This window comes from Streptomyces sp. NPDC088910 (genome assembly GCF_044749865.1).
In the GTDB taxonomy this organism is placed as follows: Bacteria; Actinomycetota; Actinomycetes; order Streptomycetales; family Streptomycetaceae; genus Actinacidiphila.
Genome location: NZ_JBIVIV010000006.1, coordinates 1 through 115,343, shown reverse-complemented (window position 1 = coordinate 115,343; position 115,343 = coordinate 1). Strand labels below are relative to the sequence as shown.

The following is a 115,343-nucleotide window of genomic DNA, read 5'->3' as shown; positions in this document are numbered from 1 at the left end:
GTCGTCTACCTCGTCGAAGGGCGCGCGGTCGCGGTCGGCCCGCACCACGAACTCCTGCACACCGAGCCCGGCTACCGCGCGCTGGTCTCGCGCGGCGCACAGGAAGAGGCGATCCGATGACCGCGCCGAGCGACCCGCCCGCGGCGGACACCGAGCCGTCCCGGCGGGACGGCGTCCCCGTCCCGCGCCCTGCCGCCGGTACCGAAGTCCTGACCGCGCCGGGGGAGCCGCCCGCCGGGCAGGCGCCCGCCGCCCTGTCCGCCGCGCTCCCCGTCGCCGACCAGGAGCGGGTGCGGCGCGCCGCCGTCGGCGAGCTCGCCGCCGACAAGCGCGCGTTCTCCGCGGTCCTCGGCCTCAACGCGTTGGCCGCCGCGGCCGGCCTCGTCAGCCCGTGGCTGCTGGGCCGGATCGTGGACACGGTCAGGGGCTCGACCGGCCACGCCGCGGTGTCCACCGTGGACCGGCTGGCGGTGGCCATCGTGGTCGCCACGGTCGTCCAGACCGTGCTGTCGCGGTACGCGCTCAACCTCGCGGCCCAGTTCGGCGAGCGCGCCGCCGCGCGGATCCGCGAGCGCTTCGTGGACCGTACGCTCGCGCTGCCCGCCGCCGTCGTGGAACACGCGCCGACCGGCGACCTCGCGGCGCGCGGCACCACGGACATCGACGTCGTGGCGACGACGCTGCGCAGCGACGTGCCGACCGTGCTGATCGCCACCATGCAGGCGCTGTTCATCATCGTCGCCGTGCTCGTGCTCGACCCGCTGCTCGGCCTGTGCGGGCTGTCCTGCCTGCTGGTGATCGCGGTCGCCACCCGCTGGTACCTGCGCCGCGCGCGGACCGCGTACCTCGCCGAGGGCGCGGCCAACTCCGTACTCGCCGAAGTCCTCGCCGCGACCGCGGGCGGCGCCCGTACCGTCGAGGCCCTCGGCCTCCAGGAGCGGCGGATCGCCACGGCGGAGGCGGCCATCGCCGGCGCCGGACGCGCCCGCCTCGGCACCCTGTGGCTGCGCTCGGTGTACTTCCCGAGCGTCGACATCTCGTACGCGCTGCCCGTCCTCGGCGTGCTGCTCGTCGGCGGCGCGCTGTACGACCACGGCGGTGTCTCGCTCGGCACGGTCGTCGCCTCCGCGGTCTACCTGCGGCAGCTCGTCGGGCCGCTGGACACGATCTTGATGCGGGTCGAGCTGTTGCAGAGCAGCGGCGCCTCGTACGCGCGGGTCGAGGGCCTGGACATGCTGCCGCGCACGCGCACCGACGCCGACGCGGTGCCGGCCGGCGACCGGATCGAGGTCAGCGGCGTCCGCTACTCCTACGACCACGTCGGCGACATCCTGCACGGCGTGGACCTCGACGTGCGGCCGGGGGAGCGGCTGGCCGTCGTCGGTCCCTCGGGCGCGGGGAAGTCGACGCTCGGCAGGCTGCTGGCCGGGATCGACCGGCCGCGGGCGGGCTCGGTCACCGTGGGCGGGGTGCCGGTCGCCGACCTGCCGCCGGACCGCCTGCGCCGCCAGATCGTGCTGGTCACCCAGGACCACCACGTCTTCCGCGACACGCTGCGCGACAATCTGCTGATCGCCCGGCCCGCCGCCACCGACCAGGAGCTGCGCGCCGCGCTGGACGCGGTCGACACCGGCTGGGCCGACGACCTGCCCGACGGCCTCGACACCCGCCTGGGCGGCGACGGCCGCCACCTGGACGGCGCCAGGGCGCAGCAGCTCTCGCTGGCCCGGGTGATCCTCGCCGACCCGCACACGGTGATCCTGGACGAGGCCACCGCCCTGCTGGACCCGGCCACCGCCCGCAGCACGGAACGCGCGCTGGCGACCGTGCTGGAGGGCCGCACCGTCATCGCCATCGCCCACCGGCTCCAGACCGCCCACGACGCGGACCGCGTCGCCGTCATGGAGGCCGGGGTCGTCACCGAGCTGGGCACCCACGACGAGCTGGTCACGGCCGGCGGCGGCTACGCGGCGCTGTGGCACTCCTGGCACGGCGAGTAGCCCGCCGTCACCGGCGGGCCACTCGGGGGCGGTGTCACCAGCGCACCGGCAGCCGCTCGGGACCCCGGATGAGCAGGCCGCCGCGCCATTCGAGCCCGGCCGGGTCCGCGTCGAGCGCCAGGCCGGGGAAGCGGTCCAGCAGGCCGCGCAGCGCGATCCTGGCCTCCAGGCGGGCCAGCGGCGCGCCCAGGCAGTAGTGGATGCCGTGCCCGAAGGCGATGTGGCCCCGGGCGTCGCGGCGGATGTCGAAGCGGTCGGGGTCGGGGAAGCGCGCGGGGTCGCGGTCGGCGTCGGCGAGCGCGACCAGCACCAAGCGCCCGTCACCGGGGATCACCGTGTCGCCCACCTCGACCGGAGCGGTCGAGAAGCGGTAGGTGGGCGTCTCCACCGGGCCGTCGTAGCGCAGGATCTCCTCGACCGCGCCCTCCATCAGACCCTCCGGGTCGGCGCGCAGCGCGGCGAGCTGCTCGGGGTGGGTGAGCAGGGCCAGGACCCCGTTGGAGATCAGGTTGACCGTGGTCTCGTGGCCCGCGACCAGCAGCACCCAGGCCATGCCCAGCAGCTCCTCGGCGTTGAGCCGGTCGCCGTCCTCGTCCGCGGTGTGGATCAGGGCGCTCATCAGATCGTCGCCCGGCCGCTCGCGCTTGTCGGCGACCAGGCGGACGAGGAAGTCGTTCATCGCGTCCGCCGCGTCCGCCCTGGCCCGCGCCGACGAGGTGGACAGCGCGATGTTCGACCAGGTCCTGAACTGCTCGCGGTCCATGAAGGGCACGCCGAGCAGATCGCAGATGACCGAGATCGGCAGCGGGAAGGCCAGCGACTCCACCAGGTCGCCGCGGCGCGAGGGCTCCTTCGCCATCGCGTCCAGCATGCCGTCCGCGAGCGCCTGGACCCGCGGCGCCATCGCGTCCACCCGGCGGGGGGTGAACTCCCGCGCCACCAGCTTGCGCAGCCTGCTGTGCACCGGCGGATCGGTACTGAGCATGGACAGGCCGGACGCCACCGTCCGCACGCCCAGTTCGGGCGCCGCGTTGGACCACACCTTCGACAGCCGGGCGTCGTTGAGGAGCGCGCGGCCCGCCTCGTACCCGACGACCAGCCACGCCTCGTGGCCCTCGGGGATCACCACCCGGTGGACCGGCCCCCGCGCGCGCAGCTCCGCGTAGACCGGATACGGGTCGCGTCTGAACTCCTCGCCGAGCGCGCCGAGATCGACGACGGCGTCCGTGGTCATACGTGTCCTCCCCGGGGACAGCGGCCGGGAGTCCGGCCGGAGGCTGGGCAGCGTGCCGAGGGGACGTTACGGCGTCACGGGCCGTCGCACCGCGTGTTCGGGGCTTCCCGCCGGGAGATCGGCGCGATCCCGCCCCTGGCCCCGGCGCGCGCCTCATCCGTATCCCGCGTGTTCTCCCGCCCCACCGCTGTCCAGGATCACCGGATACGTCCGTGACGTAGGCTTTTGTCATGGGCTCGGGCTGCGGGACAGCGCCGTGCCGAACCGAAAGTGGGCCGGAATGGACGTCGTGTACGCAGGGGGGCCGAACGTATCCGGCCGCCTGCTCGCTCGCGTCGCGCGTGTCGTGCCCTCCGCCGTGCTGGTCGGAGCGGGCTCCGCCATCGTCGGCACCGCCCCCGACGGTCACTTCGGGCTGGCCCTGGCGGTCGTGCCCTTCCTGGCCGCCGCGGTGCACTCGGTCACCGTCACCGCCGTCCTCGGCGCCCTCACCGTCGCGATGTACGCCTCGCTGCGGCACTGGCTGACCGAGGGCACCGACCTGTGGCTGGTCAAGCTGGCGTTCCTCGCCGCCTCCGCCGTGGTCGCCGTCCTGATCAGCCAGGCCAGGGTCAGGGCGCAGCAGCTCACCCGCAGCCGCGACATCGCCCTGGGGCTCCAGCAGGGCCTGCTGCCGCACAAGGTGCCGCGCAACAGCGCCGTGGACGCCAGCTACCGCTACGTGCCCGCCGACACCGCGGCGGGCGTCGGCGGCGACTGGTTCGACGTGATCCCGCTGTCCGGCACACGGGTCGCGCTCGTCATGGGGGACGTGGTGGGCCACGGCATCCACGCCGCGGCGATGATGGGGCGGCTGCGTACCGCCGTGCACACCCTCGCCGACCTCGACCTCGCGCCCGACGAACTGCTCTCCCGCATGGACGACCTGGCGGTACGCCTCGCCGACGACGACGCGGACCGCGAGCTGGGCGCCACCTGCCTGTACATGGTCTACGACCCCATCTCGCGGCAGTGCACGGTGGCCAGCGCGGGCCACACCCCGCCCGCGTTCGTCCACCCGGACGGCCGGGTGGAATTCCAGCGGCTCGCGGAGAATCCGCCGCTCGGCGTCGGCGGCACGCCCTTCGAGAGCAGCACCCTCACCCTCGACGAGGGCACGGTCGTGGCGCTCTACACCGACGGCCTGCTCGACCTGCGCCACCAGGGCACCGACGCGGCCGTCGCCGCCCTCGCGCGGGCCCTGCTGCCCGCCACCGACAGCCTCGACGCGCTGTGCGACCGCGTCTGGTCGGGGCTGCCCGCGGAACACGACGACGACGTGGCGCTGCTGCTGGCCCGCACCAGGACCCTGGACGGCGCGAACGTCGCGAGCTGGGAGTACCCCGCGCTCCCGGAGAGCGTCCCGGCCGCCCGCGCCGCCGTCATGGCCCGGCTGGAGGAGTGGGGCCTGTCCGACCACGCCTTCGCCACCGAACTGGTGGTCAGCGAACTGCTCACCAACGCCGTCACCCACGCCCGCGGCCCGGTCTCGCTCCGGCTGATCAGGGACGCGGGGCTCATCTGCGAGGTCTCCGACGGCAGCGACACCTCGCCGCACATGCGGCACGCCCAACTCCTGGACGAGGGCGGGCGCGGCCTCTACCTCATCGGGCAGCTCGCCGACCGCTGGGGGACGCGCTACAGCGAGGACGGCAAGACGATCTGGGTCGAGCAGCACGTCCCGGCCCGGGCCTGAACGGGGAGCGCCCCCCGTCGGCCGGAGCCGACGAGGGGCGCTGCGATCTCACGAACCGGTGCGGTCTACCAGCTCGTCAGACCGGCACCGTAGGGGTAGAGCGGATTCCCGTACGTCGTCGGCACCGTCTGACCGGCGTCGATCTTCGCCCGGATGTCGGCCCGCTCGGCCGCGGTGGCGCCGAGGTCGTAGGGCAGGTCCCACGCCTCGTTGGCGTCCGCCTGATTGTCGCCGCCACCGGGCTTGAGCACCTGGTCGAGGCTTCTGGGCAGCTGCCAGGGCAGCTTGCCGCGCGGGGTGTAGTCGCCGAAGAGCAGGCTGGCCGTCGCCGGTCCGACCTCCTCACCGCCGCGGTAGGTCACCACGATGGCGTCGGCCAGGTTGTTCCAGTCGCTCATGACGATGGGTCGGGGCAGGGTCAGCACGACCACCACCGGAATTCCCTGGTTCTTGAAATTCTGGATGAGGGCGAGCTGGTCCGCCGGGAGATACGGCTGGGTGTCGGGCCACGAGGTGGCGTGGGTGTACGACGGTTCGCCGACCGCCACGACCGCGAGCTTCGGGGCCGGTCCGGTGTCCTGGTAGACGTTGACCCCGGCCGTCGCCGCTCTCGCCTTGATCGCGTCGAGCACGGTCAGCGAGCCGTAGTCCGGGTGGAAGTAGCTGGACCAGATGCAGCACGCGGCGCCGTCGGTCGCCCGCGGACCCGCGACCACGATGTTGTCACCGGAGTTGAGCCTGATCGGCAGCACACCGTTGTTCTTCAGCAGCGTGTTGGACTCCCGCGACGCCTGGTTGGCCAGCGCCGTGTAGCTCGGCTGGTGGAAGCGGTACGGGCCGTTGACCGGGTCGCCGTACGGGTGGTCGAAGATGCCCAGCTCGAACTTGAGCTTCAGGATGCGCGTGACCGCGTCGTTGATCCGGGCCAGCGGCACGCTGTTCTCGAAGCTCGCCATGGTGAAGTCGGCAGCGCCCGGGTCGGCGCCGCCCATCACGTCGGAGCCCGCGTTGGCCGCGTTGATCCAGGCCGTCGACGGCAGCCAGTCCGTGGTGATCAGACCGGTGTAGCCGAGATTCTGCCGCAGGTAGGTGAGGATCTTCGCGCTGTCGCCCGCGCCGGGACCGCCCGGGTCGAGATACGAACTGCCCGCGTAGCCGGGCATGATGTTGACCGCGCCCGCCTCCATCGCGGCCTTGAACGGGATCATGTGGTATTTGATCGTGACCCCGTCGTAGACGATGCCGGCCTCGCCGCCCGCGCCCTCACCGGGCCAGTGCTTGACGGTGGCGAGCACCGAGCCGGGGTTCAGCTCCGGGCCGCCCTGCAAACCGGCCACCAGCGCCCGCAGTTGGGCCGCCGCCACATCGGCGTTCTCGCCGCCGCCCTCCTGGATCCGCGGGTACAGCACCTTCGTGCCGACCTCGGCCAGCGGGGACAGCGTGCCGCGCGCGCCGACCTCCAGCTCCTCCTTGCGCTGCATGTCGCCGAGCTTGTAGTCGAGCGGATAGTCCTTGCCCGCCGCCAGGGTGCTCTGCAACGGATACGTGGTCTGGTAACCGGCGGTGGTGTCACCGGCCGAGACCGGCGGGATGCCCAGCCGGGTGGCCGCCGTGGACTTCAGGACGTTGTCCAGGTCGGCGGGTTGCGCCGGTCCGAAGTGCCAGCCGGACATCGGGTACGACTGGACGTTGTAGAACATCTGGAACGCCTTCTCCTCCAGCGTCATCCGCCCGAGGAGATCACCGACCCGCGTGTCGACCGGCAGCCGCCAGTCCTCGTACGGCTCGATGGAGCCGTCCTTGTTGAGGTCCCGCGCGCCGTTGATGATGCTGATGCCGTCGGCCGCCTGCTTGACGTCGGGCAGATAGACGCTGAACGTGCGGATGTTGGATGTCGTCTTCGCGCCCGAACCGCTGACCGAGACGACGAACCACTTGTACGTCCAGCGGTCGGTGATGTCCCAACTCGGCGTGTAGGTGGTGCCGGTGGGCTCGGCGACCTTGGTGTAGAGGTCGAGCAGATTGCCCGACGCGGTGAAGTCGTAGTCGGCGCGGCTGATGTTGAGCCACACCTCGTAGTGCGCGGCGCCGCCGACGGCCGCCCAGCTCAGCGCGGGACGCCGGGTGTTGGTGACCATGGCCTTGTCGGCCGGTGCGGACAGCGCGAACTGGTTGAGCGTGGCCGGGGCCTTGGTGGGCGCCGAGAGCAGCGGCGGGGTCGCGGTGGAGTTGTCCACCGTGCCGTAGACCTGGAACTCCCAGAGCGAGTAGCCGTATCCGGTGGCGCGGGCCGTGCCGGTCAGCCGGACGTAGCGGCCCTGGCCGGTGACGGGCAGCCGCTCGATGCCGCCGGGGCCGTTGGTCGTGGTGTAGATCGGCGTCCACGCCGTGCCGTTGTCCGAGACGTCGATGTGGTAGCCCTTGCCGTACGCCGACTCCCAGTTGAGCACGATGCCGCTGATCTTGCCGATGTTGCCGAGGTCGACCTGGATCCACTCGTTGTCCGTGGAGAGGCTGGACCAGCGGGTGGTGGTACGGCCGTCGAGAGCGGCGGCCGGGGCGTTGCCGCCCTCGTACGACGAGGCCGACACCTGCTTGTAGGCGGAGATCACCGTGCCGGAGAAGTCCCCGCCGCCGCCGTTGGTGGGCGGGGTGGTGGTGCCCCCGGTGCCCCCGGTGCCGCCGCCGGTCCCGCCGCTCCCGGTGGTGTACACCTGGAACTCCCAGAGGGAGTAGCCGTATCCGGTGGCGCGCGCGGTGCCGTTCATCCGGACGTAGCGCCCGGTGCCGCTGACCGTGAGGTTCTGGGTGCCGCCGGTGCCGGTGGTGGTGGAGTAGACGTCGGTCCAGGTGGTGCCGTTGTCCGAGACCTGGATCTTGAAGGCGGTCGCGTAGGCCGCCTCCCAGGTGAGACCGACCTTGCAGACCGCCTGCGAGGAGCCGAGGTCGACCTGGAGCCACTGCGGGTCACCGGCCGCGCTGGACCAGCGGGTGCCCGCGTTGCCGTCGACGGCCGCGGAGGCGGGGGTGCCCGCGTTCTCCGTGGAGGACGCCGTGGCCGGGTGGTTGAGCGCGGCGTTGGTGGTGCCGCAGGTGCCGCCCGCGGCTCCGGTCGAGCCGTAGACCTGGAACTCCCACAGGGAGTAGCCGTATCCGGTGGCGCGCGCGGTGCCGTACATCCGGACATAGCGCCCGGAAGCGTTTACGGAAAGGGTCTGCTTTCCGCCGGGTCCCGTCGTGGTCGAGTAGGCGTCGGTCCAGGTCGTGCCGGTGTCGGAGACCTGGATCTTGAAGGCCGTGGCGTACGCGGTCTCCCAGTTGAGGCTGACCGAGCTGATGGTCGCCGACGCGCCGAGGTCGACCTGGAGCCACTGCGGGTCACCGGCCGCACTGGACCAGCGGGTGCCGACGTCGCCGTCGACGGCGGCCGAGGCGGGGGTGCCCGCGTTCTCGGTCGAGGAGGCGGTGGCGGTCTTGCCCTGGGACAGCAGGGTGTCGGCCGCGTGCGCGGTACCGGTCGTGGTGCCGATGGCACCGCCGGTCGCCAGGGCCGCCGCGAGGGCGACGGCCACCAGCGGTCTGCGCCGTCTGACGGACCTCAGAAATGTGGACAGGAGGCTCATGTGCATCTCCACGTGGGGGTGTGATGACTCTGATCACCGTGGAGGCCGTCGCCGGACGGGCGACGGGCGGCAGGCGGCGGCATCCACGGTGGCGGCTGCGAATTGCTCCGGACTCGTCGCACAATGGCCGGAGATGACGGCGGAGAGCGCTCTCCGTGGGAGTCTCTTGCAACGCCTGAACAGTGTCAATCCCCGTGACAGCGTCGGAGCCAACGCCCGTATGGATAACGGTTTTTGGGGTCGGAGTCGGCCTGTTTTCCGGATCGCGGCGGGTCCGGTTCAGCGGGCGGCGGGGTGGTTCGCGAGCTGTCCGAGGATCAACTCGGCCAGCAGGTCGGGACGTTGCTCCGGCAGCCAGTGCGTGCCGCCGACGAGCGGGTGGAAGGCGTAAGGTCCCGCCGCCCAGCGTTCGGTCAGCCACGCCGACCGCGCGCTGATCACGGCGTCCGCCGTACCCCACACGAACAGCGTGGGAACCGACACCGGCGCGGCCCGCAGCCCGCGGGCCGCCTCGCGGGGGAGCGCCCGGTACCAGCCGAGCGCGCCGGTCAGCGCGGCCCGGTCGGTCACGAACCGCCGCGCGTACCCGAGGGCCGTCGCCTCCTCCAGGCCGAGCCGGCGCAGCCAGCGCGCCCCGGTGTGCCCGCGATCGTGGGTGATCACCGCCTCGGGCAGCCAGGGGAGTTGGAAGAAGAGCAGATACCAGGAGAGCAGGGCCTGACGGCTGGTCAGCAGCGACCGGCCCAGGGCGGCCGGGTGCGGCATCGACACGGCGGTCAGTGACGCGACCCGGTCCGGCGCCCGCTCGGCGAGCGCCCAGGCCACACTGCCTCCCCAGTCGTGCCCGACGACATGCGCGCGCTCCAGGCCCGCCGCGTCCAGCAGGCCGAGGACGTCCTCGACCAGCAGCGGCAGCCGGTAGTCGCGCGCCCGGCGCGGGCGGGCGCCGGGGGCGTACCCGCGCTGGAGCGGGGCGAGCGTCCGTACACCCGCCGCGCCCAGCGCCCGCGCGACCCGCGTCCAGCACGCCGGGCCCGCGGGGAAGCCGTGCAGCAGCACCACCGGCTCGCCGTCGCGCGGCCCCGCGTCGCCGACCGGGAACTCCCAGCCGCCGGAGCGGAACGACCTCATCGGCGCCGCCCGCCGACGGACCGGTCGGCGGCCCCGACGAGGGGCAGGCGGACCGCGGTGCTCCCGGCGGGCGCAGGGGCGGTGTCCGCCGCCGCGTGCAGCCGGGGTCCGGCCTTGGCGAGGAAGGAGGTCATCGGCGTCACCGAGTGGTCCTCGATCAGGTCGCCGAGCACGGCGTCGGCCCGCGCGAGCCGGTCGGCGTACACCGGGTCGCGCAGCAGCGGGCCGAACACGTCGAGCCACTGGCCGAGGCCGAGCAGGTCGATGCCCGGCGGACGCCACAGCGTGGGCATCGTCAGCCGCGCGGTCCTGCGCGCGCCCGGCTCCTCCAGCAGGATCAGCGCGCACTTGCGGTAGAACTTCATGTGGTGCGACTCCTGGCGCGCGATCGCCTTCAGCAGATCGTCGAGCGCCGGATCTCCCACCAATTCGCCGATCCGCCGGTAGGTCGTCAGCGCGATGTACTCCTGCATCGCGCCCAGAACGCAGTACATCGCCTGGATGTGCGGCATGAGCAGACCGGCCGCGTACAGCGTCGGCCAGGTCACCAGTGCGCGGATGTGACGGGTGTTGCGACGCACCGCCGACGGTTTCCTCGGAGTGCCGAGCGCCGAAGCGGCGGCGCGCAGCGCGTAACCGTGCTCGGCCTCCTCCGCCAGCCACAGGATGTTGAACTGCGCGAGCGCGTTCGCCCGGTCGCCCCGGATCGCGTGCACCTTTCTGCGCATCAGCGCGGAATCGGTCTCGACGGCCGCGAGCGCGTACAGCATCGAGGCGAAGGTGTCGTTCCCGGTACGGCGGACGGCCGCGACTCGCGAGCGCCATTGCACCGGTCCCCAGGTGAGCGCGTAGGCGTCGAAGACTTCCTGGAGCTGGTTTTCCTGGTCTTTGCGCATGAATCCCCCAGACGGATGTGGAGCGGGCTGTTCGGTGCGACCGAGTCCGTGCGAAGTGACGTCGGGCCGGCGCCAAGTGATGGCGGGCCGACGAGAAGTGACGCCTGGTCAGTACCAGACGAGGAAAAGGGAGTAGACGCCACCGGCGGTGGCGAGGAGATTCGCGGCGGCCAGCACGATGTCGCGCGGCCGGTTGAAGGGAAAGGACCGGATGTCGCGGACGCGGGCCAGGCGCCCGCTCAGCGCCTCGCACTCGGTGAAGTAGCGGCCCGCCGCCAGCAGAGCGGCGCGGTCGGCCTCCAGCCGCCGCAGCGCGATCCGCAGCCGGGCCTCCTCGCGCCGCTTGAATCCCCGGACCCAGCGCCGGGTGAGCAGCAGCGGCAGCCCGGTGTAGACGGGCAGCGCGAGCAGCCACTGGCCGACCACCGGGATCAGCACCACGACGCTGCACGGGAATGGCAGTGAGATGCCCACCGCGATCAGGGCGAAGCCGTGCAGGGCCATCGAGGTGTAGGTCGGCACCAGGACGGCGCGGGCGCGGCCCCAGCCGAAACTGCCGTCGGCGTTGGCCGGGTCGACGCCGTAGTGCAGGTCTCCGCGGAGCCGCCACAGGCACAGCAGTACGCGGCTGCCCGCGCAGTTCATGACCGCGATCCAGTAGACGCCCGCGGTGCCCACCGTGAGGTAGACGATGGCGCCGACCGGCGAGGTCTGCCAGCTCGCCCACCAGTTGGCGTACGCGGCCCTGCCCCAGGCGTGCGCCTGTCCGGCGGGCGCCAGCGCGTAGTAGATGCCCAGGCGTTTCTCGCTGAGCGAGATGACGAAGACGCAGACGAACGAACCGACGATCATGATCGGCGCCAGATTCCTTATTCGGCGAAATCGCAGATTGGTCCGGTCGATCTCGGCGTGGATCCGCGCCCGCGCGGCGGCGTTCGCCGGGACGGTGAGCGATCCGTCGCGTTCCATTCCCGGCAGCAGGTTCTCAAAGGCGGACCACTGCCGCTGGACGAGGGCCGGGGTGATCAGCAGGATGACGATCGCGCTCAGCGAGAGCAGGTCGCGCAGGAGCGGAAACCGATTTCCCGCCGACGCGTGCCGTCGGCAGTCCGGCCGGTCGAACCTGAGGAATTGGGCCAGGTCGGAACAGAGCTGCCCGCCCAGGTGCGGCATGGTCACCGCGCCGTACAGACCGGAGAACTCGAAGAGCAGGACGATGGTCACGACGGGAATTCCGCAGAGCCAGAGCCACCGGCGAGGGCTCGCGTTGATCCGTGACAGCAGAATGGGTTCCGCGGTGAAGATGTCGAATGTCTTTCCGGCAAGAGCCAGGCTGGTAGCCATGGGCGTCCCTGTCTCGGGTGGTGCGTGGCGCTTGTTGCGTGTTCCTGTGCGAAATTCCGTGCCGAATTGTCGGGTGAGGCGCTGTGCGCACAGCGTGTTCCGGGCGCGCGCCCCCTTTGTGCGCCCCGGCGATCCGGCTCGCCCTCCCGCGACTGGCCGGATTATGGCGACAGTACGGTCGGCCGGGTCTAATGTGACTGCGCGTTGCGCGGGCCGGGGGGCACTGCAATAAATACGCGACGCGTAGGGATCACCGGGGTGGCGATGGCGAACAGCACGCGTGGGCGGCCGTACGGATCGGTCGGACGGCGGCGGTCGGCCGTCCCCGCGCGTGCCCCGCTGCCGACGACCCAGGACCGCGCCGCGTGGCTGCTGCGGGTCAACCGGCTCTACGGCCGCGAACCGCGCTGGGCGAAGGGCGACTCCTTCGCCCGCTCCTTCCACGGCGGCTCCTGGCCCGCGCAGGTGAGCGTCAGCTCCATCTCCCGCTGGGAGACCGGCGTGACGAGGGTCGGCCATTCCGCGGTCCGCCGCTACGAGCAGTTACTCGGCCTGCCGCCGGGCCAGTTGACCGCCACCATCGACATCCTCCACCGGTACGCGGCCCCGTCCGCCGGAGCCGTACCGCTGCTGGCCCGCGCGCCGGGCGATCTCGGCGCGGCGGAACGGCGGGTCGACACCCTCCTGGACCGCGCCCTGGACGACGCGCCGGTCACCGGGGCCGATTGGGACGAGTTGACCGTGCTGCTCGTCCTCCACCCCCAACTGCGGCTGCGCTCACGGGACTGGACGGCCCTGGCCGAACGCCTGCTCACCGAGTCGCTGGTCTCCGACGGCCTGGCCTGGCAGCAGCGGCACGAGGCGCTGAACCGGGTGCTCGGCCACCCCTCGGGTCAGGTGGCGGCGGTCTCGGCGTGCATCGCCTGGGCGGCGGACGCCCACAACCAGGTCTTCCTCGAACCGGTCTGCCTCCTGGACTCCAGCGCGCACCCGGACGCGGCCTCGGGCGTGCTCGCCCAACTGGCCAGGCCCACCAACGACAGCGCCTTCCTCGGCGCGCTGCTGGCCTGCGTCCGCAAGGTCCGGCTCCAGCACTTCGACCGGCCGCAGTCGGCCGTGCTCGCCCGGCTGGTCAAGCAGGTGGCGTACGACGCCGACGGGCGCCAGGCGGAGGAACGCGCGCTCGCCGCGGTCGTGTCGCGCATGCTGGACGGCGCGCCGCCGTCGCTCCCGGCCCGCACCCGTACCGGTGCCGGGGAGCGGTACGGCTCCGACATCGCCGCCCGCGTCACCGCCTCCGCCCTGTCGGCCGTCTCCCGCGAGATCCCGCGCTTCACGGACCCGCTGCTGCCCCTGCTGATCCGCGAGATGCTGCTGCACCCGGTCTTCGACATGCGCCTGTACGCGGCCATGATGGTCGCGGCCACCCCCTACCGGGCGCCGGTGGCCGCCGCGATGTCGTACGAGCTGTCCCGGCTGGCCGTCGCCCGCGATGTCACGCTCGCCGGGCGGCTGCTCGAAGCCCTGCGGATCGTCGGGGGCACGGCGGAACGGCCGCTGGTCCAGCGGCTGGCGCTCGCTCCCACCCTGCCGGAGGCGGTGGTCAGGGCCGCCACGTCGGCGCTCGCGCACATGGGCGGGGTCAGCCCGCGGTCCTTCTGGGAGAACGCGCTGGCGCTGGCCCCCGCCGCCGGCGGCGCCTCCCGCCCGGCCGGTGGGCGCGCGGCCTCCGCCGCCGTCTACGGGCTCGGCATCAGCGGCGAGACCGATCTCCTGCGGCGCGTCTCCGGCGACCTGCGCATCCCCTCCAAGACCCGCGCCGCGGCGTCCTGGTGGCTGCGGCTGCCGTCGCGGGTCAGGGCCGGCGGCGCCGCGAAGCGGGCGTGACCGCCTCCGCGACGGACGGCCGCCGCCGGGAACGGGGTTCCCGGCGGCGGCCGTTGGGGGACGGGAGCGGAAGCGTGGCCCCTGCCCGTGTGCTCAGCCCTTGCTGGAGCCCAGCGACAGACCGGCGATGAACTGCTTCTGGAGCAGGATGTAGACCACCAGCGTCGGCACCGCCGCGATCATCGCGGCGGCGGCGATGAGATTCTGGTTGGAGACGAACTGCCCCTGGAGATTGGCCAGTGCCGAGGTGACCGGGCGTTTGTCGCCCGACGACATCAAGGTGATGGCCCAGAAGAAGTCGTTGTAGATCCAGGTCGTCAGCAGCGTCGCCAGCGCCGCGAGCGCCGGACGGCACAGCGGCAGGGTGAGCTTCCAGTACCGGGTCCACAGCCCCGCGCCGTCGACCAGCGCGGCCTCGTACATCTCGTCGGGGATCGACTTCATGTAGTTGCTCAGCACGAAGACACAGAAGCCCAGTTGGAAGGCCACGTTGATGACGATGAGGCCGAAGACCGAGTTGTACATCAGGCCGCTGCCGCTGAGGAAGCCGGGCAGCGAGATCTTCAGGTAGATCCGGTACAGCGGGGTGATGATGACCTGCTGGGGGAGCAGGTTGCCCGCCGTGAAGAGGATCAGCAGCGCGATGTTGAGCTTGACGTTGACCCGGGTCAGCACGAAGGCCACACCGGACGCCAGCGCCAGCACGACGATCACCGCCGGAACGGTGATGAGCACCGAGTTCCAGAAGAAGTGCTTCATGTCCGACTGGGTCCACGCGTCGGTGAAGTTCTTGAACGTCAGGTGGTGCGGCAGCGAGACATAGCCGTACTTGCGGGTGTCGGAGTACGGGCGGACGGCCACGTACAGCGCGAAGGCGATCGGCAGCAGCCAGAGGACCGAGGCGCAGATCAGGAAGACCTGCGAGGCGATCTGGCCCCAGGGGCGCGGCTTCCCGGGGCCCGGGGGCCGCGCGGCGGGTTCGGTGTGCAGCCGCGGCAGGGTATCGGTGGTCATCGCGATTCCTCACGGCTGAACGTCTGGTATAGGAAGACGCTGATCGGCACCAGCGAGATCACCAGCAGCACCACGCCCAGCGCGGAGCCGAAGCCGACCCGTTGGGTCTCCCCGACGATGTTGGAGGTGACCAGGACCGAGAGCAGCTCCAGGCCGTTGATGCCCTTGTTGGTGATGTACACCAGGTCGAAGGCGCGCAACGACTCGATGACGGTGACCACCATGATGACGATGTTGATCGGACGCATCACGGGGAAGATCACCCGCCAGAAGGTCTGCCAGGCGTTGGCGCCGTCGACCAGGGCCGCTTCGCGCAGCGTCGGGTCCACGGCCTTGAGCCCGGCCAGGTACAGCACCATGACGTATCCGGCCTGCCGCCAGGTGGCCTCGACCAGGACCGACCACAGGTTCAGGTGTGGATTGCCGAGCCAGTCGATGGCGTTGTCGTTGCCGTTGCGCCCGATGACGGTGTTGATCAGCCCGAAGTTCTGCGAGTACATGAACTCCCAGATGATGCCGACCAGCGCCAGGGAGAGCATCACGGGCAGGAAGAGGATGCTCTGGTACATCCGGCTGCCCCGGATGCCGCGGTCGATGAGGACGGCGAAGAGCATGCCCAGCGGTGTGGCGATCAGGACGAAGACGGCCAGCCAGATCAGATTGTGCCGGACCGCGGGCCAGAACTCCGGGTAGATCGTGGCGGCCTGGTGGTAGTTCTGGACGCCGTACACACAGCCGTTGTTGAGGATCGACGGCAGATTCGGCTGGCAGGTCTTGGTGTGCAGACTGCCGACGCCGTTCCACTTGGTGAACGACAGCAGCACCGTGCCGAGCGCCGGGAACCAGACGAAGACCAGGTCGAGCAGGAGCGGTATGCCCAGCAGGAGCGCGACGACCACGCGGTCGCGCGCGCTCAGCCTGCGTATGCCCCGGCGGCGGCGGACCTTCGGCGTGGCCGTGGTTTCCGCCGCCGCCGGGGCGGGCGTCTGGGGGGAACTCATCAGGAGTAGATCGCCTTCGCCTGGGCCTCGGCGCTCTTCTGGAGGCCGGCGATGTTGCCCGTGCTCGGGTCGTCGATGAACTTCTGGATGATCGAGATCATCGCGGTGGCCATCGCCGGGTCGGCGTCGCGGTCCATGAACTGCGCCACCGCCTTGCACTTGGCGATCTCGGCGACCGACTTCTTCTGGATCGCGTTGTACGTCGGCACCTGGAGGCCGGTGGCCAGGCCGACGTCCCACTGGTCGGTCTTGAGGAAGTCCGACTCGGCCTGCCCGGTGCCGATGTACTCCAGGATCGCCTTGGCCGCGTCGGGGTTCTTGGCCTTCTTGCTGAGCATGAAGCCGTCGGTCGGCGCGTCCATGTAGTCCTGGCCGTACGACGGGTTGATCGCGGGGAAGGTGAAGAAGTCCAGGTCGGCGAGGTCAGCCTTGTCCGAGACGTACTGCGCGGCCACCTGGTTGGTGCCCTGGAACATCATCCCGGCCTTCTTGGTCTCCAGGGTCTTGGCCGCGTCCTGCCAGATCCGTCCGTTGGCGCCGGTCTGCGTGTAGGGCAGGATCTCGGCCCAGTGCTGGAAGACCGTGTGCACGCCCTGGTCGGTCCACGGGATCTCGTGCTTCATCAACTTGGTGTGGTAGTCGTACCCGTTGATCCGCATGTTCAGGATGTCGAAGGTGCCGAGGGCGGGCCAGCCGTCCTTGTCGCCGAAGGCGATCGGGATGATGCCGTCGCCCTTCATCTTCTTGGCCAGCGCCACGTAGGCGTCCCAGGTGGTGGGCACGGAGTAGCCCTTGGCCGCGAACTGGCTCTTGTTGTAGAAGACCACCCACGGGTAGTTGTACAGCGGCACCAGGTACTGGTGGCCGTCGAGGCCGGTGGAGAGCTTCTTGGCCGCGTCGCCGAAGTTGCCGCCGATCTTGTCCCACACGTCGTCCAGCGGCTGGGCCAGGCCCTGCGCGGCGAAGTACTGCATGCGGTAGCCCGCGAACCAGGTGAACAGGTCGTCCGGGGTGCCCTGGAGATAGCTGGTGATGTTCTCCTGGAACGTGTTGTGGTCGACCGTGTTGATCTTGACCTGCGCCTTGGTGCTCGCGGCGGCCGCGGTGGTGAGGGCCGCGAAGGCGGCCTTCGGCGCGGAGTCGGAGTAGTTGGACCCGAAGGTCACCGTGCCGCCGACCTTGCCGCCGGAGGCGCTGGGGCTGCTCTTGTCCTTGGAGTCCTTGGAGTCGCTGCCGCAGGCCGTCAGCAGGCCGCCGGAGACGACGGCGAGACCGGCCGCGCCCGCGACGCCTCTGAGCACGTTTCTGCGCGACGGCGACGTACCGCTGTCCAGGCCGCTTCCCGCTGTGCTGCTTCCCGTTGATTCGACGTCCGACATGGTGCCTCCATGTGTGTGTGGCCGTTCCGGGTGCGGTAGGCGAGCGATGGCGGAGTGGACGTTTCTGGAGGGCCTGTAGCCTATCGATTTCCAACAGAAGTCACCAAGATGAAACGCCATCTCAACCGCAGGGGTAGTTCTACGCCAGATACCCAGGAGCGTCAACGCCCCATTACGGATGCGTTGCCGGACCGTGATGTGCAGGTAGCGTGCTGATTGGCCGCCCAATTCCGTTGCCGCCCCGCATGAGAGGGACGGTTCAGGGTAGCGGTCGGATCGTGGCAGCTCGGAGGCGGTCCGAGCACGATCGAACCGGATGGAACAACATGCACCAAAGGGGCAACGGGCCCTGAAGATCCATCTCTTCTAATGTTTGATATTGCGTGCTTCCGACGCCATGGCCGAGTCGCGGGGGCGCGCCCCCGGTGAACTCGACATCCACGCGCCCGAATTGCCGGAGATAGCGGTAAAGTTCGGGCATCACGCGATGATCGGCAATGATCGCCAACACCGGACGAGATCGTTCCGGAAGTCCACCGGCCCGTTTTGCTCCGGTCGTGTGGCTGCCCTGTGTGGCCGGACGATGCCAGGCTGTCCCCATGATGGGCTACATCCCCGAGGAAACGACCAGCTTCGAGGGGCGACAGGAGGAGTTGGCGCGGTTGGACACCGCGCTCGCGACCCACCGGCTGGTCACACTCACCGGTGCGGGCGGCGTCGGCAAGACCCGTATCGCGCAGCGCTCCGCCGCCCGCACCGCGCAGCGGGCCGCGCCGCGGTTCCCCGACGGGGTGTGGTGGGCCGACCTGTCGGCCCTGGAGAACGCCGAGTTGCTGCTGGCCACCGTCTCGGACGCGGTCGACCTCTCCGATCACTCACCGCGCATGCCGGTGGAAGCGCTGTGCGAATGGCTCGCGGACAAGCGCCTGTTACTGGTCCTGGACTCCTGCGAGCACCTGGTCGACGAGTGCGCGCACCTGGTCGGCGAACTGCTCACCTCCGCGCCGGGGCTGACCGTACTGACCACCAGCAGGCGCCCGTTGAACCTGGTGGGCGAGGAACTGACCGAAGTGGGGCCGCTGGACGGCGACGGCGCCGACGCGCTCGCGCTGTTCACCCGGCGCGTGACCGACTCCGACCCCGACGCCCTCGCGGGCCCCGGCGCCGCCCGCGCCGCCGCAGAGATCTGCCGCCGCCTCGAAGGCATCCCGCTGGCACTGGAGTTGGCCGCGGCCCAGGTCGGCCCCTCCACCGTCGAGGACGTCTCCTCCCGGCTCGGCTTCCGCTTCGACGTGCTGGCCCGCGCCGACTTCGTCTGGCCGCCGCGGCACCGCACCCTGCGCACCACCATCGGCTGGAGCCACGAACTGTGCGCGCCGGTCGAGCGCTTGCTGTGGGCCCGGCTCACCGTCTTCCGCGGCTCCTTCGACCTCACCGCCGCGCGCGCGGTGACCTCCGGCGGCCCGCTGGCCGAACACGCGGTCGCCGCCACCCTGGAGCGCCTCGTGGCCCAGTCCGTGGTCCGCAGGGACGGCCACCGCTACCGGATGCTCGACACCATCCGTGAGTACGGCCAGGAGTGGCTGCGCGAGCTGGGCGAGGAACACGCCCTGGCCGACCGGCACGCCGGGCACTTCCTGGAACTGGCCCGGCGCGCCGACGCCCTGTGGTCGAGCAGCGAACAGGCCCGCTGCTACCGGCAGATAGACGACGTCCACACCGACCTGCGCACCGCGCTCGACCACCTGCTGGCCACCGAGCCCGCCCGCGCCGCCGAACTCGCCGGACTGCTCTGCTTCTTCTGGACCTGCTGCGGCCATCTCAAGGAAGCTCGCGGCTACTTGGAGCGCGCGCTGATGGCGCACGACACCCAGGGCCCCGAACGCACCCGCGCGCTGTGCGCGCTGGGAGTGACCATCACCCTCCAGGGCGACTACCCCTCGGCGCTCCAGGTCAGCGAACTGGCCACGCGGGCCGCCGCGTACGACGGGGACAAGGAGGCGCAGTTCGCCGCCGCGTACCTGTCCGGGCTGCTGGCCCTGCTCACCGGCCGCGCCGAGGACGCCCGCGACACCGTGGACGCGGCGCTGGCCGCCGTACCGGGCTGGGCCTTCGACTCGCCCTCCCGGCTGCGCTGCCACCTCGTCGCGGTCTTCGCGCTCACCGGCCTCGGCCGGCTCCCCGAGGCGCGGGCGCGGGCCCGCGAACTGCGTCAGCACTGCGCCCAGCTCGGCGAGGTCTGGACGCTGTCCTACCTGGAGTACCAACTCGCGCTGATCGCGCTGTTCCAGTCGGCGCCGCACGAGGCCGCGGGACACGCCCGCACCATGCTGGAGAGCAAGCGGCTGCTCGGCGACGCCTTCGGGATCGCGCTCGGCCTCGACCTGCTGGCCGCCGCGCTGGCCGCCGAGGGCAGGGGCGAGCAGGCGGCCACCGTCTACGGCGTCGGCGAGTCGTACTGGCGCAGCGTCGGGCACCCGCAGCGCGGCACGCCGGAGTTGCGCGGGGTGCGCGAGCAGTGCGAGGCGACCGCCCGCGCTCTGGTCGGCGACGCCGCGTACGACAGGGCGTACCGGCGCGGCGCCACGGAGTACGGCCGCACCGCGCTGGCCGCCGCTCTCGCCGAGGAGCCCCCGGCGCAACGCTGACCGCCGTGACCCGGCGGGTGTGACGCGTGACACGGGTCGCCGCCGTGGAGACGGCGCGTTGGCCGATACTGATCGGTAACGAATATCGTGTGTTCCCGGAGCCGACTCCGGCGCTTCACGTTATCGCATTGATGTCAATTGCCCTTTCGGCGGAACCACTGTGCGCCTTTTGCCGTTTACCGTACGGGATTAGATCCGCAGGACGCGCCGCAAGGGGGGTGATCCGGCCGTGCGAGTGACGGCGCCGAAGCGGGCTCGGACGGAGAAGCCGCAGGTCGGGGCGGTTGGTCTCGGACAGGTGTGCCATACCTGCGTCGATTCCAGGCCACCTCTCGGCGTGGAGGAAGGATTGGTCTTCTTTCCTGCTGAATCGCGGGATCATTCGTATGGCGACCCTGCGTTGAGCGACGTACACCACGTCGAGGACGATGGGTCACTGCCTGATGCAAGGTCTGACCCCCATCCATGGCCGATGGCCTGAAAGGCTCCCATGAAAGCTGAGATCGCCGTGCCCGACGGCGCACGGCACACCCGAATTCTCGGTGTCGGCGCGTATCGCCCCCGGTCGGTCGTCGACAACGCCGAAGTATGTCGATACATCGACTCCTCGGACGAATGGATCCGCTCCAGAACCGGCATCGTGACCCGCCGCTGGGCCGGTCCCGACGAAACCCTGGGCGTGATGGCGGAGCAGGCCGCCAGCAAGGCCATCGCGGCAGCCGGGCTCACCCCGGACCGCATCACCTGCGTGATCGCCGCCACCTTCACCCACCTCATGCAGACACCCGCGGTCGCCACGGAGATCGCCCACCGGATCGGCGCCACCGAGGCCGCGGCCTTCGACATCACCGCGGGCTGCGCCGGATTCGTCCACGGCGTGGTGCTCGCCTCCGACGCCGTGCGCGCCAGAGGCGGCTACGTCCTGGTCGTCGGCGTGGAGCGGATGACCGATCTGCTCGACCTCAGCGACCGTTCGACGGCATTCATCTTCGGCGACGGCGCGGGGGCCGTCGTAATCGGCCCGTCGGACACACCGGGCATCGGCCCGGTGGTCTGGGGCGCGGACGGCTCGCAGGCCGACGCGATCGAGCAGACGGCACCCTGGGACGTGCTCAAGGACGACCCCGGCCACGCGTTCCCCGCACTGCGCCAGGACGGGCAGCGGGTCTTCCGCTGGGCGGTCTACGAGATGGCCAAGGTGGCCAAGCAGGCGCTGGACGTGGCGGGCGTCGGCCCGGCCGACCTCGACACGTTCATCCCGCACCAGGCGAACGAGCGCATCATCGACAGCATGGCCAAGTCCATCGGCCTGCCGCCCGAAGTCACCGTCGCCAAGGACATCGTGACCAACGGCAACACCTCCGGTGCGTCCATCCCGCAGGCCATGGAAGCGGTGCTCGCCTCCGGCGAGGCCAACTCCGGCGACACCGCACTGCTGCTCGGGTACGGCTCCGGCCTGTCCTACGCCGCGGTGGTCGCCACCCTGCCCTGACCCACCGCACTCCAGCACAGCGCGCAGCGCGACCACTTGGCACCGGCCGCCGCCCCGGCACACAGGGGCGGCGGCCGGCGCCTTTTCCGCCCGCGACACCCGCCGTTCCGAAATGAACGATCATCGGCCGTCACAGCTGCCGGAGTTAATGACTCTACGTACCAGGAGGAGAACGGGACCCGCCCGGAATCTCGCGCGACCGGGCGCGCACCGCTCTCCCTCTCCCCACTGGTGGCGTGTGACGAAGAAGGCGGGTAGCTGATGAAAGCCCTGGTCACAACGGACAACGCGGACGGCCGACTCCGGCTCGACCCGGTCGACGAGCCGGAACCGCTGCCCGGACAGGCCCTGATCGCGGTCAGCGCGGTGGCCGTCAACCGCGGCGAGCTGTCCGTGCTCGACGAGCTGCCCCCCGGCTCCCGGATCGGCTGGGACGTCGCGGGCACCGTACTGCGCCCGGCGGCCGACGGATCGGGCCCGGCCGCGGGCACCCGCGTCGTCGGCCTCGCCGACCGCGACGGCTGGGCGGAGCGCGTCGCCCTCGACACCCGCAGGCTCGCCCGGCTGCCCGACGCCGTCGACTGGGCCGCCGCGGCGGCCCTTCCCGTCGCGGGCCTCACCGCTCTCTACGCCCTCCAGCGGGCCGGCCGTCTGATCGGCCGCACCGTACTGATCACCGGCGCGGGCGGGGGAGTCGGCCGGGCCGCCGTCCAGCTCGCCGCCGCCGCGGGCGCCCACGTGATCGCCTGGGTCGGCTCCCCGGACCGCGCGACCGGTCTCGCCGCCCTCGGAGCCGATGTCGTCGCGACCTACGGCACCGACCCCGGCGTGCCCGTCGACATCCTGCTCGACAGTTGCGGCGGCTCCGTCCTGACCTGGGCCTTCGAGTCCGTCGCCCCCGGCGGCAGCGTGGTCGTCTACGGCAACACCGCGCGGGCCGAGTTACGCCTTCCCCGCGACTGGGGGCGCGCCCGGCCCGGTGTCAGCCTCCACTACGTCTTCCTCTTCGACGAGATCACCCGCCACGACGTCGGCCACGACCTGGCCTTCCTGCTCCAACTCGTCACCGAGGACCGGCTGGACCCCCAGGTCGCCCTGGTCGGCTCATGGACCGATCCGACGCCCGCGCTGCGGTGTCTGGACCGCCGTCAGGTCAACGGCAAGGTGGTGCTGGCCCTTTGACCCGGGCAGCTCCCGGATGTTCACCGCGCGGAGGGATCGTGCGACCTCCGCGCGGTGAACGCGTCAGCGCCAGGGGCTACTTGGCCCAGGGGGACTGCTTCTCGTAGCGGGGCCGCCAGGTCTTGCGGAAGAGGAAGCGGACCGGCGGCGGAACGAGCGCCAGCACCTTCTGCTCGGTGGCGGCCGGCGCCGAGTCCAGGAGCCAGGGGAAGAACGTCGCCGCCCCCTTCGTCCCCACCTGCCTGCGCTGTTCCGCCCCGAAGGCGTCCCACTGCTTGGCGGTCACCACGGCCCCCACCAGCGGCAGCCCCGCGTCCTCCTCGTGGTCGAAGTGCGCCGTCAGCGCGTCCCGCAGCCGCTCCACGTCCTGGCTCAACCCGGCCGTGTCACCCGCCGCGAGCCGCGCATCGACCGCCGCGATCAGCGGATCGAGCACCGCGTGCTCGGCCTCCATCGCGTCCAGCAGCGCGACCCGCTCGGGGTCGCTTCCGATCCGCCCGCGCATGGCGGGCCACAAGGTGGTGTCCTCGGCGGTGTGGTGGATGTCCAAGTAGTAAGTGAAGTTCTTCCAGCCCTCTTTGAAGGCCCGCGGACTCCCGGCCTTGTGGTCGGCGGCCGTGACCAGCCTGCCGAGGTCGCGCCGGAAGGCGTCGTGCACCGCGTACATCATGGTGAAGTCGAGCCGGGACTGCGCATCCGACGGGGTGTAGGTACTCATGCGTGCCTCCTGATGAGTGCGTGCGCGGGTACGTGGTCAGATGGTGGCACCGACGCCTGTCACGGTGCTTCCTCCTCAGGAACCCCGAGGCCCGCGGCGGCGGCGACTTCCGCGCCGATCGGGGCGAACCCCGCGATAAGGAGGCCGGGCTCGGCCGCGGCCCCTCGTCGCGGGGCCCGGCACGTCACCCCGCCGCGGTCCGCAGCGCCGCCTCCAGCCGCGGTCCCGTGTACTGCCTCACCCACGCCAGATGCTCGCCCCCGGTCCCTCGCGGCACCACTTCGACGAGCATGATCAGGAAGAGGTAGCAGCGGTACAGCGCGATCCGCCGCCGGGCCGCCGCGTCGAAGTCCGTACGCCCGCCGCCCGCGCCGTATCCGGCGAGGAAGGCGGAGTCGCGCTCGATGTCGTCGCGCCCGATCGACAGCGACGCGAAGTCCGCCAGCGGGTCGCCCCAGAACATCCGCTCGCCGTCGATGAGACCGCTGACCGTACGGGCGCCCGCGGGACCGTGGAGCAGGATGTTGCCCGGCCACAGGTCGAAGTGGACCAGCGCGGGCTCGGTGACCTCGTCGAGCACGGGCGCCGCCGTCGCCAGCGCGGCGCGGATCTCGGCGACCGGCAGCGGCAGCCAGGGTCCGTACCGCTCCGCGTCGGCCAGGACGGCGTCGGTCATGGCCGTGAAGGCGGGCCGCCAGCGGGAGTTGAGCGGGGCGAGGGTCTGCGCCGGGTAGCCGAAGGCCGGTCCGCGCACCGAGTGCAGCCGGGCCAGCAGGCCGCCGGTCTCCCGCCACAGCCGCGCGCTCTCGGCCTCGCCGACGCCCTCCGCGGCCTCTCCCGCCGCCGACCAGGTGACACCGGGGCAGTGCGTCATCAGCAGGAAGGGAGCGGCCTGTTCGCTCCCGTCGTCGTACTCGGCGTGCACCACGCGCGGCGCGGGCACCCCCGCCGTGGCGGCGCCCTCGTAGAACCGGGCCTCGCCGCGCAGCAGTTCGCGTTCGTAGCCGAGCTTCGGGACCCGCGACGGCGGCGGGACCTTGAGCACGAGGACGGCGCCGTCGGTGAGTTCGACGCGGTGCATCGCGTTGTACGTGCCGCCCTGGAGCGGCGCGTGTCCGGCGATCCCGGCCGCCGGGATTCCGGCGCGCTCCAGCGCTCCGGTCACCGTGTCGTCCCGCGTCAGCGGTGCCATCCGCCCCTCCCCGTGGTCGCCTTCCGTGGGGCCGAACCCTACGCGGTCGCCAGTCCCCAGCCGAGCGCGCCCACGGCGGCGGCCGCGTAGGCCCACACGGCGGCGAGCACGATCCGCCGCCGGACGGACTCCGACCAGGGCGTACGGGCCAACAGCCAGGCCAGCGCGGGGAGTACGAGGACCGCGTGCAGGCTCACTGCGTGCAGCGGCTTGAGGGCGCCGGTCGAGTGGTACGCGGCCTGCTGGTCGCCGGTCCTGGTGTCGACGACACCGCGGGCGATCATCGCGGCGCCCGAGAGCAGGCCGACCAGCAGCAGCGCGAATCCGGCGCGCAGCGCGAGCGGCATTCCGGCGGGTCCGGCGGGCCGGGCGCGGAAGGCGGCGACCGCGAAGGCGGTGAGGACCACGACGAGCAGCGCGCCGCCGACGGCCAGCGACATGGCGACGGCGGAGTTCACCGGCGTCTCCATGTTGAAGTGCGAGGGCACGTGCCGCCACGCCTGCACGGTGATCCCCGCGACCTCCAGGACGCAGTCGGCCGCGAAGAGGGCGAGCAGCGTGGAGCGGGTCCGCTCGCCGATCCGCACGTACGAGGTCACCCGGGCGAGCGCGATCAGGGTCAGGCCGAAGGACACCCCGAAGGTGAAGGGCTTGCGCCAGGAGACCGGGCCGTCCCACGGTCCGCCGTCCACCGCGAAGACTCCCAGGTGGAACAGGCCCGACACGATGAGCGCGGCGCCGACCGCGTACGCCGCCCGCTCGGCGCCGCGCACGGGGAGGCGGCCGGGCGGCGGGACGACTGCTGCTGCCGTGGCGGACATGGCGCGGGACTCCTGACCGAGGGGGCCCCGGCGGTGCTCCCGGCCGGGGAGTCTCGGACGCGGCGCGGCCGGGACGCGCTCACGGTAGGCGGCGGGCGGGGCGCGCCGCGTCGTCGCGCGGGAGGCGGTCGCGCTGCTCCCGGTGGAGTACGCGCCCGCCTTCAGGACCCCCGCACCGCTGATCGGCCGTCAGAAGGGTCCGGCGGTCGGGTGGTTCCGGGCGTGCCGTGATTGGGCTGGTCGCAGAACGGTCATAGCATCTGAAAATATGCTTAAAGGTCTCCCCGGGTCGCGCAGGCGACAGGGGCGGTAGGAGCGAGGGCGAGGAGTGTCATGACCCAGCAGACGGGCGGCCGGATCGCGGAACCGCGCGACGGCGCCGACTCCGCGGAAGCGGCGGACGGCGGCGGACGCACGCGCCGCAGACGACTGCTGCCGTGGAAGCACAAACGGGATCTGACCCCGGCGCAGCTCCGCCGCCGCCGGCTGGTCACCCGCGGCGCGCTCGGCGTCTGCGTGGTGTGCGTCGGCACCGTGGGCTGGTCGGTCGGCCAGGCGCTGACCTACCCCGGCAAGGACAGCAACGTGGCCAGGCTCGCCGAGTGGGCCCGCGACCACGAGCTGGGCTTCGTGGTCAACAAGCTGGAGGACGTCCAGTACAAGATGGACCCGCCGAAGGTCGGCGGCTCGCTGTCGGCCGACGCGCTGGCCCGGATGAAGGCCACCGCGCCCGCCACCACCGCCGCGGGCACCGCCCCGGAGGGAGCGCCCGCGGCCCCCGCGGCGCCGGTCATCCCGCTGCGCGCCCCGATGCGCCCGCTGGTCACCCCCGGCCTGCCGGGCGAGGGCGTCTTCCGCACCCTGTCCAGCGCCCACGGCCAGCCGATCGTCCAGGGGACGTACGTCAGGCCGGACGGCGACCACACCTCGTACGAGGCGGCCGTCGCCTGGATCAGCGGCAAGCACGCGCGCTTCCAGCTCCACCCCGGATTCCGCGAGCCCGGCGGCACCTTCTCCGTACCGCCCAACATCCCCAAGGGACAGCGCACCGGTCTGGTCGCCACCTGGAACGGCGGCTTCCGGGTCACCGACGGCGGCTCGCGCGGCGGCTTCTACCTCAACGGACAGACGGCGGGCGACCTGCGCGACGGCACCGCGTCCGAGGTCTTCTACAAGGACGGCTCGATCCGCATCGGGGTCTGGGGCCGCGATGTGCACATGACCAAGGACGTCGTCGGCGTACGCCAGTGCCTGGAGCTGATGGTCGACGACGGCCGGGTGGTGTCCGACATCGGCGACGACTCCAAGTGGGGTGTCACCGACCAGAGCAAGATGTTCGTCGAGCGCTCGGGCGTCGGCATCACCGCGCAGGGCGACATCATCATGGTGGTCGGCCAGGCCCTGTCCGCGCGGACCCTCGCCGAACTGATGCAGCACGCCGGGGCGGTCCGCGCCATGCCGCTGGACATGAACCGCGCGTGGCCGTCCTTCATGTCCTACGACAGCGGCAAGAATCCGGCGGACCCGAAACCCACCAACATCCTCGACTTCGAGGACCCGCCGGACCGCTACTACACCCAGGCCACCCGCGACTTCGTGGCCGTCTACGCCCGCTGACCGTACGCGCGGCGGCGGCCCGCCGGCACGGCCGCGCGGCCGGGTACGGCGCTACGCCATCTGGTCGGCCGCCGCCGCCTCGGTGAAGGCGCGGATCCTGGCGGTGGCGCGGGACGCCCGCCACACCGGACCCCAGTCCAGCGGCGGTGTGTCGTGGAAGGGGACGTAGACGACGTCGGGGCGGGCGGGGAACCGGGTGGCGTGCGCGCCCACCGGGAAGACCCCCTGGCCCGCCCCGACCAGGGTCAGCACCTCCTGGAAGGTCGCCGCCGAGCGGCCGACCGGGATCGCCAGGCCCGCCGGGGTCTGCTGCGGCGTCCCCGGCTCGCGCCAGTAGTCGGGCAGCGAGCACGGCGCTTGCAGCACCTCGGTGCGCGCCAGATCTTCCACCGAGACCGTGCCGCGCTGGGCGAACGGATGCGTGGCGGGGACCGCCAGCATGCGCGGCTCCGACAGCAGCACGGGACCGTTGGCCAGATCCGGGCCCGACAGCGGCAGGCAGGCGATCAGCACCTCCAGCGCGTCGGCGCGCAGCCGTTCCAGCGCCTCGGTCATCTGGACCTCGCGGATCTCCACCTCGCAGCCCGGATGCCGGGTACGGAACCGCTCGGTCGCCCTGACCAGCAGCTGACTCGCCGCCGCGCCCACGAAGCCCACCCGCAGCAGCCCGGTCACCCCGCGCCCCTCGGCCACGGCCGTCGCCAGCGCCGCCTCCAGCCGCTCGAACGCGGGCCGCAGGTCGTCGTGGAGGCGCCGGCCGATCGGGGTCAGCACCACACTGCGGCTGGTGCGCTCGAACAGCGGTGCCCCGACACGGCGTTCGAGCTTGCTGATCACCTGGCTGACCCGGGCCGTGGTCACCCGCAGCCGCATGGCGGTCCGCCCGAAGTGCAGCTCCTCGGCGAGGGTCAGGAACGTCTCCATCTCGTACCGCTCCATGCAGGCCCCCTTCCTGGTGCCGTCGAGGCATGTGTGAGCGCGCTGTTAAATCGTACTTAACGATCATTCCATGAAGTGGAGTTGATCCTCCCGCCCGCGTCAGGGAAGTCGGTTGACACCGCCCGCCCGCGCTGCCTAGCGTCGTGCCCGTATGTGACTGCTATTCAGATGAAAGAACGCCTCGGAGTGAGGCGGAGAGCGGGGACCGTGGCAGAGCAGCAGCAGCGTCGCGTGGTGGTGTCGGGCGGCGGGACCGGAATCGGACGGGCCACCGCGGCGGCCTTCGCCGCCGACGGCGACCGGGTGACCGTCCTCGGCCGCCGCGAGGGCGTCCTGCGCGCCGCCGCCGAGGAGCTGAACGAGGAGTACGGCAAGGGGCGCGTCGACCTCTTCGCCGCCGACCTCACCGAGCCGGAACAGGTGCGCGCGGCAGCCGCGTTCATCACCGCCGAGGGCCCCGTGGACGTCATCGTCACCAACGCGGGCGGCAACGCCGCCTTCGACGACGACGGCACCCTGGAGGGCATCGCCGACGGCTACCGGCGCAACTTCGCCGCCAACGTCCTGACGGCCGTCCTGCTCACCGAGGCGCTGCTGCCGTCCGTACGGCGGCCCGGCGGGCGGATCGTCCACCTGTCCTCGATCGCGGCGGTACGCGGCCCCGGCTCGTACGGCGGCGCGAAGGCGGCCGTGCACGCCTACACCTTCGAACTCGCCCAGCGGCTCGGCAAGGACGGCATCACCGTCAACGCGGTGGCGCCCGGCTTCGTCGGCGACACCGAGTTCTTCGGCGACCGCGGCACCCCGGGGTTCATCGCCTCCCGCGTCGCCCAGACGCTGACCGGCAACCCCGGCAGGCCCAGCGAGATCGCCGCCGCGATCAAGCACCTGGCCGCGCCCGAGGCCGCGTACACCACGGGACAGATCCTGCACGTCAACGGCGGTGCGATGCTGGGCCGTTGACCGCTCGAACGCGCCCGGGCGGTCACGCGGCCGAGCGGACCTTCGCCACCGGCGGTTCGTGCGACAGGTCCTCGGCCGGCAGCCGCTTGGCGATGGAGCCGGTGCCGGGCCGCGATCAGATTGACGTTGGCGTGCCCGACCACCCGGACCAGCAGCACCACCTGCATGACCGTCCACGCCCCCGCCGCGTCGATCGGAGCGGGCGGCGCCGCCTCCTCGGCCACGGGACCGGTCTCACCGACGGTAGTCGCACCAGCACCAGCACCCTCACACTGCGCCCCGCACCCCGCACGCGCAGCCGTCCGCCCAGGTGGGCGGGAAACCAGGGGTGACGGGAGCGGACCACGTCGTAGGCTCGGAGGCATGGCTGGTGACGAGGGGAAGCCCGCGGGCGGCGGGAGCGTGCGGGTGGACAGTTGGATCTGGTGCGTCCGGCTGACCAAGACGCGCTCGATCGCCGCCGCGGCGTGCAGGGCCGGACACGTCCGGGTGAACGGCGAGCGCGTGAAGCCCGCCCAGGCCGTACGCGTCGGCGACGAAGTACGGCTGCACCACGCGGGCCGCGAGCGGATCGTGGTCGTCTCCAAGGTGCTGAGCAAGCGGGTCGGCGCGCCCGCGGCGGCCGAGTGCTTCGTGGACAACAGCCCGCCGCCGCCTCCGCGCGAGGACGTCCTGGCGCTGGGCCTGCGCGACCGCGGCACCGGACGGCCGACCAAGCGCGACCGGCGCGAGCTGGAACGGCTGCTGCACGGCAGCGCGCGGCCCGGCGACGGCGGCCGGCCCGGCGGGACCCCGCGTCCGCGCGGCGGCGCCCGGCGTCCCGAGGACGGCTGAGGAGTGGGCGGGGTCCCGCGGACGGCTGAGCGGCGCCCGTGTGACCCGCGAGTCCTGCGTTGGACCCTGGCTGATGGCTCAGAGCGTCTGAGCGCACTGAGCGGTGCTGGGCGGCTGAGGACCCCGGCGGGACCGGCCGTACGCCGGATCAGTACGACTGGAGTTCCAGGAGGTTGCCGTCCGGGTCGCGCAGATGCGCGGTCCGCATCGACGGGCCCCACTCGGGGCGGTCGGCCGGGGGAGCGACCGGCCGTCCGCCGTGCCGCAGGCACAGCTCGTACCCGGCGGTGACGTCCGGCACCCGGCTGACCAGCACGGCCCGGTCCCGGGCGGGCGGCGGGTCGGCGGGCAGGCCGGTGCCGCCCGTCACCTCGGCCATCGCGGCCCGGTCGAAGAGGGCGAGGACGCCCTCGGCGCCGACGTCCCAGCTCGCGTAGGGGCCGCTCTCGCCGCCGCGGGTCAGCGCGGCGCCGACGAGACCGGGGAGCACGGCGTCGTAGAAGCGGAAGGTGTCGGCGAACCGGCCGACGAGCAGGCGCGGGTGGAGCGCGTCCATCGGGAGACCTCACTCGGTGCGTACGGGATGATGAGTGACGGGATCATAGGTGCTGACCCATCATTGGTGTCAGCCTACAATGAGGTCCATGAACGGAACACCGCCCACCCTCGCCGCCCTCACGACGTATCTGCTGTCGAAGACCGGCAAGGCCGCGCGCGGCAGGCTGGCCGCCGAACTGTCCGACGAGGGTCTGCGGCTGTGGCACATGGCGGTGCTCGCCGCGCTCGCCGACTTCGGCCCGCAGGTGCAGCGGGAGCTGGCAGGGCGGCTGGGCGTCGACCCCAGCGACATGGTGAAGGTCGTCGACGAACTGGCCGCGTCCGGCTGCGTCGAGCGCGCCCGCGACACGGCCGACCGCCGCCGGGTCCGCGTCGCCCTCACCCCGGCGGGCCGCGACCGCCTCGCGGCGCTCACCGCCCGCGCCGAGGCCGCACAGGACGACGTGCTCGCCCCGCTCGACGCGCGCGAACGGGCCCAATTGCACGCCCTGTTGCTGCGGGTGCACGACGGGCTGCCCGCCGGGGGACGGTGAGACCGCGGCAACGGCGGGGCTGGGGAGTGCCGGGAGCGGCCCTCGCCCCCGTAAACTTGCGGTGCTAGTTTACGGGGGCGGTACGTACCCACACCCGGGGCCGCCCGACCCGCACCATCGGGTCCCGCCAGGAGGAGCACGCGATGCGACCTGTCCACTTCGCCGCCGCCCGCCGCACCCCCATCGGGAAGCTGCGGGGAGCGCTCTCCACGGTCCGCCCCGACGACTTGGCGGCGACCGTGCTGCGCGGTCTGCTGGACGGCGTGCCCGCGCTCGACCCCGCCAGGATCGACGACGTCTACTGGGGCGCGGCGAATCAGTCGGGCGAGGACAACCGCAATGTGGCGCGGATGGCCGTGTTGCTCGCGGGCCTGCCGGACAGCGTGCCCGGCGCCACCGTCAACCGGCTCTGCGCGTCCGGGCTCGAAGCCGTCACCGCCGCCGCCCGCATGATCGCGGCGGGCGAGGCCGACATCGTGGTCGCGGGCGGCTCCGAGTCGATGAGCCGCGCCCCCTTCGTCCTGCCCCGCCCCGACGACGCGCTGCCGCACACGATGCCGACGTACGACACCCGGCTCGGCTGGCGGCTCACCAACGACCGGATGCGCGAACTGCACGGCGTGCTGGCGATGGGGGAGACGGCGGAGGAGGTCGCCACGCGGTACGGCGTCAGCCGCGCCGACCAGGACGCCTTCGCGCTGCGCAGCCACCGCAATGCCGCCGCGGCCCGTGAGAAGGGCCTCTTCGACGCCGAGATCCTGCCCGTCACCCGGCCCGACGGCGTGGTCGTCACGCGGGACGAGTGCATCCGCGAGGACACCACGGCCGAGCGGCTGGCCGCGCTCAAGCCGGTCTTCCGCAAGGACGGCACCGGGACGGTCACCGCGGGCAACGCCTCGCCGATGAACGACGGCGCCGCCGGGCTGCTGCTGGTCAGCGAGGAGGCGCTGCGCGACCTCGGACTCGAATCCCTCGGCCGGTACGCGGCCGGGGCCAGCGCCGGAGTGCACCCGGACGTCATGGGCGTCGGGCCGGTCCCGGCGACCCGGCGCGTGCTCGCCCGGCTCGGCAGGACCGTCGACAGCGTCGAGGAGGCCGAGTTCAACGAGGCGTTCGCCGCCCAGGCGCTGGCCTCCGTGCGCGAACTCGGCGTCGACCCCGAACTGGTCAACCCCGACGGCGGCGCCATCGCCCTCGGCCACCCGCTCGGCTGCTCGGGCGCCCGTATCCTCACCACCTTGCTGCACCGGATGAACCGCACCGGCGCCCACCGGGGCCTGGCCACCATGTGCGTCGGGGTCGGCCAGGGCACGGCGGTGCTGGTCGACCGCGACTGAGCTGCGACTGAGCCGTGACGGACGCGCGACGGACTCTCGCTCGGTCCGTGTCGGTGCGACGGTGCCGCCGCCCGGGCGAAACGGCGGCGAGGGTGACGGGAACCACCTCCGTGACACCCGCCCGCGGACCCGAAAGCCCGGTGCCGTCCGCCGCCGTCTGGGACAATCGATCGCGTGCCTACACCACTTAGCGGACGAGTTGACGCACGTTGACCGGCCCCGACAGCGGGGCGCAGCTACTCGCGATCAGTGACCTGCACGTCGGTTACGCGGCCAACCGCCTCATCGTGGAGCAGTTGCGGCCGGGGACGGACGAGGACTGGCTGATCGTCGCCGGAGACGTCGCCGAGAACTCCGAGGACATCATCTGGGCGCTGCGCACGCTCAAGGAGCACTTCTCCACCGTCATCTGGCTGCCGGGCAACCACGAGCTGTGGACCCCGCCGGACGACCCGGTGCAACTGCGCGGCGAGGCCCGCTACCGGCACCTGGTCGAGGAGATCCGCCGCCTCGGCGTCATCACACCCGAGGACCCGTACCCCCTGTGGGAGGGCGAGCGGGGGCCGGTCGCGGTCGTGCCGATGTTCCTGCTGTACGACTACACGTGGCGCGACGGCACGCCCGGTGCCACCACCAAGGAAGAGGCGCTGGCGCACTCGCGGGACCTCGGCGTGATCTGCAACGACGAGCGGTTCCTGCACCCCGACCCGCTGCCGGGCCTCGACGACTGGTGCCGGGTCCGGGTGGCCGAGACCGAGGCGCGCCTGGAGGCGCTGGACCCGGCGCTGCCGACGGTGCTGGCCAACCACTTCCCGCTGCACCGCGACCCGACGCGCATCCTGCGCTACCCGTCGTTCGCGCTGTGGTGCGGCACCGAGCGCACCGAGCAGTGGCACACCCGCTTCCGGGCCGCCGAGGTCGTCTACGGGCATCTGCACATCCCGCGCGTGATGTGGCGCGACGGCGTCCGCTTCACCGAGGTCTCGCTCGGCTACCCGCGCGAGTGGGGGCGCCGCGACACCGGGCCCGCGGGGCCGCGGCGGATACTGGCCGGACGTCAGGGCGTCCGCCGGTGATCGAGCACCTGCTGCCCGCCGCCGTCCGCTCACGGGCCGTGTACGGCGCGGAACTCGACAGTGCGCCGCTCTTCCCCGAGGAGGCCGCGGCCGTCGCCAAGGCGGTCGCCAAGCGCCGCGCCGAGTACGCGGCGGGCCGCGCCTGCGCCCGCGCCGCGCTGGCCGGGCTCGGGATCGCGCCGGGGCCGATCCCGCGCGACCCCGACCGGGGCGCGCCGGTCTGGCCGGCCGGCGTCGTCGGCAGCATCACCCACTGCGACGGCTACCGTGCCGCGGCGGTCGCCCGTACCTCCGACGTCCACACCCTCGGCATCGACGCGGAGCCGCACGGACCGCTGCCCGAGGGGGTGCTCAAGGTCGTCACCGCCACCGACGCGGAGGCCGCCGCGCTGGAGCGGCTGGGCGAGGAAGCACCCGAAATCCACTGGGACCGGCTGCTGTTCAGCGCCAAGGAGACCGTCTACAAGGCGTGGTATCCCTTCCACCGCAAGATGCTCGGCTTCGAGGAGGCCGAACTCCTCTTCACCCGCGACCCCGACGCCCCCGACCGCGGCGGCTACACCGCCCGCCTCCTGATCCCCGGCCCCCTCCTCGCCGAGAACATCGGCCCCGACATCTTCACCGGCCGCTGGACCACCCGCAACGGCCTCGTCACCACGGCGATCGTCGTCCCCAACCCAACGGCTGCGCCTGCCGCTTGACCCCCGCGACACCCCGGCCCCAGCACCTCGCGCACCGGACCCGTGCGCGGCCTGGCGGCCCAGCCCGGAATTCCGCCAAGGCGCCCCGTCCGCCGAGCCAGCGCCCCAACCCGCCGAACCCCCGACCCGATCCGCCCACCGGCCTCCGCCGCCGGGTGGCCAAGTCCGGGCAGACGCCAAACGACCTGCGCCGTCAGGCGCCGCGCGGCGGAGTGCCGGTACCGAGCGCCGTCGGGCGGAATCGTGGCGGGCGTGGGCGCCGTCCCGCTGCGGGGGGTGGGGGCGGGCGCGGTTGATGACCTCCGCCGTCAGGCGGATTCGCGGGGGATCAGGGTTGTTTTGAAGATCGCTGAGCGGGTCTGCTGGGCGGGGTCGTCGATGAGGGCCATCAGGAGCTTCGCCATTTCCGCGGCCATGTCCTCCACCGGCTGGCGGATGGTGGTGAGCAGGGGGCGGGAGGACAGGGCGGCGCTGCTGTCGTCGAAGCCGATGACGGCCACGTCGTCGGGCACGCGGCGGCCGTGGTCGCGCAGGACGAGAAGGGCGCCCTGGGCCATGAGGTCGTTGGCGACGAACACGCCGTCGGTGTCGGGCTGTTCGGACAGCAACTGCTTCATCGCCCGCTCGCCGCCCTCCTGCGTGAAGCTGCCCTCGACGCTGGGGACGTACGCGTAGCCGTGCTCGGCCATCGCCTCGCGGAAGCCCGCGAGGCGGTCCTGGCCCGCGGGGGAGTCGGCCGGGCCCGCGATGGTGGTGATCCGGCGGCAGCCGCGGGCCAGCAGGTGCTCGGCGGCGAGCTTCGCGCCCGCCTGCTGCGCGACGTCCACGAAGCTGATCGGGATCGGCGTGGCCGGCCGGGCGAACAGCACGGTCGGCAGCCCGGCCTCGGTGAGCAGGGACGGCAGCGGGTCGCCCGGCGCGATCGACACCAGCACCACGCCGTCGATGTGCTCCTGCCGCAGATTCGGCACCAGCGAGCGCCGCGCCTTCTCGGAGTCGGCGAGCATCAGCAAGGGGTGCACGCCGCGCGGGCGCAGCACCGTGAGCAGCCCGCCCACTATCCGGCCGAAGAACGGGTCGCTGAAGACCTGCCCGAGGAAGGGGTCGTCGGCCGCGTGGTGGTCGGGCACGGAGAAGACCAGCGCGACCGAGTCCGCACGCCGGGTGACCAGCGACCTGGCCGCGCGATTGGGGATGTACCCGGTCGCCTCGACCGCCTCCTGGACGACCTTCTGGATCTCCGGATCGACATTGCGCGTCCCGTTGACCACACGGGACACCGTCGCCCGCGACACCCCGGCGGACCGCGCGACGTCTTCCAGTGTGGGCAGGCGGGGCCCGGCAGGACGGCTGCTCGTCATGGTCCAGTTATACCACGCACGGAGAGCGCTCTCCCTAAGTCCTGGTCGGACAACACGCAGATGGGGCGGGGTACGGCGGCCCCCCACAGGCCCGCCGCGCCCCGCCCCGGTCTCAACCGCGCGCCCCGGTCACCCGGGTCACGCGTACACCCCGAACTCGTACAGCGAGTACCCGTAGGCCGTGCCGCGCTGCGTCAGATTCAGCCGCACATAGCGGCCGGACCCGTTGACGTCGAACGTCTCCACGCCGCCGGTCGCGGTGGTCGTGCTGTAGATGTCCGTCCACGTGTTGCCGTCGTTGGACACCTGCACCTGGTACGACTTCCCGTAGGCGGACTCCCAGCCGAGTTGGATGTGCTTGATCGCGGTGGTCTGCCCGAGGTCGACCCGCAGCCACTGCGCGTCGGTCCAGTCGGTCGCCCACCGGGTGTCCCAGCGCCCGTCCGTGGTGTTCGACGGCGGGAACGGCGCCCCGTTGCCGGTCTGCTGGTACGAGGACGCGGTCGTCGGCTTGCCGAGCGCCACGTTCGTACCGCCGACCGTCGGCGCCACCACGCGGAACGACTTGGTCTCGATACCCACGTTCCCGTGCCCGTCGAAGGCGTACACGTACACCTTCCACACCCCGAGCGTCTTGGGCGCGGTCACCGTGAACCTGCCGTCGCCGGTCTGCGTGAACGTGACCTGTTGCAGACCGGTCCCGCTGTCCACGTACTTGGTGGAGTACATGAGCTGATACCGGATCAGATCGCCGTCCGGATCGGTCGCCGAAGCCGAGACGTCGAAGGTGCCGCCTGCCGGGACGGAACCGCTGTTGCCGACCGTCATCGAGCTGATCACCGGCGGGGTGTTGGCCTGCGGCGTGCCGCCGTAGTCCTTCGCCACCGAGTAGTACATCATCCGGTTCCAGCTCGCCGGGCGGACGTTGAACCACACGCCGCCGAAGTCGTTCTCGTTGCCGTAGTGGAAGATCGTGGCGCCGAGCGCCACCCCGGTGTGGCCCGAGATACAGTTCCACGCGGACAGGTACGCGTCCCGCTTCTGGATGTCCGTCGGCTCGGTGGGCACCCCGTTCGCGTCGTTCGGCACCTCCCACTCACCGGCCTCGCCGGTCTCGGTGACGATGTACGGCTTGGTGTAACCGCCGTTGATCCAGTCCTGCTTCACATTGCAGACCGCACCGTAGGAGTTGACCGCGTAGAGGTCGAGCGACGGCGTGTACTGCTTGTAGTACGGCCACGCGCCGGTCCACGCGTCCGTCGACGTCACCGGGTGGTTCGGGTCGATCGCGTGGATCGCCTGCGTCACCTGCTCGACGAACTTCGCGTAGGCGATGCGCTGTTGCTCGATCGCGGCGCCCGAGTAGTGGTCCTGCGTGGTGAGGATGACCTCGTTGCCGACGTCCCACATCAGCACGCCCGGGTGGTTCTTGTACGTCGTCACCCAGTTCTTGATGTCGTTGAGCGTGTTGGTCTTGTACGCCGTGTCGTTGACGTAGTCCGCGCCTTGGTTGAGCCAGAAGCCGTTGACCACCTTCAGACCGAACTGCGCGGCGGCGTCCAGCAGCGGCTTGGTGCCCGCGTCGGTGCCCCAGGTGCGCACGGTGTTGACGCCCATCGCCTTCAGGTCACGCATGTGCGCGTTCGCCGTGTCGTTGGACGGACCCCAGGTCATGCCCTTGACGGTGTACGGCGCCCCGTTGACGGTCAGCTTCCAGTTGCCCTGGCCGCCCGTGACGTGCACGTCGCTGGCGCCGGTCGGCACCGGCGGGTCGGTGAGCGGGGTCGGCACGGTGCCCGCGGCGATCTGGGAGACCGTCACGTTGTCGATGCTCAGCGCGCCGCCGGAGGAGGTGTCGGCGGCCGGAGAGGTGCAGCCGCAGACGGAGTTGGGGTAGGAGCCGCCGATCCGGAGGCTGAAGTCCACGAAGACGCCGTGGTGCACGGCCGCCTCCCAGGTCGCGACGCCGACCTGCGACTCGCTGACCTGCCAGATCTGCTTGCCGTCGAGGTAGTAGCGGATCTGCTCGTCGGACTTCGTGCGGTCGATGATCTCGGAGTACGTGTGGTAGCCGGTCTGGCAGCCGGAGCAGGTGGCCAGACCGCTGGTCTTGCCGTTGTACTCGTCGCAGTTGCCGCCGGGCGCGGTGCCGCAGTGCAGGGTCGCCGAGAGCTGCGAGCGGCCGTTGACGTTCTCCATGATGTCGCTCTCGCCGACGGCCGGCCACGCGCCGGGGTTGCCCCGGAAGGCGGCGCCCATCGCGCGGAAGGACGGCCAGTAGCCCAGCGCCTTGGCCGGATTCGGCTGCTTGAGCGTGGCGGAGATCTGGAGCTGGCCGCCCGCGGGCGCCGCGAAGTCGGTCCGCTTGGACTCGATCCGGCCGGACGTCCAGGCCGTACCCGACTTCAGGGCCGTCAGGTTGAGGTGGCCGTTGCCGTCGAGGCCCACGTTCGCGGGGGAGTTGGTGGCGGTGTCGACCTCGCCGGTGCCCCAGTTGGCGGGGCCGCCGGGGTAGGCGGTGCCGGTGTCCGTGATCCAGTTGGCGGCGCTGGGCGAGGTGCCGGCCGCGCCGGTGAAGTCGTCGCTCCACACCGTGGTCCAGTTGCCGGGCGGCGGCGTGCCCGTACCGCCGTTGTCACCGCCGGTCGTACCGCCCGTGCCGCCGGAGCCCGCGGTGCCGTACACCTGGAACTCCCACAGAGAGTAGCCGTAGCCGTTGTTGCGCACGGTGCCGTTGATCCGGACGTACCGGCCGGTGCCGCTGACCGTGAGGGTCTGGGTGCCGCCGGTGCCGGTGGTCGTGGAGTAGATCGTCGTCCAGCCGCCGGTGCCGGTGTCGGAGACCTGGATCTGGTACGCCGTCGCGTAGTTCTCCCAGTTCAGCACGACCTTGCTGACGGTGGAGGTGGCGCCGAGGTCGACCTGGAGCCACTGCGGGTCGCTCCAGGCGCTGGCCCAGCGGGTGCCGGCGTCGCCGTCGACCGCGGCGGAGGCCGGGTAACCGGCGCCCTCGGTGCTGGACGCGGTGGCCGGCTTGCCCTGCGAGAGCAGGGTGTCGGCGGCGTGCGCGGCCGTGGTGGGGACGGCGAGCGCGTACAGCGCGAGGCCCATGGCGAGGAGCACCAGAAGGGCCGCGCGCAGCGACGGTGGAAGGGATCTGAACCGGGCGGTCGGTGAGTGTGAGGCTCTCATGCCGATTCTCCTGCGGGGGGAGGTGAGGGAGGGAGGGTGCGGCTCTCCGGGACGGCGGGTTCCGGGGCATGGAGCATTCGGGAGAGCGCTCTCTCAGTGGGCAGATGGTTGCGTCCCGGTTTCCGGGGTGTCAAGGCATCGGACACGAGATGACGACATGTCCCGCTCGTTATGCCCTCTAACATCCTGAATCGGCAAGTCTGTTCACCGTCGGAACGTGCGTATCCGGTGCGGATCGGAGTACCGGGTCTTGACACACGCCTGTGCGGGGCGTGAATGTACCGGCATTGGGAGAGCGCTCTCCAAGCGTTCTTTTCCTGCCTGCCCCGGGGTCCCTCCGGCCGCCCCGCCCGTCCGCCCAGAGACCGAGAAATCCGAGGAAGTCCCCATGAGCGACACAGGAAACAGACGCAGGACGTGGCTCGCGGGAGGGGGCGCCGTACTGGCCGCCGCGCTCCTGGCCACCGGCTGCGGAAGCGACTCGACGTCCAAGTCCGGTTCCGGCGACGACGCCAACGCCAAGACCACGCTCACCGTGAACCTGTTCTCGGACTTCGGCTACAAGGACCTCTACGCCCAGTACCACAAGCTCCACCCGAACATCACGATCAAGGAGAACCGCGCCGACCTGGGCGCCCACCACCAGAACCTGCACGCGCACCTGGTCGCGGGCAGCGGCACCGCCGACATCGAGGCGATCGAGATCGGCCAGGTCGCGGGCTTCCAGTCCGAGGCGAGCAAATTCGTCAACTTCCTGGACGAGGGCGTCGACAAGAACCAGTGGGTGCCGTCCAAGACCGCCCCCGCCTCCAGCCGGGACGGCTCCTCGCTCTTCGGCCTCGGCACCGACATGGGCGGCATGGCGCTCTGCTACCGCGCCGACCTCTTCCAGAAGGCCGGGCTGCCCACCGACCGGCAGGCCGTCTCCTCGCTGGTGTCGAGCTGGGACTCCTACTTCTCCACCGGCAAGCAGTTCCTCGCCAAGAGCCCGGACAAGAAGGTCAAGTGGTTCGACGCGGGCAGCAATGTCTTCTCCGCGATGACCGCCCAGGCGCCGCAGGCGTTCTACGACGCGGACGGCAAGGTCGTCGCCGCGTCCAACCCGGCGGTCAAGCAGGCGTTCGACACGGTCGCGGGTGCCATCAAGGACGGTGAGTCGGCCGGTATCGCCGCCTTCACCCCCGCCTGGGACACCGGCTTCCGCAAGAGCCAGTTCGCCACCGTGACCTGCCCGGCCTGGATGAGCTACGAGTTCAAGGCCAACCCGCCCGCCGACGGCGGCAAGTGGGACATCGCCACCATCCCCGGCGGCGGCGGCAACTGGGGCGGCTCCTATCTGACGGTGCCCAAGCAGGGCAAGCACACCAAGGCCGCCGTCGAGCTGGCCAAGTGGCTCACCGCGCCCACCCAGGAAGCCTGGCTCTTCAAGAACAAGGGCTTCTTCCCCTCCGACCAGGCGCTGTGGACCTCGCCCGACATCGCGAACCTGACCGACCCGATGTTCAACGGCGCGCCCACCGGCAAGATCTTCTCCGACTCCGCGAAGAACCTGAAGCCGCAGCCGCTCGGCCCGCACGGCGCCGACATCGGCAACATCTACGGCAACGCCCTGGTCTCGGTCGAACAGGGCAAGGCGAGCGTGGACAAGGCGTGGAGCAACGCCAACGCCGAGATCGAGAACATCGGCGAGTAGTGCCCGGCCGGCGGGCACGGGTGCCGGGCGCCGCTCGCGCCGCCCATGACCCGCCGGTCCCGGCACCACCCTTCCGGCGTCCCGGAGCCGGGCCCCGAGCCCGGACTCCCGGACCGAAGTGGCCGCCGGATCGCGGCGGGCGGCCACCGGATCCCGCCGTCCGCGCGGACCGCTGTCCCGAGCGGGCCGCGCGGACGGTGGGGCACGACGGGAGCCGGCCCCGAACGTGAGGTCCTCAGATCCTCCGGGTCCCTGACCGCCCCGAGGTTCCCGTTCCGGGCCGCTCGCGCCACTCGACGGGCCGGCGGGGGTTGCGCACCCTTCCCACTCCCCGCCCACCGCGTACCCCCCGCCGGCCACCAACCAGGAGCAGATGCATGGCCGTCTCGACCGGCACCCCGCCCGCCGCCTCGCAGGACAACCCCTCGCCCGGAAAGACGGCGCCCGACTTCGCCCCCGCCAAGGGGGCCCGCTGGCACCGGGCCGAGCGGCGCCTGTCGCCGTACTTCTACATCTCGCCGTTCTTCCTCGTCTTCGGCGTCTTCGGCCTGTTCCCGCTGCTCTACACGGCGTATGTGTCGCTCACCGCCTGGCGGGCCGACACCGACGGCAGCAGGCACACCTTCGTCGGCCTCGACAACTACCGCACCCTGCTGCACGACCAGTTCTTCTGGAACGCGCTGCGCAACACCCTCGGCATCGGCGTGCTCTCCACCGTCCCGCAACTGCTGCTCGCGCTGGGCCTGGCTCACCTGCTCAACTACCGCCTGCGGGGCCGCACTTTCATCCGGATGGGCGTGCTGCTGCCCAACGTCACCTCGGTCGCGGCCGTCACGATCATCTTCGTCCAGCTCTTCGGCCGCGACTTCGGCCTGGTCAACTGGTTCCTCGGCCTCTTCGGCGTCCCGCACACCGACTGGCAGGCGGGCACCTGGTCCTCCTGGATCGGCATCTCCACCATCGTCACCTGGCGCTGGACCGGCTACAACGCGCTGATCTACCTCGCCGCGATGCAGGCCGTCCCCTTCGAGCTGTACGAGGCCGCCGCGATCGACGGGGCCAGCCGGTGGCGGCAGTTCAGGTCCATCACCATCCCGGTGCTGCGCCCCACCATCTTGTTCACCGTCATCACCTCGACCATCGGCGCGCTCCAGATGTTCGGCGAGCCACTGCTGTTCAGCGCGAGCCAGACCCCGATGGCGGGCGGCTCGCAGCACCAGTTCCAGACGATGGCGCTGTACTCGTACGACCAGTTCTGGGGGAAGTTCAAATACGGCTACGGCGCCGCGATCTCCTGGGCGATGTTCCTGGTCATCGTCGTGATCGTCGCCGTCAACTTCCTTCTGGCCCGCCGCATGAAGGGAGTCGAGGCCGCATGACCACCCTGCCGCTCACCAAGCGCCCCCGCCGCCGGTCCGGCCGGGACCGTCAGCTCTCGGCCGGCAAGGGCGTCTACGTCGCGCTCGCCGTCGTCGTCGGACTCTCGGTCTTCCCGCTGTACTGGACGCTGGTCGCCGCCTCGCGGGACAACGCCGCGCTCAGCCAGGTGCCGCCCGCGCTGCTGCCCGGCAGCCACCTCCTGGCCAACCTGCGCCGGGCGTTCGACCAGGCCGACATGCAACTGGCCCTGGTCAACTCGCTGATCGTGGCCGGCACCGTCACTGTCTCGGTGGTGCTGACCTCCACGCTCGCCGGATTCGCCTTCGCCAAGCTGCGGTTCCCCGGCCGGAGCCCGCTGCTGGGCTCCGTGGTGGCGACGATGATGGTCCCCACCCAGCTCGGCATCATCCCGCTCTACATCATGATGGCGAACTGGCTGCACTGGGCGAACCACCTCCAGGCGCTCATCGTGCCCGCCGCCGCCAACGCCTTCGGCGTGTTCTTCATGCGGCAGTACCTGGTCACGGCCATCCCCGACGAACTGCTCGACGCGGGCCGGATGGACGGCTGCACGACCCGGGGCCTGTACTGGCACATCGCACTGCCCGCCGCCCGCCCGGCGATGGCGGTGCTCGGCATGCTCACCTTCATGGCCAGTTGGAACGACTTCTACTGGCCCAAGGTGGTCATGACCCAGCAGAACCCCACGGTGCAGCTCTCGCTGTCCGAACTGGCCAGCGGCTACATCCAGGACTACTCCCTGGTGCTCACCGGGGCGCTCGTCTCCAGCCTGCCGATCATCGCGGTCTTCCTGCTGATGGGCCGTCAAATCCTGGACGGCATCATGCAGGGGGCCATGAAGGGATGACCATGATCACTCCCGAGTCCGAGTCCCTGCCCCTTCCCGGGCCCGCGACGCTGTCCGATCCCGCGTCGGGGAACGGGTCGGGGCCCGCGCCGGGGTCCGCGTCACAGCCCGCGTCGGAGGCGGAACCCGCCCCGTCCGACGCGGAGTTGGACGCGCTCGTCGCCAAGCTCGACCTCCCCGCCAAGGTCCGGCTGCTCTCCGGCGCCAGTTCCTTCAGGACGCAGGGCGAACCGGCCGTCGGCCTGCGGGAGATGGGCGTGTCCGACGGGCCCGCGGGCGTACGCGGCGAGCGCTGGGACGAACGCGACACCGCGCTCGTCCTGCCGTCGCCGACCGCGCTCGCGGCGAGCTGGGACGAGGAACTCGTCGCCGAACTGGGCGGTCTGCTCGCCGCGGAGGCCCGCCGCAAGCGGATCGACATCATGCTCGCCCCCACCCTCAACCTGCACAGGACCCCGGCGGCCGGACGGCACTTCGAGTGCTACTCCGAGGACCCGCTGCTCACCGGACGCACGGCCGCCGCGTACATCCGCGGCGTCCAGGCCGGCGGCGTCGCGGCCACCGCCAAGCACTATGTGGCGAACGACTCGGAGACCGAACGTCTGACGCTGGACGCCCGCGTCGACGAACGCACCCTGCGCGAGGTGTACATGGCGCCCTTCGAGGCCGCGGTGCGCGCGGGCGTGTGGGTGGTGATGTCTGCGTACAACGCGGTCAACGGCATCACCATGTCCGAGAGCCCGCTGCTGGCCGAACCGCTCAAGGGCACCTGGGGCTTCGACGGGGTCGTGGTCTCCGACTGGGGCGCGGTCCGGTCCACCGAGGAGTCGGCGCTCGCCCCGCAGGACCTCGCGATGCCGGGGCCGCACCCGCTGTGGGGCGAGCCGCTGGTGGCGGCGGTCCGCGAGGGCAGGGTGCCCGAGACGGTGATCGACGACAAGGTCCGCCGATTCCTGCGGCTCGCCGCACGGGTCGGTGCGCTGGAGGGCTTCCAGGGGACCTTGTCACCCCTGGAAGCCCACGGCGAAACACGAGCGACCCCTCTGGCGACCGCCGCGCCGGTCGTGTCCGACGACGCCCGCGCCCTGCTGCGCCGCGCGGTCGCCGCCGCGAGCGTCCTGCTGCGCAACGAGGGCGGGCTGCTGCCGCTCGACCCGGCCCCCGGACGAGGGACCGGCCAGGACGGTCCGGACGGCGGGCCGCCGCGGATCGCCGTACTCGGCCCGAACGCCGCCGCCGCGCGCGTCCAGGGCGGCGGCAGCGCGGGCGTCTTCCCGATCGAGGTCGTCTCGCCGCTCGACGGCATCAGGGACGCGGTCGGCGACAGCGCCGAGGTCGTGCACGCCGAGGGCGTCGTCCTCACCACCCGCCCGACCCCGCTGCACAGCGGCAACTCCCGCGACCCGCGCAGCGGCGCACCCGGCGTCCTGGTCCGCTACCTCGCCGCCGACGGCGCCGAGATCCACGCCGAGCACCGGCTCAGCGGCCGGATCCTGGAGTCGGGCGACGCGCCGGAACTCGCCGCCACCGCGGTGGCCGTCGAGGTCAGCGCCCTGGTCACACCGGATGTCACGGGGGAGTGGCGGTTCGCCGTCGTCGGCCTCGGCGCGGTCACACTGCGGGCGGACGGCGAGACGCTGATCGACACCTATGTGCGGCCCGAATCGCGGGACCCCACATATGTCCATGTCACACCGTCCTTCCGGGTGGCGTCCCGGCAGGTGACGGCGGGCGGTGAACTGCTGCTGGTCGCCACCCGCCATTGGGAGGCGGACGACGGCTTCGCGGTCGCGCTGGCCGCCGACCCGCCGCGCCGCGACGAGGACGAGTCGATCGCCGAGGCCGTGGCGCTGGCCCGCGACGCGGACGTGGCCGTCGTGGTCGTCGGCACCACCGACGAGATCGAGAGCGAGGGCTTCGACCGTACGTCGCTCGCGCTCCCCGGCCGCCAGGACGAACTCGTCGCCGCGGTCGCCGCCGCCAACCCCCGTACCGTGGTGATCGTCAACTCCGGCGGACCGGTCGAACTGCCCTGGCGGGAGAGCGTCCCCGCGGTGCTGCTGAGCTGGTTCCCCGGCCAGGAGGCCGGACACGGCCTGGCCGACGTACTGTTCGGCCACGCCGAGCCCGGCGGGCGGCTGCCCACCACCTGGGCCGGACTCGCCGAGGGCGCGCCCCTGCCGTCCACCACTCCCGCAGACGGTGTGCTGCCGTACGAGGAAGGGCCGTATATCGGCCATCGTGCGTGGCGCAGGGCGGGCGCGGAACCCGCGTACTGGTTCGGTCACGGGCTCGGCTACACCACCTGGGACTACCGGCTGCTGGACGTGCCCGAGGCGGCGGAGGAGACCTCGGGCCACGGCGAATCCGCAGGTGAGGACGGGGAACGGGACATCGTGGTACGGGTCGCGCTGCGCAACACCGGGGCGCGTGCCGGCCGCGAGGTCGTCCAGGTCTACCTCGGCACCGGGCCCGACGGCGACTATGACAACGGTGGACCGCGACTGGCCGGATTTACCGCGGTCCGGGCCGAGCCCGGTGAGGATGTCGTGGCGGAAGTTCACGTGGCAGCACGGTCGTTCCAGCGGTGGTCACCCGCGGAAGGACGCTGGCGGAGCCGCCCGGCCCCGTACACGCTGTACGCCGGGCCCACGGCCGCCCGGCTGCCGCTCTCCGCGCCACTGGCGTTCTGAGAGAACGCACCGAGACCGGGGCGCCCCCCTCACCTGACAGTCGGGGGCGTCCCCCGGGCACACTCCGGCCCGGTCCTGATCCGGTGGAGCCTGGGGGTTCCTGAGGGATCCTGAGGGGGATTGATTGCCCGGACCGGCGAACCGTAAGGTCAACGCGTCCCGGCAACACATCCGATGTATCGTCTCGCGAGGACGCGCCCCATGCCCATGCAGCCCTGGTTTGCCGACGCCAAGCTCGGCATCTTCATCCACTACGGGATCTACGCCGTCGACGGCGTCCCCGAGTCGTGGTCCTTCTACACCGGGCAGGTCACCCGGGAGCGGTACATGAAACAGCTCGCGGGGTTCACCGCCGCCGCGTACGAACCGGACGACTGGGCGCGGCTGTTCGCCCGCGCCGGCGCCCGCTACGCCGTGCTGACGGCCCGTCACCACGACGGCGTGGCCCTGTGGGACACCGCCCGCGAGGACGGCCTGTCCGTCACCCGCGACACCCCCGCGGGCCGCGACCTGCTCGGCGGCTACGCCGACGCGCTGCGCGCCGAAGGGCTCAAGGTCGGCTTCTACTACTCCCACTCCGACTGGTCGCACCCCGACTACCCGTCCGTCCGGCACCCCGACCCCGACCCGCTCCAGGCCGCCGTCAACGACAACCCGCTCAGTGCCCCCGCGCCGGGCGCGGAGGACCCCGCCGCCTGGCGGCGCTACCTCGGCTACCGCGACGCCCAGGTCGTGGAACTGGCCGAGCGGTACCGCCCCGACCTGCTGTGGTTCGACGGCGAGTGGGAGCGCGCCGAGGAGCAGTGGGGCATCGACACGCTGGCCGACGCCGTCCTCGCGGTCAACCCCGAGACGGTCTTCAACGCCCGGATGTTCAGCCGCGGCGACTACGCGACCCCCGAGCAGGGCGTCCCGCTCCAGGCCCCCGACGGCCCCTGGGAACTGTGCCTGACCGTCAACGACTCCTGGGGCTACCAGGGCCACGACGACCACCAGAAGTCGGTCGGCCAGCTCGTGCGCTACTTCACCGAGACGATCGGCGCGGGCGGCAACCTGCTGCTGGACGTGGGCCCGCGCGAGGACGGCACGATCACCGCGGAGCAGGCGGCCCGCCTCGAAGGGCTCGGCGACTGGATCGCCCGGCACTCCGCCGCCGTCTACGGCACCGTCGCCGGACTCCCGGCCGGTCACCACTACGGTCCGAGCACCCTCTCCGCCGACCGCCGCACCCTCTACCTGACCTGCTTCGACGCCCCGCGTGAGACGGTCTCACTGCGCGGCCTGCGCAACGCCGTACGCCGCGTGACCGTGGTGGGCACCGGTGCCGAACTCGGCCACGAGGTCACCGGCGGCCTGCACGACGTACCGGGAGTGCTGTGGATCGACGCGCCCTCGGCGGCCGACGTGGACGAGCACGCCACCGTGCTGGCCGTGGAACTGGACGGCGAACTCGACCTCTACCGGGGGACGGGACGGGTGTGAGGAGTGGTCCAAGGACGCTCGCGGGTCGGTGGGAAGGGGTGAGTTAACCCGTAAGCATCCGATGTCTTGGTTCCTGGGGAGTGCTCCCCAAAGCGGAGAGTGGGTGATCTGGCACTATGTGCCCTGTACTGCGCTCTCCCGGGGGTGCCGTGTCCGACCGACATCGTGGAGGGAGCCCGGTGACGCGCGACGTGGGCCGGACGACGAGGGACCTGCGTCGGCACAACCGCACATCGGTGCTGACCCGGCTCTATCTGCACGGCCCCGCCAGCCGCTACGACCTGATGCGCGCCACCGGGCTCAGCTCCGCCACCGTCAGCAACGTCGTCACCGACCTGGTCGCGGACGGCCTCGTCGCCGAGGCGGGACTGCTCGACTCCGACGGCGGCCGTCCCCGCACGCTCCTCGAAGTGCGGCCCGGATACGGGCAGGTGGCCGGGGTCGACATCGGCGAGACCCACGTCCAGGTCGGGCTCTTCGACTGGACGCTCGACACCCTTGCCACCGCCACCTACCCGATGGACACCGGACGGCCCGACCCCGCGGTGCTGGCCGGGCTCGTGACGGCGGGCATCGAGGAGGTCACCGCCAAGGCGGGCGTCGACACCGGCACCCTGCTCGGCGTGGGCGTCGGCGTGCCCGGCGCCGTCCTGCCCGACGGCTCGGTCCACGCGCCGACCCTCGGCTGGTCGGACGTCCCCTTCGACGCGCTGCTCAGGCCGCACATCGCCGCGCCCCTGCACCTCGACAACTGCGCCCGCACGCTCGGCCAGGCCGAGATGTGGCGCGGCGCGGGCCGGGGCGCCGAACGCGCCATCGTCGCGCTGCTCGCGGTCGGCGTCGGCGCCGCCGTCGCCACCGGCTCGCCCGGCGGCGTCACCAGCACCACCAGCGAGTGGGGCCACACCGTCGTCGAGGCCGGCGGCGCCGCGTGCCGCTGCGGCTCCCACGGCTGTCTTGAGGCGTACGTCGGCGCCGACGCCATCCTCGGCCACTACGGGCGCATCCCCGGCGCCCCCGAACTCCCCGGCGTCGGCACCGAGGCGCGCGTCGCCGCGCTCGTCGCCGCCGCCTCCCGGCCGGGCCCGGCGGCCGACACGGTCCGCTGGACCGCGGAGTACCTGGGCATCGGCATCGCCAACCTGATCAATCTGCTCAGCCCCGACCGCGTCATCCTCTCCGGCTGGGTCAGCGGCGCCATGGGCCCGACGATGCTCCCCGCCGTACGCGACGCGATGCGCCGCCACACGCTCGACTACCTGGCGGCGGGCACGGCGGTGGAACTGGGCCGCCTGGGCCCGGAGGCGGTGGCGCTGGGGGCGGCGACGCTGCCGGTGCACGGGGTGTTGACGGGGGGGTAGGGGGCGGTTCGCGTCTGGTCGGTGGTGCGGGGGCGCTGCGGCGGGGAGCGGTCTTGGGTGAGCTCAGCGTGGCGGCGAACCGTGGGTGGGAGCCGTCTTGCGTTGGCGCACCGGTGCAGGTCACTGTCCCGCGTTCGCGCACCGGTGCGGCGAACCGTGCGTGGGAGCCGTCTTGTGTCGGCTCACCGTCCTTCCCCCTTTTTTGCCGCCCTCTCGCCTCCGGCGGCTTAGATCCGGTGTCGACGCTCCTCTTCGACGGTCGCTCGTTCCTCGCTCCCTGCTCATCGTCGCTTTCGACACCGGCGCCGCCTTTGGCTCGCTGGCTACCGGCGAACCCACCTGCGCAGCGGTGCCGTAGGGGCGCAGCCCCTCGTGCAGACGCACCCACCGGCGAACCCACCTGCGCAGCGGTGCCGGAGGGGCGCAGCCCCTCGCGCAGGGGCACCCGTGCGGCGAACCGCGGGGCGGGGCGGTGAGCTGGTGGGGAACCGGCTGGGGGATGTGGGGCCCGGGAAAAAGTTGTGTGCGACGGATTGACCGGTGATCGGTCGCTACTTAGTTTAAGTCCAAGAAAAAGGCGGCTCATTTCGTTACCCCCTTCCTTGGAGAACGTATGCCCTCGCATCCCGGAGACGGTCGGCTGTACATCGACGGCGAGTTCGTGGCGGCGGCGTCGCAGAGGAGCGGGGTGGTGGAGGAGAAGGCGACGGGGCGGGAGATCGGGCGGTACGCGCTGGGGGCGGCGGAGGACGTGGACCGGGCGGTGGCGGCGGCGCGGGCGGCGCAGTCGGGGTGGGCGGGGCTGGCGGCGCCGGAACGGGGCCGGTATGTGCGGGAGTTGGGGCGGTATCTGGAGGACCGGTTCGGGGAGCTGGTCGAGCAGAGCATGCGGGAGACGGGCGGGGTGAGGGCGAAGGCCGAGGACGAGGTGGGGACGAGCGTGCGGCAGCTCGCCTTGTCGGCGGTGCAGGTGAGCGAGAACGCGGGGGAGATCCTGCCGCCGTACAAGGCGGGGAAGCTGTCGCTGTCGCGGGTGGTGCCGCTCGGGGTGCTGGGGCTGATCACGCCGTGGAACTACCCGATGAATCTGGCGATGCGGGCGGTGGCGCCGGGGCTGGCGTTCGGGAACACGGTGGTGCTGAAACCGGCGGAGCTGACGCCGGTGATCGGCGGGCAGGTGCTGGCGGAGGCGGCCGAGCATGTGGGGCTGCCGCGCGGGGTGTTGAACGTGGTGACGGGGGAGGGCCCCGAGGCCGGGTGGGCGTTGGCGCGGCATCAGGGGGTGGACATGCTGGACTTCACCGGGTCGCGGGAGGTGGGGCTGGCGATCAGCCGGGCGGCGGCGGGGGAGTTGCGGGACATCCGGCTGGAGTTGGGCGGCAGTAACGCGTTCGTGGTGCTGGACGACGCGGATGTGGAACTGGCCGCGGACTGCGCGATGGTGGCGTCGCTGGAGTTCCAGGGGCAGACGTGCATCAGCGCCAGTCGGCACATCGTGCAGCGGGCCGTCGCGGACACGTACGTGGAGGCCGTGGTGCGGCGGGCGGCGGCGCTGAAGGTGGGGGACCCGTTCGACGCGGGGAACGCGTTGGGGCCGCTGATCAGCCGGACGCAGCTCGACCGGCTGCACCGCACGATCGTGGAGCCGTCGCTGGCGATGGGCGCGCGGCTGGTGACCGGCGGCACGTACGAGGGGCTGTTCTACCGGCCGACGGTGCTGACCGGGGTGACGCCGCAGATGCCCGCGTTCCGGGAGGAGGTCTTCGGGCCGGTGATCCCGGTGACGGTGGTCGACACCGAGGAGGAGGCCGTGGCGCTGACCAACGGCCTTCCCATGCTGATGAATTCGGTCTTCACGCGGGATCTGATCCGCGGCCTGTCCGTCGCGGAGCGGCTCGCGGCGGGCGAGGTGCACGTCAACGACGCGCACGCCAGGCACGGCGCGGAGAACCAGATGCCCGGCTTCACGCGGCGGCAGTGGATCGGCATCCAGCGCACGCCGTTGAACCTTCCCGACTGGGCCACCGCGCCCGCCACCGACGAGAGCTGAGGAACCACCCCATGGGCGTGACACGGACAAGAGCCGCCGTTGTGCTGGTGGCGGCAGGGCTGCTGGTGACGACGGCGGCCTGTGGCGGCGGATCGGACAAGAAGTCCGGCCAGGAGCCGAGCGGGAAGGGCAAGGTCGAACTGTCCTTCTGGGACTGGGACCCGAACATGGACAAGGTCGTCGCCAAGTGGAACACGGCGCACCCCGAGATCCACGTGAAGCTCTCCAACCCGGCGGGCGGTGACCAGTTGGTCGCCAAGATGATCACCGCGCACGAGGCGAAGAACGGTCCGGACATCGCCAAGGTCGAGTACCAGTCGTTGCCCGCGCTGGTCTCCAAGGGCGTCGTGCGGGACATCACCGAGTACACCAAGGACACCGTCGAGAAATTCGACCAACCGACCCTGAAGAGCACGGTGTTCGAGGGCAAGGTGTACGGCGTCCCGCAGGACGTCGCCCCGCTGATGCTCTTCTACCGCGCCGACCTGTTCACGAAGTACGGCCTGGCCGTACCGACGACGTGGGACGCGTACGCGGCGGCGGCCAGGTCGCTGCGGGCCAAGGCGCCCAAGGCGTATCTGACCAACTTCGACGCGGCGGACCCCGGTTGGTTCACCGGCCTCGCCCAGCAGGCGGGCGCCGACTGGTGGACCACCAGCGGAACCACCTGGAAGGTCGACATCGCGGGCGCGCCCACGGTGAAGGTCGCGGACTACTGGCAGGGCCTGGTCGACGACGGCGTGATCGCCAAAAATCCGTCGTTCAGCCCGCAGTGGAACAAGCAGATGAACGACGGGACGCTGCTCACCTGGATCTCCGGCGCCTGGGCGCCCGCGCAGATCGGCGGCATCGCGCCCGCCACCAAGGGCAAGTGGGCGGTGGCGCCGCTGCCCGCGTGGACGGCCGGAGACCCTGCCACCGGCATCTGGGGCGGCTCCGCCACCACCGTCACCAGCGACTCCCGGCACCCGGCCGAGGCCGCCGCGTTCGCGTCCTGGCTGAACACCGACGACGCGGCGGTCACCGAGCAGGTCAAGCAGATCAACGTCTATCCCGCCGCCACCGCGGGCCGCTCGCTGCCCGTGCTCCAGGCCGCGCCCGCGTTCTTCCCGAACCAGCCGGACTTCTACGCCCAGGTCAAGAAGGTCGCGCCGGTCGCGCGCAGCTTCCCGATGTGGGGACCCGACGTCACCGTGACCTTCACCGGCTACACCGACAACTTCAGCAAGGCGCTCCAGGGCGGCGGTTCGTTCAAGGGCGCGCTCGACGCCATGCAGAGCGCCACCGTCGCGGACATGAAGAAGCTCGGATTCACGGTCGGCTGATGGAGCGTCAGACGACCACCGCGCGCAGGACCGGCCGGTTCCCGTATCTGCTGGTCCTGCCCGCCGTCCTGCTCTTCGCCGCCTTCGTCGTGGCCCCCGGGGTCTACGCGCTGCTGCTCAGCTTCCAGCGCCGCAAGGTCAACGGCGGGCTGCTCGGCGGCGGCACCCACACCGTATGGGCGGGTCTGGCCAACTACCGTGACGTGCTGGGGGATTCCGACCTCTGGTCGGGTGTCACGCGGATGCTGGCGCTCGGCGCGATCACCGTGCCGGGGACGGTGTTCCTCGCGCTGCTGTTCGCGGTGCTGCTCGACATGGAACGCACCCGGCTCAAGCGGATCACCCGGCTGACGATCTTCCTGCCGTACGCGGTCCCCGGCGTGATCGCCTCGCTGATGTGGGGCTTCCTCTACCTGCCCGCCACCAGCCCGATCGGCGGCGACCACGTCGACTTCTTCGGACGGACCGCGGTCTTCTTCTCGGTCGCCAACGTGGCGGTGTGGGGCGCGGTCGGCTTCAACATGATCGTGATCTACACGGCGCTGCGCGCGCTGCCCGCCGAACTCCACGAGTCGGCGCGGCTGGACGGCGCGACCGAGTGGCAGATCGTGCTGCGGATCAAGGTGCCGCTGGTCATGCCCGCGGTGGTGATGTGCTGCCTGTTCACGGTGCTCGCCGCGCTCCAGGTCTTCAACGAGCCCAACACCCTCAAGCCGCTGTCCAACGCCGTCTCCTCCACCTGGGTGCCGCTGATGAAGATCTACGACGACGCCTTCGGCAACTCCGACATCCACGCGGCGGCGGCCACCTCCGTCGTCCTGACCGTCGCCGCGCTCGCCGTCTCCTTCGTGACCGCGCGCGTCATCCAGTCCCGGGTCCAGCGGGAGGCCAAGTGACCACCGTGACCACCGCGCCCGCGGGCGCCCCGCCGCGCGAGCGCCAGGAGCGCGGCACCCCGGCCCCCCGCCCCCGCATCGCGTTCCTCCCCACCGCCGCGCTCGTCCTCGGCGCGCTCTACTGCGTCGTGCCCACGCTCTGGATCCTGATCGCGGCCACCAAATCCCGCACCAAACTCTTCTCCACCGCCACCTACGTCCCCTCGCCCGACCTCGGACTGCTGCGCAACATCAGAGACTTGACGGACTATCAGCACGGCATCTTCTGGCGCTGGATGCTCAACAGCTTCTTCTACGCGGCGGTCGGCGGCCTGCTCGCCTCCTTCGTCTCCGCCGCCACCGGATACGCGCTGGCCAAATACGCCTTCCGCGGCCGTACCGCGCTGTTCAACACGATCCTCGCCGGAGTGCTGCTGCCGCAGATCGTGCTCGCCGTGCCGCAGTATCTGCTGCTGTCCAAGGCCGGCATGACGGACAGTCTGATCGGCGTGCTGCTGCCGCAGTTGTTCAACCCGTACGGCATCTACCTGTGCCGGATCTACGCCGCCGCCGCGGTGCCCGACTCGCTGCTTGAGGCCGGGCGGATCGACGGCGCGGGCGAGGCCCGGCTGTTCTTCTCCGTGGGGCTGCGGCTGATGGGCCCCGGCCTGGTCACGGTGTTCCTGCTCCAGTTCATCGCGATCTGGAACAACTTCCTGCTGCCGTACGTGATGCTCACCAGCGACGACAAATTCCCGCTCACCGTGGGTCTGTACAGCCTGCTGCGGCACGGCGCCGACGAGGCGTCGCTGTACTCGCTGGTGGTGACCGGCACGCTGCTGTCGGTCGTTCCCGTGATCGCGCTCTTCCTGTCGCTCCAGCGGTTCTGGCGAATCGATCTGGTGACGGGGGCGCTCAAGTAGGGTTCCTGGCTCGCGCCTGTGCCGGGTCCCCGCTCCTGTGCGGGCTTCATTTCTTGAAGCCCGCACAGGGGATTGACGGCGCCGCGCTATGAGGAGTTAATTCCCCTAGCCGTTCATGGGAGCGCTCCCACTCAGCGTCGCCCGGACAGCGCCCGCACTCCGTCCCGCCGTATCGAGGAGTCCACCCGCATGCCCGCACGCGTCCGCGCACGTACCGCCCGTACGCTCGTCACCGCCGCCACGGCCACCGCCTCGCTGGCCGCCGTCGCCGTCGCCCCGGCGCACGCGACGACCGGTCACGGCACGAACCCCGCCCCGCGCCCGCCCGCCGCGCTCTACACCCCGCCCGCCAACGCGGACGGGCACCGGCAGATCCTGGACCTGCTGCGGCACGGGCACTTCCGGGACGCGGCAGGGGTGTTGGCGATGACCCTGACCCCGCAGGCCGTCTGGTACGGCGACGGGACACCCGCCCAGGTGGAGAGCTCGGTCCACAAGACCGTCACCGACGCCGCCCGCCGCCACGCGCTGCCGGTGCTCGCGCTCTACAACATCCCCGGCCGCGACTGCGCCCAGTACTCGGCGGGCGGCGCCGCCAACACCGCCGAGTACGAGGCGTGGATCGACGCCGTCAAGCGCGGCATCGGGGCGCAGCCCGCCACGGTGATCCTCGAACCCGACTCGCTGGCGCTGCTCCCGTCCGACTGCGGCGCCGACGACGCGCAAGGCACCCTCACGGCCGCGCGCTACGACGAAATCCACTACGCCGTCGAGGCGTTGGAGCCGCAAGCGGGCACCAAGGTCTACCTGGACGCGGGCCACAGCGGCTGGCACAACGTCAACGACATCGTCCCCCGGCTGGTGGAGGCGGGCGTCGGCGACGCCACCGGCTTCTACCTGAACATCTCCAACTACCGCTCGGACAGCGAACTCGCCTGGTACGGCAAGCTCATCTCGTCCTGCCTCGCCTACGCGGCGGGCGGCGGCGACACCGCCGCCTGCCCCAACCAGTACTGGCCGGTCAACGACGCGCAGACCTGGCTGACCGCGAACGTGCACACCGCGCCGTCCGCCATGAAGCACTTCGTCACCGACACCAGCCGCAACGGCCAGGGCCCCTGGACCCCGCCGTCCGGCGTCTACACCGACGCGCAGGACTGGTGCAATCCCCCCGGCCGTGGCCTCGGGGCCAGGCCGACCCTGAACACCGGCGACCCGCTGGCCGACGCGAAGCTCTGGGTGAAGATCCCGGGCGAGTCCGACGGCCAGTGCACCCGCGGCACCGCGGGCCCGAACGACCCGGAACGCGGCTACGCGGACCCGGCGGCGGGCGCGTGGTTCACCCAGCAGGCGCTGGAACTGGTCCGCCGGGCCAACCCGCCGCTGCTGCCGCACTGATGCCGCCGGCCGCCTTCCCCGCCACCGCGCTCTCCCCGCTCGCGGCAGGGCGGGGAAGGCGGCCGTGCGCTTTCCCGTCCCCGCCGGTCCGACCCCCGACCGTCCGACCCCGGCCCACTCGCGCCCACCCGAGCCCCCGCTCCGCCGCCGCCCGCTCCCGTGGACCGGAAGGCGACCGTCCGCCGGTCGTGGCGTATGGGGCGCGAGTGACGCTTTCGCCGCCGTGGGCGCTGTGGGGAGTAGAGCCACGCACCGCCCACCGGGAGCGGTCGGCTCGCTGAGCGGAGGCGGTATGCACGGTCCGGCGCGCACACAGTACGGTCCGCCTCCCGGCCGCGCCCGCCGGTTCGCGGGTCCCACGGGCCCGGGCCCGGTACGCCCGCACCCGGAACGACGTACAGCCGAGCCGTCCCGCGCCGGACGGGGTCCGCGGTGACACCTGCCGGGGCCGCGACGCTGTACGAGACGGGACGGCAACCCCGGGGGTCCGGCCGCTCCGGGGGCATGGGCACGATGCGCGGTGCCGCGACGTACGAAGAGGACGCGGTGGTCAGGGCCGGTACGCGACGGCGCGCGGGGACGGACGGCGCGGAACTCGGCCGCGCGGTGACCCGCGCGAGAGCCGGGGACGAGGCCGCGTTCACCGTCGTCTACCGCGAGGTGCAGCCGATGCTGCTCGGCTACCTGCGCGGCCTGGTCGGCGACGACGCCGACGACATCGCCTCCGACACCTGGCACGACATCGTCCGCGACCTGCACGCCTTCCGCGGTGACGGCGCCGCCTTCCGCGGCTGGGCGGCCACCATCGCCAGGCACCGCGCCCTCGACCACGTACGCCGGCTCAAGTCCCGCCCCCGCACCACCGTCCTCGACCCCGCCGCGGCCGAGCCGGTCCCCGTGCCCGACTCCGCGGGCACCGCCCTCGACAATCTGTCCACCGCCCGCGCGCTCGCCCTGATCGCCGCGCTCCCGCGCGACCAGGCCGAGGCCGTCCTGCTCCGCGTCGTGATCGGCCTGAGCGCACCCGCGGCGGCCGACGTCCTCGGCAAACGCCCCGGCGCCGTACGCACCGCCGCCTACCGCGGCCTGCGCCGCCTCGCCCAACAGCTGGGCGCCGGAGCCCGCGAGCCGCGCGGCCGCGCGGTGGCGCCCGCGGAATCCGGCGGGGAGGTCGGCACTACGGACGCGGACGTCACGGACCCGGCCGGTACGGGCGCCGGAGGTAAGGACATCGCGCGTGGTGAAACCGCGCGCACGGACATCGCGTGTACGGACTCGGGCGGGCCGGCGGTCGTCGGACGCCGACGGGTCGCGGGCGCGGACGGGCCGGGGCGCGGCGGCGCCGACGAGGTGGTGGGTGACGATGCCGGGGAGGCGTGAGATGGACGACGGACGTGACGTGGGCACCTGGCCGGACCCGGTGACCGCCGAACGGCTGCTGAGCGTCGTCACCAAGGGCGAGTGCCCCGCCGAACCCGGCACCCTCCACGAGGTCGCCGACGCCCGGTTCTTCACACTGCTGCGGCTGCTGACGGCCGCGTCCGGGGACACCGAGGTCGACCCCGAGCGCGAACAGGCCGCGCTGGCCGCCTTCCGGGCCGCGCGCCGTACCGGCGGCGCCGACGAGGGACGGCGGTTGGTGGTGTCGGGGCGGTCCGCGAAGGCGCTGGCCGGGGGACTCGTCGCGGTCTTCGCGGTGAGCGGGGTGGCCGTGGCAGCCGGGACCGGCGTGCTGCCCGGACCCTTCCGCGGCGGCGCCTTCCACGCGGGTCCCCTCGCCGCCGGTGGCGCCGGCGGGACCGCCGACGGACCGGGCGCCGCCGTACCGCGCACGACCTCCCCGCCCGCGCCCGGCACCGACGCGCCCCGCGGCGCCTCGCCGTCCCCCACCGGGGACGACGGGGGACACCGGCACGGCGACCCGCGCGCCCCGCACCACCCCGGCCCGTACAAGCCGTCGGACAGGAACCACCAGGCCGTGCTCAAGGCGCTGTGCCGCGGCTATACGCAGGCCACCCGGCACGGCGGGCACGCCGATCCGTGGCTGGTCGCCCGGCTCCAGGGGGAGGCGGGCCGCAAGGAGCGGATCGCCGACTACTGCCGCCGGGTGCTCGCGCACGGGCAGTCCGCCCCGGCCGCCACGACCGACCCCGTCGACACCGACGGCTACACCTGGCCCACCGGGGGCGCGCCGACCGGGCCGGGCGCGTCCGCGCCGCCGTCGCCGGGCGCCACGGACCCCGGCCAGGACCCCGGCTCGGGCGCGGGGTCGAATTCCGGCTCGGAGCAGGGCTCCGGCGCGGGGTCGAATTCCGGCTCGGACGACTCCTCCGGGCAGGGAAAGAGTGACGAGAACGCGACACACGACCACGGGTCGACCGTGAGGTGACCTCCGGAGCGACGATCCGGCACAGTGGACGCCATGCTTACCGGGGTTCCCTCGCCGCACGATCCTCACGTGCGTCACATGCGCCAGATGTTCCTCGCGGTCGTCACCGGAAGCTTCATCTTCCTCATCCCCTGGATCGGCTACCTGCTGGCGAGCCTCCCGAGCCACCGGGTGGTCAGCCAGTGGCGCTTCGCCTGGGTCGGCTTCGACTGCGCGCTGATCCTCGCGATCGGCGTCACCGCGCTGTGCGCCTGGCGGCGGCTCCAGATCTTCATCCCGTGGGCGATCGTCACCGGCACCCTGCTGATCTGCGACGCCTGGTTCGACGTCGTCCTCGACTGGAACAGCGACGACAGGGTCGGCTCGCTGCTCACCGCCGGCCTCGCCGAACTGCCCATGGCCGCGTTGCTGTTGTACGTCGCCCGGAAGATGATCAGACTGACGATCATCATCGCCTGGCAGCGGGCGGGCCGCACCGACCCGGTGCCGCCGCTGTCCCGGCTGTCGCTGCTGATACTGACCGCGCACCAGGACCACGCCGCGCGCCGCGGTGACCACGAGGGAGACCGCCGATGACCACCGCACCGCGGGGCCGCGACGCGACGGACGCCGAGGTACGGGGCGCGGACGCGCCCGGTCTCGAAAGCCCCGGTTCCGAAAGCGCCGGTTCCGCGAGCCCCGGTTCCGCGAGCCCCGACTACGACGTCCTCGTGGTCGGCGGCACCGGCGTGGACACCATCGTGCGGGTCGACGACTTCGCCATCCCCGACAGCGACTCGGTCGGCGTCCCGCCGATCCGCGACTATGTCGCGCACACCGGCAACGGCGTCGCCCTCGGTTTCCACGCGCTCGGCCTGACCACCAAATTCATCGACTTCCTCGGCGACGACGCGCAGGGCCGGATGATCCTGGAGCGGTACGCGTCCGCCGGGCTCGACTTCAGCCATCTGCCCGCGCCCGCGGGCACCCCGCGCAGCGTCAACCTGGTCGACCGCGAAGGGCGGCGCTTCTCCTTCTACGACGGCCGCCACCCGGACGGCCTGCGGCTGCCGAGCGCCTTCTACCTGCCCCACCTGGAACGCGCCCGCCATGTGCACGTCTCCCGATCGCCCCTGGCCCAGGACGTGTTCGCCGATGCCGCCCGGCTGGGCCGCACCGTCTCCACCGACCTGCACGCCTGGGACGGCGAGGACCCCTCCGCCCACCCGTGGGCGTACGGCGCGGATCTCGTCTTCCTCAGCGCCGCCTCGGTGGGCGAGGGGATCGGCGCGGTGATGCTGCGGATCGTCCAGCGGGGCAGGGCCTCGCTGGTCGTCGCCACCGACGGCGCCGCGGGCTGCCACGTCCTGGCCCGCGGCGACGACCGGCCGCGGCACTTCCCCGCCGTCACCCCCGAACGCCCGGTCGTGGACAGCAACGGAGCCGGTGACGCCTTCCTCACCGCCTTCCTGCACGCCCGGTTCGCCGGGCGCGACCTGGCGGAGTGCGTGCTCGCCGGTTCCGTCTCCGGCGCCTACGCCTGCGGGAGCCACGGCACCCACGAGGAGATCATCGGCGCCGCCGACCTCGCCGCGGCCGTCGCCCGCGCGCGTGCCGCGGCCAACGGCGCGGTGGGGGCCGTCCTTTAGCCCGTGCCCGTACGGATCGACGTCCTCAGGTCGCCTCGATCCGCCGTACCGCCGTGTCCAGGGCCGCGTCCTGCGACGCGTAGACCTCGCACACCGGGTCGCCGCTCGGTGTGCGGGTGTGGTCGATCTCCCACAGGCTCACCTCGGTGCCGTCCAGCAGCAGGAACGCGTGCTCGTACAGCGACCACGACACATGGCGGCCCCGGATCAGGGCGCTGCGGCGGGTGACGATGCTGATGTCGTGCGCGATCGCGGCGCGCAGCCTGCCGCGGACGTCCTGGCCGGGCGCGTTGGCGTTGGTCGCGCGGCGCAGCAGCCGCCAGGCGTGCTCGGCGGAGTCGCCCTCGGTGTACGCGCGACGGAAGGCGTCGGGGGTGTCGGCGAGCAGCCCGGTCGCGGTCGCGGGCAACGTGTCCTCGTACGGCGACGCGGGCGCGTCCGGGGCGAGGTCGCGCGGTCCCGGGGAGCCGCCGAAGACCGCGTCGACCTCCCACTCGGCGAGCGTCAGGTCCTCGCGCTCGGTGAAGACGGCGCGGTGCACGGCGCCGTCGTCCGGCCCCGCGTTGTGTTCGAGCTCCCACACCACGCGGACGGCGCCGTCCGGCAGCAGGAAGCTGTGCCGGAAGGTGCGCCGGTTCAGCTTGCGCGGCGGGCCCTTGGTGTGACGGCACGACTGGAGGCCGCAGTAGTGCATCAGCGCGGTGCGCACCTCCGCGGCCAGGACGGGTTCCACCCGTTCCCCGTTCTCCGCACGGCGGAGTAACTGGTCGAACTGCTCCGCCGGCCGGCCACCCGACCGTACGGGCTCCGTTCCGTTCCTAGGCTCTGCGTCCATCCGGCCCTCCCGGCTCCGCCTCGCCAACCCCGCGGCGACTCAGGGTAGTAGCGCGGTAGCCGATTGCGCCCGCGAACGCGCAGATTTACGGCGCATGGTTGGCCCCCGCGCGCCCTCCGGCTGCGTGATCCGCCGTCAGTTCCCGTCGGCGGACGGGCCTTTCGCGGCGCACCACAGGAGCGCGCCGCGCAGGTGGGCGCGGAAGTCCGGGTCGGCGTAGGCCGTCGCGTCGTGGCCCAGCGCCGTGTAGAACGACCGGCCCGCACCCAGGCGACGGCACCACACCAGCGGATGGTCTGCGCCCATCGTGCCGCCGGTGTAGCCCCGCTCGTCCACCGAGGCCAGCACGCGTACGCCCGCGTCCGCGCCGGTGGCCCGGCCGGCATCGCGGGGACCGGCGCGGAAGTTGTACCACTCGTCGGTCCACGTCCAGCGCTCCGGCAGGTGCGCGGTCGCCGGGTGCGTACGGTCCTCGACGGTCACCTCGGCCCGCTGGATCTCCGGGTGCCCGTCGAAGCGGGCGCCGACCAGCTCTTCGTAGTACGGCCAGTGCTCCTCCGCGCAGGCGGCGGCGTGGACGCCGAGGAAACCGCCGCCGTCCGTGACGTAGGCCCGCAGGTGACGACGGGTCAGGTCGTCGAGGACGTCACCGGTGGGGGAGAGGAAGACGACGGCCGCGCAGCCGTCGAGCACGGCTGCCCCCAACTCCGCGCTGTCCTCGGTGTGGTGGACGCGCAGTCCGTGGTCCGCCGCGATCTCGGTGAGGGCGGCGGCCCCGGCCGGTATGGAGTCGTGCCGGTACCCGGCGGTGGCGCTGAAGACGAGGACGCGGTCGGGTCCGGGCATGCGGGCGGCTCTCTGCGGGCTGGGGCGGGCTGCGGGGTCAGTCGGAGGGGGAGTCGTGGTCGGTGCGGTCGGGGTGCTCGCGGGCCTGGCCCGGCCCGACGCCGTCACCCGTCGGGAACGGCGTACCGCAGCGGGCGCAGGCGCTGGCCGTCATGTCCTCGCGGAAGGCGCCGCATTCGTCGCAGACGCGGTTCAGCCAGCAGACGGGGTCGCCGCCCTCGGTGTGCTCACCGGACTCACGCACGTCGTCCCCACTCCCTGTCGCGTTCCGTTTCCCTGTCCTGGCCCACCCGTTCCGCCTGTTCCGCCCGATCCGTATGCTGCCCGGTCTCGCGCTCGCGCGCGTCCCAGCGGTTCATCGCGCGGCGCAGCGACCGGGATTCGGCGAAACCGAGGCGGGCCGCGCGCTGGGCGGAGCCGCCGCCCGCGTGCCGGGGATCGGCGGACCGTTCCCGGCGTACGGCGTCGAGTTCGGCGCGCCAGGTGGTGCCCGACTCGCCGAGACGGCGCTGGAGGGTGCGCGGGCTGACCGCGAGCCGCCGCGCCGCTTCGGCCAACGAGGGCCGTCCGTCAGGCAGTTGGGTGATGATCGCCTCGCGCAGACCGGGCACGGCGACGCCCTCGGTGTCCGCCCGGGGAACCCGTACGGTCCGCGCGGTACGCATCATGATCGCGGCGAGCGCCGGGTCCGCGGTGACCAACGGGCGTTCCAGATCGGCGCGGTGCAGCGTGATCGCGTCCGCCTCGGCGTCGAAGTCCACCGGCGCGTCGCCGAACGCCTCCCCGTAGCCGCCGTGTCCGCGTGGCCGCCGGTGGGTGAAGGAGACCCGCAGCGGGGTGAGGGCCGTCCCGGTGGCGTGGCGCAGTTGCGAGGTGACCACCGACAGGGCGAACTCCGCGACGACGCCCCGCAGTTCGTCGTCACCGCGCCGCACCGCGTACTCCACGCTCACCTCGTCGCCCGACTCCGTGCTGGTCAGCACCGAATTGCTGCTCACCAGATGGATGTACGAGGCGGCCCTGGCCAGGCCCTCGCCGACGGTGGGCGCGGTGCTCAACAGGTAGTCGAAGAGGTCGAGCAGTCCCGGCCGGTAGCCCGCGGCAGCCAGCAGCCCGGCGTCCGGCCGCTCCGTGCGGGCCAGCACCGCGCCCCAGAGGCGGTAGGTGTTCGCGGACGGCGTCCGCGCGGTCTCCGGCCCGTGCAGGACGTTCGGCAGTCCCGCCGCCCGTACGAGCTGCCGCGCCTGCGCGAGGCTCGGGGTGGCGGCGGTGGCGATGAAGCGCGGCACGACGACGCACTCCGTCAGCCGGTCGGGCTCCGTCAGCCGGTCGGGGGCGGCGGGCCCTGCCGGGCCGACGGACGGTGTCGCGGTGGGGGGCATGACCGGCTCCTCGGGCAGTCGGCTCGTCGGGTCGGGTCGGGTCGGGTCGGGAGGTGTGCGTGGTGCGTGGCGCATGGTTCATGCGAAGGGGTTCCGGCAGCTTACGCGGCATGTGGCGCGTTGGGTCCGGTGCGTGGCGCGTTATGCCCTCCCTTGGCACCTCCTGTCCGGGACATGATCGGGGGCACCGGTGCCCCTGGGCATCGTGGGTGTCCCGTGTCGGGGGAGGCGCGGGGGACAACGGGGGACGGCCGGTGCGGATGGGTCTCCATTCGCACCGGCGGCACCCCTTTCCGTGGCCCGGACCGGCTCGTCCCGCGCTCCCGGACCGGCTCGCTACGCCTCCGGGTCGAGCCAGTGGGCGCGGCCGATGCTGATGACGCGCATGCGCATCCGGGCGGCGTGGATGATGCGGTCGCGCGCCGCCGGGTCGTCCGCGGGGGCCTCCAGGAAGGCCGCGGCCGTCATCACCATGTGGTCGACGTACAGCTCGGCCAGTACGCGGAGGTCGTCGGCCGGCCAGCCCGCGGAGACGGGCTGCGCGGCGAGTCCCGCGGCCACCTCGTCGGCGAAACCGTTCAGCTCCGCGGCGATGGCCTCGCGGACCCGCGCCACGCCGCCGTGCCGCTCGCGGGCGATGAAGCGGACATGTGCGCGGTGCTCCGCCACGTACGCCGCGGTGAGCGCCACCGTCCGGTCGATGAGTTCCGCGGAATCGGCGCCCTCGGCCAGCACCGCCCGGATCACGGTGTGCAGGCTGCCCAGTGACTCGGCGACCAGGGCGACGCCGAGGTCGGCCATGTCGGGGAAGTGCCGGTAGAAGGCGGCGGGGGAGACGCCGATCTCCCGGGTCAGCTCGCGCAGGCCCAGGCTGCTGAGGTTCTGGTGCTCCAGCAGCCGCAGGCCCGCGTCCAGCAGCGACTGCCGGGTCTGCTGCTTCTGTGCCTGGCGGACCCCCGGAGTGTGACTCATGTCATTCAGTAAACAACCGTTCTCCGACTTTGGCCAGCACGGGCCGGCGCTACACTGATGAAGTCAGTGAACAAGTGTTATCTGAAACGTCAACTCCCCGGAGGTGGAGCAGACATGAGCCTCGTCGTCCTCCTGCTCGGCATGGGCGTCCTGATGGGCGCCGCCGCTCACACCACGCTGCCGGTCTTCCTCGTCGCCGCGGGCGCCATCGCCGTCTGGCTGTTCGGCTTCGCGGTCCGCGAGGGCATCGCCCGGCACCGCGGCTGAACCCACGCCGACGCGCCCCCCGCACTCCGCGTGCGGCACGGGCCCCTACCGGCCCGACACCCCGAACCACGACGACAGTTCCCGGAAGGAACACCGTGAACACCGCAGCCCACCCGGTCGCGACCGGCACACCGGCCGCGAACACCCGTGACGCCGACGGCATGGCCGTCGCGTCCTTCCTGCTCGGCCTCCCCGGCCTGCTCGTCCTCAACCTCGTGCTCGGCCCGGTCGCCATCGTGCTGGCTCTGGTCGCGATCAGCCGCGGCACCCAGCGCCGCGGGCGCGCGCTGCTCGGCTTCGCCCTCGGCGTCGCCGACCTGCTGGTCGTCCTGGCGCTGACGATCGCCCACCACGGCGTGATCTGGCAGTTCAGCTAGGAACTGCCGATCCGCCGAACCGTCGATCCGCCGAACAGAGCGGGCCCTCCCACAAGGGAAGGGCCCGCTCGGCGTTCGGGGGAGTCCGGTCCAGGACCCGGTTCGGGTCGCGGGCGCTAGCTCAGGTCGATGCCCGGGTAGAGGGGGAAGCCCGCGAGCAGGTCGGCGGCGCGCTTGGCGACCTGCTCCGCCACCGCCGCGTCCAGCACGTGCTTCGCCTTCGACAGGCCGCCGCTCTTCGCGGGCGCGGCCGTCGTACCGGACAGCACCGTGTCGATCAGGCCCGCGATCTCGTCCATCTCGACCGCGCCGAGCCCGCGCGTGGTGAGCGCCGGGGTGCCGATCCGGATGCCGGAGGTGTACCAGGCGCCGTTCGGGTCCTGCGGCACCGAATTGCGGTTGGTGACGATGCCCGCGTCCAGCAGCGCGGCCTCGGCCTGGCGGCCGGTCAGCCCGTAGCCGGAGACGTCGATCAGCACGAGGTGGTTGTCGGTGCCGCCCGTCACCAGCTTCGCGCCGCGGGTCAGCAGCCCCTCGGCGAGGGAGCGCGCGTTGTCGACGACGGCCTGCGCGTAGTCGGCGAACTCCGGCCGCGCCGCCTCCGCGAGCGCCACGGCCTTCGCCGCCATGACGTGCGGCAGCGGGCCGCCCAGCACCATCGGGCAGCCGCGGTCGACGTGCTCGGCCAGCGAGTCGTCGCACAGCACCATGCCGCCGCGCGGGCCGCGCAGCGACTTGTGCGTGGTCGTCGTGACGATGCTCGCGTGCGGCACCGGGTCGAAGTCGCCGGTCAGCACCTTGCCCGCGACCAGACCGGCGAAGTGCGCCATGTCCACCATGAGCGTCGCGCCGACCTCGTCCGCGATCTCCCGCATGAGACGGAAGTTCACCAGCCGGGGGTACGCCGAGTAGCCCGCCACGATGATCATCGGACGGAATTCGCGGGCGGTGGCCCGTACCGCGTCGTAATCCAGCAGACCGGTCGCCGGGTCGGTGCCGTAACTGCGCTGGTCGAACATCTTGCCCGAGATGTTCGGGCGGAAGCCGTGGGTCAGGTGGCCGCCCGCGTCCAGGGACATGCCGAGCATCCGCTGGTTGCCGAATTCGCGGCGCAGTTCCGCCCAGTCCCGCTCCGACAGGTCGTTGACCTGCCTGACGCCCGCCTTGGCCAGCGCCGGGCTCTCGACCCGCTGCGACAGCACCGCCCAGAAGGCCACCAGATTCGCGTCGATGCCCGAGTGCGGCTGTACGTAGGCGTGGTCGGCGCCGAACACGGTCCGCGCGTGCTCGGCGGCCAGCGACTCGACGGTGTCCACATTGCGGCAGCCCGCGTAGAAACGGCGGCCGACGGTCCCCTCGGCGTACTTGTCGCTGAACCAGTTGCCCATCGCCAGCAGCACGGCGGGCGACGCGTAGTTCTCGCTGGCGATCAGCTTCAGCATCTCGCGCTGGTCCGCCAGCTCGTTCGCGATGGCGTCCGCGACGCGCGGTTCGACCCCGTGGATCACGTCCAGCGCGCTGCGGAAGGCGGTTGAAGCGGTTGAGGCGGTCGAGGCGGTGCTGGCAGACGGCTCGGAAGCGGCCATGGGAGTCCTCCTGATCGGAACGGGACGGCCCAGGCGCACGGCACTTCATCGCTTCCAGCGCGGGCCGCTTCCCGATGGTTGAACCCATCCCAGCGCGCCAGTCACGGCCCGTCGCCGAGCGTACCAAGTCCCTCGGGGGCGCGTACCGCGCGTCGGCCTGGTGAGACGGTTCCGCACACCCCTGCCCGCCCGCGTGCCCGCCCGCCGGCGCCGGGGCCGCTCGCGCGGGGCGTCGAGAGGCGTCTGTTTGGATGGGGGCGAGGCTCCGGTGGCGGGGTCCGGAAGCCGTGGGGAGCAGCATGGATGCCGTCGGATCGCCCGTGAGGACCCGTGTGAGCGAAGGGGGCACGGGGGTGATCGAGCTGGACCGTCCGGGGGCGCTGAACGCGCTGGACCTGACGATGGTCCGGCTGATGACGCAGGCGCTGGAGGGATGGCGCGACGACGCGGCCGTACGGTCGGTCGTGGTGCGCAGCACGTCGCCCAAGGCGTTCTGCTCGGGCGGTGACATCAGGGCCGTACGGGCGGCGGCGCTCGCCGGGGACGATACGGCGGTGAAGACGTACTTCACGGCCGAGTACGGGCTCAACGCGATGATCGCGCGGTACCCGAAGCCGTACACGGCGCTGATCGACGGTTACGCGATGGGCGGCGGCCTCGGCATCTCGGTGCACGGGTCGGCGCGGGTCGTGACCGAGCGGGCGGCGCTCGCCATGCCGGAGACGGGGATCGGCTTCTTCCCCGACATCGGCGCCAGCTACTTCCTGCCCCGGCTGCGGGGCGCGGTCGGCTGGTATCTCGGGCTGACCGGAGTGCGCGTGTCGGGCGCGGCGGCCGTGGCGTGCGGTCTCGCCACGCATTACGTGCCCGCCGCCGAACTGCCCGCGCTGGAGGCGGCGCTGATCGGCGACGACGGCACGGACCCGGCGGGGGCGCCGTTGGCGCGGTACGTCGGCGCGCCGCCGTCGGAGCTGACGGACCACCTCGCCGCGATCGAACGCTGCTTCGCGGCCCCCGACCTCGGCGAGGTGTGGGCGCGGCTGGTGGCGGAGGACGAGGACCGCGCGTGGGCGGACGACACGCTGGAGGCGCTGCGCCGTGCGTCGCCCGCGAGCCTGGCGATCACCTTCGACCTGCTGGCGCGCGGCGCCCGCGCGGAGCTTGAGGAGTGCCTGGCGGACGAGCTGGCATGGGCGTGCGCGACGGCGTTCACCCCCGACTTCGCGGAGGGCGTGCGCGCGGCGCTGGTCGACAAGGACCGCAAGCCGACCTGGTCAGCGACCCTGTAGCTCATTATGTGAGATACGGGTGTCATGATGTGGACGAGGGGCGTAGCGTGACCGCTGAACTCGCCGTGCCGCGGCGGGAGCTGACGGCCCGAGGGCCGGGGAACGGAGTGCCGCGCCATGCCGAGGGAATGGGACGCCAAGACGTACGACTCGCTTCCCCTGCCGCACCTCGGCTGGGGACGGCGCACGCTCGGGCGGCTGCCGCTGGCCGGTGACGAGCGGGTGCTCGACGCGGGCTGCGGCACCGGCCGCGACACGGCGGGCCTGCTCGACCTCCTGCCGCGCGGCCGGGTGGTGGCCGTGGACGGCTCCGTCCGCATGCTGGAACAGCTCCGCGAACGCCTCGCCGGACGGCTGGACCGCGTCGAGGTCGTCCACGCCGACCTGACGCGACCGCTGCCGTTCGACGGCGAGGTGGATGCCGTCTTCAGCGTCGCCGCCTTCCACTGGATCGCCGACCACGCGGCGCTCTTCACCTCGCTCGCCGGACGGCTGCGCCCCGGCGGCCGACTGGTCAGCGAATGCGGCGGCCGGGGCAACATCGCGGCCGTCAACGCGGCCGTGGCCGACGTCCTGGGCGGCGCGCCCGACGTCTGGGACTTCGCCGGGGTCGAGGACACCCGGCGGCAGCTCGCCGACGCCGGGTTCACCGGCATCGAGGTCGGCCTCCGGCCGGACCCGGCCCGCTTCGAGCCCGGCGACCAACTGGAGTCCTACCTCGCCACCGTCGTCCTCGGCGCCCACCTCGACGGCATGGCCGACGACGACCGTGAGCCCTTCGTCAAGGCCGTCGCCGCCCGGCTCGCCGAACCGGTCGTGGACTACGTACGCCTGGAGATCGCGGCGACACGGGCGTGAGGGGCGGGGCCCGGCCGGGAGAGGCCACACAGGCCCTGTACGCCTGTTCCGCGCGTGTCTCCCGGCGGCCCCCCTGCCCCGGAGCCGGCGCCCCGCCACCCCCGGGCGGTACGGGACGCGGTCCGGTCGGGGGAGCCGTGAGGGGGCCGGAGCGGCACTCGCGCGCAGGGCGCTCGAAGTCGCTGAACCGGTTGAGCGGAGTAGCGTCATGGGGCACCATGGGAGTCCGTCACACAGGGTGCGGCGACGTTTCAGCGTTGTTAAGGTGTGTGCCGATCGCATCCGAGCACGGCCCGCGCGGGCCCTGGCACCTTGAGGCCGAGTGAGCCCTGTGAAGCGTCCCACCATCGCCGACATCGCCGACGCCGCGGGCGTGTCCAAGGGCGCGGTCTCGTACGCGCTGAACGGCAAGGCCGGGGTGTCGGCGCAGACCAGGGCCCGGATTCTGGAGATCGCCGCGCGGATGGGCTGGCATCCGAGCAGCGCCGCCCGCGCGCTGTCCAACAGCCGCAGCGGCGCGATCGGACTCGTCGTGGACCGGCCCGCGTGGGTGCTGGGCATCGAGCCGTTCTTCATGCAGCTCATCTCCGGCGTCGAGGCCGGTCTCGCCGCCACCGGCACGGCGCTGCTGCTCCAGGTCACCGAGGACGCGGACGCCGAGGAGGCCGCGTACCGCCGCTGGTGGGGGGAGCGCCGGGTGGACGGCGTGCTCCTGGTCGACCTGCGCGACGACGACCACCGGCTGGGCCTGCTCAGGGAGTTGGAGCTGCCGGGCGTGGTGGTCGGGCACGCGGCGGGCGTCCCCGGCGTCCCGTCGGTGTGGCTCAACGACGCGGAGGCCGTACGGGAGACGCTGGCGTATCTGGCCGCCATGGGGCACCGGAGGATCGCCCGCGTCGCGGGGCCCGCGCATTTCGTGCACACCCGCGAGCGCGGCGAGGCGTTCGACGCGGCGGCGGCCGAACTGGGCCTGACCGGCGTGAGCTGTGTGTACACCGACTACTCCGGCGAGGACGGCGCCCGCGCCACCCGCCGCCTGCTGTCCGGCGCCGACCGGCCGACCGCGATCGTGTACGACAACGACGTGATGGCGGTCGCCGCGCTGAGCGTGACGCAGGAGATGGGCATCCCGGTCCCGGCCGAACTGTCCCTGGTGGCCTGGGACGACAGCGAGTTGTGCCGTCTGGTGCACCCGGCGCTCACCGCCGTCAGCCGGCGCGTGCCCGCGTACGGCGAGCGGGCCGCCGCCGCGCTGCTCGCGCTGGTCGACGGCCAGGAAGTGGCCGACATCCTGCTGGAGGCGCCGGTCCTGGTGCCGCGCGGAAGCACGGCGCCCGCTGGGCGCTGAGCCCGCCCGCTGGGCGCCGAGGCCGCTCGCTGAGGCCGCCCGCTGAAGCCGCCCGCTGAAGCCGCCCGCTGAGGCTGAGCCCGCTCCCTGAGGCTGAGCCCGCCGGGGGAAAGAGGTGCGTCCCCGGAGCCCGCTCCCGCGCGCCGCCGCGCTTCTTCCCGCGGTCTGGACCAATGCCGCAGGTCACACCGGCCGCCCGCACGCAATCACCGCTGTTTCATTCTGTTACAGCGATTCAGCCCGTGTTCAATCCCTTGACGCCTATAGGGTGCGCGAGTTAAATCACGTCGCGATATAAGTCGTGAAACAAGTGATGAAACAAAGTGGGCGCCCCACGACTGCCCACTTCGTCATGTCAGGGCCATGCCATCTCAGCCGTAGAAAGGCAACCGGACCCATGAGCGCAGCAACCCGCCCCCACGCGGGCAGACGCCGCTTGCGGCGCACACTCGTCGGGATGCTCGCCGCCGCCGCGGCGGCCGTCACCCCCATGCTGGCCGTTCCGGCCACCGCGCACGCCGCGGGCGAGAGCGTGCAGGTCTATCTGACCACCACCTCCGACTCCGGCGGACGCAACGTCGTCAAGGGCCTCGAACAGCAGACGCCGCTCACCTTCGCGACCGGCACCGGCGGCTCGGGACAGAACGTCACCGTCGACGAGAAGACCACCTACCAGCAGTTCAGCGGCGGCGGCGCCTCCTTCACCGACACCGCGGCCTGGCTGATGAACTCCAGCGGCGCGCTGTCCGCCTCGACCCGCAACACCGTGATGCAGAAGCTGTTCGACCCGGTCAACGGGATCGGCCTCGGCTTCCTGCGCAATCCGATGGGCGCCTCCGACCTGGCCCGCGGCAACTACACGTATGACGACATGCCCGCGGGGCAGACTGACCCGACGCTCGCGCACTTCAGCATCGCCCATGACCTGGCCGACGTCGTGCCGCTCACCAAGCAGGCGCGTCAGCTCAACCCCAACGTCAAGGTGATGGGCACCCCCTGGACCCCGCCGCCGTGGATGAAGGACAACGGCGCTTACAGCCAGGGCTGGTTGCAGTCGCAGTACTACGCCGCGTACGCGCAGTACTTCGTCAAGTACCTCCAGGCGTACCAGGCGCAGGGTGTGCCGATCGACTACGTCACCGTGCAGAACGAGCCCACGTGTTGCGGCGGTTACCCGTCGGCGCAGTGGAACGGCGCGGGGCTGGCGTACTTCACCAAGACCAATCTGCTGCCCGCGCTGCACGCGGCCGGACTGTCCACCAAGGTCCTCGCGCTGGACTGGAACTGGGACACGTACGACAGCTACGCCGCCCCCACCGTCACCGACGCGGCCATCCGCAACGACCCCAACTTCGGCGGTCTGGCCTGGCACGGATACGGCGGTGACGTCAGCGAGCAGACCACCGTCCACAACCAGTACCCGAATCTGCCCGCCTTCGACACCGAGCACTCCGGTGGCACCTGGATCGCCAACCAGCAGAAGGAGGACATGCACAATCTGATCGACTACACCCGCAACTGGGGCCAGAGCTGGGTCAAATGGAGCCTGGCGGTCGACCAGAACATGGGTCCGCACAACGGCGGCTGCGGCACCTGCACCGGCCTGATCACCGTGCACAACGGCGACAGCCGCAGCGGGCAGGTCGACTACACGATCGAGTACTACACGATGGGCCACCTCACGAAATTCGTGAAGCCCGGCGCGTACCGGATCGCCTCCACCGCCAACACCAGCGTGCCGAACGTCGCCTGGCGCAACCCCGACGGGTCCAAGGCGCTCATCGCCTACAACGACACGTCGTCCGCGCAGACGATCCGGGCCAACTGGGGCAACGAGAACTTCTCCTACTCGCTGCCCGCCGGCGCCTCGGCCACCTTCACCTGGAACGGCACCCAGGGCACGGGCAACGGCGGCACCGGCCACACCGGCGCGATCACCGGCTACGGCGGCAAGTGCGCCGACGCCGCCAACGCCAGCAGCGCCAACGGCACCGCCGTGCAGCTCTACGACTGCAACGGCACCACCGCCCAGCAGTGGACCGCCTCCGGCACCACCTTCCAGGTGCTCGGCAAGTGCCTCGACCTGGCCAGCGGCGGCACCGCCAACGGCACCCAGGCGCAGCTCTACGACTGCAACGGCTCCGGCGCCCAGCAATGGACGCACGGCGCCAACAACACCCTGGTCAACCCGCAGTCGGGCAGATGCCTCGACGCCACGGGACCCAGCTCGGCCAACGGCACCCGGCTCCAGATCTGGGACTGCACCGGGGCCGCCAACCAGCAGTGGACCACGCCCGCCGCGTGACCCCTGCCACCACGGGCGGCCCAGGTGGCGCCCCGGTGATGTCCTGACCTCGACGTAGGCTGTCGGCAGCCACCATTCCCGCTGATCAACCGCCGATCAGCCGTCGCCGACGGAAGGCAGCCGCCGTGTTCGCTCTGCACGCCCAGTGGCGAGCGGACCGGCGGCTCGCCTTGTGGACGGAACACACACCGCCGCGCACGGCGGGCGGCACGAGCCCGCCCGCCGCCGGTGACGCACGGGCGGCGGAGCCTGCCGCTGGTAGTCGTCCCAGGACGGCGACGGGCAGGGACGCAGACGGTGGGAATCCGTCGAAGCGGCTCGTCGCCGGTGACGCACGGGCGGCGGAGCCCGCCCCAGGCAGACCTCCCAGGGCGGCGACGGGCCGGGACGCGGACGGGGAGACTCCGGCGGGCGCGCCCGCCACGCACCCCTTCGCCGTGCCCGCCGCCGAGGTCGTACGGCTGCTCTCGACGGGCGGCCCAGGACTGGGCTGGCTCGCGGGCCGCGCCGCGCGCGGGACCGCGGGCCTCGTGCTGCCCACCACCGCCGGGCGGCCCCGGCCGTCGCCCGAACTGCGGACACCGGCCGCTCCCGGCGACGGTCGCGGCGCGCTCGCGCCCTGGACCGTACCGGCCGTCCTGTTCACCCCCGGCCAGGCCGCCCAGCTCCTCGGCGAGCTGTCGCACGCCGACCTGCCCGAGCTGCCCTACGGCGCCTCCGTGCGGTGGCTGGTCGCCGCCCACGACCTGGCGTGGCGGCTGGTCGGCCGGGGCAGGCTGCTGCCCGAACTCGTCCGCGAGGACGGCGTCCCGCACGCCCGGTGGCGCCCGGCGCCCGACGCCGCGGGCCACCAGGAGCTGGCCCGGCTGACCGCGGCCGTCCCGCCGACGCTGACCCTGGGCGCGGCCGACGGCGTGCGGTCGGCGGCCGGACTCGTCACGGACGTCATGGCCGTGCTGGTGGACAGCGAGGCGCGGGCGGCGCTGGAGGACGCGGGGCCGCTGGTGAAGGGCGGGAAGGCGGCCGGAGCGGCCGAGGCGTGGGCGGCGGCGCTCGGCGCGGCGGACGGCCGGATGCGCGCGGCCGACCCGGTCGAGACGGCCCGGCTCGGGGAGCGGCTGGCCGCCTGGCACGCGTCGGCCGCCGCGGACGACCAGCCGCTGCGGCTCTGCTTCCGGCTGACGGAACCGCGCGGCGGCGACCTCGGCGCGGGCCCGGGCGACGGGGCGGAGGACGACGGCTGGAGTCTCGACTTCCTCGTCCAGGCCGTCGACGAGCCGTCGCTCACCGTCGAGGCCGCCGAGGTGTGGACGCGCGGCCCCGCGCAGGCCGCGCTGACGCGGTACGCCGACGACCCGCCGCAGACGGTGCTCGCCGCGCTGACCCGCGCCGCCCGCACGTATCAGGCGCTGCGCACCGCGCTGGCCGGTGAGCGCCCGTCCGGGCTGCGGCTCGACCGGGCCGGGGCGCTGGCCTTTCTGCGGGAGGCGGCCCCGGCGCTGACGGAGGCGGGGTTCGGGGTGCTGGTCCCGTCGTGGTGGCAGCGCAAGCCCGCGCTGGGCATGGCGCTGACCGTACGGGAGCCGCAGCCCGGCACCGTCGAGACGTCGAGCATCGCCGACCGGGACGCGATCGTGGCCTTCCGCTGGCGGGTGGCCCTCGGCGACCAGGCGCTGACCGACAAGGAACTCACCGCGCTCGCCGCCGCCCGGCAGCCGCTGGTACGCCTGCGCGGCCAGTGGACCGAGGTCGACCCGGAGCGGATCGCCGCCGTGCTGGCCTTCCTGGAACGCGCGGGCAGCGGCACCATGACCACGGGACAGGCCCTGCGGATCGCCCTCGACCCGACCGCGGCCGAGGCGGGGCTGCCCGTCACCGCGGTCACCGCCGACGACCCCGCGGACCGGCTCAGCGGCCTCGGCGCACTGCTGCGCGGCAGCGCGGAGCACCGCCCGGAACCGGTCGCCGTACCCGCCGACTTCACCGCGACCCTGCGTCCGTACCAGCAACGCGGCCTGGACTGGCTCGCGTTCCTGTCCCGGCTCGGCCTCGGCGCCGTGCTCGCCGACGACATGGGCCTGGGCAAGACCGCCCAGACCCTCGCGCTGCTCGCCGTGGAACGCGAGCGGGACGGCGAGCGGGAGGGTGACCGGGACCGCGAGCGGGAGGGTGACCGGAACCGCGACCGGGACGGCGACCCGGACCGGCGCGACCCGGACTGGCGCGACCAGGGCGCGTACGGCCCGACGCTCGTCGTCTGCCCGATGTCGCTGGTCGGCAACTGGCGGCGCGAGACCGCCGCCTTCGCACCCGAGCTGCGGGTGTACGTGCACCACGGCGCGGGGCGGCTGACCGGTACGGAACTGGCCGCGGCGGTAAGAGGCGCCGACCTGGTGATCACCACTTACGGGCTGGTGCAGCGCGACCACGAGGCGCTGGCCGCCGTCACCTGGCGGCGGCTGGTCGTGGACGAGGCGCAGAGCGTCAAGAACAGTGCCACGCACCAGTACCGGGCGCTGCGCGCCCTGCCCGCCCGGCACCGGATCGCCCTCACCGGCACCCCCGTCGAGAACCGACTCGCCGAACTGCACGCGCTGCTCGACCTGGTGAACCCCGGCCTGTTCGGCACGGCGGGCGCCTTCAAGGAGCGGTACGCGATCCCCGTCGAACGCGACGGCGACGCGGCCGTGGCGGCCGAACTGCGCCGCCGCACCGGGCCGTTCGTGCTGCGGCGGCTCAAGTCCGATCCGGCCATCGCCCGCGAACTGCCCGCGAAGCAGCACATCAAGGTGGTGTGCAATCTGACCGCGGAGCAGGCCGCGCTCTACCGCGCGGTCGTCGCCGACATGCTCGCGCGCATGGACGAGACCCGCGGACTGCGCCGCCGCGCCCACGTACTGGCCGCCCTCGGCAAGCTGAAGCAGGTCTGCAACCACCCCGCCCACTTCCTCGGCGACGGCTCGTCTCTGGACGGCCGTTCCGGCAAACTCGCCCGTCTGGAGGAAACGCTGGAGACCGCGCTCGCCGCGGGCGACAAGACGCTGTGCTTCACCCAATACGCGGCCTTCGGCGCCCTGTTGCGCCCGCACCTGGCCAGGCGGCTCGGCACCGAGGTGCTGTTCCTGCACGGCGGCGACCCGGCGCGGGCCCGCGAGGACATGGTGGCCCGCTTCCAGGAGACGGACGGCCCCGCCGTCTTCCTGCTCTCCCTCAAGGCGGGCGGCACCGGCCTCAACCTCACCGCGGCCAGCCAGGTCGTGCACATCGACCGCTGGTGGAATCCGGCCGTCGAGGACCAGGCCACCGACCGCGCCTTCCGGATCGGCCAGCCCCGCGACGTCCAGGTGCGCACCTTCGTCTGCGCGGGCACCGTCGAGGAGCGCGTCGACGCGATGATCGAGGCCAAGCGCACCCTCGCGGACGCCGCCGTCGGCGCCGTCGGCGCGGGCGACACCGCGGCGGCGAACTGGCTCGCGGAGCTGACCACGGCCGAACTGCGCGACGCCCTGCGGCTGTCGGAGGAAGAGGCGGTGAGCGAGTGACACGTCTCGGCGGTCGGTGCGAGTGCGGCGGCGCGGCGGACGCCGTGGGCCCTGGTGGGGGTACGGGCGCGGCGGGGACCGTAGCGGGGGTGAGCGGATGACCGGGGCGGGAAGCGGCGGCCGTACGTGGGCCGCACGGCTGGACGCCCGGCTCGCGGGGCTCGGGTACGCGCGCGGCCCGGCGTCGGGGCGCGTCACAGGACTCGCGGTGGAGCCGGGGCTGGCCACCGCCCGGGTACGGGACGGCGCGCCGACGCCGTGGACGGTGCGGATCGAACTGCCGGTGCTGACCGACGCCGAGTGGCGACGGGTCGAGCGGGCCCTCGTCGCCGACTCCGACGCGCGTGAGCAACTCCTGGACGGCGAGCTGCCGCCGGACGCCGACGCCCTCTTCGCCAGGGCCGGGCTGCCGCTGCTCCCGGCCGGGGACGGCGAGCCGGTCCTGGAATGCGACTGCCCGGACTGGGCGCTGCCCTGCGCCCACCTCACCGCCGTACTCGCCGCGCTCGGCGCCGCCATCGACGACGAACCGTTCCTGCTCACCACCTGGCGCGGCCGGGACCGCCGCGCCGTCCTGGACGCCGTACGCAACGGCCCGCCGCCCGTACCCCTCGACGACGACCCGGCCCCGGACGACGGCTTCTGGGAGTGCGGCGACCTCCCCGACCGCCGCGCCGCCGCCCCGGCACCGGCCGTCGCCGAACTGGGCCGTCCGGCGGTCAGCGTCCGCGGCCGGACCCTCACCGACACCCTCGCGCCCGCCTACGAGGCGTTCCTGACCTGGTGACCGCGCCCCGGTCGGCGCTCCGGTGGGCGGTCCGAGCCGACCCGCTGAGCGCGCGCCCCGGCGACCGGTCCGACGACCGCCGCGGCGCCATGGCGGGGACCCGCCGGTGACCTCGGCTTCCGCGCCGTCCGCCGCGCCCATGCGCGGCACTCTCCGGAGCTAATCCCGCGGCGGTGGAGAGTCACCCGACCGGGGACATGGCGACAGTCACGGTCTGCGCGCCGTTCACCGTACGCGGGCAGACTCCAGGCGTGGCCGGACCCCCAAGGCAGCCGGGAAAAGGGGCCCTTGACGGACCCTCGCCGTCACGGCACGCGGGTCCGACGATTGACCCGGGTGGCCCTGTGCCGGTACGACGCCGCCCCGGAAGGCACCTAGTCTGGACAAACCGTCCCACTTCCCGCACTGCTACGCGCACCGTCCCCCGGCGGCCCCGGCCGTCGTACCGCATGCGACGAGGAGTCACCGTGTCCATCGCCCGTGACGAGGGTGCGCTCTGGCAGCGCAATTCGGTGCGGTCCGCCGCCATGCTGCTGCCGGTGGCCGCGGTCGCGGCGCTCGCCGTCAGCAAGTGGCCGATGATCGGCGACAGCGCCGGGCGGCTGGGCCAGGCGGACGCCGAGTGGATGGCCGTCGCGGTCTTCGCCGCGTGCATGACGTGGGTCTGCTCGGCCGTCGCCCAGCAGGGCGCGGTCGTCATGTCGCTGCCGCCCGGCCGGCTGCTGGCCGCGCAGTTCGCGGCCTCGGCGGCCAACCACGTCCTGCCCGCGGGTGTCGGCGGCAACGCCGTCAATCTGCGCTTCCTGGTGCGGCACGGCATGACGCCGACACGGTCGCTCGCGGCGCTCGCCGTCCGCGCCTCGGCCGCCGCCATTGGCCGGGTGACGCTGCTGCTCGTCCTGCTCGCGCTCTTCCCCGACGCTCTGCAAGTGCACCGGCTGGCCCCCGACGGATTCGTGCTGCCCGCCGACCCCATGGTGATCGGCGCGGTCGCGCTGGTGCTGGTCGTGCTGGCGTTCGTGGCCTCGCGGTACGCGGGCCGCGCGCGCGACCGGGCCCGCTGCTTCCTGGCGTCGGTGGCCGACGACGTACGGACCCTGCACCGCGACCGGGCGCGCGTGGCGTGCCTGTGGGGCGGCTCGCTGGCCTTCCCCGCCATGCACGCGTCGGTGGTCGTCGCCGTGGTCAAGGCGGTCCACGCCCCGGTGCCGGTCAGCGGCATCCTGGTGGCGTACTTCTTCGCGAGCACCGCGGCGGGCTGGCTGCCGACCCCGGCGGGGCTCGGCTCGCTGGACGCGGCGCTCGCCCTCGCGCTGGTCACGGCCGGGGCCTCCGCCGTCGCCGCGACCTCCGCCGTGCTCGGCTATCGCCTGGTCACCACCTGGCTGCCGCTCATCCCCGGCGTCGTCGTGCTCGCCGTGCTCGTCAAGCGCCGCGAACTTTAAGGTACGTACCTTTGCCGGAAGCCTTGACTCCCCTCAGTCCCGCCATTTAAATCACGTCCTGAACTAAGACGTAAGGGAAGTCTCCCAGGGTGCCCCGCACCTCACTGTCTGTCAGGAGCATGCCCAAAACCGTTTTCTGACGACCCGACCGAGGAGTCCGGCAATGTCGGCATCACCCCCCACCCGACGCATACGCCCCCTCGCGCTGCTGGCCGCCGCAGGACTGCTGCTGTGCGGCTGGCTGCAACAGACCGCGTCCCCGCAAGCCACCGCGAGCAGGCTCGACACCGCCTCGGTGGCGGCCACCGCCACCTTCACCGACGACTTCAACGGCCCCGCGGGAAGCGCGGTCGACAGCTCCAAGTGGGGCTACGAGACCGGTGACAACGTCAACAACCACGAGCGCCAGTACTACACCAGCGGTACCCACAACGCGGCGCTCGACGGCCAGGGCAACCTCGTCATCACCGCCCGCAAGGAGAATCCGGCCAACTACCAGTGCTGGTACGGGTCCTGCCAGTACACCTCCGCGCGGCTGTCCACCCCGCAGAAGTTCACCCAGACGTACGGCCACTTCGAGACCCGGATGAAGCTGCCGCGCGGCCAGGGCATGTGGCCCGCCTTCTGGATGCTCGGCAACGACATCGGCTCGGTCGGCTGGCCCAACAGCGGCGAGATCGACATCATGGAGAACGTCGGCTTCGAGCCCGGCAGCGTGCACGGCACCATCCACGGCCCCGGCTACTCCGGTTCGGCCGGCATCGGCGCCGGATACACCCTCCCCGGCGGGCAGAGCTTCTCCGACGCCTTCCACACCTTCGCCATCGACTGGGCGCCGAACTCCATCAAGTGGTCCGTGGACGGCAACGTCTACCAGACCCGTACGTCCGCCGACCTCGGCGGCAACCGCTGGGTGTTCGACCACCCCTTCTACCTGCTGCTCAACCTCGCGGTCGGCGGCTACTGGCCCGGCGACCCGAACTCCAGCACCACTTTCCCGCAGCAGCTCGTCGTGGACTACGTGCACGTCACCACCAGCGACAGCTCGGGACCGGGCACCGGCACGGGACACGCCATCACCGGCCTCGGCGGCAAGTGCGTCGACGTGGCCTCGGGCAGCAGCGCCAACGGCGCCGCCGTGCAGCTCTACGACTGCAACGGCTCGGCCGCGCAGTCCTGGACGGTCGGTTCCGACGGCACCATCCGCGCCCTCGGCAAGTGCATGGACATCACCGCGGCCGGGACCGCCAACGGCACACCGATCCAGCTCTACGACTGCAACGGCACCAACGCGCAGAAGTGGACCGTGAGCGCCGCCCACGACATCGTCAACCCGGCCTCCAACAGATGCCTGGACGCCTCCGGCAACAGCTCCGCCAACGGCACCCGGCTCCAGATCTGGGACTGCGCGGGCACCGCCAACCAGAAGTGGACCGTGACCGGCTGATGAGAGGGATCCGGCAGATGCGAAAGACCACCACGCTCCTGGCCACCGCCGCGCTCGCCGCGGGAGCCCTGACCGCCCTCGGGATCAGCCAGGCGTCCGGCGCCGACGCCACCGGCGCCGTCACCGGCTACGGCGGCAAGTGCGTCGACGTGGCCTCGGGCAGCAACGCCAACGGGGCCGCCGTGCAGCTCTACGACTGCAACGGCAGCGCCGCCCAGGCGTGGACCGTCTCCTCCGACGGCACCCTGCGCGCCCTCGGCAAGTGCATGGACGTGACCGCCGCGGGCACCGCCAACGGCACCCAGATCCAGCTCTACGACTGCAACGGCACCAACGCCCAGAAGTGGACGTCGAGCAACGGCACGCTGGTCAACGCCGGTTCAGGCCGCTGTCTGGACGCGACCGGCCCCAGCTCCGCCAACGGCACCCGGCTCCAGATCTGGGACTGCGCGGGCTCCGCCAACCAGAAGTGGACGCTACCCACCGGCGGCGGCACCCCGCCGACCACCCCGCCGCCGTCCGGCGGCACCGGCGTCCAGGCCGTCGCGCCGTACCTCTACAACGGCTGGGGCAACCCGCCGGACCCGACGACGATCATGAACGCGACCGGCGTCAAGTGGTTCACGCTCGCCTTCGTGCTCAGCAACGGCACCTGCAACCCGCAGTGGGACGGCGGCCGGGCGCTGACCGGCGGCGTCGACCAGAACACCATCAACAAGATCAGGGCGGCGGGCGGCGACGTCGTTCCGTCCTTCGGCGGCTACAGCGGCAACAAGCTGGAAGAGTCCTGCACCAGCGCGAGCGCGCTCGCGGGCGCCTACCAGAAGGTCATCAACGCCTACGGCCTCAAGGCCATCGACATCGACATCGAGGCCAGCGCCTACAGCAACGGCACCGTCCAGCAGCGCACGGTCGACGCGCTCAAGACCATCAAGGCCAACAACCCCGGCATCGTCGAGTACGTCACCATCGGCACCGGCCAGAGCGGCCCCGACACCGGCCTGATCAACAAGGCCGCCGCCTCCGGGCTGACCGTCGACAGTTGGACGATCATGCCGTTCGACTTCGGCGGCGCGGGCCAGAACATGGGCAACCTCACCACCAAGGCCACCGACGGCCTGAAGAACGCCCTCAAGAACGCGTACGGCTACACCGACGACCAGGCGTACCGGCACAGCGGCATCTCGTCGATGAACGGCATCACCGACAACAGCGAGACCGTCACCGTCGCCGACTTCCGCACGATCCTCGCCTACGCCCAGCAGCACCACCTGGCCCGGCTGACCTTCTGGTCCGCCAACCGGGACCGGCCCTGCCCCGGCGGCTACCCGAACGACGACACCTGCTCCGGCGTCTCCCAGCAGGCGTGGGACTTCACCCGCACCTTCGCGCAGTACGGCGGGTGACACCGCCCGAGTGACCCGGGTGGCACCCCCGCCGCGACGGCGGGGGCGCCACCCCCCGATGGCTCTCCGCTCCCCGGCCGTGTAGGCATGGTTCCCGCGATGCACCATGCGACGGCCGGGGAGCGGAGGCATGTTCCGATGACAGATCCGATGCCGCACACGAACGGCCCGGAGGCGAGCGGCGGCCCCGGTTCAGGGCCCGGCCCCGGCCCCGGCCGCGTCATGGTCGTGGACGACGACGCGGCGATCCGCCGCTCACTCGGCCGCGCCCTGCGGCTGCGCGGCTTCGCCGTCACCGAGGCCGACGGCGGCGCCGCCGCGCTCGACCTGCTGAGCCGTACCCCGCCCGACATCCTCGTCCTGGACATATCGATGCCCGACGTGGACGGCATCGAGGTCTGCCGGACCCTGCGGGCCGGCGGCGACGACCTGCCGGTGCTGGTGCTCTCCGCGCTCGACGAGGTCGCCGACCGGGTCGCGGGACTCCAGGCGGGCGCCGACGACTACCTCGTCAAACCCTTCGCACTCGAAGAACTCGTCCTGCGGCTGCACGCCCTGCTGCGCCGCCGGCCGCCGCGCCCCGACGGCCAGGTCCGCGCCTGCGGCCTCGTCCTCGACCCGGCCGCCCGCACCGCCGCCCGCGAGGGCCGGGCGCTGGAGCTGACCCGCAGGGAGTTCGAACTCCTGGAGATCCTCGCCCGCAACGCCGGTCTCGTGCTCACCCGCGACCAACTCCTCGACCGGGTCTGGGGATACGACTTCGAGGTCCGCACCGACGCCGTCGACACCTTCGTCAGCTATCTGCGCAAGAAGCTGGAGGCGGGTGGCAGGCCCCGCATCCTGCACACCGTGCGGGGCGTGGGATTCGTCCTGCGGGTCGACGGACGCGAACAGCGGCGAGCCGGGGTACGGGACGGCGCGTCGTGAGGCTGTCCACCCGGATCGCGCTGGCGATCACCGTCCTCGTACCGCTGCTCGTCCTCGCCTCCGGCTGGATCATGGTCCGGCTGGTCGGCCACGACGTCCACGCGCAGGCCGACGCGCACCTGCGGGACCGGGCCGCCGCCGTCCGCACCGACGCCCGCAATCTGCTGCGGGCCATGGCGAACGACCGGTCGGCCGAGGTCGAACAGGCCCGTCAGCGCAAGCTGTTCGCCGCCGCGCTCGACGTCGGCATCCGCGTGACCGGCACCGAGGGCACCGTCACCGAAGGCCCGCAGCCCGCCGACGGCCGGCCGCTGCCCGCCGCGGCGGACGCCGTACGGCCCGTCACCTTCCGTGCGGACGGCAGCAGTTGGCGGGTGCTCGCCGTACCGCTGTCCGTCGTGCGACCCGCCGCGACCGGCACCCTGTGGCTGTTCTCGCCGGACACCGCGGGCCAGGAGCAGATCAGCCGGGTGCGCCGCAGGATCGTCACCGTCGCGCTGCTCACCGCGCCGGTCGCGGGCGCCGCCGCCTGGCTCGCCGTCACCCGCGCGGCGCTCCCGCTGAGGCGGCTCCAGCGCCGCGCCGGGGGCATCGACCCGCGCACCAGCGCCGCCCGCCTCGATCACACGCCGACCCGCGTCACCGAGGTCGACGAACTCGCCCGCACGCTCCAGACCGTCCTCGCGCGCTACGACGAACAGGCCGCCCGTACGGCCGAGGCGCTGGCCACCGCGCGTTCCTTCTCCGCCGCCGCCTCCCACGAACTGCGCAACCCCCTGATGAGCATGCGCATCAACCTCGACGTCCTGGACGGCCGCCCCGAGCCCGACCCCGCGGAACGCGCCGAGATCATCGCCGACCTGCGCGGCGAACACACCAGGCTGCTCGGCCTGTTGGTGATGCTGCGCGCCCTCGCCCAGGGCGACCTGGTCGAGGCCGACGCCTTCGTGCCGGTCGACCTCGCCGACGTGCTGGACGCCGCCGTGGCCGACCTGCGGCGCGAACGCCCCGACGTACGCGTGGAGTTGACCGCGCGGCCGGGCCTGCGCGTGTACGGCTGGCCGCAGGGGCTGCGCTCGGCGGTCGACAATCTGCTGGTCAACGCGGCGGTGCACGGCGCGAGTCGGGACGGGGACGGGCACGGCGGCGGTACGGGGAGCGGAGGCGGGGCGCTGATCGAGGTGACGCTCTCACCGGGGGCCGACCCGGCGGGCCCCTCTGTCGTACTGACCGTGGCCGACCACGGGCCCGGAGTGCCGCCCGCCGCCCGGCGGGAGATCTTCCAGCGCTTCCGCCGCCGCCCCGACAGCCCTGGCTCCGGGCTCGGCCTCGCCCTGGTCGGGCAGCAGATCGCCCTGCACGGCGGGCGGATCACCGTCGGCGACCGGCCGGGCGGTCCCGGCGCGCGCTTCACCGTGGTGCTGCCGCTCGGCGCGTCGGAGCGCCCGCTGCCCGGCGGCCGGGACTGGCTGGCGGGCGCGTCGACGGGGGAGCGGCCGTAGGGCCGCGGACCGCACCGGGCACCGCCTGCCTCGGGTTCCGCGCGGGGTCACCGGTCGGACCGGGCCAGGTACAAGCGCCCCGGTGCGCACGGCAGTTGCGGTCCGGCCGGTCGCCGCGGGCCTGTCACGCGGTCACATGGTTTCCACAAAGACGGTTCCTAACCTCCGGCTCTGACGGGCACCGCGACCGGTGCCGAAACCTTCAGGGAGGAACCCATGCGCCCCACTCGCACCGCCGTGGCGACAGCCGCCGCGCTCGCCGCCCTGCTCGCCGCGGCCGGCACCGCCGTCGCGGACGCCACGAGCCCGTCGGCCGCACCGTCTGCCGACCCGTCCTCGGCACCCGCGGCCGACCCGTCCGCCGCACCGTCGACTGACCCGTCCGCCGGGTCCAGGACACCGAAGGTCCACAAGGCCCCGACCGGGGACGGCGCCCGCGCCCTGTGCAAGCGGGTGCCGAAGATCGACGCCCGTATCGACCGCGCGCTCGCCCGGCTCAACGGCCCCGCCACGGAACGCGGTTCCGTCGCCCGGCTCCAGAAGCGGGTCGACAACGCGAACACGGCCGGTGACACGGCGGTGGCCACGTATCTCAAGGACAAGCTGACCTTCCGCAAGTCGCTGGTGCCGACCCTCAACCGGCGCAGCACGGACCTGGACGCCGTCCGCACCTGGTGCGGGACACAGGACTTCACGGCGAAGGGCGCCACGAAGTGAGCGGCGCCGCTTCGCGAAAGGGCGGCCGTACGCGGGCCGGTGCCGTGCTGGCCGCCTGCGCGATCGCCGGGACACTGGTGACCGGCTGCGGACACTCCGGCCGTACGTCCGCACCGGCGTCGTCGGCGGACACCTCGGCCGCCGTGTCGGCGGGCGCATCCGCGGGCAGCGACTCCTCCGCGCCCTCGGACTCCGAACTCGCCCGTATGCGCAAGCTGGTGGACGACGCGGATTCCGCCGCCGCGACGGCGGAATCCGACGTGGCGGGCGACAAGTGACCCTGCCGCCGGGCTACTTGGCGTCCGCGTAGCACGCCACCGCGTGCGTCTCCAGCGGGAACGGCACCGGGGCGGAGCCGAAGACCAGGCGGCGGGCCTCGTCACCGGCCGCCGTCACCGCCGCCTCGACGGCGGGCGCGAGCTCGGTCGGGGCGTGCACGATCACCTCGTCGTGCTGGAAGAAGACCAGTTGGGGCTCGGGCCCGATCGCGGTCAGCCGGCGGCGCAGCGAGGCCAGCATGGCCAAGGCCCAGTCGGAGGCGCTGGCCTGGATGAGGAAATTGCGCGTGAAGCGGCCCCAGGACCGGGCCGCGCGGCGGTCGGGGGACGCGCCGTCGCCGGGGTCGGCGCTCTCGTCGAGGAACCGGTCGGCGGACGGCGCGGGCGACGTACGGCCCAGCCGCGACCGTACGATCCCGCCCGCCTCGCCCGTTCTGGCCGCGGCCTCCACCAGGGCGAGGGCGGCGGGGAAGCGACGGCGCATCACCGCGAGAAGCTGGCCCGCCTCGCCGCTGGTCTGCCCGTACATCGCGGCGAGCAGCGCGATCTTGGCGCGCGGCCGGTCGCCGCCGAAGGCGTTCCGCGCCAGCGCCGCGTACAGATCGCCCTCCGCGGCAGCCGCCGCGAGCCCGGCGTCACCGGACATCGCGGCCAGCACCCGCGGCTCCAGCTGCCCGGCGTCGGCGACCACCAGTCGGTGGCCGGGGTCGGCGACGACCGCGGAGCGCAGCAGCCGCGGGATTTGAAGGGCGCCGCCGCCACGCGTCGCCCACCGGCCCGACACCACGCCGCCCACCACGTATTCGGCGCGGAAGCGGCCGTCGCGCACCCAGCTCTCGCGCCAGGCCCAGCCGTGCGCGGCGTGGATCCGGGACAGTTCCTTGTAGCGCAGCAGCAGCCCGGCCGCCGGATGCCCGACCTCGCGCAGCTCGTGCGAGCGGGTCGACGTCAGATGCACGCCGACGCGGGCGAAGGCGGGCAGCATCTGGGCGGGGGAGTCGGGGTTGACCGGACGTCCGAGCGCGTCCTGGATACGGGCGGCCAACTCGCCCAGCAGCGCGGGCCGTGCGCCACCCGCGGGGCGCGGGCCGAGCAGCCCGGTCAGCAGCTCGTCGTGCACCTCGGCGCTCCACGGCAGCCCGTCCCGGCCCATCTCGACCGCGGCGAGCGCGCCCGCGGACTCCGCCGCGCACAGCAGCCGGATCCGGTCGGGGTGCTCGCTCGCGGCGATCCGCCGCTGCTGCGCCGTGTGCACCTCGACCAGCGCGGCCAACGGGTCGAGATCCCGCGGGAGATGACGCCGGTCGGCGGCGAACAGCACCGGCTGGTCGTCCGCGCCGGGCTCCGGGGCGTCCTCGGGCTCGGGCAGCCCGTGCAGCCGCGCCCACGCCGCCCCCAGCGACCGGGGCCTGCGGTGCCTGCCCTCCTGCCCGAGCAGCAGCGACTCGACGAGCTTCACGTCATGGCAGCGTGCGGTGCGCACCGACCCCCGGTCGAGCAGCCACGGATACACCTCGTCGGTCGCCGCCCAGACCCAGCGCGGCGCCTGCTCGGCCTCCCGCCGCGCGACCTCAGCGGCCAGGTCCCGTACGACATCGACCTCCCCGACCGCCGTCCCGTCCTCCCCGAGCGCGCACAGCCGCCCGCCCGACCCCACCGGGTCGGGCACGGCGGCGATCCGCGCGACGGCGGCGATGGCTGTACCCACCATCGGAGCCTAGACGCGACCACTGACAATGCCCTGGAGGGCGGGCCCGCGGACGGTGTCGCGCACGGGCCCGGCCGCGTTACCCCGGCGGGCCGACGACACGGCAGCGCAAGGGCCGCGCTCCGGCCGGCGAATCCTTCTCGCCGCGGGCCGGGGGCGCGGCCCCGGATGTCCCTCGCTGTCGCGTCGGTGGCGGGCGGGCCCGTCAGGAGCTCTGCTGGGCCTCCTCGACCGACTTGCGCACCTCGTCCATGTCGAGGGCGCGGGCCTGCGCGATGACGTCCTCCAGGGCGGGCTCGGGCAGCGCTCCCGGCTGCGCGAAGACCGCGACCTTGTCACGGACGATCATCAGGGTCGGGATCGACTGGATCTGGAAGGCCGCGGCCAGCTCGGGCTGCGCCTCCGTGTCGACCTTCGCGAAGACCAGGTCCTGGTGCTTCTCGGACGACTTGTCGTAGACCGGTGCGAACATCCGGCACGGCCCGCACCAGGCGGCCCAGAAGTCGATGAGGACGAAATCGTGCGACGACACGACCTCGTCGAAATTCTCCTTGGTCAGCTCCACAGTGCTCATGCCCCCACAACGGGCGGCGCCCGCCGGAAATTCCTGCCGTCGCCGCGGGTGCTGCGGACCCCGGAGAGTTCACTCATACGAGTGGTGCGGGCGGGGTGTGCAGTGGCGTCCGACCCGTCGGAGTCGTTGGTCGGGCTATGGCAGCAACGCAGTGGATTCCGCAGGACGACGGCGCCGACGGCGCGGGCGACGGTCACCAGCCATGGCGCTATTCCCGTGCCGGAACGGTTCTGCAGAGCACGGAGGCACCGGTCTTCGCGGAACTCGCCGACCAGTGGCGGTCCGCGGGCCGCATGGTGCCGGGCCAGAAGGACACGGAGTGGGCCGAACTGGTCGGCCGCATCCCCCGTCTGACCGGCGTCTGACGACGGTTCCCGGCCCCGGCCCGGACTCCGGCTCCGGCCCAGGCTCCGGCCGAGGCCCGGGTCTCCGCTGAGGGCGGCGTCGGCGGTCATCCGCCCGTGAGAGGCGACCGCGCGCCGTCACGGCAGCGGCTGGGGCGGCGGCGGTCCCTGGTAGGTGCCGCTGGGGCGCATCCGCAGCGGGCGCTCCTGGTACTCCTCCAGGGCGTGCGCGATCCAGCCCGCCGTGCGCGCCACGGAGAAGACCGTCTCGCCCGCCTCCGCGGGCATCGCGGCGGAGACCGAGAGCACCGCGAGGGCCAGGTCGACGTTGGGGTGCAGCGGGGTGTGGCGGGCGGCCGTCGCCGCCAGGTCGCGGGCCGCGGCCAGGGCGTCGGAGGCGGCGGGCACCTGCCCGAGCAGGTGGAAGAGCAGCCGGGCGCGCGGGTCCTCGCCCTGGTAGAGGCGGTGCCCGAGGCCGGGGATCCGCTGACCGGCGCGCAGTTGCTCGGCGACGACGGGACCCGCGCCGCCGCGCTCCAGCACCTCGGCGAGCGTCCGGTGGGCCAGGGCGCTGGCCTGTCCGTGCAGCGGCCCGTCCAGCGCGCCGAGTCCGGCGGACACCACCGCGTAGGGGTGCGCGCGGGCCGAGGCGGCGACCCGCGCGGCCAGCGTCGAGGCGGCCAGGTCGTGGTCGACGAGCAGCGCGAGCGCCGCGTCCAGCACCCGCAGCGACGCCTCGTCGGCGGGCCGCTCGGTCAGCCGCGACCACAGCCGCCAGGCCAGCCCGCCCTCTCCCGAATGCGGCCGGCCGAGCGGCGGCAGCGCGCCGACCAGGGTCGGGATCAGGCTGCGCGCCGTGCCCAGCACGGCCTCCTCCGACAGGTCGAAGCGCAGCGGATCCGCGGTGGCCGCCGCGATGACCGCGACCCGCAGCCGGTCCATCGGACCGCAGCCCGGGGGCAGCGCGTCGCCCGCGCTGCGGGCCGCCTTCAGCAGCGGCTGCGGCGCGGTGAAGCGGACCCCGCGCCGCAGCACCCCGGTCCACAGCCACTCGGCGACCTCCTCGAAGCCGTACGCCGTGGCCAGCCCGGTCGCGTCGACCCCGCGGAAGTAGAGGCCGTCGTCCTCGATCAAAGTGACGCCGGTACGGATACGGACCCAGGCGCCGTTTCCGCCCCCGCCGCCCCCGCCGCCCCCGCCGCCCCCGCTGTCCGAGGGCCCGTCGGCACCGGCCGCCGCGGGCCGTGCGCGCCGGGCCAGGGCCTCGACCTCGTCCGGGTCGAAGGTGCTGCCCCTGCCGCCCTCGGCCCGCCGGCTGGCGAGCAGGCCGCGGCTGACATACGCGTACAGCGTCTCCGGCTTCACGCCGAGCCGCCGGGCGGCCTCCCGGGTGCTGATCCGGTCCGCCGGTTGATCCGTCATGGCCTCACCGTATCCATAGTGCTCAGCTCATTCACATTGATTCAATCAACATTGACAGAGTTTAAATCAATCATGGAGAGTCGAGTCAATACCCAAGGAGGACACGATGCCGACCACCGAGCAGAACGCCCCGATCGACGTACCCCGCGGTCTCAAGGGCGTGATCGTCACCGACACATGCGTCGGCGACGTCCGCGGGCTCGAAGGCTTCTACCACTACCGCGAGTACTCCGCCGTGGAGCTGGCCGAGAGCCGCGGCTTCGAGGACGTCTGGCACCTGATGTTCCACGGCGCGCTGCCCGACGCGGCCGAGCGCGCCGCGTTCACCGTGCGGACCGCCGCCCTGCGGCACCTGCCCGCCGACGTGGCGGACGCGCTCCCGGCCATCGCCCGCGCCAGCGCGCTGTCGGGACCGCTCGCGGGGCTGCGCACCGCGCTGTCGCTGACCGGCGCCTCGGCCGGATTCCGCCCGCTGTACGACCTCACGCCCGACCGCCGCCGCGCCGACGCGCTGGCCGCCTGCGCGGTGGTGCCCACCCTGCTCACCGCGCTGCACCGGCTCGCCCAGGGCCTGGAGCCGGTCGAGCCGCGCGACGACCTGCCGTACGCGGCGAATTACCTCTACATGCTGACCGGCGAGGAGCCGGAGCCGGTACGCGCCCGAGCCGTCGAGCGCTATCTGATCTCGACCGTCGACCACGGCTTCAACGCCTCGACGTTCACCGCCCGCGTGATCGCCTCGACGGGGGCGGACCTGGCCGCGTGTCTGGTGGGCGCGATCGGCGCGCTGTCCGGGCCGCTGCACGGCGGCGCGCCCAGCCGCGCGCTCGACACGCTCGACGCGATCGGCACGCCCGACCGGATCGACGGCTGGCTGCGGGAGCACATCGGGGCGGGCGAGCGGATCATGGGCTTCGGCCACCCCGTGTACCGCACCGAGGACCCGCGCTCGCGGATGCTCAAGGGCATCGCGCAGAGCTTCGGCGGCGACCTGGTGGACTTCGCGGTGCAGGTGGAGGCCCGCGCGGAGGCGCTGCTCGCCGAGCTGAAGCCCGGCCGCGAGCTGCACATCAACGTCGAGTTCTTCGCGGGCGTCGTGATGGAGCTCTGCGGGCTGCCGCGCGAGATGTTCACCCCCACCTTCGCCGCCGCCCGCGTCGTCGGCTGGAGCGCCAACATCCTGGAGCAGGCCGAGGACAGCAAGATCATCCGGCCGTCCGCGCGGTACGTCGGCCCGCCGCCGCCCGTGCCGGTGCCCGCCGCCTGAGCGGACCGGCGGGGGCGGCGGTGCCGTGGTGGAGTGCGCGACGGAACGCGTTGCGGCGTGCCCAAGCGGTGTGCGACATACCAACCAGTCGGTAATATCGGCGGAGCGGACACCGGGACACACCGGCGGACGCCAGGAAAGCACCCGCAGGGTGCGCCCCACCACGCTGAGGAGCCGACGTGCGCGCGATCCAGATCACCGAATTCGGCGGTCCAGAGGTACTGCGGGAGACCGAGCTGCCCGACCCCGTGGCAGGCCCGGGCCAGCTCCTCGTGGACGTCGACTCCGCCGGGATCAACTACGCCGACACGCACACCGTCGAGGACTCCTACCTCTCGCGCTCCACGCTCCCGATGGTCCCCGGCGCCGAGGTGGTCGGCCGCACCGCGGAGGGCCGCCGGGTCGTCGCCCTCACCGACAACGGCGGCTACGCCCAGAAGGCCGTCGTCCAGGAGTACCTGGCCCACGACGTGCCCGACGAGGTCACCGACGGGCAGGCGCTCGCCCTGGTCGTGCAGGGTCTCACCGCCTGGCACCTGCTGCGCACCTCCGGACGCCTGGCCGAGGGTGAGAGCGTCGTGGTGCACGCGGCGGCCGGCGGTACGGGCTCGCTCGCCGTCCAGCTCGCCAAGACCTTCGGCGCGGGCCGGGTGATCGCCACCGCCTCGTCCGAGGACAAGCGGGACCTCGCGCTTGAACTCGGCGCCGACGTCGCCGTCGACTCCGGCCCCGAGAACCTGAAGGACCGTCTCGTCGAGGCGAACGGCGGCAAGAAGGTCGACATCGTGCTGGAGATGACCGGCGGCCCGGTCTTCGACGCCTCGCTCGCCGCGCTCGCGCCGTTCGGCCGCCTCGTCACGTACGGTCTGGCCTCCAGGACGCCCCCGACACCGGTCCAGGCCGCACAGCTCATGGCCCGCTCCCGCGCGGTCGTCGGCTTCTGGCTGACGCACTGCCTCGGCCGTCCGGGGATGTACCGCGAGCCGATGGCCGAGCTGCTGGAGATGACCGCGGCGGGCCGCCTCGTACCCCGGCTCGGCGGGGTCTATCCGCTGTCCGAGGCGGTCAGGGCCCATGAGGAGCTGCGGGCCCGGCAAACCTTCGGCAAATTGGTGCTCGATGTGAGGGCCTGAGCGGAACCGACGGGCTCGTCGTAGTCGTTGAACAGGTGCACACTCGACAACGAGGTACGACGGACCGCCGCCAGTGGTCCGCGCCCCGCATGTCTCGGGAGGGGCCATGGACCGCAACCGCTTCGCGCCCGACCGGGGGCTGACCACGCGCATGGTGGTCACGATGTTCCTGATCGGTCTGCTCTATGTCGTCTTCGTCGGCGCGCTGCTGGCGCTGCTGCGCGGATCCTGGCCGCTGATCCTCGTGATCGCCGGAGTTCTCTTCATCGCGCAGTTCTGGTTCAGCGACCGCATCGCCGCCTTCAGCATGGGCGCCAAGGAGGTCACGCCCGAACAGGCGCCGGAGCTGCACGGCGTCGTGGACCGCATCTGCGCGCTCGCCGACATGCCCAAGCCCAAGGTCGCCATCGCCGATTCCGACGTGCCGAACGCGTTCGCCACCGGTCGCAACAAGAAGAACACCACGGTGTGCGCCACGACCGGGCTGCTGCGCCGCCTGGAGCCGGACGAGCTGGAGGGCGTCATCGCCCACGAGTTGTCCCACGTCGCCCACAAGGACGTCGCGGTCATGACGATCGCCTCCTTCCTCGGCATCCTCGCCGGTGTCATCACCCGGATCGGCCTCTACGGCGGCTTCCGCCGGGCGCGCGACCCCGGCACCGCCGTGCTCGCCGTGGCGATCCCGCTGGTCAGCGCGGTCGTCTACGCCATCAGCTTCCTGCTCACCCGGATGCTGTCGCGCTACCGCGAGCTGTCCGCCGACCGCAGCGCCGCGCTGCTCACCGGCCGCCCCTCCTCGCTGGCCTCCGCGCTCACCAAGGTCACCGGGCAGATCGGCGCGATCCCCACCAAGGACCTCCGCAAGGCGGAGCCCTTCAACGCCTTCTACTTCGCGCCCGCGCTGAGCGCGAAGGGCGGAGGCTCCGCCTTCTCGAAGCTGCTGTCCACCCACCCCTCCCTTGAGCAGCGGCTGGAGCAGCTCAGCCGCATCACCCTCGAACTGGACCGCCACTGATGGGTCTGCTGGACGTCATCCTCGGCCGAAGCAAGCCGGTCAAGCCCGACCTCGATCAGCTCTTCGGCCTCACCTCGGCCGCCATCACCCTCGAAGCGGCGAGCGAGCTGCGGCCCACCGGCCTCGGCTCGGTCTGCTTCGCGGCCGTCGAGGGCGGCGCCTTCGCCGAGATCCAGCAGGACCTGCGGGCCCTGGTCGGCGCGGAGGCCAGCCAGGACTCGTACGGCTACACCTGGCTGCTGGCCCGCAAGGACCCCGCCGAGATGACCGACCTCGTCACCGATCTGCACGCGATCAACTCCGCCCTGGAGGAACGCGGCTTCGGCCCGCAACTGCTCTGCTCGCTGCTCGGTTTCAAGGACCCCGCGGGCCGCTCGGTGGCGCTGGTCTACCTCTACAAGCGCGGCTCCTTCTACCCCTTCGCCCCGCTGCCCGGCGAGAAGCGGGACAACGCGCTGGAACTCCAGGTCAGAGCCCTGGTCACCAATGACCTCCGGCTTGAGGACGACCTGTCGCGCTGGTTCCCCGTCTGGGGCGCGCCGGGCCTGTGACCGCTCCGTACGCCCTGTTTGCGGCGCGCCCGCCCTACGCTGGGTGCTAATCGAACCCTCTGGAAGGCACACACGCATGACGTCTTACGACCCCGCCGCGGTGAAGGTCAGCCCCGAGAAGTGGGTGGCCGACCAGGCCCGCCGCTACGAGGAGTCCAACGGCACCGAGGGCACCGACCTCAACGGCTCGCCCTGCCTGCTCCTCGACTACCAGGGCCGTCGCAGCGGCGCGTGGCTGCGTACCGTACTGATCTACGGCCGGGACGGCGACGACTACCTGATCGTCGCCTCCAAGGGCGGCGCCCCCGAGCACCCCCTGTGGTACCTGAGCGTCCGCGACAACCCCGAGGTCCACCTGCGGGTGCTCGGCGAGCGCTTCGCCGCCCGCGCCGAGACGCTGTCGCCGCAGGACAAGGCCCGGGTGTGGCCGCACCTGCTCGATGTGTACGCGCCGTACGCCGACTACCAGGAGAAGACCGACCGGGACATTCCCGTGGTGCGCCTCCGCCGGATCTGACGACATGTCGATCTGACGATCTGACGACGGGTAAGGGGCGACCACCCGGGTGGTCGCCCCTTACCTGTGCCGCCCGAGGGCTCGGCTCACCGAGCCGCCTCGCGCCGCCGGACGGCGAAGCTCAGGACCGCCAGCGCCAGTTCGAGGCCGAGCAGGAACACCAGCCCCATCCGGAAGGCGTGCGGGTAACCGCCGGGCGCGCCGTCGCCGACCGCGCCGTAGAAGATGATGCCGATCAGGGCGATGCCGAGCGCGCCGCCGATCTGCTGCGTGGTGGCCACCACGCCGGAGGCCGAGCCGACGAGCCGGGGCGGGACGGTGGCCAGCGCGTCGTGGGTGAGCGGGGCGATCACCATGCCCATCCCGACGCCGTCCATGATGAGCCCCGGCACCAGCTCCCACAGGCTGCCGGTGGTCCCGGAGCGGTGCGCCGCCTCCCACAGCAGGCCGAGACCCGCGGCCATCGCCAGCGCTCCGGCCGGGACCGTACGGCCGCCGAGCCTGGCCGCGATGCGGTGCGCGGTGGTCGAGGTCAGCAGGTAGCCGCCGCCGATCGCCAGGAAGACCGTGCCGGAGTGCAGGGCGTTCAGGCCGCGGCCCGCCTGGAGGTACAGGGCGAGGATCAGGAAGAACGAGCCCTGCCCGCTCCAGAAGACGAACTGCGCGAGGGAGCCGGGTCCGAAACCGCGCTGCCGGAACAGGTCCGTGTTCAGCACCGGGTCGCCGCCGCGGCGGCCGAGCCGGTCCTGGTGGCGGACGAAGACGGTGACGAGCACGGCGGACGCGGCCAGGCACAGCCAGGTCCACAGCGGCCAGCCCGCCGCACGCCCCTGGATCAGCGGCAGCACGAGCGCGACGACAGCGGCGGTGGACAGCGCCACGCCGGTGAGGTCCAGCCGGGGCCGTTGCGGCGCCCTCGACTCGGCCAGGGCGCGCGGCACCAGCGCCAGCGCGAGCAGCCCGACCGGGAGGTTGATCAGGAAGCAGGCCCGCCAGCCGAGGCCGAGCACGTCGGCCTTGATCAGCAGACCGCCGATGAGCTGCCCGAAGACCGCGCCGATGCCCATCGTCAGCCCGTACATGCTGAAGGCGCGGGCCTGCGCCTTGCCGGTGTAGGCGGTCTGGAGGATCGACAGCACCTGCGGGCTCATCAGCGCGGCCGACAGGCCCTGGAGGACCCGCGCCGCCACCAGCGTCCCTGCGGTGGGGGCGAATCCGCACGCCGCCGAGGTGGCGGTGAACAGCGCGAGCCCGACGGCGAACATCCGTCTGCGGCCGAAGACGTCACCGAGCCGGCCCGCCGTGATCAGCCCGGTGGCCACGGCCAGGCCGAAGCCCGCCACCACCCACTGGATCGACGCGGTGCCCGCGTGCAGGTCGCTCTGGACGGAGGGGATTGCCACGTTCACGATGAAGATGTCGAGCGCGATCATGAAGGTCGCGGCCAGCAGGAGCAGCAGGCCGAGGTCTGGCCGCTTGCTGACCGGCGAGCCGTCGCGGCTCGCGGGCGGGGACGCGGCGGTGGTGGCCGAGGCCATGACGGAACTCCTGTCGCAGGGGGGACGGATGTCCGGGGCGATGACGGGGTACGGGTGCGGCTCAGTGGTGACGGGGTACGGGGTACGGGCGGGGGCCCTGCGGGGCCCCCGCCCGTACCCGTGGAGCGGCGCTCAGGCGCCGGCCGGGACCTTGTCGAGGAAGCCCTGGACGCTGTGCACCAGGCCGTCCTCGCCGATCGCGGCCACGTCGAAGCCGACCACCAGCGACTCGCCGCCCGCCGGGCCCAGCTTCCACGTGAAGCGGGCGATGTGGTGGTGCGCGTCGACCGGGCCCAGGGTGAACACGAAGCCGGGGAACTGCGCCTGCACGGCGCCGACCACCGCGTCGAAGGCGTCCCGCCCGGTGACGTCGGCCAGCGGGTCGGTGTAGCGGCCGTCGGCGGCGAAGACCTCGTCGATCAGGCGGCGCCGGGCGGCCGGGTCGGTCTCGTTCCAGGCGGCGATGTAGCGCTGGACCAGGTACAGGGTGTCGCTCATGGCTGGTGTCTCCCTACGTTGTCCGGCGCCGGGTGGCGCCGTGTTCTCGCAGGTCAAGACGGTACGGACGGGACCGCGTCCGCGAATCAGTCATCGTTGGGTACTTGTGCGGCCGGTTGTACGTCACGACCGGTCGCCATGACGTACACGCCCCGCGGGCCGGGGTCCGAACCGGCGTCTCGCACCGCCTCCCGTAGGCGTCTCGGCCAAACCGTGGTGACGTTGCGCACCGGCCGTGAGTGCCGGGAGCACCGGCCTGCGGCACCGTCCCCCGGAGCAGCCCGCACGTTCGGCCCCGGTGCGCTGTCCGCGAAGGCGGGACCGCGCACCGGGGGAAGAGGTCACCTCGTGGCGTCGAGCCGGACCTTCAGCGCGTCCAGCGTGTCCGCGATGCGCGGGGAGCCGCAGTGCCGGGACAGCCGGGCCGCCTCGCGGCCCAGCGTGCGCGCGCCCTCCAGGTCACCGGTCAGGGCGCGGGCGGTGGCGGCGCGCGCCGAGTACAGGCAGCGGTCGCGTACGTACGAGGCGTCCTGCATCGCCAGCGCCTGCTCCAACAGGGGCCTGGCCTCGTGCGCGTGGCCCAGGTCGAGCAGCGACTGACCGGTCTGCGCGGCCAGTTCGGCCGCGTCGAACCAGTAGAGCCACGACGGACCCGACTCCCGCTCCGCCAGGTCCAGTTGGCGCTCCGCCTCGGAGACCGCGCGCCGTGAGGCGCCGTCGGCGCCGACCGCGGCGTGCGCCCGGCTCAGCCTGCTGGCGGCCAGCGCCCGGACGGCCGGGGGAGTGCCGCCCGCCGCCCGTACCCCCGCCTCCGCCGCGGCCACCGCGTCCCGAGGCTGACCCGCGATCACCGCGTGCAGCGCGAGGCCGCCCCACAGCGCGACGGCCAGCGGGCGGTCACCCGCGCTGTGGGCGAGCCGCAGACCGGTCAGATAGTGCCGCTGCGCCGCCCCGAGCCGGCCGGTGTCGGTCGCCGCCCAGCCGCCGAGCTGCGCCAGGTCGGCGGCGACCCGCAACAGCCTTGCCCCGTGGGCCCGTTCGTGCTGCCCCCGGTGCAACAGGCCGCGCACCATGCGCAGATCGGCCTCGACGCGGTGCCGTACGGCCGCGCCGCCGAGCCGGTCGTCGAGCTTGCGCAGCCCCAGCACCCCGGCTTCGAGCCAGTCGATCACCGGGCCGTCCACGACGGCCGCGGCCACCGCTTTGTCGACGGCGTCGTCGCGGAACGCGGCCGCGGCGCTCGCCTGTCGCGGCACACGTCCCGAGCGGGTGCCGGGCACCGGTTCGTCCCACCGCTCGGCCATGGCGGCCGACGCCGACCCGCGTCCCGCCGCGGCCGAGGGCGACCCGCGTCCCGCCGCGGCCGAGGGCGAACCCGCCTTCTTGTCCACGGCACGTGAACCCATGGAACCCATCGCGCCCGCCGCGCCGCCCGAGCCCGCGGAACCGGCGGCGCCCGTCGTGCCCTCCGCGCCCGCCGCGTCCCAGTCCGCGATGGCGTCGAGCAGCGCCTGCTCGTCCGCGATGGGGAAGCCGCGCGGGTCGCTCGCGCCGTTGTCGAGCAGCGCGGTGAGCGCGGTGAAACTGCCCTCGACCGTCCACGGCAGCCCGTCCGGCATGCCGCCGTGCGCCGGGAGCCAGCGCGGCCAGGGCCTCAACTCCAGTTCCCTGGAGGGGATTCCGAGCGCGCGGGCCAGCGCGCGCTGGCTGTCGGCCTCCGGCACGACCCCCCAGTGCTCCCAGCGCCAGACCTTCTCGCGGCGGGCCGCCATCGGCACCCCGAGGATCCGCGCGTTGTCGGCTATGACCCGTGCCAGGTCCTGGTAGCTCCACCCGTGTCTTCGCCGTACATAGGCGAGCGGGTGGGTGGAGGCTGCCGCACTCTGTCGTTCCCCCGCGTCCGCACCGCTCACGCTCCCGCCGTCCATGTCACCTGGTCCCCACCGCGCGATGCCGACACACCTTGATCGGCCTCTCGAATATCAGGTGTCCGGCCGATCGCGCAGCCGAACCAGCGCATCCATCCCGATCCGTGTCCCAAACCCCCGTCACCATACGGGACTACAGCGAGACAACAGGTCCGGGCTTGATGCCACCCCGTGCCGACCGGTTGGCTGTGCGTGATCACATGACGTTACGCACGCCGTGGAGGGCTGCCCGCGGATGACCCCACCGCCGCCACCCTTCCGCTTCTCGCGTGGCAAGGACGACGTGGCTTTCGACCCGGCTCTCGGTGACGAGGAGCTGGTCGCGGCTCGTGCTGCCCTGGCCCACGGCCGCTGGGCGGAGACCCGTGACCTGCTGAGCCGTACCGGGGACAACTGGGACCGCCGAGGACATCGGCTGGTCGTCCTCGGCGAGGGCAAGAGCGCCGCCGCCTGGGCGGGCGAGTGGCAACTCGCCGAGCCCGAGAGCACGGACGCCGCCGCGCTGGCCGCGTTCGCGGCCGTCTTCCGCGCGGTCGCGGGCAAGCAGAGCGCCGAGTCGGCGCGCGAACTCTGCCTGCGCGCGGCCCGGATGACCCCGCGCGACCCGTCGCCGTGGCTCGCCCTGCTGGTGCTCGCGCGCCGCACCGGCACCGACGACGAGCAGGTGCGCGCCTTCGACCAGGCGCGCGGCCGGCACCGCGGCCACCACCACGCCCACCACCTGATGACGCAGTGCCTGGCGGAGCGTCAGAAGACCGACGGCGAGGACCCGTTCCACGAGGTGTACGAATTCGCCGAGTGGGCCGCGGACGAGGCGGGACGCGGATCGCCGCTGGCCGTACTGCCGTTGGTCGCGCTGGTGGAGCGCTACCGGGTGCTCGCGTCGGCCGACGTGCTGCCCGACGTCCCCAACGGCCTTCCGTACTGGGTCAGTCCGCGCGCCCGGCAGAGCGTGCGCATGGCCTTCGACTGGTGGCTCGAATGGCAGGGCTACGACCACTCGCGGTTGCTGCTCGACCTGAACTACCTTGCGTACGGCAAATTCCACGCGGGCGACACGGTGGAAGCCGCCGCCCTGTTCAACCGGATCGGGTCGGAGGCGACACGCACCCCGTGGTCGTATCCCGACCGCGACCCGAAGAAGGCGTTCCGCGCGGCGCGCAACTACGCGCTCGGCTTCGGTTCCGCCTAGGCCCCCACAGTCGTACTCGCCCAGCAGGACACGCAGTTGGAACCACGCACGAAGAACCACGCTCGAAGACCGATCCAGTAAGACCCGAACCACGGACCACCGGAAGGACACCGCAGCATGCTGACGGGCAGTACAAGCGAGATCAGCACGTTCAAGGGCGAGCAACGCGCACTGCGCGCGGACCGGATCGGCGCACCGGCCCTCCTGCTCTCGGTCCTCGCCGCGACCGCGCCCCTGATGGTGGTGGCCGGTGTGGTGCCGACCACCTTCGCCACCATGGGTGTCGTCGGGGTGCCGCTGCTGTTCGTCATCGTCGGCCTCGTGCTGATCCTCTTCAGCTTCGGCTACGCCGAGATGAGCCGCCATGTGCACAACGCGGGCGCGCTGTACGCGTACATATCCAGGGGCCTGGGCGGCACCATGGGCGCCTGCGCCTCGTACGTCGCCCTGTTCGCGTACAGCATCATGCAGGTCGGTCTCTACGGGATCTTCGGCTACGAGATCTCCAGCCAGATCGCCCAGCACTGGAACCACAACGTGGCCTGGTGGATCCCGGCGCTCGGCGGAGTCGCGATCACCGCGATCTTCGGCGCGCTGAAGATCGACCTGAACGCCAAGACGCTCGGTGTGCTGCTGCTGGTCGAGACGCTGCTGACCGTCGTCTTCGACATCAGCTTCCTGTCCGACCCCGGCCCGCAGGGCGTCTCGGTGCACGCCTTCGACCCCAGCACGCTCAGCGGCGCGGGTCTGGGCACCGCCCTGTGCTTCACCATCGCCGGCTTCGTCGGCTTCGAACAGGCCCCGGTCTACGCCGAGGAGACCAGCGACGCCCAACGCGTCGTGTCCAAGGTGATGTTCACCGCGATCGGCTTCGCCACTCTCTTCTTCGCCTTCAGCGCCTGGGCGATCACCGTCGGCACCGGCCCCGACCACGTCGTGGGCGCCGCTCAGGAGCAGGGTCCGAACCTGATCTTCTCGCTGAACCAGGCCCGCCTGGGCACCGCGTTCACCGACACCCTGAACATCTTCTTCATCACCGGCATCTTCGCCTCGATGCTGAGCTTCCACAACGTCGTCGCCCGCTACGCGTTCGCGATGGGCCGCGACGGTCTGCTGCCCTCGGCGGTCGGCCGTACCTCGAAGTCCAGCGGCGCCCCCGCCGTCGGCTCCTTCCTCCAGTCGATCGTCGCGCTGGCCGTCGTCGTGGCCTTCGCCGCCACCGACAACGGGAAGTTCGACCCGAAGTTCGGCCCGGACCCGACGGCCCCCGTGCTGCGCATGTTCACCTGGGCGGGCAACGTCGGCGCGCTCGGCATCGTGCTGCTGATGGCCACCGCGGCCATCGCCGTCATCGCCTTCTTCGTCAAGCGCGGCGCCGCCGGTGTGCAGGCATGGCGGCTGGTCACCTCGGCCGTCGCCGCTCTCGGGCTGCTGACCATCGCCGTCTACTCGGTGAAGGACTTCTCGGTGCTGCTGGGCGCCAACCCCGGCCACGGGCTGCGCTGGCTGCTGCCCGGCATCATCGCTCTGGCCGCCGCCATCGGACTGGTCTACGGTCTGATACTGCGCGCCAAGCGGCCCGAGGTGCACGCCAGGATCGGCCAGGGCAACGAGGCGTTCCAACTGGAGAAGGCCGCCGCGCAAGCGTCCTCCTGACCATCTCGCCAGGTCTCACCGCGACGGCCCGCCACACCCCACAGGGTGCGGCGGGCCGCCCGTTTTTTCCGGACCCATGTCCCGAACTCCCCGTCCCCGCAGCGTTCTTGTTCCGCCGTCAGGAGGCCCCATGACCGCGTCGGCCGCCACCACCACTCCGCATCCGCTCGACCCGCTGACCGCCGACGAGATCGACACGGCCCGCGCCGTACTGGAGGCGGAGGGCCTGGTGTCCGACGCCACCCGCTTCCCGCTCGTCCTGCCCGACGAGCCCGACCGGCACGCCGCGCTCGCCCATCGCGACGGCGACGCCTTCACCCGCCGGGTACGTGTCACGCTGCTCGACTCCGCCACCGGCCGCGCCGCCGAGGCCCTGGTCGACGTCACCTCGCGCCTGCTGCTCGCCCACCGCGACCTGGACCCGGCCGCCGACGGCCAACCGCCGCTGCTGTTCGAGGAGTACGAGACCTGCGACGAGATCGTCAAGGCCGACCCCGCCTGGCGCGCGGCGATGGCCGAGCGCGGCGTCACCGACACCTCGCTGGTGATCGCGGCGCCGCTGGCCGCGGGCAACTTCGGCATCGCCTCCGAGACCGGCCGCCGCATGCTGCGCTCGCTGACCTTCCTGCGCTGCGACGAGAGCGACAACCCGTTCGCCCACCCGGTCGGCGGCCTGGTCGCGGAGGTCGACCTGATCGAGCGGCGCGTCGTACGCCTCATCGACACCGGCGCCGTCCCCACGCCCACCCAATGCGGGCGCTACGAGGCCGAGTTCAACGGACCGGCCCGCACCGACCTGCGCCCGCTGGAGATCGGCCAGCCGGAGGGGCCGTCCTTCACGCTCGAAGGCCCGGTGCTGAGCTGGCAGAACTGGCGGCTGCGGCTGGACTTCAACGCCCGCGAGGGCCTGGTGCTGCACCGGATCACCCACCGCGACGGCGACCGCGACCGGCTCGTCCTGCACCGCGCCTCGATCGCCGAGATGGCCGTGCCGTACGCGGAGCCCGACGCGGCCCGCAACTGGGTCTGCTACCTGGACGCGGGCGAGTACCTGCTCGGCCGCAACGCCAACGCGCTGCGCCTGGGCTGCGACTGCCTCGGCGAGATCGCGTACGTGGACGCCGTGCTGGCCGACGACCTCGGCCGCCCCGAGACGCTGAGCAACGCGATCTGCGTCCACGAGGAGGACGCGGGGCTGCTGTGGAAGCACACCAACATCTTCGACAACTTCGCGGTGGACAGCCGCCGTTCGCGCCGCCTGGTGATCTCGTACATCGCCACCCTCGGCAACTACGACTACGGCTTCTACTGGTATCTCCACCAGGACGGCACGATCGCCTTCGAGGCCAAGGCCACCGGGCTCGTGCAGACGTCGGCCGCCGTGCCGGGGGAGAGCTCGCAGCACGCCACCGAGATCGCGCCGGGGCTGCTCGCGCCGTACCACCAGCATCTGTTCTGCGCCCGGCTCGACGTGGCGGTGGACGGCCCGGCCAACACCGTCGAGGAAGTGGACGTCGTACGGCTGCCGATGGGCCCGGACAATCCGAACGGCAACGCCTTCACCACGCGCGCCACCGTGGTGGCCGACAGCGGTGACGCGGGCCGGGTCGCCGACCCGGCGGCCGGGCGGCGCTGGCGGATCAGCAACCCCGGCTCGCTCAACCGGATGGGCCGCCCGGTCGCGTACACCCTGCTGCCCGACGCGGGACCGACGCTGCTCGCGCAGCCCGGCTCACCGGTCGCGGAGCGCGTCACGTACGCGACCAAGCACCTGTGGGTGACCCGCTACCGCCCCGAGCGGCACTATCCGGACGGCGACTACCCCAACCAGCACCGGGGCGGGGCCGGTGTCGGTCAGTGGTCGCGGCCGGGCGAGGCGCTGGAGGACACCGACCTCACGCTGTGGCACTCCTTCGGGCCGACGCATCTGCCGCGCCTGGAGGACTGGCCGGTGATGCCGGTGGACACCTGCGGTTTCACGCTGAGACCGACCGGCTTCTTCGACCGCAACCCCACGCTCGACCTGCCCCGGGAGAGCGGACGCGGCTCCGGCGGCCACTGCCACCTGTGACGCCGCACGCGACGGCGACCGCCGACGGCGGGACCAGCGGCGGGACCGGAGACGGAACCGAAGACGGGACCGGAGACGGAACCGAAGGCGAGTGAACCGCCTGAGCGAGCGCTCAGTCAGCTCTTGCCAAGACTGGAACACGTTCCTAGCATCATTGATGTGACATCAGAATTGTCAAACCGGGGCGCGGCGCCCGACGGCCCGCTGGCGGGCGTGCGTGTCGTCGAACTGGCCGGGATCGGTCCGGGACCGTTCGCCGCGATGCTCCTCGCCGACCTCGGCGCCGATGTCGTACGGGTGGACCGGCCGGGCGGCGCGGGCCTCGGCGTCGCGCCCGAGCACGACCTCACCAACCGCAACAAGCGCTCGGTGCTGGTCGACCTCAAGGCGGACCGGGGACCCGCGACCGTACTCGACCTGGCCGACCGCGCCGACATCCTCATCGAGGGCTACCGGCCGGGCGTCGCCGAGCGGCTGGGCGTCGGCCCCGACGCGTGCCTGGCCCGCAATCCGCGGCTCGTCTACGGCCGGATGACCGGCTGGGGCCAGAGCGGCCCGCTCGCCGACACCGCGGGACACGACATCGCCTACCTCGCCGTGACCGGCGCGCTCGGCATGACGGGACCGGCCGACGGACCGCCGGTCGCGCCCGCCAACCTCCTCGGCGACTACGCGGGCGGCTCCCTCTACCTGGTCACCGGCGTCCTCGCCGCCCTCCACCACGCCCGCGCGCACGGCGAGGGACAGGTCGTGGACGCCGCGATCGTCGACGGCGTCGCGCACCTCACCACGATGATCCACGCCATCCTCGCCACCGGCCGCTGGCAGGACAGGCGCGGCGCCAACCTCCTGGACGGCGGCACCCCCTTCTACGGCGTCTACGAGACCTCCGACGGCCGGTACATGGCGGTCGGCGCCCTGGAACAGCGCTTCTACGACGAATTCGTCCGGCTGCTGGAACTGGCGCCGCAGGACGCGGCCCTGCGCACGGAACCCGGCCGCTGGCACGACCTGCGCGCCGCCCTCGCGGCCCGCTTCCGCACCCGCACCCGCGACGAGTGGACACGCGTCTTCGACGGGACGGACGCGTGCGTGGCGCCCGTACTCTCGTTGGGTGAGGCCCCGCACCACCCGCACCTGGCCGCCCGCGGCACCTTCACCGAGGCCGCCGGGACCGTGCAGCCCGCGCCCGCGCCGCGCCTGTCCGCGACACCGGGCACCCTGCGCCGGCCGCCCGCGCCGCCCGGCGCGCACACCGCGGAGGTCGCCCGCGACTGGGACGCCCCCGCACTGCTGGACTGAGACCCGTACGGCAGCACCTCCCGGACACCGCGCCGGACCAGGACACCCCGCCCCACCCTCCAGAAAGGCACGACGTTGAGCACCGAGGCCTACGTCTACGACGCCGTACGCACCCCGCGCGGGCGCGGAAAGGCGAACGGATCCCTGCACGGCACCAAGCCGATCGACCTCGTCGTCGGCCTCATCCACGAACTGCGGCGCCGCTTCCCGACCCTGGACCCGGCCGCCGTCGACGACATCGTGCTCGGCGTCGTCAGCCCGATCGGCGACCAGGGCTCGGACATCGCGCGGATCGCGGCCATCGCCGCGGGCCTGCCCGACACCGTCGCGGGCGTCCAGGAGAACCGCTTCTGCGCCTCCGGGCTCGAAGCGGTCAACCTGGCGGCGGCCAAGGTGCGTTCCGGCTGGGAGGACCTGATCCTCGCGGGCGGCGTCGAGTCCATGTCGCGCGTCGCGATGGGCTCGGACGGCGGCGCCTGGGCCATGGACCCCATGACCTCGTACGAGACCGGCTTCGTGCCGCAGGGCGTCGGCGCCGACCTGATCGCCACCCTCGGCGGCTGGACCAGGCACGACGTGGACTCCTTCGCCGCGCTCTCCCAGGAACGCGCCGCGGAGGCGTGGAAGCAGGGCTACTTCGCCCGCTCCGTCGTGCCCGTGCTCGACCGCAACGGCCTCACCGTCCTGGACCACGACGAGTTCATCCGCCCCGGCACCACCCCCGAGACGCTCGCCAAGCTCAAGCCGTCCTTCGCCGACATCGGCGACCTGGGCGGCTTCGACGCCGTCGCGCTCCAGAAGTACCACTGGGTCGAGGCCATCGACCACGTCCATCACGCGGGCAACTCCTCCGGCATCGTGGACGGCGCCGCGCTCGTCGCCATCGGCAACCGCGAGATCGGCGAGCGCTACGGCCTCACCCCCCGCGCCCGGATCGTCTCGGCCGCCGTCTCCGGCTCCGAGCCGACCATCATGCTGACCGGCCCCGCCCCCGCCTCCCGCAAGGCCCTCGCCAAGGCCGGGCTGACCATCGACGACATCGACCTGATCGAGATGAACGAGGCGTTCGCCGCCGTCGTGCTGCGCTTCGCCTCCGACATGGGCGTCAGCATCGACAGGGTCAACGTCAACGGCGGCGCCATCGCGCTCGGCCACCCGCTCGGCGCGACCGGCGCGATGATCCTCGGCACCCTCATCGACGAACTGGAGCGCCGCGACCAGCGGTACGGGCTCGCCACCCTCTGCGTCGGCGGCGGCATGGGCGTCGCCACCGTCGTCGAACGTCTCTGACCCCTGCCCCCTCACGTGCCCCCTCACGGATCCAACGGAGCCCGAAGACCATGAGCGAGTCCACCACCATCCGCTGGGAGCAGGACACCGACGGCATCGTCACCCTGGTCCTGGACGACCCCGCGCAGTCCGCGAACACCATGAACGCGGCCTTCGCCGATTCCCTCGACGCCACCCTCGACCGCCTCGAAGCCGAACTCGACGGCGTGCGCGGCATCATCGTCACCTCCGCGAAGAAGACCTTCTTCGCGGGCGGCGACCTGCGCGACCTGATCCGCGCCACCCCCGAGAACGCGGCCGACGTCCTCGCCGGATCGCTGCGCATCAAGCGCCGCCTGCGCCGCCTGGAAACCCTCGGCAAGCCGGTCGTCGCGGCCATCAACGGTGCGGCGCTCGGCGGCGGTTACGAGATCGCGCTGGCCTGCCACCACCGCATCGCGCTCGACACGCCCGGCACCAAGATCGGCCTGCCCGAGGTGACGCTCGGCCTGCTGCCCGGCGGGGGCGGAGTCGTCCGCACCGTCCGGCTGCTCGGCATCGCCGACGCGCTGCTGAAGGTCCTGCTCCAGGGCCGGCAGTACGCGCCGCAGCGCGCTCTGGAGGCCGGTCTCATCCACGAGGTCGCCACCGACCGGGACGCCATGCTGGCGAGCGCGCGGGCGTACGTCCTGGCCCACCCCGACGCCCGGCAGCCCTGGGACACCCCCGGCTACAAGATCCCCGGCGGCACCCCGAAGAGTCCCGCCTTCGCGGCGAATCTGCCGGCCTTCCCCGCCAATCTGCGCAAGCAGCTCGCGGGCGCGCCCTACCCGGCGCCGCTGGCGATCCTGTCCGCCGCCGTCGAGGGCTCGCAGGTCGACATCGACACCGCCACCCTCATCGAGGCCCGCTACTTCACCGAGCTGGCCTGCGGCCGGACCTCGAAGAACATGATCCAGGCGTTCTTCTTCGACATGCAGGCCGTCAACTCCGGCGCCAGCCGCCCCGAGGGCTTCCCGGCCCGGCCGGTCACCAAGGTCGCCGTCCTCGGCGCGGGCATGATGGGCGCGGGCATCGCGTACTCCTGCGCGCGCGCCGGAATCGACGTCGTCCTCAAGGACGTCACCGCGGAGGCCGCCGAGCGCGGCAAGGCGTACTCCGTGACGCTGCTCGACAAGGCGCTGGCCAAGGGCCGCACCACCCCGCACAAGCGGGACGCGCTGCTCGCCCGGATCACCCCGACCGCCGACCCGGCGGACCTGGCGGGCTGTGACGCCGTCATCGAGGCGGTCTTCGAGGACGCCACGCTCAAGCACAAGGTCTTCCAGGAGATCGAGCACATCGTGGCGCCCGACGCGCTGCTCTGCTCCAACACCTCCACGCTGCCCATCTCGGCGCTCGCCGAAGGCGTGCGGCGGCAGGACGACTTCATCGGCCTGCACTTCTTCTCACCGGTCGACAAGATGCCGCTGGTGGAGATCATCAAGGGCGAGCGGACCGGCGACGAGGCGCTGGCCCGCGCCTTCGACCTGGTGCGGCAGATCCGCAAGACGCCGATCGTCGTCAACGACTCGCGCGGCTTCTTCACCTCCCGCGTCATCGGCCACTTCATCAACGAGGGCGTCGCCATGGTCGGCGAGGGCGTCGCGGCGGCCTCCGTCGAACAGGCCGCGGCCCAGGCGGGTTACCCCGCCAAGGTGCTGTCGCTCCTCGACGAGCTGACGCTCACCCTGCCGCGCAAGATCCGCCGCGAGACGCGTACCGCGATCGAGGCGGAGGGCGGCCAGTGGCAGGAGCACCCGGCCGAGCGGGTCATCGACCGCATGGTGGACGAGTTCGAGCGGACCGGGCGCAGCGGCGGCGCGGGCTTCTACGACTACGCGGACGGCCGCCGTACCCGGCTGTGGCCCGGTCTTGCGGAGCATTTCGGTAAACCCGGCATCGAGATCCCGATGCGCGACATGCAGGAGCGGATGCTCTTCGCGGAGTCGCTGGACACGGTCCGGCTGCTCGAAGAAGGCGTCCTCACCTCGGTCGCCGACGCCAACATCGGCTCCATCCTCGGCATCGGCTTCCCCGCCTGGACCGGCGGCGTCCTTCAGTACATCAACGGCTACGAGGGCGGCGTCGCGGGCTTCACCGCCCGCGCGCGCGAACTGGCCGACACCTATGGCGAGCGTTTCGCACCGCCCGCGCTGCTGGTGGCGAAGGCCGAGAGCGGGGAGACGTTCACGGACGGGCGCTGAGGTGCAGGCGCTCAGGCGCTACGGGGAACGCTGCGGGTTCTGCTCGGGGTCCGGCTTCGGCGAGGGCACCGGCCAGGCCCGCAGCTCCTCCTTCAGCGACCGCTGAAAGGCGGTGACCAGCGCCTGTACGACCAGCGGCTGCATCTGGGCCGACAGCGACCGCATCCGCTCCGGGCGGTCCGGCTCGCCCACCTCGTCCAGGAAGATCCGGCCCAGCTCGTGGGCGGCGGCCCGCGCGTGCTCCAGCATCACCTCGCGCGCGGCCAGGACCGTCTCCACGGGGAAGGGCACGTCCAGCAGCCGCACCCCCAGGTGCAGGATGCCCGGATCCACCCGGAAGGCGTCGGGGTCGTCGGTGCGTTCCAGCACGTTCATGGCCGCGAGCCGGTCCAGGTCCGCGTCGTCCAGCGGGCGCCCCGCGCGGCGTTCGAGCCGCTCCCGGTCGATCTCCTGGCTGCCCTCCGGCAGCCAGGACGCCACCAGGGCGCGGTGGATCGCCAGGTCGTGGGCGCTGATGTCGGCGGGGAGCTGCTGGAGATAGCGCTCGATCGCCGCCAGGGTGAGGCCCTGGTGCCGCAACTCCTCGATCAGCGCCAGCCGGGACAGGTGCGCGGCGCCGTATCGGCCCACCCGGCGCGGACCGATGTCGGGCGGCGGGAGCAGGCCGCGGGCGCTGTAGAAGCGGACGGTGCGCACCGTCACCCCGGCGCGGGCGGCCAGCTCGTCGATGGTGAGAGCGGTCTGGGGCACCTGGACAGTATCGCTGTCGCACCAGCGCTGTGAAAGTCCTCGCACGCCGTACGGCGGACGCCTCCGCCCGGCCCCGAGCCTCGTACGCTGGCCCGCGTGCGCCTGTTCCCGCCGCCGCGCGCGGCCCTGCCGATCCTGCTCGCGTGCTCCTTGGCGTGCTGCCTGTCGTGCTCCGGCGGCGGCACGGCGGCCCCCGACCGTACGGCCCCCGACCGTACGGGCCACGCCTCGGGCTCCGCCGACGTCGGGGCGCCCGGCGTCGGCGACCGGCTCTTCCCGCGGGCGGGCAACGGCGGATACGACGTCACGCACTACGGCCTCGACCTCGCGTACGACCCCGGCTCAGGAAAGCTGCGCGGCACGGCGGTCGTCACCGCCACCGCCACCCAGCCGCTCGCGCGCTTCGACCTCGACCTGTCGGGGCTCACCGTCACCCGCGTGACCGTCGACGGGCGGAGCGCCGCCGTGGACCGCGCGGACAGCGAGCTGAGGGTCACGCCCGCGACGCCGCTGCGCGACGGCGCGCGCTTCGAGACGACCGTGACGTACGAAGGCGTCCCGCCGACCCTCACCGACCCGGACGGCTCGCACGAGGGCTGGTTCCGTACCGACGACGGCGCGCTCGCCCTGGGTGAACCGGTCGGCGCCATGGCCTGGTTCCCTTCGAACAACCACCCCTCGGACAAGGCCGCCTACGACATCACCGTCACCGTCCCCCACGGTCTCACCGCCGTGTCCAACGGCGAATTGGTCGACAGCGCCGACCGCGGCGGCGAGACCGCGTTCCACTGGCGCGCCAAGGAGCCGATGGCGACGTATCTGGCCACTGTCGCCATCGGGCACTTCGACATCACACGGTCCCGTACCGGTGGCGGGGTGCCGGTCTACGTGGCGGTCGACCCGCGCTCCGACGACCCGACGACGGCGGCGGCGCTGCGCCGTATCCCGGAGATCGTGGACTGGGAGAGCGGGCTGTTCGGGTCCTATCCCTTCTCGTCCGTCGGCGCGATCGTCGACCACCTGCCGAGCGGGCGGGTCGGGTACGCGCTGGAGGCCCAGACGAAGCCGGTCTTCCCCGGCGACGGCGAGCCGGGCGACCCCGCCGTGCCGCTGGACACCCTCGTCCACGAACTGTCCCACCAGTGGTTCGGCGACTCCGTCACGCCCGCCGCCTGGCAGGACATGTGGCTCAACGAGGGCTTCGCGACCTACGCCGAGTGGCTGTGGCAGGAGCACGAGGGCGGGCGCACCGTCGAGCGGAGCGCCGCAGCGGCCCTGGCCGACCCCGCCAACAGCGCCTTCCCGCCCGGCGCGCCGCCCGGCCCCGACCGCATCTCCGACGCCCCCGTGTACGGCGGCGGCGCCCTCGTCCTCTACCAACTCCGCGAAGCCCTCGGCCCGACCGCCTTCGCCACCCTCCTCCGCACCTGGCCCGCCGCCCGCCGCCACGGCAACGCCACCACCGCCGACTTCACCGCCTTCTGCCAACGCCTCACCCCCCACGACCTCACCCCGCTGTTCACCGCCTGGCTCCACACCACCCACCACCCGTCGTCGCTTTAAGCGCGGGCGCGTTGTCAGTGGTCGCGCTTACCGTGGCGGCATGGGGGAGATCACGTATGTGCGGGGAGACGCCACCGCACCACAGGGCAAGGGCGTCAAAGTCATCGCGCATGTCTGCAACGACCTGGGCGGCTGGGGCAAGGGCTTCGTCGTCGCCGTGTCGCGCCGCTGGCCGGAGCCCGAGGCCGCCTACCGGCGCTGGCACCGCGAGCGGGCGCGCAACGACTTCGGCCTCGGCGCACTCCAGTTGGTGCGGGTCGGCAGCTATGTGTGGGTGGCCAACCTGATCGGCCAGCGCGGCATGCGCACCGGCAGCAAGGGTGTGCCGGTGCGGTACGAGGCGATCGACGCCGCCCTCGCGGCGCTCGGCGACCGGGCGTTGGAGCTGGGCGCCTCCGTGCACATGCCGAGGATCGGCTGCGGTCTGGCGGGCGGGCGGTGGGCGCGGGTCGAGCCGCTGGTGACCGCGCGGCTCGTGGAACGCGGGGTGGCCGTCACGGTCTACGACCGTGACGGCTGAGCCGCCGGGGGCGGCGGAAGGGTGGGGCGGTGGGGAGTTCAGACGGCGGGGGAGCGCAGGGGGGCGCCCACGGAGTGCATGTGGGACAGGGCCTGGACGTAGGAGTCGATCAGACCGGTCTCGGTGTAGGGGATGGACAGACGGCGGCAGTGGGCGCGCACCAGCGGCTGGGCGAGGCGCAGGTGCGGGCGGGGGAGGCTGGGGAAGAGGTGGTGTTCGACCTGGTAGTTGAGCCCGCCGAGGAACCAGTCGGTGAGCGGATTGCCGCGCACATTGCGGGAGGTGAGCACCTGACGGCGCAGATGACCCCAGCGCGAGCCCTCCTCGGGCATCTCCATGCCCTTGTGGTTGGGCGCGAAGGCACAGCCCAGGTGGAGCCCGAACAGCGCGTGGTGCACGAGGGCGAACACGACCGCCTGCCACACCGGCATCGCGAACAGCAGCAGCGCCGCGTAACCCGCCAGGTGGGCCACCAGCAGCGAGCCCTCGACCAGCCGTTGCCGCGGCTCCTGCCGCTTCAGCTCCTGGAGACTCGCCACCTTCAGGGCCAGCCCCTCCAGCAGCAGCATCGGGAAGAACAGCCGCGCCTGATGACGGGTCAGGAAGCGCGCGAAACCCTCCCGCTCGACCGCCTGCGCCTGCGTCCACACCAGCGCGCCGACCTCGACGTCCGGATCCTTGCCCACGTGGTTCGGATTGGCGTGGTGCCGATTGTGCTTGTCGGTCCACCAGCCCGCGCCCATGCCCAGCAGCAGATTGCCGTGGACGAGCCCGATCAGCCGGTTCGTACGACGGCTCTCGGCGATCTGGTGGTGCCCGGCGTCGTGCCCGATGAACGCGGTACGCGCCCCCAGCACCGCCGCGGGCAGCGCGAGTGCCACCACCCACCACGAACCCGTCCCGCCGACCAGCACGACCGCCGACCACACCGCGGCGACGGCCACGAGATTCAGCGCGATCGACTTCGCGTAGTGGTCCACGCGCCGCCGCAGCAGCCCGGCCGCCTTGACCTCGCGCAGCAACGGCGCGAAATCACTGCCCGATCCCGATCCCGATCCCGATCCTGGTCCTGGTCCTGGTCCCGCCCCCGTACCGGAGTCCGCCCCCGTACAGGCGGAGTCCGCGTCCGGGCCCGCCGTCCCGTCGGACCGCCGTCCCGGCGCGTCGATGATCGTGCTGGTCGCTGTAGCCATGGGCGCTCCTCGGGGTCCGGCGATGGCCGGTTCGACGTCCGGTGTCTGGCCTGACCGGCCACACCTCGACGCTATGGACTGCCACTGATCCCCGACCATGGCGCCATCACCCGGTTCCCCGGGGTGGCAGACCCCGGAAAAACCTGGGGATAACCCCACCTACCCGCTGCCAGGATGTCCGGCGTGACGACGAACAACACGCACGCGACCGACTGGGCGGTCGCGCCTGTACCCATCACCGGCCCCGAGGCGGCGACGCTGCTGCGCCGCTACTACACCGAGCTGGTCAGCCGCTTTTACGGCCGTCCGACGGACGACGCCGAGGTCTCCGCCGTGCTCGCGGAGGAACCCAGCGACGATCTCGTGCCACCCACCGGAGAATTCCTCGCCGTCCGGCTCGCCGGCGCTCCTGCCCGCGGCGTACCGGTCGGCTGTGTGGGCCTGCGCGTCCTCGACGCGCACACCATGGAGCTGACCCGGATGTATGTCGGCCCCGAAGCCCGCGGCCAGGGCGTCGCGGGCTTGCTCATCGGCGCCGCGGAAACCCTCGCCCGCGACACCTTCCACGCGGACACGATCCGCCTGGACACGCGCGAGGACCTGGTGGAGGCCCGTGCGCTGTACGCCAAGCACGGCTACAGGGAGATCGCCCGCTACAACACGAGCCCATACGCGGACCACTGGTTCGAAAAGCGGCTGCGGTGAGCTGATTCGGCGGGGACAGGGCCTGGTGCGGGGGCCACTGTCAACAGCCTCACCGCACCCGCACAACGAGCCGGAACCGCGCATCGTTCCCGCCGCCCGCGGCCGGTCGCGGGCGGGTGACGTCTAACATGCAGTGAACAGCCGAGCACACGAGGAGCGAGATCATCAGCGGTAACGGATCGGTCGAGCGCAGGATCGCCGAGGAACTGGGCGTACGCGAAGGGCAGGTGCGCTCCGCCGTCGAACTGCTCGACGGCGGAGCGACCGTGCCGTTCATCGCGCGGTACCGCAAGGAAGCCACCGGCACCCTGGACGACGCGCAACTGCGCGCTCTCGAGGAGCGGTTGCGCTACCTGCGCGAGCTGGACGAACGGCGCGCGGCCGTCCTGGAGTCCATCGAGTCCCAGGGCAAGCTGGACGACGCGCTGAAGGCGCAGATCATGGCCGCCGACTCCAAGGCGCGCCTGGAGGACATCTACCTGCCCTTCAAGCCCAAGCGCCGCACCAAGGCCCAGATCGCCCGCGAGGCGGGTCTGGAACCGCTGGCCGACCTGCTGCTGGCCGATCCGGAGACCGACCCGCAGGCCGAGGCCGCGAAGTACGTCTCCTCCGACAAGGGCGTGGAGGACCCGGCGGCGGCGCTCGAGGGCGCGCGCTCCATCCTCACCGAGCGCTTCTCCGAGGACGCCGACCTGGTCGGCGAGCTGCGCACCCGGATGTGGACGCGCGGCAGGCTCGTCGCGAAGGTGCGCGAGGGCAAGGAGGAGCCGGGCGCCAAATTCTCCGACTACTTCGACTTCGCCGAGCCCTTCACCAAGCTCCCCTCGCACCGCGTGCTGGCCATGCTCCGCGGCGAGAAGGAGGAGATCCTCGACCTCACCCTGGAGCCGGAGGAGCCCACCGAGGGACCGTCCAGCTTCGAGCGGCGGATCGCGCAGAACTTCGACATCGCCGACCGCGGACGCCCCGCCGACAAATGGCTCGGCGACACCGTGCGCTGGGCCTGGCGCACCCGCTTCCTGGTCCGCCTCGGGATCGACCTGCGCGTCCAGCTCCGCCAGGAGGCCGAGGACGAGGCGGTACGGGTCTTCGCCGCGAATCTCCGCGACCTGCTGCTCGCCGCGCCCGCGGGCACCCGCGCCACCATGGGCCTGGACCCCGGCCTGCGCACGGGCGTCAAGGTCGCCGTGGTCGACGACACCGGCAAGGTGGTCGCCACCGACACGATCTACCCGCACGTGCCGCGCAACAAGTGGGACGAGTCGCTGGCCACCCTCGCCCGGCTCGCGAAGGCCCACCGCGTCGACCTGATCGCCATCGGCAACGGCACGGCCTCCCGCGAGACCGACAAGCTCGCCGCCGACCTGATCAAGCTGCACCCCGATCTGAAGCTCACCAAGGCCGTCGTCTCCGAGGCGGGCGCCTCGGTCTACTCCGCCTCGGCCTACGCCTCCGCCGAACTCCCCGAGCTCGACGTGTCCCTGCGCGGCGCCGTCTCCATCGCCCGCCGCCTCCAGGACCCGCTCGCCGAACTGGTGAAGATCGACCCGCGCTCGATCGGCGTCGGCCAGTACCAGCACGACCTGTCGGAGCTGAAGCTCTCCCGCTCCCTGGACGCGGTCGTCGAGGACTGCGTCAACGGCGTCGGCGTGGACGTCAACACCGCGTCCGTACCGCTGCTGCGCCGCGTCTCGGGCATCACCGAGGGCCTGGCGGGCAACATCGTCGCCCACCGCGACGCCAACGGCCCCTTCCGTACCCGCAAGGACCTCAAGGGGGTCGCGCGGCTCGGCCCTAAGGCGTACGAGCAGTGCGCGGGCTTCCTGCGGATCGTGGACGGCGACGACCCGCTGGACGCCTCCAGCGTGCACCCCGAGTCGTATCCGGTGGTGCGGCGGATCAGCGGCACCGCGAAGACCGACATCAAGTCGCTGATCGGCAACGGCCCGGTGCTGCGGACGCTGCGCCCGCAGGACTTCGTGGACGACTCCTTCGGTCTGCCGACCGTCACCGACATCCTCGCCGAGCTGGAGAAGCCGGGCCGCGACCCGCGTCCGGCCTTCAAGACCGCCACCTTCAAGGACGGCGTCGAGGAGATGAAGGACCTCAGGCCGGGGATGATCCTCGAAGGCGTCGTCACCAATGTCGCCGCCTTCGGCGCCTTCGTGGACGTCGGCGTCCACCAGGACGGCCTGGTCCATGTCTCCGCGCTCTCCGACACCTTCGTGTCCGACCCGCGCGAGGTCGTCAAGCCCGGTGACATCGTCCGCGTGAAGGTGCTGGACGTCGACCTGCCGCGCAAGCGGATCTCGCTGACGCTGCGCCTGGACGACGAGCCGGGCGCCGGGCGCCAACAGCGCGGCGGCGGGGCCGGTGGCGGCGGCGAGCGCCGCAGCGGACCGCCCCGGCAGGGCGGCGGCCAGGGCCAGAACCGACAGGGCGGCCAGGGTCAGAACCGGCAAGGCGGCGGCCAGGGCAGGCAGGGCCAGGGCGGCGGCCAGGGCCAGGGCGGCGCACGCCGCGGCGGTCAACAGCCCGCGCCCGGCGGCGCGATGGCCGACGCCCTGCGCAGGGCGGGCCTGACCGGCAACAAGTAGCCGACGACGTACGACCGTTGAGGCGGCGGGGCCAGCACCTCCGCACACCCCCCTGCCGCCTCAGCCGTCCCAGGACCTTGCGTACGCCCCCTGTTGACGTGGCTTGGTCAGGCGCTAGCCTCTGGCGTGCTCTCCCTCACGCGGGCTGCCCGCTTCCAGTGGATATCCGTGGTGGTGGCGGTACTCGCCGCCCTGGCCGCCGTACTCACCGCTCCGTCCTCCGCGTACGCCGGTACCCCCGGCGGCGCAGGAGGCGGAACCGTACGGCACGGTCTCAGCCAACCCGACTACTCCTACGCCAACGCGATCCGCGAGGCCGTCTGGGTGGACACCGGTCTCGACGGTGACGGCGACGGCCGCACCGACCGGGTCGCGGTGGACATCGTCCGCCCCTCGGAGCCCGCCGCCGCCGGGCGCAAGGTCCCCGTGATCATGGACGCGAGCCCGTACTACTCCTGCTGCGGACGCGGCAACGAGAGCCAGCTCAAGACCTATGACGTCAACGGGAACATCGTCCAGGCGCCGCTGTTCTACGACAACTACTTCGTGCCCCGCGGCTACGCGACCGTCCTGGTCGACCTCGCGGGCACCGACCGCTCCGACGGCTGCGTGGACGTCGGCGGCCCCTCCGACGTGCGGTCCGCGAAGGCCGTCGTCGACTGGCTCAACGGCCGCGCCCGCGGCTACAGCGCCCGCTCCGGCGGCCACGCGGTCTCGGCGGGCTGGACCAACGGCAACGTCGGCATGATCGGCAAGAGCTGGGACGGCACCATCGCCAACGGCGTCGCCGCCACCGGGGTGCGCGGCCTGAAGACCATCGTGCCGATCAGCTCCATCTCCTCCTGGTACGACTACTACTTCCACCAGGGCGCGGCGCTCCAGGACGGCCCCGAGTGGCTGTCGGACTACGTCGAGAGCGACAGCGCGCACGCCAACTGCGCCGCCGCCCAGCAGAAGATCATCGACGGCTCGCCGCGCAGCGGGGACTGGACGCCGTTCTGGACCGCGCGGGACTACGTGAAGGACGCGGGCAAGGTACGGGCCAGCGTCTTCGCCGTGCAGGGCATGCAGGACCTCAACGTCCGCACCAAGCACTTCGGCCAGTGGTGGCAGGCGCTCGCCGCGCACGGCGTCGAGCGCAAGGTGTGGCTGTCGCAGACCGGCCACGTCGACCCCTTCGACTACCGGCGCACCGACTGGGTCCCCACCCTCCAGCGCTGGTTCGACCACTATCTGCTGGGCGTCGACAACGGCATCCAGCGGCAGCCGATGGCCGACATCGAGCGCACCGTCGACCACTGGACCACCGACCGCGTGTGGCCGCCCGCCACGACCCGCACCACCTCGCTCAGCCTGAGCCCGACGGCCACCGACGGCCTGGGCACGCTCGGCACCCGGCACGCCGGGCCCGGCAGCACCGAGTCGTTCACCGACGACCCGAATCTGTGGGAGGAGGACTGGGCGGCGGCGGCCGACACCGCGACCGCGGCCAAGACCGTCTTCACCACCGGGACGCTCGCCAAGGACCTGCGGCTGTCCGGCGGCGGCACCTTCACCGTGACCGCCACCTCGTCCACCACCAGCGCGCACCTGTCGGCGGTCCTGGTCGACCTCGGGCCGGCCACCATCCGTGACTTCCTCGGCAACGGCGAGGGCATCACCACCCTGGCCACCCGCTCCTGCTACGGGGAGAGCACCGCGGGCGACAGCGCCTGCTACCTCGACACCGCCGCCGACACCACGACCGTCGACCACACGGTCTTCAGCCGCGGCTGGGCCGACCTCGGGCACTACGCGTCGCTCTCCCACGGCGTGCCTCTCACCCCGGGCAAGCCGTACACCATGACCGTCCAGCTCGCGGCCACCGACCACGTCGTACCGGCGGGGCACCGGCTCGCGCTGATCGTCGCGGGCACCGACGGCGGCCTCATCTTGCCGCCCGACACGACCCCCAAGGTCACCGTCGACCTGTCGCACTCCGTGCTGAGGCTGCCGCTGGTCGGCGGTTCCGGCGCGCTGTCGACCCGTGCGGGCGCGGCGCCCCGCGGCAAGGCCGCGCTGACCGCCGCTCCGGCGCCCTCCGTGGCCCCGGCCGCCCGGCTGGGCTGACGCCCGGCCTGGTTCCCCCCGCGTCCCGGCGTTACGGTTACAGGGATACGGCCCTCGGGACGCGGGGGGAACCACGGTTGTCCGCGGCGCGTTCTCCTGGGTAGAAGCGGTGAGGGCGCGGCGCTTGCCGCCGTGAACGGAGGCGGGGAAATGTCGAATCGCGCGAAGATCGTCATCGGTGGCGTGGCGTTGGGTCTGTTCCTGTGGATCTGGATCCCCTTCTGGGCTGTCGTCCTGGTCATCGTGGGCGTGCCCGCGATCGCCTACTTCTCCCTCGACTCCTCGCAGCGGCGTCGGCTGCGGCGCGTGAGCCGTCGGCAAATAGGTCGCTGACCTGGTACGACCCCCGATAGTGTGCCGCTGCGACCAGGGCACCGAAGCCGGGCGAACACGTCCCGTTCCCGTGTCGCCGCGGCACGGGAGGGCCTGATCAGACGATGGCGACGGACATCCGGTCCACCCAGGACCTGCTCGACCACACCGGAGACCGGCTGAAGTATCTGTACTTCTGGGGCCACCGCCCGCAGCGCGACGGAAGCGTCGGTGCCGGCTGCCTCAGCCAGTGGTGGCCCGCGCCCTTCACCGTCGACGGCGTCACCTACGCGACCGCCGAGCACTGGATGATGGCGGGCAAGGCCCGGCTCTTCGACGACCCCGACGCCGAGCGGCGGGCTGTCGCGGCGGGCCACCCGAAGACCGCCAAGAGCGTCGGCCGCACCGTCCGCGGCTTCGATCAGGCCGTGTGGGAAGCGGAGCGCTTCGGCCTGGTCATCGAAGGCAACGTCCACAAATTCCGGCAGCACCCCGACCTGCTGGCCTACCTGCTCGGCACCGGGGGCCGCGTCCTGGTCGAGGCCAGCCCGATGGACCGGGTCTGGGGCATCGGACTGGCCGCCGACGACGAGCGCGCCGCGGACCCGGCCACCTGGCGCGGGCTGAATCTGCTGGGCTTCGCCTTGATGGAGGCGAGGGCCCGGCTGGCGGCGGAGGGCTAGGCCGTTTCGTTCGGATCATCTGATCGTTGGTCCGGGTGTGCCGTTAAGCGACGCGCAGTGGGCGCGAATCGAGCCGTTGTTGCCGGACCGG

91 protein-coding genes, 1 pseudogene and 1 riboswitch (1 of these 93 running past the window's edge) are annotated in these 115,343 nt (G+C 72.5%); of the genes and pseudogenes, 63 read left to right on the top strand and 29 right to left on the bottom strand.

Translation table 11 applies throughout. The features are described from left to right. Positions 1–120, top strand: partial view of an ABC transporter transmembrane domain-containing protein gene (locus ACIP4Z_RS15870; protein WP_401308345.1) — the 3' portion only. The gene continues 1,596 nt to the left of window position 1, outside the view; 120 of the gene's 1,716 nt are visible here — the last part of the coding sequence; the start codon falls outside the window, past its left edge; it ends in the stop codon at positions 118–120. Then, complete coding sequence (locus tag ACIP4Z_RS15865; RefSeq protein ID WP_401308342.1) at positions 117–2,000, top strand: ABC transporter ATP-binding protein; 1,884 nt, start codon at positions 117–119, stop codon at positions 1,998–2,000. The genes ACIP4Z_RS15870 and ACIP4Z_RS15865 overlap by 4 nt, the downstream gene beginning before the upstream one ends. Before the next feature lie 34 nt (positions 2,001–2,034). On the opposite strand, the gene ACIP4Z_RS15860 is transcribed toward ACIP4Z_RS15865, so the two are convergent. Continuing rightward, positions 2,035–3,234 (bottom strand): cytochrome P450, encoded by a 1,200-nt coding sequence (locus ACIP4Z_RS15860; RefSeq protein ID WP_355341689.1) that lies wholly within the window; start codon positions 3,232–3,234, stop codon positions 2,035–2,037. A 280-nt stretch (positions 3,235–3,514) separates the two neighbouring features. On the opposite strand from ACIP4Z_RS15860, the gene ACIP4Z_RS15855 reads away from it, so the two are divergent. After that, positions 3,515–4,969 carry a SpoIIE family protein phosphatase gene (locus ACIP4Z_RS15855; protein ID WP_401308339.1) on the top strand — a complete coding sequence of 485 codons (1,455 nt, stop codon included), beginning with the start codon at positions 3,515–3,517 and terminating at the stop codon, positions 4,967–4,969. A gap of 65 nt (positions 4,970–5,034) precedes the next feature. Here ACIP4Z_RS15855 and ACIP4Z_RS15850 read toward each other — a convergent pair whose 3' ends face one another. From ACIP4Z_RS15850 to ACIP4Z_RS15835, 4 genes are all read right to left on the bottom strand, one after another. Beyond that, the gene (locus tag ACIP4Z_RS15850; RefSeq protein ID WP_401308336.1) at positions 5,035–8,592 is read right to left on the bottom strand and encodes a discoidin domain-containing protein; all 3,558 of its coding nucleotides are present in this window, start codon (positions 8,590–8,592) and stop codon (positions 5,035–5,037) included. 279 nt (positions 8,593–8,871) lie between these two features. Then, on the bottom strand, positions 8,872–9,723 hold the full coding sequence (locus ACIP4Z_RS15845) for an alpha/beta fold hydrolase (RefSeq protein WP_355341694.1): 852 nt from the start codon (positions 9,721–9,723) through the stop codon (positions 8,872–8,874). After that, positions 9,720–10,619, bottom strand: a complete 900-nt coding sequence (locus ACIP4Z_RS15840) for an acyl-ACP desaturase (RefSeq protein ID WP_401308333.1) — start codon at positions 10,617–10,619, stop codon at positions 9,720–9,722. Before ACIP4Z_RS15840 ends, ACIP4Z_RS15845 begins: the two co-directional genes overlap by 4 nt. A 108-nt stretch (positions 10,620–10,727) precedes the next feature. Further along, positions 10,728–11,963: a hypothetical protein gene (locus ACIP4Z_RS15835; protein ID WP_391045830.1), complete on the bottom strand. Its 1,236-nt coding sequence runs from the start codon at positions 11,961–11,963 to the stop codon at positions 10,728–10,730. Between the two features lie 264 nt (positions 11,964–12,227). On the opposite strand from ACIP4Z_RS15835, the gene ACIP4Z_RS15830 reads away from it, so the two are divergent. Then, positions 12,228–13,850, top strand: coding sequence for an XRE family transcriptional regulator (locus ACIP4Z_RS15830; protein ID WP_401308329.1), 1,623 nt, complete (start codon positions 12,228–12,230; stop codon positions 13,848–13,850). Between the two features lie 93 nt (positions 13,851–13,943). On the opposite strand, the gene ACIP4Z_RS15825 is transcribed toward ACIP4Z_RS15830, so the two are convergent. The 3 genes from ACIP4Z_RS15825 to ACIP4Z_RS15815 are packed head-to-tail and all read right to left on the bottom strand — an operon-like array spanning position 13,944 to position 17,166. Continuing rightward, positions 13,944–14,864: an ABC transporter permease subunit gene (locus tag ACIP4Z_RS15825; RefSeq protein WP_391045826.1), complete on the bottom strand. Its 921-nt coding sequence runs from the start codon at positions 14,862–14,864 to the stop codon at positions 13,944–13,946. Further along, complete coding sequence (locus tag ACIP4Z_RS15820) at positions 14,861–15,865, bottom strand: sugar ABC transporter permease (RefSeq protein WP_355341711.1); 1,005 nt, start codon at positions 15,863–15,865, stop codon at positions 14,861–14,863. Before ACIP4Z_RS15820 ends, ACIP4Z_RS15825 begins: the two co-directional genes overlap by 4 nt. Further along, complete coding sequence (locus tag ACIP4Z_RS15815) at positions 15,865–17,166, bottom strand: extracellular solute-binding protein (protein WP_391163272.1); 1,302 nt, start codon at positions 17,164–17,166, stop codon at positions 15,865–15,867. Before ACIP4Z_RS15815 ends, ACIP4Z_RS15820 begins: the two co-directional genes overlap by 1 nt. 677 nt (positions 17,167–17,843) lie before the next feature. Between ACIP4Z_RS15815 and ACIP4Z_RS15810 the strand changes: the two genes are divergently transcribed. From ACIP4Z_RS15810 to ACIP4Z_RS15800, 3 genes are all read left to right on the top strand, one after another. After that, positions 17,844–19,892, top strand: a complete 2,049-nt coding sequence (locus tag ACIP4Z_RS15810; protein ID WP_401308326.1) for an ATP-binding protein — start codon at positions 17,844–17,846, stop codon at positions 19,890–19,892. 490 nt (positions 19,893–20,382) lie between these two features. Then, positions 20,383–21,384: a beta-ketoacyl-ACP synthase III gene (locus tag ACIP4Z_RS15805; RefSeq protein WP_401308323.1), complete on the top strand. Its 1,002-nt coding sequence runs from the start codon at positions 20,383–20,385 to the stop codon at positions 21,382–21,384. Positions 21,385–21,645: 261 nt separating this feature from the next. Then, positions 21,646–22,566, top strand: a complete 921-nt coding sequence (locus tag ACIP4Z_RS15800) for a zinc-binding dehydrogenase (protein WP_355341723.1) — start codon at positions 21,646–21,648, stop codon at positions 22,564–22,566. Between the two features lie 76 nt (positions 22,567–22,642). Here the strand turns inward: ACIP4Z_RS15800 and ACIP4Z_RS15795 are convergent, their stop codons facing one another. From ACIP4Z_RS15795 to ACIP4Z_RS15785, 3 genes are all read right to left on the bottom strand, one after another. After that, on the bottom strand, positions 22,643–23,284 hold the full coding sequence (locus ACIP4Z_RS15795; RefSeq protein ID WP_355341726.1) for a hemerythrin domain-containing protein: 642 nt from the start codon (positions 23,282–23,284) through the stop codon (positions 22,643–22,645). 184 nt (positions 23,285–23,468) lie between these two features. Continuing rightward, complete coding sequence (locus ACIP4Z_RS15790; RefSeq protein ID WP_401308318.1) at positions 23,469–24,476, bottom strand: phosphotransferase family protein; 1,008 nt, start codon at positions 24,474–24,476, stop codon at positions 23,469–23,471. A gap of 38 nt (positions 24,477–24,514) precedes the next feature. Further along, complete coding sequence (locus ACIP4Z_RS15785; protein ID WP_401308315.1) at positions 24,515–25,297, bottom strand: hypothetical protein; 783 nt, start codon at positions 25,295–25,297, stop codon at positions 24,515–24,517. A 333-nt stretch (positions 25,298–25,630) separates the two neighbouring features. On the opposite strand from ACIP4Z_RS15785, the gene ACIP4Z_RS15780 reads away from it, so the two are divergent. Continuing rightward, positions 25,631–26,914: a phosphodiester glycosidase family protein gene (locus ACIP4Z_RS15780; RefSeq protein WP_401308312.1), complete on the top strand. Its 1,284-nt coding sequence runs from the start codon at positions 25,631–25,633 to the stop codon at positions 26,912–26,914. Positions 26,915–26,965: 51 nt separating this feature from the next. Here ACIP4Z_RS15780 and ACIP4Z_RS15775 read toward each other — a convergent pair whose 3' ends face one another. Beyond that, on the bottom strand, positions 26,966–27,853 hold the full coding sequence (locus ACIP4Z_RS15775) for a LysR family transcriptional regulator (RefSeq protein ID WP_355341738.1): 888 nt from the start codon (positions 27,851–27,853) through the stop codon (positions 26,966–26,968). A gap of 207 nt (positions 27,854–28,060) precedes the next feature. Here ACIP4Z_RS15775 and ACIP4Z_RS15770 point away from each other — a divergent pair, with 207 nt between their 5' ends. Beyond that, positions 28,061–28,816 (top strand): SDR family oxidoreductase, encoded by a 756-nt coding sequence (locus tag ACIP4Z_RS15770; RefSeq protein WP_391045812.1) that lies wholly within the window; start codon positions 28,061–28,063, stop codon positions 28,814–28,816. Between the two features lie 363 nt (positions 28,817–29,179). Beyond that, positions 29,180–29,650 (top strand): RNA-binding S4 domain-containing protein, encoded by a 471-nt coding sequence (locus tag ACIP4Z_RS15765; protein ID WP_401308308.1) that lies wholly within the window; start codon positions 29,180–29,182, stop codon positions 29,648–29,650. Between the two features lie 148 nt (positions 29,651–29,798). On the opposite strand, the gene ACIP4Z_RS15760 is transcribed toward ACIP4Z_RS15765, so the two are convergent. Next, positions 29,799–30,206, bottom strand: a complete 408-nt coding sequence (locus ACIP4Z_RS15760; protein WP_391045808.1) for a VOC family protein — start codon at positions 30,204–30,206, stop codon at positions 29,799–29,801. Between the two features lie 88 nt (positions 30,207–30,294). Between ACIP4Z_RS15760 and ACIP4Z_RS15755 the strand changes: the two genes are divergently transcribed. From ACIP4Z_RS15755 to ACIP4Z_RS15740, 4 genes are all read left to right on the top strand, one after another. Further along, positions 30,295–30,741, top strand: coding sequence for a MarR family winged helix-turn-helix transcriptional regulator (locus ACIP4Z_RS15755; RefSeq protein WP_401308304.1), 447 nt, complete (start codon positions 30,295–30,297; stop codon positions 30,739–30,741). A 143-nt stretch (positions 30,742–30,884) separates the two neighbouring features. Next, positions 30,885–32,078 carry an acetyl-CoA C-acyltransferase gene (locus ACIP4Z_RS15750; RefSeq protein ID WP_391118904.1) on the top strand — a complete coding sequence of 398 codons (1,194 nt, stop codon included), beginning with the start codon at positions 30,885–30,887 and terminating at the stop codon, positions 32,076–32,078. A gap of 209 nt (positions 32,079–32,287) precedes the next feature. After that, positions 32,288–33,154, top strand: a complete 867-nt coding sequence (locus ACIP4Z_RS15745; RefSeq protein WP_401308300.1) for a metallophosphoesterase family protein — start codon at positions 32,288–32,290, stop codon at positions 33,152–33,154. Continuing rightward, on the top strand, positions 33,151–33,855 hold the full coding sequence (locus ACIP4Z_RS15740; protein ID WP_401308297.1) for a 4'-phosphopantetheinyl transferase: 705 nt from the start codon (positions 33,151–33,153) through the stop codon (positions 33,853–33,855). Before ACIP4Z_RS15745 ends, ACIP4Z_RS15740 begins: the two co-directional genes overlap by 4 nt. Positions 33,856–34,163: 308 nt before the next feature. Here ACIP4Z_RS15740 and ACIP4Z_RS15735 read toward each other — a convergent pair whose 3' ends face one another. Together ACIP4Z_RS15735 and ACIP4Z_RS15730 are read right to left on the bottom strand one after the other, a co-directional pair. After that, complete coding sequence (locus ACIP4Z_RS15735; RefSeq protein WP_401308294.1) at positions 34,164–35,216, bottom strand: LacI family DNA-binding transcriptional regulator; 1,053 nt, start codon at positions 35,214–35,216, stop codon at positions 34,164–34,166. A 138-nt stretch (positions 35,217–35,354) separates the two neighbouring features. Beyond that, on the bottom strand, positions 35,355–38,408 hold the full coding sequence (locus ACIP4Z_RS15730) for a discoidin domain-containing protein (RefSeq protein ID WP_401308291.1): 3,054 nt from the start codon (positions 38,406–38,408) through the stop codon (positions 35,355–35,357). Positions 38,409–38,796: 388 nt separating this feature from the next. On the opposite strand from ACIP4Z_RS15730, the gene ACIP4Z_RS15725 reads away from it, so the two are divergent. The 15 genes and pseudogenes from ACIP4Z_RS15725 to ACIP4Z_RS15655 all read left to right on the top strand — a co-directional run bounded on the left by ACIP4Z_RS15725 (position 38,797) and on the right by ACIP4Z_RS15655 (position 58,473). After that, the gene (locus ACIP4Z_RS15725) at positions 38,797–40,101 is read left to right on the top strand and encodes an extracellular solute-binding protein (RefSeq protein WP_401308288.1); all 1,305 of its coding nucleotides are present in this window, start codon (positions 38,797–38,799) and stop codon (positions 40,099–40,101) included. Between the two features lie 377 nt (positions 40,102–40,478). Then, positions 40,479–41,480, top strand: coding sequence for a sugar ABC transporter permease (locus ACIP4Z_RS15720; protein WP_355346817.1), 1,002 nt, complete (start codon positions 40,479–40,481; stop codon positions 41,478–41,480). After that, positions 41,477–42,349, top strand: coding sequence for a carbohydrate ABC transporter permease (locus ACIP4Z_RS15715; RefSeq protein WP_401308285.1), 873 nt, complete (start codon positions 41,477–41,479; stop codon positions 42,347–42,349). Before ACIP4Z_RS15720 ends, ACIP4Z_RS15715 begins: the two co-directional genes overlap by 4 nt. A gap of 2 nt (positions 42,350–42,351) precedes the next feature. Then, complete coding sequence (locus ACIP4Z_RS15710; RefSeq protein WP_391163196.1) at positions 42,352–45,042, top strand: glycoside hydrolase family 3 C-terminal domain-containing protein; 2,691 nt, start codon at positions 42,352–42,354, stop codon at positions 45,040–45,042. Positions 45,043–45,243: 201 nt separating this feature from the next. Continuing rightward, positions 45,244–46,524 (top strand): alpha-L-fucosidase, encoded by a 1,281-nt coding sequence (locus ACIP4Z_RS15705; protein WP_391045784.1) that lies wholly within the window; start codon positions 45,244–45,246, stop codon positions 46,522–46,524. 179 nt (positions 46,525–46,703) lie between these two features. Then, positions 46,704–47,885, top strand: coding sequence for an ROK family protein (locus ACIP4Z_RS15700; protein ID WP_391045781.1), 1,182 nt, complete (start codon positions 46,704–46,706; stop codon positions 47,883–47,885). Between the two features lie 613 nt (positions 47,886–48,498). Continuing rightward, positions 48,499–49,935, top strand: a complete 1,437-nt coding sequence (locus ACIP4Z_RS15695) for an aldehyde dehydrogenase family protein (RefSeq protein WP_401308281.1) — start codon at positions 48,499–48,501, stop codon at positions 49,933–49,935. A gap of 17 nt (positions 49,936–49,952) precedes the next feature. Beyond that, on the top strand, positions 49,953–51,260 hold the full coding sequence (locus ACIP4Z_RS15690; protein WP_401308278.1) for an ABC transporter substrate-binding protein: 1,308 nt from the start codon (positions 49,953–49,955) through the stop codon (positions 51,258–51,260). Continuing rightward, the gene (locus tag ACIP4Z_RS15685) at positions 51,260–52,156 is read left to right on the top strand and encodes a sugar ABC transporter permease (RefSeq protein WP_355346799.1); all 897 of its coding nucleotides are present in this window, start codon (positions 51,260–51,262) and stop codon (positions 52,154–52,156) included. Before ACIP4Z_RS15690 ends, ACIP4Z_RS15685 begins: the two co-directional genes overlap by 1 nt. A 5-nt stretch (positions 52,157–52,161) precedes the next feature. Further along, positions 52,162–53,058 (top strand): carbohydrate ABC transporter permease, encoded by an 897-nt coding sequence (locus tag ACIP4Z_RS15680; protein ID WP_401308899.1) that lies wholly within the window; start codon positions 52,162–52,164, stop codon positions 53,056–53,058. Positions 53,059–53,247: 189 nt separating this feature from the next. Continuing rightward, entirely contained in the window at positions 53,248–54,456 is a 1,209-nt protein-coding gene (locus ACIP4Z_RS15675; protein ID WP_401308273.1) for a glycoside hydrolase family 6 protein, read from the top strand. A gap of 513 nt (positions 54,457–54,969) precedes the next feature. Continuing rightward, a pseudogene (locus ACIP4Z_RS15670) lies at positions 54,970–55,572 on the top strand (RNA polymerase sigma factor); the annotation flags it as partial. A gap of 265 nt (positions 55,573–55,837) precedes the next feature. After that, on the top strand, positions 55,838–56,845 hold the full coding sequence (locus tag ACIP4Z_RS15665) for a hypothetical protein (protein ID WP_401308270.1): 1,008 nt from the start codon (positions 55,838–55,840) through the stop codon (positions 56,843–56,845). Between the two features lie 69 nt (positions 56,846–56,914). After that, positions 56,915–57,421, top strand: coding sequence for a hypothetical protein (locus ACIP4Z_RS15660; protein ID WP_355346790.1), 507 nt, complete (start codon positions 56,915–56,917; stop codon positions 57,419–57,421). Continuing rightward, positions 57,418–58,473 carry a carbohydrate kinase family protein gene (locus ACIP4Z_RS15655; RefSeq protein WP_401308267.1) on the top strand — a complete coding sequence of 352 codons (1,056 nt, stop codon included), beginning with the start codon at positions 57,418–57,420 and terminating at the stop codon, positions 58,471–58,473. The genes ACIP4Z_RS15660 and ACIP4Z_RS15655 overlap by 4 nt, the downstream gene beginning before the upstream one ends. A gap of 25 nt (positions 58,474–58,498) precedes the next feature. Here ACIP4Z_RS15655 and ACIP4Z_RS15650 read toward each other — a convergent pair whose 3' ends face one another. The 5 genes from ACIP4Z_RS15650 to ACIP4Z_RS15630 all read right to left on the bottom strand — a co-directional run bounded on the left by ACIP4Z_RS15650 (position 58,499) and on the right by ACIP4Z_RS15630 (position 62,508). Beyond that, positions 58,499–59,308: a DUF6227 family protein gene (locus tag ACIP4Z_RS15650; RefSeq protein WP_391163211.1), complete on the bottom strand. Its 810-nt coding sequence runs from the start codon at positions 59,306–59,308 to the stop codon at positions 58,499–58,501. A 135-nt stretch (positions 59,309–59,443) separates the two neighbouring features. Then, the gene (locus ACIP4Z_RS15645) at positions 59,444–60,154 is read right to left on the bottom strand and encodes a ThuA domain-containing protein (protein WP_401308264.1); all 711 of its coding nucleotides are present in this window, start codon (positions 60,152–60,154) and stop codon (positions 59,444–59,446) included. A gap of 37 nt (positions 60,155–60,191) precedes the next feature. Beyond that, positions 60,192–60,398, bottom strand: coding sequence for a hypothetical protein (locus ACIP4Z_RS15640; RefSeq protein ID WP_401308261.1), 207 nt, complete (start codon positions 60,396–60,398; stop codon positions 60,192–60,194). Beyond that, positions 60,391–61,536: an AraC family transcriptional regulator ligand-binding domain-containing protein gene (locus tag ACIP4Z_RS15635; protein ID WP_401308258.1), complete on the bottom strand. Its 1,146-nt coding sequence runs from the start codon at positions 61,534–61,536 to the stop codon at positions 60,391–60,393. Before ACIP4Z_RS15635 ends, ACIP4Z_RS15640 begins: the two co-directional genes overlap by 8 nt. A 336-nt stretch (positions 61,537–61,872) precedes the next feature. After that, complete coding sequence (locus ACIP4Z_RS15630) at positions 61,873–62,508, bottom strand: TetR family transcriptional regulator (protein WP_355346773.1); 636 nt, start codon at positions 62,506–62,508, stop codon at positions 61,873–61,875. 114 nt (positions 62,509–62,622) lie between these two features. On the opposite strand from ACIP4Z_RS15630, the gene ACIP4Z_RS15625 reads away from it, so the two are divergent. Together ACIP4Z_RS15625 and ACIP4Z_RS15620 are read left to right on the top strand one after the other, a co-directional pair. Then, positions 62,623–62,775, top strand: a complete 153-nt coding sequence (locus ACIP4Z_RS15625) for a hypothetical protein (RefSeq protein WP_355346770.1) — start codon at positions 62,623–62,625, stop codon at positions 62,773–62,775. A gap of 161 nt (positions 62,776–62,936) precedes the next feature. Then, positions 62,937–63,152 (top strand): DUF4190 domain-containing protein, encoded by a 216-nt coding sequence (locus tag ACIP4Z_RS15620; protein WP_355346831.1) that lies wholly within the window; start codon positions 62,937–62,939, stop codon positions 63,150–63,152. A gap of 116 nt (positions 63,153–63,268) precedes the next feature. On the opposite strand, the gene ACIP4Z_RS15615 is transcribed toward ACIP4Z_RS15620, so the two are convergent. Then, positions 63,269–64,738 carry a glycine hydroxymethyltransferase gene (locus tag ACIP4Z_RS15615; RefSeq protein ID WP_401308254.1) on the bottom strand — a complete coding sequence of 490 codons (1,470 nt, stop codon included), beginning with the start codon at positions 64,736–64,738 and terminating at the stop codon, positions 63,269–63,271. Between the two features lie 20 nt (positions 64,739–64,758). Then, positions 64,759–64,853: riboswitch (ZMP/ZTP riboswitch) on the bottom strand. A 217-nt stretch (positions 64,854–65,070) separates the two neighbouring features. On the opposite strand from ACIP4Z_RS15615, the gene ACIP4Z_RS15610 reads away from it, so the two are divergent. The 13 genes from ACIP4Z_RS15610 to ACIP4Z_RS15550 all read left to right on the top strand — a co-directional run bounded on the left by ACIP4Z_RS15610 (position 65,071) and on the right by ACIP4Z_RS15550 (position 82,589). Further along, a complete protein-coding gene (locus ACIP4Z_RS15610) occupies positions 65,071–66,027 on the top strand; it encodes an enoyl-CoA hydratase/isomerase family protein (protein WP_401308251.1) in 957 nt (318 codons plus the stop codon). Positions 66,028–66,144: 117 nt separating this feature from the next. Continuing rightward, positions 66,145–66,885: a methyltransferase domain-containing protein gene (locus ACIP4Z_RS15605; RefSeq protein ID WP_391045759.1), complete on the top strand. Its 741-nt coding sequence runs from the start codon at positions 66,145–66,147 to the stop codon at positions 66,883–66,885. Between the two features lie 331 nt (positions 66,886–67,216). Further along, a complete protein-coding gene (locus ACIP4Z_RS15600) occupies positions 67,217–68,233 on the top strand; it encodes a LacI family DNA-binding transcriptional regulator (protein WP_401308247.1) in 1,017 nt (338 codons plus the stop codon). A 397-nt stretch (positions 68,234–68,630) separates the two neighbouring features. After that, positions 68,631–70,538: a ricin-type beta-trefoil lectin domain protein gene (locus tag ACIP4Z_RS15595; protein WP_391163216.1), complete on the top strand. Its 1,908-nt coding sequence runs from the start codon at positions 68,631–68,633 to the stop codon at positions 70,536–70,538. A gap of 437 nt (positions 70,539–70,975) precedes the next feature. Beyond that, entirely contained in the window at positions 70,976–74,080 is a 3,105-nt protein-coding gene (locus tag ACIP4Z_RS15590) for a DEAD/DEAH box helicase (RefSeq protein WP_401308244.1), read from the top strand. A 97-nt stretch (positions 74,081–74,177) separates the two neighbouring features. Then, positions 74,178–74,867, top strand: a complete 690-nt coding sequence (locus ACIP4Z_RS15585) for a hypothetical protein (protein WP_401308241.1) — start codon at positions 74,178–74,180, stop codon at positions 74,865–74,867. 467 nt (positions 74,868–75,334) lie between these two features. Beyond that, positions 75,335–76,312, top strand: a complete 978-nt coding sequence (locus ACIP4Z_RS15580) for a lysylphosphatidylglycerol synthase domain-containing protein (protein ID WP_401308238.1) — start codon at positions 75,335–75,337, stop codon at positions 76,310–76,312. Positions 76,313–76,475: 163 nt separating this feature from the next. Beyond that, the gene (locus ACIP4Z_RS15575; RefSeq protein ID WP_355346746.1) at positions 76,476–77,759 is read left to right on the top strand and encodes an RICIN domain-containing protein; all 1,284 of its coding nucleotides are present in this window, start codon (positions 76,476–76,478) and stop codon (positions 77,757–77,759) included. 17 nt (positions 77,760–77,776) lie between these two features. Further along, the gene (locus ACIP4Z_RS15570; protein WP_355346743.1) at positions 77,777–79,165 is read left to right on the top strand and encodes a ricin-type beta-trefoil lectin domain protein; all 1,389 of its coding nucleotides are present in this window, start codon (positions 77,777–77,779) and stop codon (positions 79,163–79,165) included. 222 nt (positions 79,166–79,387) lie between these two features. Next, positions 79,388–80,092, top strand: a complete 705-nt coding sequence (locus ACIP4Z_RS15565; RefSeq protein ID WP_401308896.1) for a response regulator transcription factor — start codon at positions 79,388–79,390, stop codon at positions 80,090–80,092. Next, on the top strand, positions 80,089–81,594 hold the full coding sequence (locus ACIP4Z_RS15560) for a sensor histidine kinase (RefSeq protein WP_401308235.1): 1,506 nt from the start codon (positions 80,089–80,091) through the stop codon (positions 81,592–81,594). The genes ACIP4Z_RS15565 and ACIP4Z_RS15560 overlap by 4 nt, the downstream gene beginning before the upstream one ends. A 216-nt stretch (positions 81,595–81,810) precedes the next feature. Next, complete coding sequence (locus ACIP4Z_RS15555; protein ID WP_401308232.1) at positions 81,811–82,311, top strand: hypothetical protein; 501 nt, start codon at positions 81,811–81,813, stop codon at positions 82,309–82,311. Then, a complete protein-coding gene (locus ACIP4Z_RS15550) occupies positions 82,308–82,589 on the top strand; it encodes a hypothetical protein (RefSeq protein WP_401308229.1) in 282 nt (93 codons plus the stop codon). Before ACIP4Z_RS15555 ends, ACIP4Z_RS15550 begins: the two co-directional genes overlap by 4 nt. A gap of 13 nt (positions 82,590–82,602) precedes the next feature. Here the strand turns inward: ACIP4Z_RS15550 and ACIP4Z_RS15545 are convergent, their stop codons facing one another. Then, complete coding sequence (locus ACIP4Z_RS15545; protein ID WP_401308226.1) at positions 82,603–84,300, bottom strand: bifunctional 3'-5' exonuclease/DNA polymerase; 1,698 nt, start codon at positions 84,298–84,300, stop codon at positions 82,603–82,605. 202 nt (positions 84,301–84,502) lie between these two features. Beyond that, a complete protein-coding gene (gene trxA, locus ACIP4Z_RS15540) occupies positions 84,503–84,871 on the bottom strand; it encodes a thioredoxin (RefSeq protein WP_355346728.1) in 369 nt (122 codons plus the stop codon). 137 nt (positions 84,872–85,008) lie between these two features. Between trxA and ACIP4Z_RS15535 the strand changes: the two genes are divergently transcribed. Further along, positions 85,009–85,236: a hypothetical protein gene (locus ACIP4Z_RS15535; protein WP_355346725.1), complete on the top strand. Its 228-nt coding sequence runs from the start codon at positions 85,009–85,011 to the stop codon at positions 85,234–85,236. A 117-nt stretch (positions 85,237–85,353) separates the two neighbouring features. Here the strand turns inward: ACIP4Z_RS15535 and ACIP4Z_RS15530 are convergent, their stop codons facing one another. Beyond that, entirely contained in the window at positions 85,354–86,637 is a 1,284-nt protein-coding gene (locus ACIP4Z_RS15530) for a citrate/2-methylcitrate synthase (RefSeq protein WP_401308221.1), read from the bottom strand. 106 nt (positions 86,638–86,743) lie between these two features. Here ACIP4Z_RS15530 and ACIP4Z_RS15525 point away from each other — a divergent pair, with 106 nt between their 5' ends. The 5 genes from ACIP4Z_RS15525 to ACIP4Z_RS15505 all read left to right on the top strand — a co-directional run bounded on the left by ACIP4Z_RS15525 (position 86,744) and on the right by ACIP4Z_RS15505 (position 91,120). Continuing rightward, entirely contained in the window at positions 86,744–87,904 is a 1,161-nt protein-coding gene (locus tag ACIP4Z_RS15525) for a citrate synthase/methylcitrate synthase (RefSeq protein ID WP_401308218.1), read from the top strand. Between the two features lie 179 nt (positions 87,905–88,083). Further along, a complete protein-coding gene (locus ACIP4Z_RS15520; protein ID WP_391045734.1) occupies positions 88,084–89,037 on the top strand; it encodes a zinc-binding dehydrogenase in 954 nt (317 codons plus the stop codon). Between the two features lie 106 nt (positions 89,038–89,143). After that, a complete protein-coding gene (gene htpX / locus ACIP4Z_RS15515; RefSeq protein ID WP_355346713.1) occupies positions 89,144–90,052 on the top strand; it encodes a zinc metalloprotease HtpX in 909 nt (302 codons plus the stop codon). Next, on the top strand, positions 90,052–90,603 hold the full coding sequence (locus tag ACIP4Z_RS15510) for a hypothetical protein (RefSeq protein WP_355346710.1): 552 nt from the start codon (positions 90,052–90,054) through the stop codon (positions 90,601–90,603). Before htpX ends, ACIP4Z_RS15510 begins: the two co-directional genes overlap by 1 nt. Before the next feature lie 76 nt (positions 90,604–90,679). Further along, complete coding sequence (locus ACIP4Z_RS15505) at positions 90,680–91,120, top strand: nitroreductase family deazaflavin-dependent oxidoreductase (protein WP_355346707.1); 441 nt, start codon at positions 90,680–90,682, stop codon at positions 91,118–91,120. A gap of 86 nt (positions 91,121–91,206) precedes the next feature. Here the strand turns inward: ACIP4Z_RS15505 and ACIP4Z_RS15500 are convergent, their stop codons facing one another. The 3 genes from ACIP4Z_RS15500 to ACIP4Z_RS15490 all read right to left on the bottom strand — a co-directional run bounded on the left by ACIP4Z_RS15500 (position 91,207) and on the right by ACIP4Z_RS15490 (position 95,069). After that, positions 91,207–92,658 (bottom strand): MFS transporter, encoded by a 1,452-nt coding sequence (locus tag ACIP4Z_RS15500; protein ID WP_401308212.1) that lies wholly within the window; start codon positions 92,656–92,658, stop codon positions 91,207–91,209. A 132-nt stretch (positions 92,659–92,790) separates the two neighbouring features. Continuing rightward, entirely contained in the window at positions 92,791–93,156 is a 366-nt protein-coding gene (locus ACIP4Z_RS15495; protein ID WP_401308209.1) for a nuclear transport factor 2 family protein, read from the bottom strand. A 341-nt stretch (positions 93,157–93,497) separates the two neighbouring features. Continuing rightward, the gene (locus tag ACIP4Z_RS15490) at positions 93,498–95,069 is read right to left on the bottom strand and encodes a hypothetical protein (protein ID WP_401308206.1); all 1,572 of its coding nucleotides are present in this window, start codon (positions 95,067–95,069) and stop codon (positions 93,498–93,500) included. A 250-nt stretch (positions 95,070–95,319) separates the two neighbouring features. Between ACIP4Z_RS15490 and ACIP4Z_RS15485 the strand changes: the two genes are divergently transcribed. From ACIP4Z_RS15485 to ACIP4Z_RS15460, 6 genes are all read left to right on the top strand, one after another. After that, the gene (locus ACIP4Z_RS15485; RefSeq protein ID WP_355346695.1) at positions 95,320–96,276 is read left to right on the top strand and encodes a hypothetical protein; all 957 of its coding nucleotides are present in this window, start codon (positions 95,320–95,322) and stop codon (positions 96,274–96,276) included. A 117-nt stretch (positions 96,277–96,393) separates the two neighbouring features. Next, positions 96,394–97,932 (top strand): APC family permease, encoded by a 1,539-nt coding sequence (locus ACIP4Z_RS15480; RefSeq protein ID WP_355346692.1) that lies wholly within the window; start codon positions 96,394–96,396, stop codon positions 97,930–97,932. Between the two features lie 130 nt (positions 97,933–98,062). Further along, entirely contained in the window at positions 98,063–100,003 is a 1,941-nt protein-coding gene (locus tag ACIP4Z_RS15475; RefSeq protein WP_401308202.1) for a primary-amine oxidase, read from the top strand. A gap of 159 nt (positions 100,004–100,162) precedes the next feature. Further along, on the top strand, positions 100,163–101,305 hold the full coding sequence (locus ACIP4Z_RS15470; RefSeq protein ID WP_401308199.1) for a CaiB/BaiF CoA transferase family protein: 1,143 nt from the start codon (positions 100,163–100,165) through the stop codon (positions 101,303–101,305). Positions 101,306–101,380: 75 nt separating this feature from the next. Continuing rightward, a complete protein-coding gene (locus tag ACIP4Z_RS15465; protein WP_401308196.1) occupies positions 101,381–102,595 on the top strand; it encodes an acetyl-CoA C-acetyltransferase in 1,215 nt (404 codons plus the stop codon). Between the two features lie 50 nt (positions 102,596–102,645). Then, the gene (locus tag ACIP4Z_RS15460; RefSeq protein WP_401308193.1) at positions 102,646–104,820 is read left to right on the top strand and encodes a 3-hydroxyacyl-CoA dehydrogenase NAD-binding domain-containing protein; all 2,175 of its coding nucleotides are present in this window, start codon (positions 102,646–102,648) and stop codon (positions 104,818–104,820) included. Positions 104,821–104,838: 18 nt separating this feature from the next. On the opposite strand, the gene ACIP4Z_RS15455 is transcribed toward ACIP4Z_RS15460, so the two are convergent. Further along, positions 104,839–105,570 (bottom strand): MerR family transcriptional regulator, encoded by a 732-nt coding sequence (locus tag ACIP4Z_RS15455; RefSeq protein WP_401308191.1) that lies wholly within the window; start codon positions 105,568–105,570, stop codon positions 104,839–104,841. A 96-nt stretch (positions 105,571–105,666) separates the two neighbouring features. On the opposite strand from ACIP4Z_RS15455, the gene ACIP4Z_RS15450 reads away from it, so the two are divergent. Together ACIP4Z_RS15450 and ACIP4Z_RS15445 are read left to right on the top strand one after the other, a co-directional pair. Continuing rightward, positions 105,667–107,133 carry a M1 family metallopeptidase gene (locus tag ACIP4Z_RS15450; RefSeq protein ID WP_401308188.1) on the top strand — a complete coding sequence of 489 codons (1,467 nt, stop codon included), beginning with the start codon at positions 105,667–105,669 and terminating at the stop codon, positions 107,131–107,133. Positions 107,134–107,173: 40 nt separating this feature from the next. Then, entirely contained in the window at positions 107,174–107,653 is a 480-nt protein-coding gene (locus ACIP4Z_RS15445) for a macro domain-containing protein (RefSeq protein WP_391045717.1), read from the top strand. Between the two features lie 38 nt (positions 107,654–107,691). On the opposite strand, the gene ACIP4Z_RS15440 is transcribed toward ACIP4Z_RS15445, so the two are convergent. Continuing rightward, positions 107,692–108,846, bottom strand: coding sequence for a fatty acid desaturase family protein (locus ACIP4Z_RS15440; RefSeq protein ID WP_401308185.1), 1,155 nt, complete (start codon positions 108,844–108,846; stop codon positions 107,692–107,694). A gap of 183 nt (positions 108,847–109,029) precedes the next feature. Between ACIP4Z_RS15440 and ACIP4Z_RS15435 the strand changes: the two genes are divergently transcribed. The 5 genes from ACIP4Z_RS15435 to ACIP4Z_RS15415 all read left to right on the top strand — a co-directional run bounded on the left by ACIP4Z_RS15435 (position 109,030) and on the right by ACIP4Z_RS15415 (position 115,252). Next, a complete protein-coding gene (locus ACIP4Z_RS15435) occupies positions 109,030–109,551 on the top strand; it encodes a GNAT family N-acetyltransferase (protein ID WP_401308182.1) in 522 nt (173 codons plus the stop codon). 164 nt (positions 109,552–109,715) lie between these two features. Then, positions 109,716–112,148, top strand: a complete 2,433-nt coding sequence (locus ACIP4Z_RS15430; protein WP_401308893.1) for a Tex family protein — start codon at positions 109,716–109,718, stop codon at positions 112,146–112,148. Positions 112,149–112,274: 126 nt separating this feature from the next. After that, positions 112,275–114,257 (top strand): Xaa-Pro dipeptidyl-peptidase, encoded by a 1,983-nt coding sequence (locus ACIP4Z_RS15425; protein ID WP_401308179.1) that lies wholly within the window; start codon positions 112,275–112,277, stop codon positions 114,255–114,257. 150 nt (positions 114,258–114,407) lie between these two features. Next, positions 114,408–114,590, top strand: a complete 183-nt coding sequence (locus ACIP4Z_RS15420; RefSeq protein ID WP_188284361.1) for a hypothetical protein — start codon at positions 114,408–114,410, stop codon at positions 114,588–114,590. 104 nt (positions 114,591–114,694) lie between these two features. Beyond that, positions 114,695–115,252, top strand: a complete 558-nt coding sequence (locus ACIP4Z_RS15415; protein WP_355346657.1) for an NADAR family protein — start codon at positions 114,695–114,697, stop codon at positions 115,250–115,252. Positions 115,253–115,343: the final 91 nt, after the last annotated feature.

Coding starts and splice junctions, on each gene's coding strand:
- ACIP4Z_RS15475 (WP_401308202.1), top strand. CDS start 98,063: ATGACCGCGTCGGCCGCCACCACCACTCCGCATCCGCTCGACCCGCTG.
- ACIP4Z_RS15750 (WP_391118904.1), top strand. CDS start 30,885: ATGCGACCTGTCCACTTCGCCGCCGCCCGCCGCACCCCCATCGGGAAG.
- ACIP4Z_RS15585 (WP_401308241.1), top strand. CDS start 74,178: ATGACCGGGGCGGGAAGCGGCGGCCGTACGTGGGCCGCACGGCTGGAC.
- ACIP4Z_RS15480 (WP_355346692.1), top strand. CDS start 96,394: ATGCTGACGGGCAGTACAAGCGAGATCAGCACGTTCAAGGGCGAGCAA.
- ACIP4Z_RS15715 (WP_401308285.1), top strand. CDS start 41,477: ATGACCACCCTGCCGCTCACCAAGCGCCCCCGCCGCCGGTCCGGCCGG.
- trxA (WP_355346728.1), bottom strand. CDS start 84,871: ATGAGCACTGTGGAGCTGACCAAGGAGAATTTCGACGAGGTCGTGTCG.
- ACIP4Z_RS15525 (WP_401308218.1), top strand. CDS start 86,744: ATGCCGACCACCGAGCAGAACGCCCCGATCGACGTACCCCGCGGTCTC.
- ACIP4Z_RS15860 (WP_355341689.1), bottom strand. CDS start 3,234: ATGACCACGGACGCCGTCGTCGATCTCGGCGCGCTCGGCGAGGAGTTC.
- ACIP4Z_RS15505 (WP_355346707.1), top strand. CDS start 90,680: ATGACGTCTTACGACCCCGCCGCGGTGAAGGTCAGCCCCGAGAAGTGG.
- ACIP4Z_RS15850 (WP_401308336.1), bottom strand. CDS start 8,592: ATGAGCCTCCTGTCCACATTTCTGAGGTCCGTCAGACGGCGCAGACCG.
- ACIP4Z_RS15855 (WP_401308339.1), top strand. CDS start 3,515: ATGGACGTCGTGTACGCAGGGGGGCCGAACGTATCCGGCCGCCTGCTC.
- ACIP4Z_RS15765 (WP_401308308.1), top strand. CDS start 29,180: ATGGCTGGTGACGAGGGGAAGCCCGCGGGCGGCGGGAGCGTGCGGGTG.
- ACIP4Z_RS15545 (WP_401308226.1), bottom strand. CDS start 84,300: ATGGTGGGTACAGCCATCGCCGCCGTCGCGCGGATCGCCGCCGTGCCC.
- ACIP4Z_RS15420 (WP_188284361.1), top strand. CDS start 114,408: ATGTCGAATCGCGCGAAGATCGTCATCGGTGGCGTGGCGTTGGGTCTG.
- ACIP4Z_RS15530 (WP_401308221.1), bottom strand. CDS start 86,637: ATGACGGATCAACCGGCGGACCGGATCAGCACCCGGGAGGCCGCCCGG.
- ACIP4Z_RS15555 (WP_401308232.1), top strand. CDS start 81,811: ATGCGCCCCACTCGCACCGCCGTGGCGACAGCCGCCGCGCTCGCCGCC.
- ACIP4Z_RS15500 (WP_401308212.1), bottom strand. CDS start 92,658: ATGGCCTCGGCCACCACCGCCGCGTCCCCGCCCGCGAGCCGCGACGGC.
- ACIP4Z_RS15620 (WP_355346831.1), top strand. CDS start 62,937: ATGGCCGTCGCGTCCTTCCTGCTCGGCCTCCCCGGCCTGCTCGTCCTC.
- ACIP4Z_RS15805 (WP_401308323.1), top strand. CDS start 20,383: ATGAAAGCTGAGATCGCCGTGCCCGACGGCGCACGGCACACCCGAATT.
- ACIP4Z_RS15625 (WP_355346770.1), top strand. CDS start 62,623: ATGAGCCTCGTCGTCCTCCTGCTCGGCATGGGCGTCCTGATGGGCGCC.
- ACIP4Z_RS15565 (WP_401308896.1), top strand. CDS start 79,388: ATGGTCGTGGACGACGACGCGGCGATCCGCCGCTCACTCGGCCGCGCC.
- ACIP4Z_RS15645 (WP_401308264.1), bottom strand. CDS start 60,154: ATGCCCGGACCCGACCGCGTCCTCGTCTTCAGCGCCACCGCCGGGTAC.
- ACIP4Z_RS15630 (WP_355346773.1), bottom strand. CDS start 62,508: ATGAGTCACACTCCGGGGGTCCGCCAGGCACAGAAGCAGCAGACCCGG.
- ACIP4Z_RS15570 (WP_355346743.1), top strand. CDS start 77,777: ATGCGAAAGACCACCACGCTCCTGGCCACCGCCGCGCTCGCCGCGGGA.
- ACIP4Z_RS15725 (WP_401308288.1), top strand. CDS start 38,797: ATGAGCGACACAGGAAACAGACGCAGGACGTGGCTCGCGGGAGGGGGC.
- ACIP4Z_RS15510 (WP_355346710.1), top strand. CDS start 90,052: ATGGGTCTGCTGGACGTCATCCTCGGCCGAAGCAAGCCGGTCAAGCCC.
- ACIP4Z_RS15705 (WP_391045784.1), top strand. CDS start 45,244: ATGCCCATGCAGCCCTGGTTTGCCGACGCCAAGCTCGGCATCTTCATC.
- ACIP4Z_RS15605 (WP_391045759.1), top strand. CDS start 66,145: ATGCCGAGGGAATGGGACGCCAAGACGTACGACTCGCTTCCCCTGCCG.
- ACIP4Z_RS15650 (WP_391163211.1), bottom strand. CDS start 59,308: ATGGACGCAGAGCCTAGGAACGGAACGGAGCCCGTACGGTCGGGTGGC.
- ACIP4Z_RS15820 (WP_355341711.1), bottom strand. CDS start 15,865: ATGAGTTCCCCCCAGACGCCCGCCCCGGCGGCGGCGGAAACCACGGCC.
- ACIP4Z_RS15675 (WP_401308273.1), top strand. CDS start 53,248: ATGCCCGCACGCGTCCGCGCACGTACCGCCCGTACGCTCGTCACCGCC.
- ACIP4Z_RS15735 (WP_401308294.1), bottom strand. CDS start 35,216: ATGACGAGCAGCCGTCCTGCCGGGCCCCGCCTGCCCACACTGGAAGAC.
- ACIP4Z_RS15445 (WP_391045717.1), top strand. CDS start 107,174: ATGGGGGAGATCACGTATGTGCGGGGAGACGCCACCGCACCACAGGGC.
- ACIP4Z_RS15845 (WP_355341694.1), bottom strand. CDS start 9,723: ATGAGGTCGTTCCGCTCCGGCGGCTGGGAGTTCCCGGTCGGCGACGCG.
- ACIP4Z_RS15810 (WP_401308326.1), top strand. CDS start 17,844: ATGATGGGCTACATCCCCGAGGAAACGACCAGCTTCGAGGGGCGACAG.
- ACIP4Z_RS15595 (WP_391163216.1), top strand. CDS start 68,631: ATGAGCGCAGCAACCCGCCCCCACGCGGGCAGACGCCGCTTGCGGCGC.
- ACIP4Z_RS15865 (WP_401308342.1), top strand. CDS start 117: ATGACCGCGCCGAGCGACCCGCCCGCGGCGGACACCGAGCCGTCCCGG.
- ACIP4Z_RS15775 (WP_355341738.1), bottom strand. CDS start 27,853: ATGGAGCGGTACGAGATGGAGACGTTCCTGACCCTCGCCGAGGAGCTG.
- ACIP4Z_RS15685 (WP_355346799.1), top strand. CDS start 51,260: ATGGAGCGTCAGACGACCACCGCGCGCAGGACCGGCCGGTTCCCGTAT.
- ACIP4Z_RS15615 (WP_401308254.1), bottom strand. CDS start 64,738: ATGGCCGCTTCCGAGCCGTCTGCCAGCACCGCCTCGACCGCCTCAACC.
- ACIP4Z_RS15790 (WP_401308318.1), bottom strand. CDS start 24,476: ATGGCACCGCTGACGCGGGACGACACGGTGACCGGAGCGCTGGAGCGC.
- ACIP4Z_RS15415 (WP_355346657.1), top strand. CDS start 114,695: ATGGCGACGGACATCCGGTCCACCCAGGACCTGCTCGACCACACCGGA.
- ACIP4Z_RS15695 (WP_401308281.1), top strand. CDS start 48,499: ATGCCCTCGCATCCCGGAGACGGTCGGCTGTACATCGACGGCGAGTTC.
- ACIP4Z_RS15835 (WP_391045830.1), bottom strand. CDS start 11,963: ATGGCTACCAGCCTGGCTCTTGCCGGAAAGACATTCGACATCTTCACC.
- htpX (WP_355346713.1), top strand. CDS start 89,144: ATGGACCGCAACCGCTTCGCGCCCGACCGGGGGCTGACCACGCGCATG.
- ACIP4Z_RS15665 (WP_401308270.1), top strand. CDS start 55,838: ATGGACGACGGACGTGACGTGGGCACCTGGCCGGACCCGGTGACCGCC.
- ACIP4Z_RS15760 (WP_391045808.1), bottom strand. CDS start 30,206: ATGGACGCGCTCCACCCGCGCCTGCTCGTCGGCCGGTTCGCCGACACC.
- ACIP4Z_RS15785 (WP_401308315.1), bottom strand. CDS start 25,297: ATGTCCGCCACGGCAGCAGCAGTCGTCCCGCCGCCCGGCCGCCTCCCC.
- ACIP4Z_RS15575 (WP_355346746.1), top strand. CDS start 76,476: ATGTCGGCATCACCCCCCACCCGACGCATACGCCCCCTCGCGCTGCTG.
- ACIP4Z_RS15440 (WP_401308185.1), bottom strand. CDS start 108,846: ATGGCTACAGCGACCAGCACGATCATCGACGCGCCGGGACGGCGGTCC.
- ACIP4Z_RS15800 (WP_355341723.1), top strand. CDS start 21,646: ATGAAAGCCCTGGTCACAACGGACAACGCGGACGGCCGACTCCGGCTC.
- ACIP4Z_RS15830 (WP_401308329.1), top strand. CDS start 12,228: ATGGCGAACAGCACGCGTGGGCGGCCGTACGGATCGGTCGGACGGCGG.
- ACIP4Z_RS15710 (WP_391163196.1), top strand. CDS start 42,352: ATGATCACTCCCGAGTCCGAGTCCCTGCCCCTTCCCGGGCCCGCGACG.
- ACIP4Z_RS15460 (WP_401308193.1), top strand. CDS start 102,646: ATGAGCGAGTCCACCACCATCCGCTGGGAGCAGGACACCGACGGCATC.
- ACIP4Z_RS15755 (WP_401308304.1), top strand. CDS start 30,295: ATGAACGGAACACCGCCCACCCTCGCCGCCCTCACGACGTATCTGCTG.
- ACIP4Z_RS15485 (WP_355346695.1), top strand. CDS start 95,320: ATGACCCCACCGCCGCCACCCTTCCGCTTCTCGCGTGGCAAGGACGAC.
- ACIP4Z_RS15825 (WP_391045826.1), bottom strand. CDS start 14,864: ATGACCACCGATACCCTGCCGCGGCTGCACACCGAACCCGCCGCGCGG.
- ACIP4Z_RS15495 (WP_401308209.1), bottom strand. CDS start 93,156: ATGAGCGACACCCTGTACCTGGTCCAGCGCTACATCGCCGCCTGGAAC.
- ACIP4Z_RS15795 (WP_355341726.1), bottom strand. CDS start 23,284: ATGAGTACCTACACCCCGTCGGATGCGCAGTCCCGGCTCGACTTCACC.
- ACIP4Z_RS15720 (WP_355346817.1), top strand. CDS start 40,479: ATGGCCGTCTCGACCGGCACCCCGCCCGCCGCCTCGCAGGACAACCCC.
- ACIP4Z_RS15840 (WP_401308333.1), bottom strand. CDS start 10,619: ATGCGCAAAGACCAGGAAAACCAGCTCCAGGAAGTCTTCGACGCCTAC.
- ACIP4Z_RS15780 (WP_401308312.1), top strand. CDS start 25,631: ATGACCCAGCAGACGGGCGGCCGGATCGCGGAACCGCGCGACGGCGCC.
- ACIP4Z_RS15730 (WP_401308291.1), bottom strand. CDS start 38,408: ATGAGAGCCTCACACTCACCGACCGCCCGGTTCAGATCCCTTCCACCG.
- ACIP4Z_RS15635 (WP_401308258.1), bottom strand. CDS start 61,536: ATGCCCCCCACCGCGACACCGTCCGTCGGCCCGGCAGGGCCCGCCGCC.
- ACIP4Z_RS15655 (WP_401308267.1), top strand. CDS start 57,418: ATGACCACCGCACCGCGGGGCCGCGACGCGACGGACGCCGAGGTACGG.
- ACIP4Z_RS15535 (WP_355346725.1), top strand. CDS start 85,009: ATGGCAGCAACGCAGTGGATTCCGCAGGACGACGGCGCCGACGGCGCG.